At 62.8% G+C, this 115,343-nt stretch carries 91 protein-coding genes, 8 tRNA genes, 3 pseudogenes and 1 riboswitch (2 of these 103 cut by a window edge); of the genes and pseudogenes, 31 read left to right on the top strand and 71 right to left on the bottom strand.

Translation table 11 applies throughout. The features are described from left to right. The 3 genes in view from MMB49_RS02035 to MMB49_RS02025 are tightly spaced (at most 42 nt apart) and all read right to left on the bottom strand, a layout consistent with a single transcriptional unit that may run on beyond the window. Positions 1 to 668 carry the 5' portion of an L-ribulose-5-phosphate 3-epimerase gene (locus MMB49_RS02035; protein WP_047271560.1) on the bottom strand. It extends 223 nt beyond the left edge of the window, so 668 of the gene's 891 nt are visible here — the first part of the coding sequence; its start codon is at positions 666 to 668; the stop codon falls past the left edge of the window. A 1-nt stretch (position 669) separates the two neighbouring features. Next, positions 670 to 2,193, bottom strand: a complete 1,524-nt coding sequence (locus MMB49_RS02030) for an FGGY-family carbohydrate kinase (RefSeq protein ID WP_047271558.1) — start codon at positions 2,191 to 2,193, stop codon at positions 670 to 672. Positions 2,194 to 2,235: 42 nt separating this feature from the next. After that, positions 2,236 to 3,498, bottom strand: a complete 1,263-nt coding sequence (locus MMB49_RS02025) for a PTS galactitol transporter subunit IIC (RefSeq protein WP_003820264.1) — start codon at positions 3,496 to 3,498, stop codon at positions 2,236 to 2,238. A gap of 369 nt (positions 3,499 to 3,867) precedes the next feature. Here MMB49_RS02025 and MMB49_RS02020 point away from each other — a divergent pair, with 369 nt between their 5' ends. From MMB49_RS02020 to MMB49_RS02000, 5 genes are all read left to right on the top strand, one after another. Further along, a complete protein-coding gene (locus MMB49_RS02020) occupies positions 3,868 to 4,815 on the top strand; it encodes a sugar-binding transcriptional regulator (protein ID WP_229940922.1) in 948 nt (315 codons plus the stop codon). A gap of 98 nt (positions 4,816 to 4,913) precedes the next feature. After that, a riboswitch (M-box (ykoK) riboswitch) is annotated at positions 4,914 to 5,070 on the top strand. Between the two features lie 620 nt (positions 5,071 to 5,690). Continuing rightward, entirely contained in the window at positions 5,691 to 7,403 is a 1,713-nt protein-coding gene (locus MMB49_RS02015) for an ABC transporter permease (RefSeq protein ID WP_116471720.1), read from the top strand. Between the two features lie 125 nt (positions 7,404 to 7,528). Next, positions 7,529 to 9,028 carry a nitrate/sulfonate/bicarbonate ABC transporter ATP-binding protein gene (locus MMB49_RS02010; protein ID WP_047271552.1) on the top strand — a complete coding sequence of 500 codons (1,500 nt, stop codon included), beginning with the start codon at positions 7,529 to 7,531 and terminating at the stop codon, positions 9,026 to 9,028. An 87-nt stretch (positions 9,029 to 9,115) separates the two neighbouring features. Continuing rightward, the gene (locus MMB49_RS02005) at positions 9,116 to 11,905 is read left to right on the top strand and encodes an HAD-IC family P-type ATPase (RefSeq protein ID WP_047271550.1); all 2,790 of its coding nucleotides are present in this window, start codon (positions 9,116 to 9,118) and stop codon (positions 11,903 to 11,905) included. 129 nt (positions 11,906 to 12,034) lie between these two features. Then, entirely contained in the window at positions 12,035 to 12,772 is a 738-nt protein-coding gene (locus tag MMB49_RS02000) for an MgtC/SapB family protein (protein WP_003815328.1), read from the top strand. A 9-nt stretch (positions 12,773 to 12,781) separates the two neighbouring features. Here MMB49_RS02000 and MMB49_RS01995 read toward each other — a convergent pair whose 3' ends face one another. The 5 genes from MMB49_RS01995 to pgi all read right to left on the bottom strand — a co-directional run bounded on the left by MMB49_RS01995 (position 12,782) and on the right by pgi (position 19,129). After that, positions 12,782 to 13,276 carry a hypothetical protein gene (locus tag MMB49_RS01995; RefSeq protein ID WP_003815326.1) on the bottom strand — a complete coding sequence of 165 codons (495 nt, stop codon included), beginning with the start codon at positions 13,274 to 13,276 and terminating at the stop codon, positions 12,782 to 12,784. 383 nt (positions 13,277 to 13,659) lie between these two features. Continuing rightward, positions 13,660 to 14,778: a hypothetical protein gene (locus tag MMB49_RS01990; protein ID WP_003811918.1), complete on the bottom strand. Its 1,119-nt coding sequence runs from the start codon at positions 14,776 to 14,778 to the stop codon at positions 13,660 to 13,662. A gap of 11 nt (positions 14,779 to 14,789) precedes the next feature. Next, on the bottom strand, positions 14,790 to 15,788 hold the full coding sequence (locus MMB49_RS01985) for a hypothetical protein (RefSeq protein WP_003815322.1): 999 nt from the start codon (positions 15,786 to 15,788) through the stop codon (positions 14,790 to 14,792). 5 nt (positions 15,789 to 15,793) lie between these two features. Beyond that, entirely contained in the window at positions 15,794 to 16,936 is a 1,143-nt protein-coding gene (locus MMB49_RS01980; RefSeq protein WP_013389550.1) for a hypothetical protein, read from the bottom strand. 495 nt (positions 16,937 to 17,431) lie between these two features. Then, entirely contained in the window at positions 17,432 to 19,129 is a 1,698-nt protein-coding gene (pgi, locus tag MMB49_RS01975; RefSeq protein WP_047271548.1) for a glucose-6-phosphate isomerase, read from the bottom strand. Positions 19,130 to 19,390: 261 nt separating this feature from the next. On the opposite strand from pgi, the gene MMB49_RS01970 reads away from it, so the two are divergent. From MMB49_RS01970 to MMB49_RS01960, 3 genes are all read left to right on the top strand, one after another. Next, a tRNA-Thr gene (locus MMB49_RS01970) sits at positions 19,391 to 19,466 on the top strand. 57 nt (positions 19,467 to 19,523) lie between these two features. Then, positions 19,524 to 19,604: transfer RNA gene (locus MMB49_RS01965), tRNA-Leu, on the top strand. A 43-nt stretch (positions 19,605 to 19,647) separates the two neighbouring features. Beyond that, positions 19,648 to 20,649, top strand: coding sequence for an AEC family transporter (locus tag MMB49_RS01960; RefSeq protein ID WP_047271547.1), 1,002 nt, complete (start codon positions 19,648 to 19,650; stop codon positions 20,647 to 20,649). 121 nt (positions 20,650 to 20,770) lie between these two features. On the opposite strand, the gene MMB49_RS01955 is transcribed toward MMB49_RS01960, so the two are convergent. Together MMB49_RS01955 and rph are read right to left on the bottom strand one after the other, a co-directional pair. Further along, the gene (locus MMB49_RS01955) at positions 20,771 to 21,439 is read right to left on the bottom strand and encodes a non-canonical purine NTP pyrophosphatase (RefSeq protein WP_047271545.1); all 669 of its coding nucleotides are present in this window, start codon (positions 21,437 to 21,439) and stop codon (positions 20,771 to 20,773) included. A 79-nt stretch (positions 21,440 to 21,518) separates the two neighbouring features. Continuing rightward, on the bottom strand, positions 21,519 to 22,283 hold the full coding sequence (gene rph / locus MMB49_RS01950) for a ribonuclease PH (RefSeq protein ID WP_003811904.1): 765 nt from the start codon (positions 22,281 to 22,283) through the stop codon (positions 21,519 to 21,521). 169 nt (positions 22,284 to 22,452) lie between these two features. On the opposite strand from rph, the gene MMB49_RS01945 reads away from it, so the two are divergent. Then, positions 22,453 to 23,775 carry a nicotinate phosphoribosyltransferase gene (locus MMB49_RS01945; RefSeq protein ID WP_003815731.1) on the top strand — a complete coding sequence of 441 codons (1,323 nt, stop codon included), beginning with the start codon at positions 22,453 to 22,455 and terminating at the stop codon, positions 23,773 to 23,775. A gap of 22 nt (positions 23,776 to 23,797) precedes the next feature. Continuing rightward, on the top strand, positions 23,798 to 24,040 hold the full coding sequence (locus tag MMB49_RS01940; RefSeq protein ID WP_003815733.1) for a hypothetical protein: 243 nt from the start codon (positions 23,798 to 23,800) through the stop codon (positions 24,038 to 24,040). Positions 24,041 to 24,156: 116 nt separating this feature from the next. Here MMB49_RS01940 and MMB49_RS01935 read toward each other — a convergent pair whose 3' ends face one another. The 8 genes from MMB49_RS01935 to coaD form a co-directional block, all read right to left on the bottom strand. Next, positions 24,157 to 24,507 (bottom strand): hypothetical protein, encoded by a 351-nt coding sequence (locus MMB49_RS01935; protein ID WP_155641534.1) that lies wholly within the window; start codon positions 24,505 to 24,507, stop codon positions 24,157 to 24,159. Between the two features lie 323 nt (positions 24,508 to 24,830). Beyond that, positions 24,831 to 25,385, bottom strand: a complete 555-nt coding sequence (gene ilvN, locus MMB49_RS01930) for an acetolactate synthase small subunit (RefSeq protein WP_003811897.1) — start codon at positions 25,383 to 25,385, stop codon at positions 24,831 to 24,833. Between the two features lie 35 nt (positions 25,386 to 25,420). Then, positions 25,421 to 27,313, bottom strand: coding sequence for an acetolactate synthase large subunit (locus MMB49_RS01925; protein ID WP_022174044.1), 1,893 nt, complete (start codon positions 27,311 to 27,313; stop codon positions 25,421 to 25,423). Positions 27,314 to 27,498: 185 nt separating this feature from the next. Beyond that, complete coding sequence (gene rnc, locus MMB49_RS01920; protein WP_047271544.1) at positions 27,499 to 28,266, bottom strand: ribonuclease III; 768 nt, start codon at positions 28,264 to 28,266, stop codon at positions 27,499 to 27,501. Positions 28,267 to 28,415: 149 nt separating this feature from the next. Then, entirely contained in the window at positions 28,416 to 28,610 is a 195-nt protein-coding gene (rpmF, locus tag MMB49_RS01915; protein ID WP_003811892.1) for a 50S ribosomal protein L32, read from the bottom strand. Between the two features lie 128 nt (positions 28,611 to 28,738). Next, positions 28,739 to 29,353, bottom strand: a complete 615-nt coding sequence (locus MMB49_RS01910) for a YceD family protein (protein WP_003811890.1) — start codon at positions 29,351 to 29,353, stop codon at positions 28,739 to 28,741. Between the two features lie 64 nt (positions 29,354 to 29,417). Beyond that, on the bottom strand, positions 29,418 to 30,323 hold the full coding sequence (locus MMB49_RS01905) for a cell division protein (protein WP_003815742.1): 906 nt from the start codon (positions 30,321 to 30,323) through the stop codon (positions 29,418 to 29,420). Positions 30,324 to 30,406: 83 nt separating this feature from the next. Next, the gene (gene coaD, locus MMB49_RS01900; protein WP_013389543.1) at positions 30,407 to 30,901 is read right to left on the bottom strand and encodes a pantetheine-phosphate adenylyltransferase; all 495 of its coding nucleotides are present in this window, start codon (positions 30,899 to 30,901) and stop codon (positions 30,407 to 30,409) included. Between the two features lie 169 nt (positions 30,902 to 31,070). Between coaD and MMB49_RS01895 the strand changes: the two genes are divergently transcribed. Beyond that, on the top strand, positions 31,071 to 31,412 hold the full coding sequence (locus MMB49_RS01895) for a DUF3039 domain-containing protein (RefSeq protein ID WP_003811884.1): 342 nt from the start codon (positions 31,071 to 31,073) through the stop codon (positions 31,410 to 31,412). A gap of 22 nt (positions 31,413 to 31,434) precedes the next feature. Here the strand turns inward: MMB49_RS01895 and MMB49_RS09605 are convergent. From MMB49_RS09605 to MMB49_RS01885, 3 genes and pseudogenes are all read right to left on the bottom strand, one after another. Further along, positions 31,435 to 31,620: pseudogene (locus tag MMB49_RS09605) on the bottom strand (ABC transporter C-terminal domain-containing protein); the annotation flags it as partial. A 138-nt stretch (positions 31,621 to 31,758) separates the two neighbouring features. Next, a pseudogene (locus MMB49_RS01890) lies at positions 31,759 to 33,555 on the bottom strand (ABC-F family ATP-binding cassette domain-containing protein); the annotation flags it as partial. A gap of 106 nt (positions 33,556 to 33,661) precedes the next feature. Further along, a complete protein-coding gene (locus MMB49_RS01885; RefSeq protein WP_003811881.1) occupies positions 33,662 to 34,387 on the bottom strand; it encodes a type 1 glutamine amidotransferase in 726 nt (241 codons plus the stop codon). Between the two features lie 146 nt (positions 34,388 to 34,533). Here MMB49_RS01885 and cysS point away from each other — a divergent pair, with 146 nt between their 5' ends. Beyond that, positions 34,534 to 36,156, top strand: coding sequence for a cysteine--tRNA ligase (gene cysS, locus MMB49_RS01880; RefSeq protein WP_047271541.1), 1,623 nt, complete (start codon positions 34,534 to 34,536; stop codon positions 36,154 to 36,156). A 219-nt stretch (positions 36,157 to 36,375) separates the two neighbouring features. Here cysS and MMB49_RS01875 read toward each other — a convergent pair whose 3' ends face one another. Beyond that, positions 36,376 to 37,284, bottom strand: a complete 909-nt coding sequence (locus MMB49_RS01875; RefSeq protein ID WP_047271539.1) for a cation transporter — start codon at positions 37,282 to 37,284, stop codon at positions 36,376 to 36,378. Between the two features lie 360 nt (positions 37,285 to 37,644). Here MMB49_RS01875 and ffh point away from each other — a divergent pair, with 360 nt between their 5' ends. Together ffh and MMB49_RS01865 are read left to right on the top strand one after the other, a co-directional pair. After that, on the top strand, positions 37,645 to 39,291 hold the full coding sequence (gene ffh / locus MMB49_RS01870) for a signal recognition particle protein (RefSeq protein WP_047271537.1): 1,647 nt from the start codon (positions 37,645 to 37,647) through the stop codon (positions 39,289 to 39,291). 175 nt (positions 39,292 to 39,466) lie between these two features. Next, on the top strand, positions 39,467 to 40,639 hold the full coding sequence (locus MMB49_RS01865) for an endonuclease/exonuclease/phosphatase family protein (RefSeq protein ID WP_047271536.1): 1,173 nt from the start codon (positions 39,467 to 39,469) through the stop codon (positions 40,637 to 40,639). Between the two features lie 270 nt (positions 40,640 to 40,909). Here MMB49_RS01865 and MMB49_RS01860 read toward each other — a convergent pair whose 3' ends face one another. After that, the gene (locus MMB49_RS01860) at positions 40,910 to 41,602 is read right to left on the bottom strand and encodes a LysE/ArgO family amino acid transporter (protein ID WP_047272008.1); all 693 of its coding nucleotides are present in this window, start codon (positions 41,600 to 41,602) and stop codon (positions 40,910 to 40,912) included. Positions 41,603 to 41,804: 202 nt separating this feature from the next. Here MMB49_RS01860 and MMB49_RS01855 point away from each other — a divergent pair, with 202 nt between their 5' ends. The 6 genes from MMB49_RS01855 to MMB49_RS01830 all read left to right on the top strand — a co-directional run bounded on the left by MMB49_RS01855 (position 41,805) and on the right by MMB49_RS01830 (position 47,149). Continuing rightward, positions 41,805 to 43,334, top strand: coding sequence for a PLP-dependent aminotransferase family protein (locus MMB49_RS01855; protein ID WP_047271534.1), 1,530 nt, complete (start codon positions 41,805 to 41,807; stop codon positions 43,332 to 43,334). 576 nt (positions 43,335 to 43,910) lie between these two features. After that, a complete protein-coding gene (gene rpsP / locus MMB49_RS01850) occupies positions 43,911 to 44,354 on the top strand; it encodes a 30S ribosomal protein S16 (RefSeq protein WP_003819603.1) in 444 nt (147 codons plus the stop codon). A gap of 2 nt (positions 44,355 to 44,356) precedes the next feature. Further along, entirely contained in the window at positions 44,357 to 44,590 is a 234-nt protein-coding gene (locus tag MMB49_RS01845; protein ID WP_003811858.1) for an RNA-binding protein, read from the top strand. Between the two features lie 8 nt (positions 44,591 to 44,598). Then, a complete protein-coding gene (rimM, locus tag MMB49_RS01840) occupies positions 44,599 to 45,201 on the top strand; it encodes a ribosome maturation factor RimM (RefSeq protein WP_013389537.1) in 603 nt (200 codons plus the stop codon). A 250-nt stretch (positions 45,202 to 45,451) separates the two neighbouring features. Continuing rightward, positions 45,452 to 46,450: a tRNA (guanosine(37)-N1)-methyltransferase TrmD gene (trmD, locus tag MMB49_RS01835; RefSeq protein WP_003811854.1), complete on the top strand. Its 999-nt coding sequence runs from the start codon at positions 45,452 to 45,454 to the stop codon at positions 46,448 to 46,450. A gap of 267 nt (positions 46,451 to 46,717) precedes the next feature. Beyond that, on the top strand, positions 46,718 to 47,149 hold the full coding sequence (locus MMB49_RS01830) for an Hsp20/alpha crystallin family protein (RefSeq protein WP_229940921.1): 432 nt from the start codon (positions 46,718 to 46,720) through the stop codon (positions 47,147 to 47,149). A gap of 151 nt (positions 47,150 to 47,300) precedes the next feature. Here the strand turns inward: MMB49_RS01830 and MMB49_RS01825 are convergent, their stop codons facing one another. The 8 genes from MMB49_RS01825 to rpmB all read right to left on the bottom strand — a co-directional run bounded on the left by MMB49_RS01825 (position 47,301) and on the right by rpmB (position 58,691). Then, positions 47,301 to 47,903: a nitroreductase family protein gene (locus MMB49_RS01825; protein ID WP_047271530.1), complete on the bottom strand. Its 603-nt coding sequence runs from the start codon at positions 47,901 to 47,903 to the stop codon at positions 47,301 to 47,303. A gap of 228 nt (positions 47,904 to 48,131) precedes the next feature. Beyond that, positions 48,132 to 48,794 carry an RsmD family RNA methyltransferase gene (locus tag MMB49_RS01820; protein ID WP_047271528.1) on the bottom strand — a complete coding sequence of 221 codons (663 nt, stop codon included), beginning with the start codon at positions 48,792 to 48,794 and terminating at the stop codon, positions 48,132 to 48,134. Between the two features lie 241 nt (positions 48,795 to 49,035). Further along, on the bottom strand, positions 49,036 to 50,673 hold the full coding sequence (locus MMB49_RS01815) for a dicarboxylate/amino acid:cation symporter (RefSeq protein ID WP_047271526.1): 1,638 nt from the start codon (positions 50,671 to 50,673) through the stop codon (positions 49,036 to 49,038). An 8-nt stretch (positions 50,674 to 50,681) separates the two neighbouring features. After that, positions 50,682 to 52,592 (bottom strand): hypothetical protein, encoded by a 1,911-nt coding sequence (locus MMB49_RS01810; RefSeq protein WP_047271524.1) that lies wholly within the window; start codon positions 52,590 to 52,592, stop codon positions 50,682 to 50,684. 63 nt (positions 52,593 to 52,655) lie between these two features. After that, positions 52,656 to 53,744 (bottom strand): hypothetical protein, encoded by a 1,089-nt coding sequence (locus MMB49_RS01805; RefSeq protein ID WP_047272006.1) that lies wholly within the window; start codon positions 53,742 to 53,744, stop codon positions 52,656 to 52,658. A 460-nt stretch (positions 53,745 to 54,204) separates the two neighbouring features. Beyond that, positions 54,205 to 55,512 carry an APC family permease gene (locus tag MMB49_RS01800; protein ID WP_047271522.1) on the bottom strand — a complete coding sequence of 436 codons (1,308 nt, stop codon included), beginning with the start codon at positions 55,510 to 55,512 and terminating at the stop codon, positions 54,205 to 54,207. Between the two features lie 180 nt (positions 55,513 to 55,692). Then, on the bottom strand, positions 55,693 to 58,377 hold the full coding sequence (locus MMB49_RS01795) for an ATP-dependent DNA helicase RecG (RefSeq protein WP_047271520.1): 2,685 nt from the start codon (positions 58,375 to 58,377) through the stop codon (positions 55,693 to 55,695). Positions 58,378 to 58,496: 119 nt separating this feature from the next. After that, positions 58,497 to 58,691, bottom strand: coding sequence for a 50S ribosomal protein L28 (gene rpmB, locus MMB49_RS01790; RefSeq protein ID WP_003811837.1), 195 nt, complete (start codon positions 58,689 to 58,691; stop codon positions 58,497 to 58,499). Positions 58,692 to 58,950: 259 nt separating this feature from the next. Between rpmB and MMB49_RS01785 the strand changes: the two genes are divergently transcribed. After that, entirely contained in the window at positions 58,951 to 60,009 is a 1,059-nt protein-coding gene (locus MMB49_RS01785; protein WP_003811834.1) for a PfkB family carbohydrate kinase, read from the top strand. Here MMB49_RS01785 and MMB49_RS01780 read toward each other — a convergent pair. Beyond that, complete coding sequence (locus tag MMB49_RS01780) at positions 59,949 to 60,677, bottom strand: hypothetical protein (protein WP_047271518.1); 729 nt, start codon at positions 60,675 to 60,677, stop codon at positions 59,949 to 59,951. The genes MMB49_RS01785 and MMB49_RS01780 overlap by 61 nt on opposite strands. A 231-nt stretch (positions 60,678 to 60,908) precedes the next feature. Here MMB49_RS01780 and MMB49_RS01775 point away from each other — a divergent pair, with 231 nt between their 5' ends. Continuing rightward, positions 60,909 to 62,231, top strand: coding sequence for an MFS transporter (locus MMB49_RS01775; RefSeq protein WP_047271516.1), 1,323 nt, complete (start codon positions 60,909 to 60,911; stop codon positions 62,229 to 62,231). Between the two features lie 180 nt (positions 62,232 to 62,411). Here MMB49_RS01775 and MMB49_RS01770 read toward each other — a convergent pair whose 3' ends face one another. The 16 genes from MMB49_RS01770 to MMB49_RS01695 all read right to left on the bottom strand — a co-directional run bounded on the left by MMB49_RS01770 (position 62,412) and on the right by MMB49_RS01695 (position 71,628). Beyond that, positions 62,412 to 63,155, bottom strand: a complete 744-nt coding sequence (locus MMB49_RS01770; RefSeq protein ID WP_003815788.1) for a MerR family transcriptional regulator — start codon at positions 63,153 to 63,155, stop codon at positions 62,412 to 62,414. Positions 63,156 to 63,332: 177 nt separating this feature from the next. Next, a complete protein-coding gene (locus MMB49_RS01765; RefSeq protein ID WP_041775331.1) occupies positions 63,333 to 63,722 on the bottom strand; it encodes a hypothetical protein in 390 nt (129 codons plus the stop codon). Further along, on the bottom strand, positions 63,712 to 64,035 hold the full coding sequence (locus MMB49_RS01760; RefSeq protein WP_003815792.1) for a type II toxin-antitoxin system RelB/DinJ family antitoxin: 324 nt from the start codon (positions 64,033 to 64,035) through the stop codon (positions 63,712 to 63,714). The genes MMB49_RS01765 and MMB49_RS01760 overlap by 11 nt, the downstream gene beginning before the upstream one ends. 147 nt (positions 64,036 to 64,182) lie before the next feature. After that, positions 64,183 to 65,085 (bottom strand): hypothetical protein, encoded by a 903-nt coding sequence (locus tag MMB49_RS01755; protein ID WP_225841023.1) that lies wholly within the window; start codon positions 65,083 to 65,085, stop codon positions 64,183 to 64,185. Further along, positions 65,082 to 66,038, bottom strand: coding sequence for a DNA-methyltransferase (locus MMB49_RS01750; protein ID WP_101357186.1), 957 nt, complete (start codon positions 66,036 to 66,038; stop codon positions 65,082 to 65,084). Before MMB49_RS01750 ends, MMB49_RS01755 begins: the two co-directional genes overlap by 4 nt. Further along, the gene (locus MMB49_RS01745) at positions 66,039 to 66,218 is read right to left on the bottom strand and encodes a type II toxin-antitoxin system RelB/DinJ family antitoxin (RefSeq protein WP_014759848.1); all 180 of its coding nucleotides are present in this window, start codon (positions 66,216 to 66,218) and stop codon (positions 66,039 to 66,041) included. Between the two features lie 55 nt (positions 66,219 to 66,273). Beyond that, complete coding sequence (locus MMB49_RS01740; protein ID WP_229940920.1) at positions 66,274 to 67,332, bottom strand: IS1595 family transposase; 1,059 nt, start codon at positions 67,330 to 67,332, stop codon at positions 66,274 to 66,276. Between the two features lie 319 nt (positions 67,333 to 67,651). Next, entirely contained in the window at positions 67,652 to 67,840 is a 189-nt protein-coding gene (locus tag MMB49_RS01735; protein ID WP_265067859.1) for a hypothetical protein, read from the bottom strand. Positions 67,841 to 68,170: 330 nt separating this feature from the next. Beyond that, on the bottom strand, positions 68,171 to 69,397 hold the full coding sequence (locus tag MMB49_RS01730; protein ID WP_047271514.1) for a helix-turn-helix transcriptional regulator: 1,227 nt from the start codon (positions 69,395 to 69,397) through the stop codon (positions 68,171 to 68,173). A gap of 550 nt (positions 69,398 to 69,947) precedes the next feature. Further along, positions 69,948 to 70,805 carry a methyltransferase domain-containing protein gene (locus MMB49_RS01725; protein ID WP_229940949.1) on the bottom strand — a complete coding sequence of 286 codons (858 nt, stop codon included), beginning with the start codon at positions 70,803 to 70,805 and terminating at the stop codon, positions 69,948 to 69,950. Continuing rightward, positions 70,764 to 70,836 (bottom strand) — tRNA-Ala (locus MMB49_RS01720). The genes MMB49_RS01725 and MMB49_RS01720 overlap by 42 nt, the downstream gene beginning before the upstream one ends. 24 nt (positions 70,837 to 70,860) lie before the next feature. After that, positions 70,861 to 70,933: transfer RNA gene (locus MMB49_RS01715), tRNA-Val, on the bottom strand. A gap of 30 nt (positions 70,934 to 70,963) precedes the next feature. Next, positions 70,964 to 71,035 (bottom strand) — tRNA-Val (locus tag MMB49_RS01710). 48 nt (positions 71,036 to 71,083) lie between these two features. Continuing rightward, a tRNA-Gly gene (locus tag MMB49_RS01705) sits at positions 71,084 to 71,156 on the bottom strand. 95 nt (positions 71,157 to 71,251) lie between these two features. After that, positions 71,252 to 71,482 carry a hypothetical protein gene (locus tag MMB49_RS01700; protein WP_047271510.1) on the bottom strand — a complete coding sequence of 77 codons (231 nt, stop codon included), beginning with the start codon at positions 71,480 to 71,482 and terminating at the stop codon, positions 71,252 to 71,254. After that, positions 71,479 to 71,628 carry a DUF2510 domain-containing protein gene (locus MMB49_RS01695; protein WP_047271508.1) on the bottom strand — a complete coding sequence of 50 codons (150 nt, stop codon included), beginning with the start codon at positions 71,626 to 71,628 and terminating at the stop codon, positions 71,479 to 71,481. The genes MMB49_RS01700 and MMB49_RS01695 overlap by 4 nt, the downstream gene beginning before the upstream one ends. A gap of 293 nt (positions 71,629 to 71,921) precedes the next feature. Between MMB49_RS01695 and MMB49_RS01690 the strand changes: the two genes are divergently transcribed. Beyond that, positions 71,922 to 73,754, top strand: coding sequence for an AMP-dependent synthetase/ligase (locus tag MMB49_RS01690; RefSeq protein ID WP_033510125.1), 1,833 nt, complete (start codon positions 71,922 to 71,924; stop codon positions 73,752 to 73,754). Positions 73,755 to 74,014: 260 nt separating this feature from the next. After that, positions 74,015 to 74,221 carry a hypothetical protein gene (locus MMB49_RS01685; protein ID WP_047271505.1) on the top strand — a complete coding sequence of 69 codons (207 nt, stop codon included), beginning with the start codon at positions 74,015 to 74,017 and terminating at the stop codon, positions 74,219 to 74,221. Position 74,222: 1 nt separating this feature from the next. Here MMB49_RS01685 and MMB49_RS01680 read toward each other — a convergent pair. The 4 genes from MMB49_RS01680 to MMB49_RS01665 form a co-directional block, all read right to left on the bottom strand. After that, a tRNA-Trp gene (locus MMB49_RS01680) sits at positions 74,223 to 74,303 on the bottom strand. Between the two features lie 794 nt (positions 74,304 to 75,097). After that, positions 75,098 to 76,105: a hypothetical protein gene (locus tag MMB49_RS01675; RefSeq protein ID WP_047297663.1), complete on the bottom strand. Its 1,008-nt coding sequence runs from the start codon at positions 76,103 to 76,105 to the stop codon at positions 75,098 to 75,100. A gap of 171 nt (positions 76,106 to 76,276) precedes the next feature. Beyond that, positions 76,277 to 77,323 (bottom strand): hypothetical protein, encoded by a 1,047-nt coding sequence (locus MMB49_RS01670; protein ID WP_229940918.1) that lies wholly within the window; start codon positions 77,321 to 77,323, stop codon positions 76,277 to 76,279. Between the two features lie 303 nt (positions 77,324 to 77,626). Next, a complete protein-coding gene (locus tag MMB49_RS01665; RefSeq protein WP_047271503.1) occupies positions 77,627 to 78,817 on the bottom strand; it encodes a pyridoxal phosphate-dependent aminotransferase in 1,191 nt (396 codons plus the stop codon). 298 nt (positions 78,818 to 79,115) lie between these two features. Here MMB49_RS01665 and MMB49_RS01660 point away from each other — a divergent pair, with 298 nt between their 5' ends. From MMB49_RS01660 to MMB49_RS01650, 3 genes are all read left to right on the top strand, one after another. Next, on the top strand, positions 79,116 to 80,186 hold the full coding sequence (locus MMB49_RS01660) for a DUF2974 domain-containing protein (RefSeq protein ID WP_229940917.1): 1,071 nt from the start codon (positions 79,116 to 79,118) through the stop codon (positions 80,184 to 80,186). A 162-nt stretch (positions 80,187 to 80,348) separates the two neighbouring features. Continuing rightward, on the top strand, positions 80,349 to 80,999 hold the full coding sequence (locus MMB49_RS01655; protein ID WP_014759833.1) for a TetR/AcrR family transcriptional regulator: 651 nt from the start codon (positions 80,349 to 80,351) through the stop codon (positions 80,997 to 80,999). 62 nt (positions 81,000 to 81,061) lie between these two features. After that, positions 81,062 to 81,835 carry a mechanosensitive ion channel family protein gene (locus MMB49_RS01650; protein ID WP_047271500.1) on the top strand — a complete coding sequence of 258 codons (774 nt, stop codon included), beginning with the start codon at positions 81,062 to 81,064 and terminating at the stop codon, positions 81,833 to 81,835. Positions 81,836 to 82,129: 294 nt separating this feature from the next. Here MMB49_RS01650 and clpB read toward each other — a convergent pair whose 3' ends face one another. From clpB to MMB49_RS01595, 11 genes are all read right to left on the bottom strand, one after another. Next, the gene (clpB, locus tag MMB49_RS01645) at positions 82,130 to 84,793 is read right to left on the bottom strand and encodes an ATP-dependent chaperone ClpB (RefSeq protein ID WP_047271498.1); all 2,664 of its coding nucleotides are present in this window, start codon (positions 84,791 to 84,793) and stop codon (positions 82,130 to 82,132) included. Between the two features lie 830 nt (positions 84,794 to 85,623). Then, positions 85,624 to 86,439: a fumarylacetoacetate hydrolase family protein gene (locus MMB49_RS01640; RefSeq protein ID WP_003817755.1), complete on the bottom strand. Its 816-nt coding sequence runs from the start codon at positions 86,437 to 86,439 to the stop codon at positions 85,624 to 85,626. A 114-nt stretch (positions 86,440 to 86,553) separates the two neighbouring features. Beyond that, positions 86,554 to 87,933: a DUF4854 domain-containing protein gene (locus MMB49_RS01635; RefSeq protein WP_047271496.1), complete on the bottom strand. Its 1,380-nt coding sequence runs from the start codon at positions 87,931 to 87,933 to the stop codon at positions 86,554 to 86,556. 270 nt (positions 87,934 to 88,203) lie between these two features. Further along, positions 88,204 to 89,382 (bottom strand): class C sortase, encoded by a 1,179-nt coding sequence (locus tag MMB49_RS01630; protein WP_003817759.1) that lies wholly within the window; start codon positions 89,380 to 89,382, stop codon positions 88,204 to 88,206. Positions 89,383 to 89,562: 180 nt separating this feature from the next. Further along, the gene (locus MMB49_RS01625; RefSeq protein WP_047271494.1) at positions 89,563 to 91,167 is read right to left on the bottom strand and encodes a SpaA isopeptide-forming pilin-related protein; all 1,605 of its coding nucleotides are present in this window, start codon (positions 91,165 to 91,167) and stop codon (positions 89,563 to 89,565) included. Positions 91,168 to 91,328: 161 nt separating this feature from the next. Beyond that, positions 91,329 to 94,799 (bottom strand): VWA domain-containing protein, encoded by a 3,471-nt coding sequence (locus MMB49_RS01620; protein ID WP_047271492.1) that lies wholly within the window; start codon positions 94,797 to 94,799, stop codon positions 91,329 to 91,331. Positions 94,800 to 95,521: 722 nt separating this feature from the next. Beyond that, positions 95,522 to 95,902 carry an acylphosphatase gene (locus MMB49_RS01615; protein ID WP_047271491.1) on the bottom strand — a complete coding sequence of 127 codons (381 nt, stop codon included), beginning with the start codon at positions 95,900 to 95,902 and terminating at the stop codon, positions 95,522 to 95,524. A gap of 140 nt (positions 95,903 to 96,042) precedes the next feature. Next, positions 96,043 to 96,867, bottom strand: coding sequence for a YggS family pyridoxal phosphate-dependent enzyme (locus tag MMB49_RS01610; RefSeq protein ID WP_047271998.1), 825 nt, complete (start codon positions 96,865 to 96,867; stop codon positions 96,043 to 96,045). A 177-nt stretch (positions 96,868 to 97,044) separates the two neighbouring features. Next, a complete protein-coding gene (locus tag MMB49_RS01605) occupies positions 97,045 to 98,226 on the bottom strand; it encodes a glutamate--tRNA ligase family protein (RefSeq protein ID WP_042996175.1) in 1,182 nt (393 codons plus the stop codon). Next, a complete protein-coding gene (locus tag MMB49_RS01600; protein ID WP_047271489.1) occupies positions 98,223 to 99,041 on the bottom strand; it encodes a DUF3152 domain-containing protein in 819 nt (272 codons plus the stop codon). Before MMB49_RS01600 ends, MMB49_RS01605 begins: the two co-directional genes overlap by 4 nt. 200 nt (positions 99,042 to 99,241) lie before the next feature. Then, positions 99,242 to 99,973, bottom strand: coding sequence for an MIP/aquaporin family protein (locus tag MMB49_RS01595; RefSeq protein ID WP_047271487.1), 732 nt, complete (start codon positions 99,971 to 99,973; stop codon positions 99,242 to 99,244). A 330-nt stretch (positions 99,974 to 100,303) separates the two neighbouring features. Between MMB49_RS01595 and MMB49_RS01590 the strand changes: the two genes are divergently transcribed. After that, a tRNA-Lys gene (locus MMB49_RS01590) sits at positions 100,304 to 100,377 on the top strand. A 474-nt stretch (positions 100,378 to 100,851) separates the two neighbouring features. Here the strand turns inward: MMB49_RS01590 and MMB49_RS01585 are convergent. The 7 genes and pseudogenes from MMB49_RS01585 to MMB49_RS01555 all read right to left on the bottom strand — a co-directional run bounded on the left by MMB49_RS01585 (position 100,852) and on the right by MMB49_RS01555 (position 106,129). Then, a complete protein-coding gene (locus tag MMB49_RS01585) occupies positions 100,852 to 101,376 on the bottom strand; it encodes an immunoglobulin-like domain-containing protein (RefSeq protein WP_047271485.1) in 525 nt (174 codons plus the stop codon). Between the two features lie 113 nt (positions 101,377 to 101,489). Next, a pseudogene (locus MMB49_RS09600) lies at positions 101,490 to 102,083 on the bottom strand (hypothetical protein); the annotation flags it as partial. Positions 102,084 to 102,691: 608 nt separating this feature from the next. Beyond that, positions 102,692 to 103,138, bottom strand: a complete 447-nt coding sequence (gene rplI, locus MMB49_RS01575) for a 50S ribosomal protein L9 (protein ID WP_003820137.1) — start codon at positions 103,136 to 103,138, stop codon at positions 102,692 to 102,694. A gap of 17 nt (positions 103,139 to 103,155) precedes the next feature. Beyond that, positions 103,156 to 103,404, bottom strand: coding sequence for a 30S ribosomal protein S18 (gene rpsR, locus MMB49_RS01570; RefSeq protein ID WP_003811758.1), 249 nt, complete (start codon positions 103,402 to 103,404; stop codon positions 103,156 to 103,158). 85 nt (positions 103,405 to 103,489) lie between these two features. Next, a complete protein-coding gene (locus MMB49_RS01565; RefSeq protein WP_047271481.1) occupies positions 103,490 to 104,173 on the bottom strand; it encodes a single-stranded DNA-binding protein in 684 nt (227 codons plus the stop codon). Between the two features lie 57 nt (positions 104,174 to 104,230). Next, positions 104,231 to 104,527: a 30S ribosomal protein S6 gene (gene rpsF / locus MMB49_RS01560; RefSeq protein WP_003811753.1), complete on the bottom strand. Its 297-nt coding sequence runs from the start codon at positions 104,525 to 104,527 to the stop codon at positions 104,231 to 104,233. Positions 104,528 to 104,674: 147 nt separating this feature from the next. Next, on the bottom strand, positions 104,675 to 106,129 hold the full coding sequence (locus MMB49_RS01555; protein WP_061870515.1) for a zinc-ribbon domain-containing protein: 1,455 nt from the start codon (positions 106,127 to 106,129) through the stop codon (positions 104,675 to 104,677). Positions 106,130 to 106,294: 165 nt separating this feature from the next. Between MMB49_RS01555 and MMB49_RS01550 the strand changes: the two genes are divergently transcribed. The 3 genes from MMB49_RS01550 (at position 106,295) to MMB49_RS01540 (ending at position 111,587) form a co-directional block, all read left to right on the top strand. Then, complete coding sequence (locus MMB49_RS01550; protein WP_047271479.1) at positions 106,295 to 107,023, top strand: hypothetical protein; 729 nt, start codon at positions 106,295 to 106,297, stop codon at positions 107,021 to 107,023. A gap of 180 nt (positions 107,024 to 107,203) precedes the next feature. Next, positions 107,204 to 110,383, top strand: coding sequence for a zinc-ribbon domain-containing protein (locus MMB49_RS01545; RefSeq protein ID WP_047271477.1), 3,180 nt, complete (start codon positions 107,204 to 107,206; stop codon positions 110,381 to 110,383). 190 nt (positions 110,384 to 110,573) lie between these two features. Next, positions 110,574 to 111,587, top strand: coding sequence for a ribose-phosphate diphosphokinase (locus tag MMB49_RS01540; RefSeq protein ID WP_047271475.1), 1,014 nt, complete (start codon positions 110,574 to 110,576; stop codon positions 111,585 to 111,587). Positions 111,588 to 111,722: 135 nt separating this feature from the next. Here the strand turns inward: MMB49_RS01540 and MMB49_RS01535 are convergent, their stop codons facing one another. Next, positions 111,723 to 115,343: the 3' portion of an endo-alpha-N-acetylgalactosaminidase family protein gene (locus MMB49_RS01535; protein ID WP_047297662.1), read on the bottom strand. It continues 2,175 nt past the right edge of the window; 3,621 of the gene's 5,796 nt are visible here — the last part of the coding sequence; its start codon lies off the right edge, out of view — the gene reads right to left on this strand; its stop codon occupies positions 111,723 to 111,725.

Below are 115,343 nucleotides of genomic sequence, written 5' to 3'. Positions count from 1 at the left end.
CCTTTCGAGGTCTCGCCCACCGGCTTGGTGTCCTTGAGGTGCACGGCGACGATGTTGTCGATGTTGGATTCGATCTCGCGCCCCACATCGTTGGTGGGCCAAGCCGTGAGGTTGCCCACATCCGGGTACGCCTGCAGCCATGGACTGCGCACTTGCGACTTGTAATAGGCGACCTTGTCCAGCGAGTTGATGAACGGGTCGTCCATCGTCTCGATGGAGAGCATCACCAGTTTCTTCGCGGCCATGTCGACGCATTTGCGCAGGTTCTCGACGAAGTATTCGCGAGACAGCAGGGTTTTCGGCTCGTAATACACGTCGTATCCGGCGAGTTGGATGTTGCGGATGCCCAGATCGACGGCGAGGTCGATCGCCTTGCGCATCATGTCGAGCGCCTTCTCGCGCACCTTGGGGTCTTTTGACCCGAGCGGGAACCGCCTGTGACCGGAGAGCATCATGGTGTTGATGCGGCTGTGGGTGCGCCACATGGCGTCGCGGAACCGTGCCCGGTCATGCTCGGTCCAGTCAAGACGGGCCAGTCGCTCGTCGCTTTCGTCGACCGAGAATTCAAGGAAGTTGTATCCCAGCTCATGCACCAGATCGAACGTCTGCTCCCAGCTCAGGCCGCGCGGCAGTGCCTTTTCATATATTCCCAGCGCGTTGGTGACCATGTCAGCGCTCCAGCGAGTTCTGCATGTCACGCAGCGCGGCCCATCCGCCGTCGAGTGCGGTCAGCAGCGTCTCATACGCCTCGAACTTGCGGTCATACACCGCGGTCTGGTCCGCGTGCGGCTCGAACCGCTTGGCGAGCTTCGACATGTTGTCGAACGCCTCCTGGAACGACCCGTACAGGCCTGATCCGACCGCCGCGCACATGGCACCGCCAAGACCGCCCAGTTCGGTTACGGCCACGGTCTCGACCGGCAGGTTGAGCACGTCGGCGAACATCTGCACCCAAGGATCAGAATTGCATACGCCACCGGAGATGCGGATGGCCTTCGGCTTGTGCCCGAGCACGCGCAGCAGCTGCTCGACATGGTGGCGGTGGGCGAATACCACGCCCTCGTACACGGCCCGCAACAGCTGGTCGCGCTCGCTGGAGCTGCGCAGTCCGATGAACGCGCCTTCCGCACCCAGGTTCACGTTGCTGCCGTAGAGGAACGGGAAGAACAGCACGTCGGTGTACTTGGCGTCGGTACGTTCCAGCATCGCTCCGAGTTCGTCGTAGCTGGCGGCTTTGGAGCCGTCTGCCGTCATCATGCGCAACACGTAGTCGAGGTTGCCGGCGGAGGTCGGGCTGGACGCCTCGACCAAGGTGCCACCGGTGGGGAACACGGAGTTCATGCAGCCGCCGTCGAGCGGCGCCATGGTCTTGCTGGGGAACACGTTGATGTTCCACGTTCCAGCGGTGATGCTGAAGATATCGTCGCTCAGCACGCCGGTGGCGAGCGCGCAGGCATCGATGTCGAATAGTCCGGCATACACGGGAGTGCCTTCGGCGAGGCCGGTGTTCGCCGCCGCTGCGGCGGTGATGGATCCGCAGCGGTCGGTCGCGCTGACGAGCTTCGGCATGCATTCCAGCATTTCCGGGATGCCGAAGAAGTCGAACAGCCGGCTGTCATATTCACCGGTTTCGAGGTTGACCAGATTGTTGCCGGAGGCGTCGCCACGCTCCTCGAGGATCTCGCCGGTCAGGAAGTGCCGGATGAAGTCCTTGTTGGACAGCACATGCCCGATCCGCGCGTACTGTTCCGGCTCGTTGTCCTTCAGCCAGCGCAGCAGTACCGGGAACTGCATGACCATGACGTGCTGGTGACTGATCGGGTAGATTTCGGCGACGCGGCTCTCGAATTCGTTGGCCAGGTCCGCGGCGCGGCTGTCGGAGGAGAGGATGCCGTCCATGAACGGCTTGCCGTCCTTGCCGAGCACGTACAGCCCCTTGCCGTGGCCGACCGGTACGACGCCGTCGATCTGGCTTCCATCCAGTCCGGCGGATTCCAGCGCGGCCTTGACCGCCTTGCCGATGTCACGCCACATCTGGCCGGGGTTGACTTCGCGGAAGCCGGGACGCCGCTCGATGGCGTCGGTCGGGAACGACGAGACGGACAGTTGCCGGCCATCCTGGTCGACGATGATGACCTTGGTGTTGGTTCCGCCATTGTCAATGGTGAGGAAATGCTTCGTTGCGTTTGTCATGATGATTCCTTATTGAATATGTGCCGATGATATCGCAGCCGCTCAGGCGATCATGTTGAACAGTTCGCCGATCTTGACGGCGACCCAGCCAATCCATGTGCTCACTGCGCCGGTCATGTTGGTGACGGCGGTGAAGTCCTTGGGCAGGTCGATGTTGCTCTGCGTGAACGATTGAGTGACCCAGGGCGCGATATCGGTGCCGACGTAGAGGATGATGATGACGCTCAGCGTGCCGACGATCAGCATCTTGAACATGTTGCGGCGCACGAACGGGGTGACCAGCGCGAGGATGAACACGAGCGACGCGAGGTCGGCGAACGGGAGCATCTCGTTGCCGGGCAGGATGAAGGCGAGCAGGATGGTGATCGGGATGAGCAGCAGACCGGTGGCGAGCACCGAGGAGTCGCCGATGAGCAGCGCGGTATCCATGCCGATGTAGAACTCGCGGTTGGGGAACCAGATCTTGAGCTGCTTCTCGGCGGCGTCACGCACGGAAATCAGGCCTTCGATCAGCACGTCGATCATCTTGGGCAGCAGCACCATGGCCGCGGCGATGTTGATGGCGAGCGTCACGGACTTGTCAGGACTGTAGCCGGCGAGCACGCCGATGAGCAGACCGAGGATGAAACCGATGACCACGGGCTCACCGATGGCGCCGAAGCGCTTGCGGATCTTGTCGGCGTTGAAGTCGACGTTCTTAAGGCCGGGGATCTTGTCGATGATCCAGTTGACGGCGATGGCGAGCGGCGACCAGGCCAGACCGGCAAGGTGCGGGAACGAGATGCCTTCGAGGTTGTATTCCTTCTGGATGTAAGGCGCGGTGAGGTCAGCGACCTTCAGCACGATGGCGAAGATGACCCAGGTGAAGATGACGGCGAACCAGAAGTTGCCGGTGACGGCATAGACCAGCGCTCCGACTTGCAGGAAGATCCAGTAGTTGAAGATGTCGACGTCGATGGTCTTGGTGAGCTTGCAGAACACCATGATGGCGTTGATGACGAGGAAGCCGACGACCGTGGCGACCATGATCGGCGTGCCCCAGCCGACCGTCGAGGCGGTGGGCCAGCCCACGTCAACCGTAGTCAGGTGCAGGCCGAGGCGGTTGACCATCGCCTTCGAGGCGGGGCCGAGGTTGTCAAGCAGCAGGTTGATGACCATATTGACGCCGACGAAGCCGACGCCGACGGTCATGCCGGCCTTAAAGGATTTGCCGATTCCCATGCGGAAGATGAGTCCGACCACGAAGAAGATGATCGGCATCATCACCGAGGCGCCCAGGCCGATGATGGTGTTGATGATTTCCATAATGTTCCTTTCCCGTGCACGAGGCAGGCTGCTTCGCCCGCTGCTCTGCGTTGTTGCCCCGCACTTTCCGTCGGCGTCGGTCTTCGATGAGCCCTGCGCGTCGACAGCCTCTAGCTAACGGCGGAAAGGTCTTGCACACCACCCACGCGATGAACACATGTTCATCGAACACATGAGAGCTGAGTGAGCACATGTAATCGACCTTCTTTTCTGCAATCAATTGGGAGCGCTCACATATCAAGGATTCATTGAGTTCTTTCGCGCTCTGAACAATTGTTCAGCATCGTTGCTGCACTGGAAAAACTAACATATGTTCACCGGCTACACCGGATGGAATAGAATAATGCCATGGTTGCAAACAAGCTGACAATGACGACAACTGAGTCGCGAAACCACATCGAGCTCGTGCTGAAAGTCGCTCGCATGTATTACACGGACAATCTGACGCAGGCGCAGATTGCCGCGCAGATTGGATACTCCCGTCCCACCATCTCGCGGCTGCTCAGCGAATCGCGCGACCGGGGCATGGTACGCATCGAGATCGGGCATCCACTCGAGCGTCTGATGCAGCTGGAGGACGCGCTGGTAAGACGGTACGGGTTGAAATGCGCACGAGTGGCGCAGGTCAATCCCGGGCAGGATCCCAGCACCATCGTCCCCCGATATGCCGCGGCCCTGCTTACCGAAAAGTCGTCGCCCGACTCGCTCATCACCGTCTCCAACGGACGGGCCGTCGCCGCCACGGTCCGCGAAGTCGCCATCCAGGACTGGCCGAAATCCAATGTGGCGCAGATGGTGGGCGCCCTCTCCCCCAGCAATCCGATGACGGATTCGCCCGACATCTGCCGCATGCTCGCCGAACGCCTCGGCGGCACCGTCACCACACTCCACGTACCGATGATCCTCTCCTCCACCCATATCGCCGCGGCCATGCGCCAGGAGCCGCAAATCGCCACCGCGCTGGCGCTCGGCGGCGGCGCCGACGTGGCCCTGGAAGGGGTCGGTGCGACCGAAGGCGACCGCCTCAGTCCGGTGTTCGACGCCTATGTCACACCACACATGGTCAAGGAAATCCGGGCGCAGGGCGCGGTCGCCACCGTATGTGGGCACTTCATCGACGCGCAGGGAAGGCCCGTATGTTCGGAGCTGTCCGACCGCATCATTTCGGTGGAGCTCGATCGCCTGAAGCGCATCGCGCTGGTCATCGGCGTGGCATGGGGGCAGGAAAAAGTCAAGGCCATCAAGGCCTGCCTGGTCGGCGGCTACATTTCCGCCCTCGCCACCGACCAGGCCACAGCCGAAAGCCTGCTCGCCTGACATCCATCCGATCATGCCCCGCCGGCGGGGCGGAATTGGCCCGGCGTAGTTTGGGCGCGACACTACGGAGTTGACATGGTCTGCCGGCGGTTTTACCCTGAGAGCGTCGGTAGGCGAGGCTACCGCAGGGATATGGGTTGCTGCCGCTAACAGTGGAGACACTGCACGCAGGTCAGCAGTTCTTGTCGGATTAAGGCATGAACTAACGCAACTCCACCGCCCTGCGATGCTGAAGCTTGAACGATGACACGACCAGGGGCAACTCTCGAGAAGTCGCACTTCCTCATGTCGTCAATGTCCGACGGCGTACTGGATCCATTGAGGAGGTGAATGTCATGGACGGCGATTTAGGTCATAGTAGCCGGCTGCGCGATGGCGGACAATATCACATGCCATCGGGCGCAGCATACGGCCCATTCTCTTCACACGTTTGTACCGCGACCATGGCATTGGCCGTCCGTCACGACACCGCCGCATCCGGCGAGGGCGATCCGATCACCGACTGATTCGGCCCGCATCGACTTCACCGCCTCACGACGGCTGCGACATCCCGCATGACGTACGCGCCGAACGCCTGAATCGCGAATCCACATCCCGTTCTCCGGGCTCCCGGCCGATCGGCATCATCATATGACGACGCCGATCGGCTATCTGCATGCAGACATACCCGCATATCGGCGCGCCTGCACGCGACCGCTGACGCCCATGGCGCGCACTTACCGCACGGACACCGAGTCAAACGCCCACCGAACGGGAACCGTTTTATCTCCTTCGAGATAACGACATGAGAGCGCACAGGTTCCGTTATGTCCAACTTCTTCAATTACTCCTCGTTCCCCGGCATTCGTCCGCGTTCCGACGTCGACGCTGCCGACATGTCCCGCAGCAGCGCCGCGCGCCGCATCGCCGCAGACGCGGTGGTGGCCGCGGGCGTGCTCGCCCTGTTCGGCGTCGTCGCCTGGCTGCTGCCGCAGATCAACGAACCGATCGGCCCGTCAGGCGTGCCGAGCACGGTGAGCGACGATTTGCATCTGCTGCCGTATTACGCGCTGCGTTCGGTGTTCCGCATGTTCATCGCGCTGTTTTTGTCACTGGTGTTCAGCTTCATCTATGGTTTGGCGGCGGCCCGATGCCGGCGACTGCGCATGGTGCTGATACCGCTGCTCGACATCCTGCAGTCGGTGCCGATCCTCGGCTTCCTGTCCGCCACGGTCACCATTTGGATGGTGTTGTTCCCCGGCTCCATTCTCGGCGTGGAGGCGGCGTCGATCTTCGCGATCTTCACCAGCCAGGCATGGAACATGACCTTCTCCTTCTACCATTCGCTGCTCAGCGAACCGCAGGAGTTGGATGAGGCGGCTCGCTCCATGCAGCTCACGCGCTGGCAGCGTTTCTGGAAGCTCGACGTGCCGAATTCGATGATTCCGCTGCTATGGAACTGCATGATGAGCGTCGGCGGCGGCTGGTTCTTCCTGACGGCCTCGGAGATGATCTCCGTGAACAACAGGACGTACGCACTGCCCGGCCTCGGCAGCTTCGTGGCGGTGGCGTCCGAGCACGAACAGCTGGGCAAGGTGCTGTGGGCCATCGTGACCATGGTCATCGTGGTGCTGCTCATCGACGTGCTGCTGTGGAAGCCGCTGACGGCGTGGGCCGAGAAGTTCCGCATCACGCAGAACGAGTCCGTGCAGGCCAAGACGAGTCTGGTGCTGTCGATTCTGCGGCGTTCCGGCATTTCGGATGCGCTGGCTCTCGTGGGCCGGCCCATCGCCGATCTGATGTTCTGGCTGACTCGCCCGCTGGGCCGTACCGGCGCACGCTGGCCGGCCGCCGGCACCCGGCGTCGTGCGCTCGACATCGCGTTCATGGCGCTCATGGCTGTGGCCTGCCTGGCCGGTCTGTGGATGCTGGTGCGTTTCATCTCGGACGGCGAGGGGTTCGCCGAGGTCGGCCACGCGATGGTCCTGGGACTGATCACGTTCATGCGCGTGACGCTGCTGACCGTGGTGTGCTCCATCATCTGGGTGCCGATCGGCGTGAAGATCGGCATGAATCCGCGGATTTCCCGGTTCGTGCAGCCGCTGGCGCAGGTGTTGGCGAGCTTCCCCTCGAACTTCACGTTCCCGTTCGTCACACTGTGGTTCATCGCCTGGCATATCGACATCAGCTGGGGCAGCATTCTGCTCATGTCGCTGGGAACGCAGTGGTACATCCTGTTCAACGTGATTGCGGGCGCTTCGGCCATTCCCGATGACCTGCGCGAGGCCACGCGGGCGTTCCATCTGGACACGCGGCAGCGGTGGACCAAGCTGATCCTGCCGGCGGTGTTCGGCTCGTGGTGCACTGGCGGCATCACCGCGGCGGGCGGCGCATGGAACGCCTCCATCGTCTCCGAGATCGTGGCCTACGGGCACACCACGCTTACGGCAAATGGATTGGGAACATATATCGCCAATGCGACCGCAGTGGGAGACACCGGCAAGACCATCATCGGGGTTGCCGTGATGAGCGTGTTCGTCGTGGGCGTCAACCGGCTGTTCTGGCGTCCATTGCAGACGTACGCCGAGCGCCGTTTCTCCGTCGCCTGACGGAAGCCGCACCGGCCGTCCTGGCCCATCGACCCGCAACAATCCAACAGCATCGGCGGCGAGCGCATGTCATTCGAATCCGCCGCGATCATCCGCAAAAAACGTAACAGCAAGGACCATTTATCATGACCATCGCAACTTTTTCCGACCGCACCGCAACCTTCCCGCAGACCGCCGCGACGAACGCCGCCGGCACCGCGATCATCGAGGCGCAGCACGTGGGCAAGACCTACCGTGCCAAGCGCGGTAAGGAGCTGACCGTGCTGCGCGACATCTCCTTCACCCTGCATGAGGGCGAGATCGTGGCGATCCTGGGCCGGTCCGGCGCTGGAAAATCCACGTTCCTGCGCATCCTGGCGGGCCTGGTACCCGCGTCGAGCGGTACCGTCACCTACCGCGGCACCGACATCACCGGCCCTAATCCCGGAGTGGGACTCGTGTTCCAGACCTTCGCGCTGATGCCGTGGCTCACGGTGCAAGCGAATGTGGAACTGGGGCTGGAGGCCCGCGGCGTGCCGCGCGAGGAACGCCGTCGCGCTGCACTGCAGGCCATCGACGCCATCGGACTGGACGGATTCGAGAACGCGTACCCGAAGGAGCTCTCCGGCGGCATGCGCCAGCGCGTGGGCATCGCACGGGCCCTGGTGGTGCAGCCCGATGCGCTGTTCATGGACGAGCCGTTCTCCGCATTGGATGTGCTGACGGCCGAGAACCTGCGCAACGAGGTGCTCAAGATGTGGAGCGGCGATCAGCGTTCCATCAAGTCGGTGCTCATCGTGACGCACAACATCGAGGAGGCCGTGCAGATGGCGGATCGTGTCGTGGTGCTCGGCTCGCATCCCGGTCATCTCATCGCCGACGTGCCCGTCACCCTGCCGAGGCCCCGCGACCGTCATTCCGCCCAGTTCGAGGCTATGGTCGACACCCTGTATGCGATCCTGACCGGGCAGAGTCGCGATGGCGGGCCGGCGGATACCGCCGACGAGCGCACGGCCGCCGGGGACGGCGTCGCGCATGGCACGTCAGATGGCGCGGCGAACCAGACCGCGGCAGCGGATCAGGCCCCGGCCCGGGCGAGCGACGCCGACCATCAGGCATCCTCCGACATGCTGCCCAACGCTACGCCGGGAGGCCTGGCCGGACTGGTGGAGATCGTATACGATCACGCGCAGGGCATCGACCTGGCCGATCTGGCCGCCGAGCTGTCATTCGAGGTGGACGACCTGTTCCCGCTGATCGACGCCGGAACCATGCTGGGATTGCTGACCGTCGAGAACGGACACGTGACATTGACCGAGCTCGGACGCCAGTGGAGGCAGGCGGACATCCTGACAAGCAAGACGCTGTTCGCCGCCATGCTGCAAGACAAGGCACCGCTGGTGCGCATCATCGACCGAGCGGTCCGTCACAGCGAACACGGCCGCCTGCGCGGCGAGCTCATCGTCGACCTGCTGAGGGCCCGTCATACGGACACGGAGGCGGAGCGCCAGTTCAACATCGCCATGACGTGGGGTCGATACGGAGAACTGTTCGACTACGACGCCGATGACGACATCATCACCGTCGACGCCGCCAACCCGGCAAACGCCACCCGACCGGCCGAGGAAGCCAGCGAAACGGACTGAGTTGACCCGTCTCAGCCAACTGCCGCAATGGAAACAACGATCAACCCGACAGCGGAACGGACCGCCCCGAATCGCCAAGGAGGAATCATGAACACGCTACGACTGATACGCTGGCGCGACGAGCGCCACGCCAGCATCACCCAGCGACTGAATTTCGCCGCCCATGCCACGCCAGAGGCCACGCTCGCCTTGGTGTATGCGCACGAATCCGGCTTGGAACCCGACGAGGTTCGCCAGGCGCGTCGGGCTTACGGCGGCAACACCATACCGGCGCCCGACGTCCATGAATCGCCGGCGCGGCGGCTGGTCAGGGCGTTCATGAACCCGTTCATCGGCGTTCTGATGTTGCTGGCGCTCACCTCGTTCGTGTGTTCACTGGCCCAGCGCGGAATCGTGACTTCGGGCACCACTGCGGCGAACGGAGGCGGCACGCCGGTGACCGTGGGCATCATCCTGCTCATGGCGGTGGTGTCCGGTCTGATCCGATACGTGCACGACTCCCGAAGCTCGCATGCCGCCACGGCGCTGGCCACCATGGTGAGTACCACGGCGACGGTGCGGCGGGTCGGTGCCGGCGAGCGGCAGATTCCGTCCGAAGAGCTTGTCGTGGGCGACATCGTGACGTTGTCCGCCGGAGACATCGTCCCGGCCGACTGCAAGCTGCTGGAGAGCCGAGACCTGCGCATCGCGCAGGGGGCGCTCACTGGCGAAAGCATGCCCGTGCGCAAGGATGCTGCCGCCCTGCTCGCCGCCGGCGCCAGGGACACCGCGTTGACGGACGCGGCGTGCCTGGTGTTCATGGGCACGACGGTGATTTCGGGTTCCGCGTTGGCAGTCGTCATCGCCACAGGCCGCAGCGCACTGTTCGGCGGACTGTCACGCGCGTTCCAATGGCAGCGGCCGCGCACGCGCTTCGAGCGCGGCATGAACTCCACGTCCTGGATGCTGATGGCGTTCACGGCGGTCACCGTGCCCGTGTCCATGCTGGTCACCGGCATCGCGAGCGGCGACTGGCTGCAGGCCCTGCTGTTCGGCGTATCCGTGGCGGTGGGGCTCACGCCGGAGATGCTGCCGCTGATCGTCACCGTCTGCCTGTCCCGGGGCGCGCGGACGATGGCCTCCGGCAAGGCCATCGTCAGGCGGCTCGACGCCATCGAGACGCTGGGCGGCATGGACGTGCTGTGCGTCGACAAGACCGGCACACTTACCAGCGGCGTCATCAAGCTCGACCGGGCGCAGAGCATGAGCGGGTTGAACTCGTCCTACGTGCTGCATGCGGCATGGCTGACCACACTGATTCCCCACACGACGAGCAATCCGTGGGATGACGCCATCGTCGCAGCCGAAGGTGACTCGGCAAACGATACCGGCGACGTACAGGTCGAGGGAGGCACGCCTTTCGATCCGATACGACGCCGGGCGACCGTCATCGTCGCGAAGAGCCATCACCGCGCGGACCGCGAGCACACAGGTGGCAGCGATATCAGTGAGACCAGCGGCGCCGGCGCCGGAACGTCCGGGAACGTCAGCCGCATCATGGTCGTCAAGGGCGCCGTCTCCGAAATGCTGCCCCGCTGCGACACCGTCATGCGCAATGGAACCGCAGAGCCGCTGACCGATCGACTGCGCGGAACATATGAGCGGCTGATGGCCGACAAGGCGACGCACGGATACCGCGTCCTGCTCGTGGCGCAGCGCTCTGTGACAGACCAGACCACAGTGCAGGACGACCGCGCGCTCACCCTGCTGGGCTACCTCACTTTCCTGGACCTGCCCAAGCCCGATGCCGCCGACACGATCGCCCACATGCACAATGCCGGCATCACCGTGACCATGCTCACCGGCGACGAGCCACAAGTGGCCCGTACCGTCGCCCGGAAAGTCGGCATCAATGCTCGACGGGTGGTCACCGGCCGAACGCTGGACGACATGACGGACACCGCGCTCGGCACCGAACTGCGCCGCGTGAACGTGTTCGCCAAGCTCACTCCCGAGCATAAGGCGCGTATCGTCTCACTGCTGCGCCGCGAGGGGCATTGCGTGGGATACATGGGCGACGGCGTCAACGACCTGCCGGCCATGCACGCCAGCGAAATCGCCATCAGCGCCAGCACCGGCTCCGAGGCCGTCCGACAGTCGGCGGATGTCATGCTCACGCACAAGAACCTCGACGTGCTGCTGCGCGGCATCACGCAAAGCAGGCGCACCTGCGTCAACATGATGAAGTACATCAAGCTGGCGCTGAGCTCGAATTTCGGCAATATCATCTCGGTGATGATCGCCGGCGCGTTCCTGCCGTTCGTGCCCATGGCACCCGTGCAGATGGTGCTGCTGAACCTCATATACGACCTGGCCTGTCTCGCGATCCCATGGGACCGCGTCGACGGCGATGTCCTGCGCTCCCCCGCCCGGTGGGACACGGCGTCTATCGCCCGGTTCATGAGTCGCTTCGGGCCGGTGAGCTCGCTGTTCGATATGGTCACCTTCACCGTGTTGCTCACCCTGCTCTGCCCGGCCGTCGCAGGCGGGAGGTTCCCGGAGCTGCACGGGGATGGGTCGCGTCTGCTGTTCGTCGCCGCGTTCCAGACGGGATGGTTCGTCGTGTCGATGTGGACCCAGATCACGGCACTGCACATGCTGCGCACCGAACGCGTCCCGTTCATCGGGAGCCGCGCGTCGGTGCCGCTGGTCTGCACGTCGCTCGCGGCGCTGACTATCGCCACGGCGCTGCCGTTCACGCCGGTCGGCGCATGGATGGGTTTCCACGTACCTCCGGTGTCGCTGTTCGCGCTGCTCGCCATCGTCATCGCCGGTTATGCCGTGACGGTACTTGCCGTCAGAACCCTGTATCTGCACCGTCAGCAGCCGCTGCTGTGACTTCTGACCGCCCGGCGCTCCTGCGGAACCGATGGAATCCGCAGGAGCGCCGGGCGGGCACCCCCGCGTTATCATCCTCTCCCCGTACCACCACCGTCTCCCGCATCCATTCAAACGAAGGAACTGATCATGACAGTCTGGACCGCAATCGTCACATCACAGGTGTTCGCCATAACCCTGCGCATCCTGCTCAGCATCGGGCTCGGCGCGCTCATCGGATTGGAACGGCAGCTGCGCGCACGCAGCGCGGGCATCCGCACGAACGCGCTGGTGTCGTTGGGTTCCTGCCTGTTCACCACTGTTGGCGTCTATACGCTCGCGGCCGGCACCGGAGACCCCACGCGCGTGGCCGCGCAGGTGGCGTCCGGCATCGGCTTCCTCGGCGCGGGCGTAATCCTCAAGCAGGGTGTGTCCGTGTCCGGGCTCAACACCGCGGCCACGCTATGGGCGTCGGCGGCGGTCGGCACGTTGTGCGGCTCCGGCATGGAAGCGGCCGCCGCAATCGGGGCCACCGCCATCATGCTCGCCAACATGATGCTCCGGCCGATCGGCGCGGCCATCGACGCCCGGCGCACCGCGCAATCGCATGAGGCCGAGGGCATCCGTTACACCCTTGAGGTCAAATGCCTGCGTAAGGACGAGCAGGCCATCCGCGCGCTGGTGTTCAACGCCCTGCATCAGCCCGGTTTCATCGTCCAGTCCATCGCGGCTTCGGATCTTCCCGATGATCTGGTGGTCATCACCACCGTCGTCGCCACCCACATGAGCAGCAACATCGACATCGAAAGCAGCATCGAAACAGTCATCACCACGCCCGAGGTCCTCGGCGTCAAATGGGATGCCGAGCAAATCACCGCCGTGGATTAAACGTGACCGTCATGAATCCGCGTCATGAATCTGCCCGCCGCGAATGATCAGCCGCGTGGCTCGCCAGTGGGAAAGCCCGCCTGCGTTGGTCGGAATACTCGTGAAGTAGGTCACGTTGTCCACCTTGACGCTCTGGTCGGCGGCACGGACCCAGCTGCCGTTAGCGGAGCCCTTCTCGAAGACGACGGCGTTGCCGCCGCTGTCGCTGACAGAGAACAGGGCGCCGCCGATGCCGTTGTGCTGCTTGTCGATCTTCTTCATGGTGAAGAAACCCAGCTTGACGACCGTGGTGGCGGCCTCGGAATCGGCGCCGCCATTGTAATTGGCGGTCGCGGAGTTCGTCACCTGATCGTCGACGGCGGCTTTGGCGACGACGGCGTTGTACAGCAGGACGAGCTTCTGCCCATCCTTGCCGGCCACGGCGATGGCCTCGCGAATGTTGCCGTCCCACTTGTCGCTGTCCACGGCCTTCAGGCCAAAGGAAGTCAGCTTGCCCGTCGGCATTCGCGACCGGGTCGATGTACGCGGCGATACGATATGCCGTATACGTGCTTTTCGATGTATCGGCATCATCGGCCTTGTTCAGGGTAATGGTTGACGGCGTGGCCGTTTCGGGCACTGTGAGCGTATCGGTATCGGCATTGACCGTCATGGTCCCCAAGGCCATGCCGCCCAAGGCAGCCGCAACCGCCGCGACGCCGGCGATGAGTTTCTTGAATTGCATAGGAACCTTCCTGCTCCTTCATCGGCTATTTGAATCCCCGGCATGACGAGAATGAGTCATGGACCGGCGATTCCTGTGTTCCTGTCATAGCGGACGAGTCCGCCATGTTGTGGAGCCTGTATCCTTCACCACAAATTCGCTCGCGGGCTTCTGGCCCCGGCGTCTACCGCAATGTGAACGTACCCATCACCTTGTCCGGGGCGTATTCGGCGAAGTCGTCGCTGGCCGCCGCAATATGGCTTTCTCCGCGCCAATCGGTCAACGACCAGCTGTCCCAGCTCATGGTGGCGCCGGCAATCCCGCCGTCGTCCCCGCCGATATCGACGGGGACCGGAACCACGATGGATTGCCCTTCGGCGAGCGCGATGTCGTCCATGATTCCGCTGATGCGTCCGAGCGTCGTCTTGCCCTTCTTGAGATCGAACGTCAGGTTCAGCCCGCTGAGCGTGCCGGGCACGTGGCTGCGCACGGTCACGGCGATGATGCGCTTTCCGGTGTCCACGGTCGACCCGCCGGCATCCGCCCCCTGCTGGATGCCCCGGTCCTCGATGCCCGTGATCTCCAGCGGCGCGGACGGCGCCTCGGCGGCGGGCAGCCCGAGCTTGCCGCGCAGGTAGACATCCGCTTCGCTGACGCCGTAGGCATCGAGCGAGATCAGCTCGTCGCTGGCGGACGGCGTGACCGAGTCGGCGACATACGAGGCCTGCCGGGCCTTGGCGTCGTATTCGTTGGCGACGACGGCCGCCGCATTGGCGACCTCATCGGGCCAGGTGCGTGACCGCAGCGCCTTGGCGGTGGCGCGCAGCACGGTGGCGGCCTTTCCCGCGGCGGCCCTCGTGGCCTTCAGATCACCGCCGTACAAGGTGTTCATCGCGTCGCGCAACGGCTGGATCGACGGCTTGACGGCTTCCAGATAGTACTGCCCCGCGTCCTTCTCGCTGAGCCTGGCCCCCTTGGCGGGATGCTCCGAGGTGTCGGACGTGTTGACAAACGGCGCGTCGCCGTCCAGGGCGTATTTGGCGTCCTGCGGGCACACCACGCCCGTGATCGCGGTCACGATGCCGCCCGGATCGCCGCCGAACATATACCCGACACCCAGCGACGCGCCTATGGCGACGCCCATCGCCACGACGATGCCCACCGCCTTGCGCACCGGGTGGTAAGTCATACGCCGGAGTTCGGCGTCGGCTTCGACGACGGCCTGCTCATGGGTGAGCGGCATATCGTCGTCATCGATGCCGTCCGCATCGGAACCGTGCCGACTGTCGTGTAACCTTGCCATGCATAACCTCGCTAGTTGTACAGTGAACTGGAGATGCTGATCAGGTCACCATCGCCCAGCCCTTCCCATGTCGCGCTGTTGGCGAACTCGAATTCCAGGTTGAAGCTCTGCCGGTTCGGCGCCAACATCGTGCCGTACCGGCCACCGATACGCCAATGCCGTTCCTGGGTGGAGTCGAGATAGCCTCCCCACTGGTCGGCCTCGGTGTACAGCACGGTCGTGTCGTAGAGCACCGCCCGGAACCTGACGGTCAGCCGGTTCCGGGACAGGTCGACCTTGCCGGTCTGTATATAGTCACGGTCGAAATCGTCTATGGTAATCCCGTGTTGCTCGCGCAGGTCGGACGCCGCGGCCTGGTCCTCATCGGACATGTACGAATCGTCCCGGCCACTCTCGTTGTCGTCGACCGTTATCTCGTACGCGGTCACGTCGCCGTATCGCTTCACGAAGTCGCCCCAGCTGTCGCCCGGCTGGACGCCGCGGGACGTGACCAGCGCATGATCGCAATCCCTCTTGTCGATACGGCACCGTGCGCCGCGCTTGACGCCGCTGCTGGTGGCGTCGTCGCTGAGAATCGTGTACTGGCTGGGGTAATGCCATGTGCGCGCCGAGCTGATCGGCTTGCCTGTGGACGGCTGTCGCAGCGAATATTCACTGACCGGCAGGTAGCCGATCGGCGGGTTGTCATGGAATATCAGCAGCGTGGTTTTGTCGCGGATCTGGAGCCCGAAGAAGATCAACGCCACCACGGCCGCGATGGCCGCGAACACGACGGCCACCGTGCGATGCGATTCGCGGTCGATCGCGGCGAACTCGTGCTCCAGATGGCGCATCGCCTCCGCGTCGCCTTCGCCGGCCGAAGATGCGGTGGAGTCCTTGGGCTTCCCCGCATTGCCGGATTTCCCGAAGCCGCCTGGTTTGGCGGGGTCCTTGCGTTTCTCGGCGTTCCCGCCGAACCGGCCGGACTTGCTGAAGATGTCATCGTCGCCGTCGAAATCATGTTCTGACATTGCCGTCACCTGACCTTGAACGCGTTCAGCACGTCATAGCCGCCTGATTGGACCGCAGTGAACGATGCGAGGTGCTGCTCCCCCGCCTTGTCCTCCACATACCATGCCGACGGCACGAAACGGTCGCCGCCGCGCAGCAGTTTCGGGTCGATTTCCATGGTGAGCTTCACCGTGTCCCCCTTATGGATGCCGCCGTGCTCGATGATGTCGCCATCGTCATCGAACTGGATGTCGGAGCTGGCCCTCACGCCGGTCTCGCGGATGGTGCCGTCTTCGCTCAGAAGATTGAATTTGATGGACAGCCCCGTTATCTCGGCCGGGACCTGGTCGGTCACGGTGACGGTGAAACAGTGCCGGTCGACTTCCTGCTGACCGCCGTCCTTGGTGGTCTCCAGTCCCTTGCAGGCTCCGCCGTCGGCAATGTCCCGTATGTCGAACGGGACGGCCGTCTCCGGCTCGTCGGGCAGTTTCAGCGCGCTGCGGATTACCTGCTGCGCTCCGGATGGCCTGAATTCGCCGAACACCATCCAGTCGATCGCCTCGCCGTTGCGGTTGCCGGCGAGGTTGGTATAGATCGCCGCGCGCTCCTGATATTCGATGATGACCATGCGGATCTGCTTGGTCAGTGATTTCGGCCAGGTGCGGGCGGCGAGGGTCTCCGCCGCCTGTTGCGAGAGGTCACGGGCCTTGGCGGCGGACTTGTTCACCGCATCCTTGTCGCCGCCGACCGCGGCGAGGCGCACGGCGTCGTATGCCGCGGCCGTGCCTTTCACCGCCTTTGCGAAATACGGGCCGGCCTGGGATCGGCCCAGCTGAGGGCCGGACGGCTGCAACGGCTTGAACCCGCCATAACAGTAGTCCTTCTCGTCCGCGACTCCGGTCTGGTGCGAACAGTTGACAGGGGAGCCGGTCTGGAGGCTGCGCCGCCAGCAGAATCCACTCACCAGCGATGCGACGATGACCACGACGACCAGCAGCGTCATCCGGCGGTGCCGTTTGCGCAGCAGTGTGACGGCCTCGGCATCGACCTCGGCGGATTCGGCGTCGTCGGTGATGTCATCGGTGATGCCGTGAATGTCCTCGGAGGCATCGCTCACATCGCGGGTCTCATCGGCGACCGGCGTATCCCAACTCTTCTGCGCCTTCATCACCACCATCTCCCATTGCCCGAATCCCAATCCGACATAATCGACGCCATCTTATCAGCCACAACACAACCCCGCTAGGCCAATCCCACGATGTTAAGCCCGGGGACTGTCGAGCGAAGCGAGACTGGGGGGGGTGGTCAATCACAGATATCCCGACACCCCAAATACAAGGTCCTCATGAAAATGTATCGATTACCCCAAAGAGTGCGCATGAAAATGCAAGGAACACTGCAATGAAGCGGTTTCCCACGGCTGATCTCATTGACCCGGAACACCACCCCAGTTCACAGGTCATAGATATAACGTCGCACGGAATATATAGCAATGTGCCCCGGCATCCGAAGAGGCCGGGGCACATGTATTCATGTGGTCAGCTGCTAGAGCCGAACCGACGAATCAGAACTCGCGCCATGGACGGTCGCCAGACCGACCATCAAACAACACAGCGCGGCGCGCCAACCGCGAGTTCTGATTGAAGCGACGCAGGAGCGGAGATCAGAACTCGCGGTTGGCGCGGTAGAACTTGATCAGGGACTGGGTGGAGGCGTCCTGGGCGGCGAGGGCGTCGTCGTCCTGGGAGATGGCCGGGGTGATCTGCTTGGCGAGCTGCTTGCCGAGCTCGACGCCCCACTGGTCGTAGGAGTCGAGGCCCCACACGGTACCCTCAACGAAGGTGATGTGCTCGTACAGGGCGATGAGCTCGCCAAGCGCGAACGGGGTCAGAGCCACACCGAAGATCGAGGTGGTCGGGCGGTTGCCGGAGAACACGCGGGCCGGAACGATCTCTTCCGGGGTGCCTTCGGCGCGGACCTCGTCAGCGGTCTTGCCGAATGCCAGCGCCTTGGTCTGCGCGAGGTAGTTGCCGAGGAACAGCTCGTGCACGTCCTGGTCGCCGTCCTTGGTCGGGTTCGGGGTGTTGACGAACGCGATGAAGTCGGCCGGGATGAGCTGGGTGCCCTGGTGGATCAGCTGGTAGAAGGCGTGCTGGCCGTTGGTGCCGGGCTCACCCCAGAAGATCTCGCCGGTCTCGGAGGTGACGGGGGTGCCGTCCCAGCGCACGGACTTGCCGTTGGATTCCATGGTCAGCTGCTGCAGGTAGGCCGGGAAGCGGTGCAGGTACTGGTCGTACGGCAGCACGGCGTGGGAGGCGACCTTGAAGAAGTTGCGGTACCACACGTTCAGCATGCCGAGCAGCACGACGACGTTCTTCTCGAACGGGGTGTTGGCGAAGTATTCGTCGATCTCGTGGAAGCCGTGCAGGAACTCCTCGAAGCGGGCAGGTCCGAAGACCACGGCCAGGGAGGTGCCGACGGCGGAGTCGACGGAGTAACGGCCGCCGACCCAGTTCCAGAAGCCGAACGCGTTGTTCGGGTCGATGCCGAACTCGGCGACCTTCTCCAGGTTGGTGGAGACGGCGACGAAGTGCTTCTTGATGGCTTCGGCGTTCTTCTCGTCGGAACCGTCGATGGCACCCTTGGCCTTGAGCTCTTCGAGCAGCCAGGTGCGGGCCTCACGGGCGTTGGTCAGGGTCTCCAGCGTGGTGAAGGTCTTGGAGACGATGATGAACAGGGTGGTCTCCGGGTCGAGGCCCTTGGTCTTCTCGGCCAGGTCGTTCGGGTCGATGTTGGAGATGTAACGGGCGGAGATGCCGGCGTCCGCGTAGGGCTTGAGCGCCTCGTACACCATGACGGGGCCCAGGTCGGAGCCGCCGATGCCGATGTTGACGACGGTCTCGATCTTCTTGCCGGTCACGCCGGTCCACTTGCCGGAACGCACTTCGTCGGCGAAGGCGTAGATGCGGTCAAGCACCTCGCGCACGTCCTTGACAGTGTCCTGACCGTCGACGATGTACTTGCCCTCGTCCTCGACCGGGCGGCGCAGCGCGGTGTGCAGCACGGCGCGGTCCTCGGTGTTGTTGATGTGCACGCCGGTGTACATCGCCTTGGTGCGCTCGTCGAGCTTGACGGCCTTGGCGAGGTCGGCGAACAGCTGGAGGGTCTCCGGCTTGATCAGGTTCTTGGACAGGTCGAAGTGCAGGTCGCCGGCGTCGAACGACAGCTTGTCGACGCGCTCGGCGTCATCGGCGAACCACTGCTTGAGGCTGACGCCCTCGGCCTGCAGCTCGTCATAGTGCTTCTGCAGCGCGGCCCACTCGGGGGTCTTGGTGGCGTCAACTGGCGGATTGATGGCCATGGTATTGGTCCTTTCATCATCACTGTACGCCGGAGTCGGCTCTCCAATGCTGGCGGGCCACACCGGTTACTTCGCTTACCAAGATACTCACAAAAGCGGACAGAAACAAACAAAAAATACCCAAGATGAACAACCGTGACCGACACGACATGCCCGCGCACGACATGCCCGCGCACGACATGCCAGCCGAACTTGCATAAATCCACGGCATACAGTAAAGTCTCATTCTTGTGCGCAGGTTCATCAACGAATCGGCAGCATGCCACTTTAGCTCAGTCGGTAGAGCGGCTCACTCGTAATGAGCAGGTCGACAGTTCGATTCTGTCAAGTGGCTCCATACCCCTAGGCTCCGCGCCTAGGGTTTTGTATATCCAGCCGTTTCGACGGGTGGCACGCGCGAGTGGCGAAATCGGTAGACGCGCAGGATTTAGGTTCCTGTGTCTTTGACGTGAGGGTTCAAGTCCCTTCTCGCGCACGCGGAACCATACCTCCGCAATCGCCACAGGGAATAGAGAAGCATGACCGCGATACTGAAACCCATAGCGTTTCTGCTCATCATCGTCGCTGCGTATCTGGTCAAGCGGGCGGGACTGTTCAGGCCACGCGACTATCGCGTCATGCAGGTGGTGGTGTTCGATTTCACGCTTCCCGCCTCCATCATCGTCTCGTTCGCCACGAACCCGCATCATCTGAGCATGCTGCTGATCTCGGTGTTCGCCATCGTCTTCGGCCTGCTGCCGCTGCTGCTGGTGTATGCGGCGACCCGACACAAGCCCGTTGCGGACCGCGCGTTCCTGATGCTCAACTGCTCCGGATTCAACATCGGCAATTTCTGCTTCCCCGTAATCCAGGCGTTCATGGGGCCTTCGGCGCTGGTCACCGCCTCGATGTTCGACATCGGCAATTCCGTGATCGTGACCGCCGGCTCAAACGTGATGACGACGTCGCTGCTGCACATCGACATGGACCGGCCGCTCACCGAACAGCGTGCGGGAGCCGCGCCGACACTTCCCTATTCGAAGCCACGGGACAAAGACGCCCGCAGGCTCGCCCGCCGCGCGAAGGCCAAGCAGATCCTCAAGGGATTCCTTACTTCGGTGCCGTTCAACGTGTATCTGCTGATGATCGTGGTCATGCTCTTCAGCATTCACATCCCGGCGTTCGTGCCGACGCTGCTGCAGCCGATGGCGGAAGCGAACTCGTTCTGCTCGGTGTTCATGGTGGGCATGCTGATGGATTTGCCGCGCACCGGCAAGGATGTCGGCAGCGTGCTGCGGGTGCTCGGTTGGCGCTTGCCGCTCGGCGTGCTGTTCGCGGCCGCTTGCTGGTTCCTTCTGCCGTTCGACGCGTCCGCGCGAAAGACGGCGGTGATGCTGTCGCTCGCGCCCACGGCCGTGTTCTCGACACTGTTCACCGACCGCGTACTCGGTAACGCGAAGCTCGCCGGGTTCACGCTGTCCGTCACCGCGGTCATCTCAATCGTGCTGATGACCATCGTGAATTTCGTGATTCCCGCGTGAGTGCCGAACATGCGCTCTCAAAACTCGCAGATACGATTTCACCGATTTCGCGGAAACGGCGGAAAATAGCGGAAAACCGCAAAAACCCGTTTTTGTATCTGCGAGTTTTGAGAGCGTGATTCTACCGCAACAGCGCCTCGACCGCCGGCACGAGAGCCCTGATGGCTTTGCCGCGGTGCGAAATCGCGTTCTTTTCCGCCGCGTCCATCTCCGCGCTGGTCAGCGGATGGTCCGCAGCGGCCCGCTCCGGCTGGTCGTCCGGCACGAACAGCGGGTCGTAGCCGAAACCATGCTCGCCGCGCGCCGCGCGCAGGATGCGCCCCGGCATTTCGCCGATTTCGACGGTTTCGGAGACGATGGCGTGCCTCCCGCCCGCCACAGGAGCCGCGGAATCCGGCACGGCCAGTGCGGCGGCGCAGCGGAAACGGGCCGTGCGCGCCGCGTCCGGGATGTCGGAGAGCTGGGCGAGTAGCAACGCGTTGTTCGCCGGATCATTGCCATGCTCCCCCGCCCAGCGCGCGGACAGGATGCCAGGCGCGTTGCCCATCACGTCCACAATCAGTCCGGAGTCGTCGGCGATGGCCGGCAGGCCGGTAAGACCGGCCACAAACCGCGCTTTGAGCAGTGCGTTCTCCTGGAAGGTGACGCCCGTCTCAACCGGGTCGGGCAGGCCGAGGCTGCCGGCGGAGACAAGCTCCACCTGAGCGGCGCCCGCGCCCAGATCCTCTTCGAGAATGCGGCGGATTTCAACGAGTTTGCCTTCGTTGTGCGTAGCGACGACGAGTTTCATGGGGGTCCTTTATTCCTTACCTATGGTTGTGCATGACGGGGTGAGGCCGATCGCCCGCCGGCGGCGTGCCCGACTCGTTTCAATCGAGCGAGAGGGCGGCACGCTGGGCGGCCTGAAGCTCCTTGTTGCCCTTTTCGGCGAGGTCGAGCAATGTGTTGAGTTCGGCGCGGTTGAACGGGCGGTGTTCGGCGGTGCCCTGGATCTCGATGAAGTCACCGGATCCGGTCATCGCCACGTTCATGTCGGTCATCGCCTGACTGTCCTCGATGTAGGGCAGGTCAAGCATCGGCGTGCCGTTGATAACGCCGACCGACACCGCGGAAACGGCGTCTTTGAGCACGCGGTCGGCCGAACGAATGTGGCGCTTCTGCTCAGCCCAGCGCATCGCGTCGACCAGCGCCACATACGCGCCGGTGATCGAGGCGGTGCGGGTGCCGCCATCAGCCTGCAGCACATCGCAGTCGATCTGGATCTGGTTCTCGCCAAGCGCCTTCATGTCGACGACGCCGCGCAGGCAGCGGCCGATCAGACGGCTGATCTCATGGGTGCGGCCGCCGACCTTGCCGCGCACTGACTCGCGGTCGGTGCGCTCGGCGGTGGCTCGCGGCAGCATCGAATATTCGGCGGTCACCCAGCCGAGTCCGGAATCCTTGCGCCAGCGCGGCACCGACGGCGTGAACGTCGCCGTGCACATCACGCGCGTGTTGCCGCATTCGATGAGTACCGATCCTTCGGGCACATCCGTGAAGTGCCGCGTGATGCGCACCGGGCGCAGTTCGTCCACTACGCGGCCGTCCGCGCGAATCACCATTGCCTTGTCCAACATGTCTTTGATTTCAGCCATGCCTTCAACGTAGCACCATGCGGCGAACGTGCCCGCAGCGCGGCACGTCTCCCGCCGCCGCTGCAGCAGCCATCGTGACCGCCGTCACGCCGAATGGCTCTTGCGCGAGTCGCCGCGCGACACTAGGGTTTTGAATAACACACGATTCTTGTCTTGCGGGAGGGCGGTCATGGTCGATTATTCACCGGCACTGATGACGGATATGTATGAGTACACGATGCTGGACGCCAGCCTGAAGGATGGCACGGCGAACCGCAAATGCGTGTTCGAGGTGTATACGCGCCACCTGCCCGAAGGCCGCCGTTACGGCGTCGTGGCGGGCATCGGCCGCATTCTGGATGAGCTGGGTCGGTTCCTCCTCAGCGACGAGGACCTGCGTTTCCTGTCCGACCGCAAGGTGGTTAGCAAGGAGACGATTTCGTGGCTGGAGAACCTGCATTTCTCCGGTTCGATCAAGGGTTACCGCGAGGGCGAGATGTTCTTCCCGAATTCGCCGATTCTGCAGGTCGAGGGCACGTTCGGCGAGTGCACGCTGCTGGAGACGCTGGTGCTGAGCGTGCTGAACTATGATTCGGCGGTCGCATCCGCCGCCTCGCGCATGGTGAGCGCAGCGAAGGACCGCCCCTGCATGGACATGGGCGGGCGCCGCACCAACGAGTGGGCCGCGGTGGCAGCCGCACGAGCCGCGGTCATCGGCGGTTTCCAGGGCACAGCGAACCTGCTTGCGGCGCAGCTGTATGGACTGAAGGCCATCGGCACCGCCGCGCACTGCTTCACGCTCGTACATGATGACGAGCGCAGCGCCTTCGCCTCGCAGGTCGAGGCGCTTGGCCGCAACACCACGCTTCTGGTGGACACGTACAACGTCGAAGAGGCGGTGAAGACCGCCGTGGAGGTCGCCGGTCCTCAGCTGGGCGGCGTGCGCATCGATTCGGGTGATCTGGCCGCCATGGCGCAGCGCGTGCGCAACCAGCTGGACGCCTTGGGCGCGACGAACACGAAGATCACCGTCACCAACGATCTGGACGAGTACGCGCTGGCCGCCCTGCAGAGCGCGCCGGTGGACTCGTACGGCGTGGGCACGATGCTGGTCACCGGCTCCGGTGCCCCGACCTGCGCGATGGTGTACAAGCTTACCGAGCGCGAGAATTCGGCTGGCGTGATGCAGCCCGTGGCGAAGAAGTCGAAGGACAAGGCCAGTGTTCCCGGCCGCAAGCTCGCCTACCGTTCATATGAGTATGGTCTGGCCGAGACGGAACATGTGGTCTCCGGATCGGAAACCCAGCTGGCCGAGTATCGTCCGGCTGAGGGATGGAAGGACCTGCTGGTCGACTACGTCGACCACGGTGACATCGATTCGCGTTATCAGGGTCACGCCGCCATCGCCGACGCGCACGAATACCGGGCCAAGGCCCTGCGCGAACTGCCGATCACCGCGCAAAGCCTGATGAAAGGCGAGCCGGTAATCCCCACCGAAATCACCGTGCTGTAATCCTTCTCGCCCCGCGAGCTCGATGTCAAGCCCGGTCAGCACCTCGACCATCACGGCCACCACCTTGCTGACGCTGATGTGTGTGGATGCCAGCGTGTCGAAGAACCAGTCGGAATACGCCCATGTCCTCGGCAGCGCATGGCTTTTCTTCTCTTCCGGACCGAACCGCGTGGCCCATTCGCGGCGGACCAGCATGTCCATCTGCTCGCGCTCGAACCGCTTGCCCTCCGCCTTGTCGGCGAACAGCGGCAGCGGCGACTTGTAGTACTGGCGTCCGTCGCTGTACGAGTTCTCGCGCTGCTTCTGCATCATCTTCTGCTTCATGCTCTCCAACCTGTCGTTGGAGACCTTCAGGCCCTCGCGAAGATGCCGCGCCTCGCCCTACAGCTGGGTGAGGTACTGGAACACCTCGTCGGCGGCGGACTCGTCGATATGGCCGTCGTCGTCGGTGATAAATTCGACGAGCTCCTGCATCGAGTCGAATTGCGTGCGCGTCATGGCGGCGCCTTCCGGCAGGGCTGCCGACAGCCCCCACGTCGCTTTCGGGGTGACGAGGTCGAATACGGCGGCGACATCATGCAGATTCGAGGCGAGGCTGTTCGCGTCGAACAGGGGCTTGCCGAAGCGACGGGCCACCACTACCGCGGGATGCTGGCGGTCGGGGGACGTCAGGTATTCGGATAGGGCTTCGGCCTCGTCGGCATCGCTGATGGCAATCGCAGTGCCCGTCATCGTATCGTAAGGTTCCAGTGGCTCATATTGCGATGAATTGGATTGCGCTGTCATGGCGAACGGTGATGTGCCGGTCTGTATCGAACCTGATTGTGCGGAACCAGACTGTGCGATGGCATCGATCCCCTGCAACGCCTCCCCACCATTATTTCATATTTCACGCGGCATGTTCCACAATGTCCGCTTTCGCGATAGACGCCGTTTCTTCAAGATTCCGGGGAATCCGCGCGATGTGCTGCACCGATGAGCATCACCGCAAAAGCAAAAACCGGGCGGGAAAGAACCCGCCCGGCAATGTCATGCTCGGCCACGCCGATACCGCATCAGCGGCCCTTAATCTCGGAGCCGATGACCTTTTCGCTCAGCGCCTTCGGACCGCGCGTCACGGCGACCGCGCCGGAACGCACCAGCTCGATCACGCCGTAGTGCTCCAACAGACCCAGCAGCGCGTCGATCTTGCCTTCGGCACCGGTGGCCTCGATGGTCAGCGACTCCGGGTTCACATCGACAACACGCACACGGAACAGGCGCACGATCTCCAGCACGTCAGAACGGTTCGACTCGTTCGCCGCCACCTTGATGAGCACCAGTTCACGCTCCACGGTGGTGTTCGGATCGAGTTCGACGATCTTGAGCACGTGCAGCAGCTTGTTGAGCTGCTTGATGATCTGCTCCAGCGGCACGGCCTCCACGTCGGCGGTCACGGTGACGCGGGAAATGTCCGGACGCTCGGTCGGCGAGACGGACAGCGAGTTGATGTTGAACGCACGACGGGCGAACAGGCCGGCGATGCGGGCCAGCACGCCGGGACGGTTCTCGACGAGCACCGACAGCGTGTGACGCTCGGAACCGAGGCGGGAAGCGGGATACATAGCCATAATCACTTACTCCTTATTCCTTGACAACCGTGCCGTCACGCCTGGTCACCATCGTCGACGCCCTTGTGCAGCAGCGGCTGCGTGCCCGGACGATACGCGACCTCGTTGTTGGACGCGCCGGCTGCCACCATCGGCCACACCATGGCGTCCTTCCATACGCGGAAGTCGATCAGCACCGGACGGTCGTTGATCTCGTTCGCCTTGTTGATCGCGTCAATCGCCTCGTCCTCGGTGAACGCGCGAAGGCCGACGCAGCCGTACGCCTCGGCGAGCTTGACGAAATCAGGCACGTCGAAGAACTCTCCGCCTTCCTTCGAATCGCCGTCAGCCAGGTTGGTCTGGGAGTAGTGCTGCTCGAAGAACAGAGTCTGCCACTGGCGCACCATGCCGTACACAGAGTTGTTGATGATGGCGATCTTCACCGGCGCATGATCCAGGAACGCGGTCGTCAGCTCTTCGGAAGTCATCTGGAACGAGCCGTCGCCCGCGATCAGCCACACCGGCTTGCGACCCTTGAAGTCGCGTTGGGAGCCGACCGAAGCGCCGATGGCGGCCGGAAGGCCGAAGCCCATCGTGCCGAGGCCGCCGGAGGAGATCCACGAATGCGGCTTCTCGAAATCAATCAGCTGGGCCGACCACATCTGGTGCTGACCGACGTCGGACACCCAGATCGTGGAGGGGTCGGCATGGTCGGACAGCTGCTTGATGACCCACTGCGGCGCGAGCGAACCATCGGTCGGCTTATCGCACGGCTGATCGTAATCGATGGCATATTCCTCGCGCAGGCGGTTGAGCTCGTCCCACCACGGCTTGAGGTTCGGCTTGCCGCCGATGGCCTGAGAACGCTTGATTTCAGGAATCAGGTCGTTGAGCACGGTGGACACGTCGCCGACGATCGGCACGTCGGGAGCGCGGTTCTTGCCGATTTCGGCCGGATCGATGTCGATGTGGATCACCCGCGCGCCGGGTGCGAACGCGTCGAGCTTGCCGGTCACACGGTCGTCAAAGCGCGCGCCGATGGCGACCAGCAGGTCGCAGCGCTGCGCGGCCGCGGTGGCGGCAACGGTGCCGTGCATGCCGAGCATTCCGAGCGCCTTGGGGTTCGAGTTCGGCACGATGCCACGGGCCGGGAGCGTGGTGACGATCGGCGCGCCGGTCACTTCGGCCAGTTCGGCCACTTCGGCGGACGCGTTGGAACGCACCGCGCCACCGCCCACGTACAGCACGGGACGGTACGACTGCGCGAACAGCTTCGCCGCATCCGAGATCACGCGACCGTGCGCCTTCGTGGTGGGATTGTAACCGGGCAGAATCATGCGCTGCGGCCACGAATAATACATCTCGCCGGTCTGCGCGGTCTTGGTCAGGTCCACGACCACCGGGCCGGGGCGGCCCGAACGGGCGATATAGTGCGCCTCGGCGAGCACGCGGGGGATATCCTGTGCGCGGGTCACCAGATACGAGTGCTTGACGACCGGATAGGTCGCCCCAACGATGTCCGCCTCCTGGAAGGCGTCGGTGCCGATGGCGTTCACGCCCACCTGACCGGTGATCACGACGAGCGGCACGGAATCCATGTTCGCGTCGGCGATTGGGGTGATCATGTTCGTCGCGCCCGGGCCGGACGTGACGATGCACACGCCCACGCGGCCTGTCGCCACCGCATAGCCTTCGGCGGCATGGCCGGCGGCCTGCTCGTGGCGTACGAGCGTGAACCGGAACTTCGTATCGTCGTTGATCGCGTGGAACACCGGCAGGATGGCGCCGCCGGGCAGGCCGAACACGTCCTGCACGCCCAAATCCTCCAGCGCGCGAATCAACGCCTGCGCGCCGGTCATTTTCTCACCGTCGATGATCGTCTGCTTGTCTGCGGATGCGGTGTTTTTCGGAACGCCGCTGAACGCCTGCAATGGTGTGGGTAGAGCCATCATGTCCTCTCAACTCAAATCGTTCGGTCATATGCCTGGACCCGTCGCGCCTCGCGAGCGTTCATGACTTGCGTGCGCCGACGGTCACGATGCGCGTTCGCTTGTGGCTATGGCGTCTGTGATTCGTATTTTCTCAGTTTAAGCATACAGGTGACAGCATCGCGCAATCGCCGTTCACCAGTTGGTCAGTTGCCGGCCGAGCCGCTGCGCCGGTGCTTGGACGAGCCGTTCTTGCGGGCCGCCTTGAGCGCGGGCGCGTACCGGTCGAGCTCATGCCAGGCCATTTCCGCCGCGGCGAGCTGCGCCTTGCGCTTGCTGGTGCCGGTACCCTTGCCGATGATGTCGTCTTTCGGGCCGATGGTGGCCTTGGCGGTGAATTCCTGCGCGTATTCGGGGCCGGACACGCTCATGCGGTACCGCGGCTCATCCAGGCCGAGCTCGTGCGCCTTCACGGTCAGCGAGGTCTTCCAGTCCAGGGCTGGTCCTTCGGTGGCCACTTCCGCCAACGTGTCGTCGATGAGCCGGTGCACGACCTTGCGCGCGCCTTCGATGCCGTGCTCCAGGAACGTGGCGCCGATCAGCGATTCGACGATGTCGCACAGAATGGAGCTTTTCTCGGCACCGCCGGACTTCGCCTCGCCGTGCCCGAGCAGGATGAACGGGCCGACGTGCAACTTGTCCCGGGCGATCGCCGACAGGGCCTCCTCCGAAACGGCCTTGGCGCGCATCTTCGCCAGCTGGCCTTCGGTCATGTCGGGATGCAGCGTGAACAGCGTCTCGGTCGATACCAGTTCTAGCACGGCGTCGCCGAGGAATTCCAGCCGCTCATAGTTCGATGTGCCGGGGTGTTCGTGCGAGAACGAACGATGGGTGAGCGCCTGTATCAGCAGATCCGGGCTGATGGTGACGCCCAGCGCGGAGAACAGCTCTTCGCGCGGTTCAGGTTCAGTCATGTTTTTCTCCTTGTCCACCGTATCCGGCCGCACGCGCACGCCCTGAACGCATACGCGCAGTGTCCGGATGGCAATATGCGACAATATACGAAGACCCTGCCACCCGTCGATGGCAGGGTCTTCATTTCGCTATCGGCATTCGGCTGCGATCACTTGGTGTGAGCGGAGCGAATGGCTGCGCGGTACACGCGGCCGCGGTAGGAGCCGCAGCTCGGGCAAGCCATGTGCGGCAGCGCCGGAGCGCCGCAGTTCGGGCATGCGATGGTCTGGGCGGCGGTAGCCTTCCAGTTCGCGCGACGCGAGTGCGTGTTGGCGCGCGAGGTCTTGTACTTAGGCAGTGCCATTTGTTATTCCTCTGTTTCGTTCGAACAATTGAGCTTAAGCGTACGGTATCTTAACGCATCGCCCGTACAACGGCATGTCGCGGCGTCGTGCGAGCAGGTTCCCAGACCCGCACGCCGATCGCCCACCGTTACTTGTCGCCGTGCTCCTCGGCCTCCAGCTGGGCCTTCAACCCGGCCAGAGCCGCGAACCGCAGATCGGTCACGTCATGATGATGGTCCGGGTGCTCGTTGAGGTCGACGCCGCACTGCGAGCACAGTCCCCGGCAGTCCTCGCGGCACAGGGGCTGCAATGGCAGCGCCTCCACCAGCGTGTCACGCAGCAGCGCCTCCAGGTCGGCGAACGCCCCGTCCCGGCTCAGCGGATACACGTCCTCGGACTCGTCCTCCCCCGCGACGATCTCCACGTCCTCGTTCTTGGGCTTGCCGTGCGAGCGGGCCTTCGCGCTCTCCTCGTAGGGGAAGAACGCGACGACGTCCACACCCCAATCGCGCTTGATGGGCTTGAGGCAGCGTGTGCACTCGGCCGCGACGGGCGCTTCGATGCGAGCGGTCAGCACCAGGCCGTCGACTATCGAGTCGAACGAGCCGTGCACGCTGACGTCCGCGCCCTCCTTCACGCCGATGACCTCATCGCCGATGCCGCTCGGCGCGGGAAACACCGCGTCCACCGTCTTGGACTGCCCCGGCCGCGACGCCACCTGCGCCACGCTGACCGCCCATGCGGAATCCTCCGGTCGTGCCATACAAATCTCCTCCCTGCTGCTGCCGCGCATGCTGTTGCGCGTTCCGTTACACTCCGGCGCGCCCCTACTGCGCTTCCGGATAATCGTTGATGTTCAGGTGCGGCATCTGCTCGCCCGCCGCGCGCTGCCGTTCCTCAAGCACGTTGAGTCCTGCCTGCACGTCGTGACTGAGCTTGCCGAGCTGCTCCTGCAGGCCGGTCATCACCGTCGTGCAGTACTCGTCGGCGCCATTGGTCAGATGGTCGGCACGCGCCTGCGCCTTGTCGAGAATCGCACGCGCACGCTGCCGCGCCTTGTCGGTGATGTTCTCCTGGCCGACGAGGATCTGCGCCTGCTTGTTGGCCTCGTCCAACGTGTCGGCGGCACGGCTCTGCGCCGACGCGATGATGGCGTTCGCCTGCGTCTGCGCGGATTCCAAGCGCCGCTCGGCCTCGCGCATCAGCGCGGACGCGCGCTCCAGCTGCACCGGGAGCATCCGCTTGAGCTCGTCCAGCTGACCGGCGAACTCCTCGCGGTCCACACGCACCATGCTGGGCGCGAACAGGCTGGTCTTCGCGGCCTCCAGCGTCGCCTCCATCGAGTCGATGATGTCATAGACGGTGGTGAACTCCTCGCGGGACTTCACCTCCTCGGGGTTCATGTCGGCCTTCGGATCCAGCGTCTCGCGCAAATCGGGGAGCTGACTGATCGGGAACGTCGGCTTGGACTGCTTCGCGTAATCGGATATGTCCGGCTTGTTCTCGTGCGTCGCAGCGGCGGCCGGCTGCGGCTTGTGCGACATTTCGTCCCACACGCTGGCAGGTGCCGCGCTTTCCGGCGCATCGTTCAGCCGCGCCGCGGCCGCATACGTGACGCTGTAGGCGTCGGTCGACTGCGCGGCCGGCTCGGTGCCGGTCGCGGGATTCATGGCGGCGCCGCCGTCGTTGCCGTCACCGACGTTGACGATGCCATCGTTCGTTGATTCATCCATGCTGCATCTCTTTACTTTTATTCCGGTCACGTATCAGAGACCGGAAAACCCAGACAATATCATATGGGATTCGCGTCGCGACGTCACTCGCCACGCTCATGGCTCAACGCCTCGTCCAGCATCGGCACCACGCCATCAGGCACCATGCCGGTCACGTCGCCGCCATGCCGGGCGACGTCCTTGACGATGGAGCTGGAAATATGCTCAAGCACCGGGTCGGCCGGCAGGAACAGCGTCTCCACCTCTGCGAGCTTGCGATTGACAAGGGCCATGCCCAGCTCCGCCTCGTAATCGCCGTTCTGCCGCAGGCCCTTGACGATGACGGTGGCACCGATCTCCTTGCAGTAGTCGGTGATCAGGCCGGTCGTGGACGCGACCTTGACATCGGGGAATCCGTCGTGGTCGAGCGCCTGACGAATGATATCCACTCGCGTATGCGCCGGGAACATCGGGGTCTTCGCGGCGTTCACGGCCACGACCACGTGCACTTCGTCAAAAAAACGGGCGCACCGCTCAATGACATCCAAATGTCCCGCGGTCACGGGGTCATACGATCCTGGGCATACTGCGATAGTCATATGCATAGCCTACCGCGAATCGCCGGACAGCCCGCATACGAGCGAGCCGGGGCTCAGACGCCGGACATGCAGCGGTAGCATGCGGGCATTATCATGAATCTATGCCGGCGGAAGACAGACCGGCCATTCGCCGCTATGATGTCGTCATGGATGAAGGAATGGAGTCGAAATGTCATCTGAACCGTCAACACAGCTAAAGCCGACATCCGCCGTCGCAGGAGGGATCGCCGCGGATCTCGCGGATCCGGTGTCGCCGCTGTCCACCCCGGACCAGGGCACGGGGACGGCGGTGCTGGAGCGTCCGGAAACCGAGGAGCAGACCGACCGTTCCGACAATGGCGACGCCGACCGGTTCGCGCACTATGTGTCGCGCGATCGCATCGCCGAATCAAAGCTCACCGGCCGGCCCGTGGTCGCGCTGTGCGGCAAGATCTGGGTGCCGAAGCACGACCCGTCGCAATACCCCGTCTGCCCGGACTGCAAGCGCATCTATGAAGAGATGATGAAGTAAGGTCGCGCGCCGCGCGCGGCGATTACTCCAGTTTTTCGGACAATTCCATCCATTCGGCCTCCAAGGCGCCGGACTCGTCGGAGACGGCCTGAAGCTGCCCGTTGAGCTTGTTCAGCCCCTCATAGTCGCTCGGATCATGGGCGGCCATATCCGCTTCGAGCGCGGTCTTCTGCTCCTCCAGCTTTGCGAGCTTGCGCTCGATGGCGGAGATGCGCTTGCTGGTCTCGCGGAATTCCTTGCCGCTGAGCTTGGGGGCGTCGTCCGCCGTGGCAGTGACGCCGGAGCCGGCCGGCTCCTTCTGCGAAGCCGATACGCCTGCCGGCGCTGCGGTCTTCGCTTTTTCGATCATGTCGAGATAATCGTCGACGCCACCGGGCAGATGCCGCACCTTACCGCCGATCAGTGCGAACTGCTGGTCGGTGACGCGCTCCAGCAGGTACCGGTCGTGGCTGACGACGATCAGCGTGCCCGGCCACGTGTCGAGCAGATCCTCCATGACGGCGAGCATATCGGTGTCGAGGTCGTTGCCGGGCTCGTCCATGATGAGCACGTTCGGCTCATCCAGCAGGATCAGCAGCAGCTGCATGCGGCGCTTCTGTCCGCCCGACAGGTCGCGGATCGGCGTCATCAGCTGCGCGGATTCAAAGCCGAGCCGTTCCATCAGCTGACCGGGCGTGACTTCCTTGCCGTCGACGATATAGCTGGGCTTGTAGCGGGACAGTACTTCCTTGATCTTGTATTTGCCGAGTTTCTCCAGCTCGTCGAGCCGCTGCGAAAGCACCGCGAACTTCACGGTCTTGCCGATGTTGACATGCCCGGCTGTCGGCGTGAGCGTGCCGTCGATGAGCTTGAGCAACGTGGATTTGCCGGCGCCGTTCGCGCCGACGATGCCGAAACGGTCACCGGGGCCGATCAGCCAGGTCACGTCGTCGAGAATCTTGCGACCGGCGACGGTGATCTTCTGCGCCGCGGAGGTGACCTGCGGCGCGACCGACTCCTCCGTGACACCCTTACGTTCCGCGAGCGCCTCCGCCTTCGCCTTGGCTTCCGCTGCGGCCTGGATGGATTCCGGCACGCCGGCGTCCACGAGACGCGGGTCGGCGAGCGTGTCGACGGCGACTTCGACGGAACCGGTCACGCGCGGCTCCGAGTATAGGGAGGGGACGATATCGATCTGAGAGGAGGAGGCGGAGGCCTGATCCGCCGCCGTGTCGTCGGTCGGCGTGACCGGCTGCTCGCCCTGGCTTTTCGCGAAGATCTGCGTGACGTCGATCAGGTCGACGACCTGCTTGCCCAGGCGCGACGTGGCCATCTGCTTGAGTTCGACGGCGTTGCGCATGGGCGGCACGTCGGCGATGAGCTCCCGCGCGGCCTTGACATGGAACTTCTGCTTGGTGGAGCGGGCGCGGGCGCCGCGCGACAGCCAGGCGAGCTCCTTGCGCGCGAGGTTGCGGCGCTTCGTCTCTCGCACATCAGCCTGTCGGTCGCGCTCCACGCGCTGCAGCATGTATGCGGAGTAGCCGCCTTCGAACGGGTCGATCACGCCGTCGTGGACCTCCCACATCGACTCGCACACCTCGTCGAGGAACCAGCGGTCGTGGGTGACGAGCAGCAGCGCCCCCTGCCCTTTCGACCAGCGGTTCTTGAGATGTTCGGCAAGCCAGTGGATCGTCACGACGTCCAGATGGTTGGTGGGCTCGTCGAGCGCGAGGATGTCCCAATCCTTGAGCAGCAGCCGGGCCAGGTCGGCGCGGCGTCGCTGGCCTCCGGACAGCGAGCCGACGCGGGCGTTGAGGTTGATGCCGCCCAGCAGCGCCTCGACGATCTCGCGCGACTTGTTGTCGGCGGCCCACTCGTAATCCTCGCGGCCTTCCAGCGCGGCCGCGCGCACGGTGGCGTCGTCGTCCAGCGGGTCGCGCTGGTCGAGCATGCCGAACGTCAGTCCGCCGCGCTTGGTGACTCGCCCGGAATCCGGCTCCTGAGTGCCTTTGAACAGGTGCAGCAGCGTGGATTTGCCGTCGCCGTTGCGGCCGACGATGCCGATGCGATCGCCCTCGAATACGCCCTGCGTCACATCGGTGAAGATGGTTTTGGTGGCGAAGGCGAGTGAAACGTGTTCCAATCCAAGGTCATAAGTCGGCATGACTCACCAATGTAGCGTCAGCGGTGGGCATCAACGTCCGAACCACCACCCGCCCCCGCTGGCTCGTCATGTTCGCCCCCGCTGGCGGGGGCGAACTCGCAGTTCGCTAGCGCAGGGATTGGGCGTAGGTGTTGCAGCGGGCGGCGAATCCGCCGAACACCTGCTCGGCCAACGGCTGCAGGCGCGGATTATATTCGGCGAACGCTTCGCGCAGCTGCGACTTCGATCCGCCCACCGCCTTGAGGTCCTTGACCATCGAGGACTCATCCAGCCATTCCTCCAGCAACGTCGGCGTCACTTCGAGATGGAACTGCATGCCCAGCGCCGAGCCGATGCGGAACGCCTGCACCTTGGTGTGCTCGGACCGCGCCAGCAGCTGGGCGCCGGCGGGAAGCCCCACCACGTCGTTGTGCCAGTGCAGCACGTCGATCTGCTTGTTCCACATCGAGAAGTAATTGTGCTTGTCAACGCGCTTGATCGGCGCGAACCCGATTTCCGGCGACTCGCCACGGCTGAGTTTGCCGCCCAGCGCGGTGGCGATGATCTGATGGCCGAGGCACACGCCCAGCACCGGCTTGCCGACGCTGATGGCCGCCTTGACCAGTTTCGCCTCGACCTTGAGACCGGGATACTTGTCATAATCCAGCGCGCCCATCGGACCGCCCATAATCACCAGTCCGGCGACCTGCGCGAAGTCAGGCAGATCGGGCTTCTTTTCCTTGGCGATGTTCACCACCGTGGACGACATGTTCAGGTCATCCAGGTTGTCCAGGATGCGCCCCGGCTTCTCCCACGGGACGTGCTGCACGATAAGCACTTGCGATTGCGTCATAACTCCATTGTTGCATCACCTACGTAAACTTTGCACACCGTTTCTTCATCTTTCGTATTTCCAGCCGCGCCCGGGCGGCCGCGCAATCACATTTGCCGGGTGGTTTGTCTGGCGGTTTGTCGCATAACGCGAATACGCTCGACATTATGACACAAGCCTCAGAACCGCAGAATTCCAATACTTCCGAGAACGCCGGCGTGGCGCGCGCCGCGGCCGGTCTGAAGCTGTATGACACGGCTTCGCACACGGTCTCGCGTTTCACCCCGATCAAGCCCGGCCAGGTGGGGATCTACGTGTGCGGCGCCACCGTGCAGAGCTCCCCGCACATCGGCCATATCCGAGCGGCCGTCGCGTTCGATGTGGTGCGGCGATGGATGCTGCGGCTGGGATATCAGGTCACGTTCGTGCGCAACGTGACCGATATCGACGACAAAATCCTCGACAAGGCGGCCGTGGCAGGCCAGCAGTGGTGGGCGCGCGCATACTTCTACGAGCGGGAGTTCACGCAGGCGTATGACACGCTTGGCGTGCTGCCGCCGACGTATGAGCCCCGCGCGACCGGGCACATGATCGACATGATCGACCTGATCCGCCGCATCATCGACAACGGTCACGGCTACGTAGTTTATGACGCGGATGGCAAGCCGACCGGCAACGTGTATTTCGACGTGGCGAGCTGGCCGCATTACGGCGAGCTGACCCATCAGAAGCAGGGCGCCGCCGAGGCCGACGAGGCCGCCGCCGTGGCTGACCGCATGGGCCCGTCCGTGGATGCGGCCGGCGACGACAAGTACAATCCGATCGACCCCGCCGACGCATCCCCCGACAAGCACGATCCGCGCGATTTCGCGCTGTGGAAGGCGCCGAAGCCCACCGACCCGCAGGACGCGCGCTGGTCGACGTCGTTCGGCGTGGGCCGCCCCGGCTGGCACATCGAATGCTCGGCCATGAGCCACCGGTATCTGGACGGCATGTTCGACATCCACGGCGGCGGACTGGACCTGCGCTTCCCCCATCACGAGAACGAGATGGCGCAGACGCGTGCCGCCGGATACGAGTCGGCCGCACGCTGGATGCATTCGGCGTGGGTGACCGCCAAGGGCGAGAAGATGTCGAAGTCGCTGGGCACCGGCCTGTCCGTGCCGAGTGTGCTGGCCGAGCACTCCGCATGGGTGGTGCGCTATGCGCTCGGCTCCGTGCAGTACCGTTCGATGCTCGAATGGTCCGACCAAGCGCTGGTCGAGGCCCAGGCCGCATACGAACGCATCATGAACTTCATCGAGCGCGCCGGCGTGGCTTTGGGCGAGCAGCCCGAGCGCGCCGAGATCGCCGGGGTCAGCGCCGATGATCTTCCCGCCGATTTCGTCTCCGCGATGAATGACGACGTGAACGTCTCCGGCGCCACGGCGGCGATCTTCACCGCGATTCGCAACGGCAACACGCTGCTGAGCAAGCTGGATGACCGTGCCGACGGCGATGTGGCCCGCGCCGAGGTGCGCAGCGCCCTGGTCGCGGTGCGGGCGATGCTGGATGCGCTGGGACTGGATCCGCTGGCCGAGCCGTGGGCCGGTGCCGCAGGCGCGGACGGCAACGGCGAGAGCCGCGAGCATGATGTGCTGGACGCCCTGATCACGGAGCAGCTGAACGCCCGCGCCGAAGCGCGCAAGTCCCGCGACTTCGCCAAGGCGGACGCGATTCGCGACGCGCTGGGTGCCGCCGGCATCGCCATCGAGGACGGCCCGCAAGGCAGCACGTGGAGTTTGAAGTAATCTCCCCGACACTGTGTGATCCGTTATGTTGAGCCCCGCCCCCAAAGCGGGGCTCAACTGGTTACGGTTATGCGATCGGAGCATATTTTGACGGTGAAAGCGCCGATAGCAGCCCAGCATTGTCGCTGGCATTATGCCAGCAAATGCAATCAAATACCAAGCAGGAACGCCCCGGCATCATCGCGGGACAGTCATGATCATCCGATCCTGTTCCGCTCCTTAATCGAACACGAAATCGACATCCACGATATGCAGCCGCTTGGTCAGCTCCTTCTCCAAGTCTCGCTTGCACTCCACCAGATCCTCCACGTCAATGCTCTGACCGATACCGCTCAGATACACATCGACCGTATAGTTCATGCCGGTCTTGAACACCAGTACCTGCTCGTAATCGGTGTTCTGCGGCAGATGCCGCTGCGCCGCCGACTCCACGAACGCGTTCGTCGCATCGTCGTCATGCACTCCGCCGACCAGTTCCACGAACGCGTCCTTGAGCACACCGAACGGCTCCTTGATCGTGAGCAGCACCAGTGCGACGGTGATGAAGAAATCACCGGTGTAATGCAGGAAATCCAGAGGGCCGCCAGCCGGCAGGAACCACAGGAACACGGCCACCACACCGATGCCGAACGACATCGAACCGTCGACCAGCGTGCTCTTGCACTCCGCGGTCAGCATCGTGCTGGAATTGCGGATGCGCCGGTTCTCGCGCCGGTAATACAGGTACAGTCCTAGGCAGACGGCCACGGTCAGGATCTCGTAAATCACCACGGGCCCGGTCTCGATGCGCCCGCCCTGCCCAAGCACGAAATAGTCATAGGCGACGCGCGTCACATCGACGAGAGAGAAGAGCAGCAGCGACATCGTCAGCATCGCCTTGCAGATGGCGTATATCGGTTCCAGAGCGAACATGCCATTGGGGAAGCGCTCGGTGGTGCGCACGGTGCGCGACGACAGGTATGCGGCGACGAGGCCGGACAGCACGGAGATGACGGTGAAGGAGAAGTCCAGGAACATGGCCTTCAGACCGGTCATGAAGAACACGGCCATGCCTGCGAGCACCTGCAGGATGTTGATGACGATGCCCACGATCAGGGCTTTGCGTTCGATGGTTTTCTGGTGTGGCATAGGCGGGCCTTCCATATTGCACGGCATGTCTGCGTCGGCGTCAGAGCGGCAGTCTGCGTATAGGTTGGGTCCGAAGGATAATCAAAACAGCTCAGCGATCCAATAATCCACGGAAATTATTGCCCTTCCATGGTAACGGAAACGAACGATTCCAGGCGTGTCGGTTCGCGCTGAGCGTGCGGGAATCCCCGCCGCCCACAAGGCCAACGGTTCTGTCGCATTTCCGCCGCTCTCTCGCGTCGGTCCCACGCGCAGCCGCGACCGCCGAACGGCGCCCCGCGGCACCTCTCCGTCGCCGTGCGGGCCGCCTCGGCGGCAACCCGCTGGTTTTCCGCCGCAACGGCTAGACTGGTTCGCATTATGGCTGCTTTTAGTTCTTTGACAGACCGGCTCTCGAATGCGTTCAAGCATCTGAAGAGCAAGGGCAAACTTTCCGAGGCGGATATCGACGGCACGATCCGTGAGATCCGCCGCGCACTGCTCGACGCCGATGTGGCGCTCGACGTGGTGCGTTCCTTCACCGCGCGCATCCGCGAACGTGCGCTCGGCACAGAAGTGTCCGAAGCGCTCAACCCGGCGCAGCAGGTGGTCAAGATCGTCAATGAGGAGCTGACGGATGTGCTCGGCCAGGGCGTGGACCGGCCGCTGAACTTCGCCAAGAACCCGCCGACGATCATCATGCTGGCCGGCCTGCAGGGCGCCGGCAAGACGACGCTCGCCGGCAAACTCGGCTACTGGCTGAAGGATTCCGGCCACACGCCGCTGCTGGTCGCCGCCGACTTGCAGCGTCCGAACGCCGTGACCCAGCTGCAGGTGGTCGGCGAACGCGCCGGCGTGCCGGTGTACGCGCCCGAGAAGGGCGTCCAGTCCGACGGGGGCGACTCGGTGTCCGCGCCGGGCGAGACCTCCGGCGACCCGGTGAAGGTGGCCCGCGATTCGATCGCGCTAGCCAAGCAGAAGCTGTACGACACGGTCATCATCGATACCGCCGGCCGACTGGGCGTCGACGAAGTACTGATGCAGCAGGCCCGCGACATCCGCGATGCCGTGAACCCCAACGAGATCCTGTTCGTCATCGACGCAATGATCGGCCAGGACGCCGTCCAGACGGCCAAGGCGTTCGACGAGGGCGTGGATTTCACCGGCGTGGTGCTGTCCAAGCTCGACGGCGACGCCCGCGGCGGTGCGGCGCTGTCGGTGGCGAGCGTGACCGGCAAGCCGATCCTGTTCGCCTCGACCGGCGAAGGGCTCAAGGACTTCGAGGTCTTCCACCCCGATCGCATGGCCTCGCGCATCCTCGACATGGGCGATATCCTCACCCTGATCGAACAGGCGCAGAAGCAGTTCGACGAGGAGGAGGCCCGCAAGGCCGCCCAGAAGATGGCGGAAGGCGAGTTCGGACTCGACGACTTCATGGATCAGCTGCAGCAGGTGCGCAAGCTCGGCTCGATGAAGTCGCTGCTCGGCATGATCCCCGGCATGGCGCAGCACCGCAAGGAACTGGAGCAGTTCGACGAGAAGGAGATCGACCGCACCGAAGCGATCATCCGGTCGATGACCCCCGAAGAGCGGCGCAACCCGAAGATCATCGACGGCTCTCGCCGCGCCCGCATCGCCTATGGTTCCGGCGTAACCGTCTCGGCGGTCAACGGGCTGCTGCAACGGTTCGAGCAGGCCGCGAAGATGATGAAGCGCATGAGCAACAAGGCCATGGGCGGCATCCCCGGTTTCGGAGGCCCCGCGGTAGGCGGCGGCAAGAAGGGCAAGAGCAAGAGCAAGAAGAAGGGCTCGAAGTCCGGCAATCCGATGAAGCGCGAGGCCGAGGAGAAGGCGCTGCGCGACAAGCTCGCCGGCAAGGGCTCCGGTTCCGGCAAGTCCGGCGGGTCCGCCTTCATGAAGAAGCCGCAGAATCCGGCTCTTCCGGCCGGGCTGCAGGATGCGCTCGACGCGAACGGTGGCGAGCTTCCGCCCAACTTCGGCGGCGGCCTTTCCGGTCTGCTCGGCTGATTCGGCCCGTTTTTCTCTGGCGCCGGGTGGGTATGGACGTTTTCGGCCATCCCCGCCCAGCGCCAAATCATTTGCCATATCTTCGCAGCTTTCCACTCGCCGCGAATTCGCAACGGCTGCCGGTACACTGAAAGCCATTATTCACTCGTTGGAATGTTAGGTAAGGAGTTCGGCGGTGGGCGTGTTGTCGTGGATACTGCTGGCGGCGTGCATGCTATGGTCGGCGTTGCGGTTCCTGCCAGCCGGACGGGAAGCGCACATGCCGACGATGCCTTACATGATTGCACTGATTCGTTTTTTGTGGATACCGTACCTGGTCATCGCGGTATGGGCCGGTCTGGTCGGCTCGTGGTGGCAGTGCGGCGTCGCCGTCGCCGGCATCGTGTCGATACTTGCCATGCAGGTTCCGTATTGGACGAACATGCCACGGGAACGATGGCACCACCAGCGTGGAACATCCCATGAAACAGCGTCAGACGACCATCGCCAGACCGCGCGATCCGCCGACGCCGAGCCGACCGCGAACCCGCCGCAGGCGAGCGGCGACACCTACCATCTGATGACGTTGAACTGCCGCTATGGCAAGGCGAGCGCCGACGCCATCATCGCGGCCGTGCGGGAACGACACATCGATGTCCTCGCGCTTCAGGAACTCAGTACGGATCTCATCAAGCGTCTTGAGCGCGGCGGCCTGCACAGGATCCTCCCCTATCGGCAGCTCGGTACGCCCCGCGAAAAGACCGACAACGGCGGCTTCAACGGCATCTGGTCGCGCACCAAGCCGAAACGCGGCACGCATGGCATTGTCTCGATACCTGCGGCCGACGTGCCGGGCATCATGCTGCAAACCGATGACGGCACCACCGTGGCATTCGCATCCGCGCACACCAAATCGCCGATGCGCGGCTGTCGGGAATGGTCAGACGGCATCCGGTCCCTGAGCGCGCTGGTTCCGACGCCGCGCAAGTCAGTCAGCGCAGGTACTGGCCGCGAGGAACGTGCCACCGGCTCGAAAGCCGGACGCGGCGGTGGTTCCGCATATCCCGACGTCGATATCGCGGTGCTCATGGGCGACCTCAACGCCGATATCGACCATGCCAGCTTCCGCGAGCTGCTGCGGTCCGGATTCCGCGACGCCGCACTGGCACAGGCTCGCGGACATGTCAATACCTTCCCCAGCCAGGTGCCGTGGCCGCGCATCGAGCTCGACCACATCATGGCCGCGACGCGAGAATCCGCGTCAGGCTCCGCCGCCGAGCCGGCACGAGCCGTCGCGTTCAGCGGCGTCGAATCATTCATCGTGGAAGACACCGACCACCTCGCGCTGACCGCCACAATGACTATTTGAGCGGCATGCCGCACGGACAGCATGGCGGATACGCGTCACTGAGCGCGCCCACCGTCACTGAGCGCGGGCACACTCACAGTGACGCACCCACAAAACCCTTGCAATCACCGGGTTTCCGGGTTGCGTCACGCTGTGCGGGCACACGCAGCGTGACGCAACCCGCTCACAGTGACGCAGAATGACCGAGACGGCCCGCCCCCGGCACATCAAAAACAACAATGCCGCATGGGCTCCCGTAGAAGTCCATGCGGCGAGGCTTGGATTGCCCGACTACAGCACCGCCATCGCGAAATCCACGAGCAGCTTGATGCCGTACAGGACGATGATGCCGCCGCACACGCGGTTGAGCACGCCGATGATCTTCGGATTGAACTTGTGCGCGAACGCGTTGACGACGAGCGTGACGCCGAGGAACCACATCACTGAAGCGGTCTCAACGCCCGTGATGAACGGGGTGGCCTGCTGCGCGCTCAGCGTAGCCGCAAACGCACCGAGCATCAATGTGCCGTCGATGATGGCCTGCGGGTTGAACCACGTGACCACGCATGCGGTGCCAACGGTCTTCAGCAGTCCACGCAGACCGAGACGCTTGGCAGGGGCTTCAGCACCAGCGACCGGACTCACCGTCGAAGCAGTCGCAGCAGCAACCACACCGGCCCCAGCGCCGTTCTCGGAAGTCGACTTCTTCTTCGGCAGCAGCAGTCCCAGACCGATGCGCACCACGACGGCGCCGCCCAGGCCAAGCACCACGGTCTGCAGCCACGGATGCGCCTGCATCAACGCGCCGATGCCGAAAAAGCACGCCAGCGACAGCACGATATCGAAGAAAATCACAATCACCGCAGTAATCAACGCGTTGCGACGCGTACGCGTCAACGCGGAATTGATCACGAACAGATTCTGCATGCCGATTGGCGCGACATACGCCAATCCCATCGTCAAGCCCTGAAAATACAGACCCATCATCACTCCCGACAATCATTTGGTTGGGTCATCATCACCCAACCAAAACCAGCCAATATGCCATCAGCTGGATTTCCTCACGCGGATTGCAAGTTATACAAAATCCGCCTTATTCCAACACCTTTGCCATATTCTACAGATTCGATTACACTTGGCAACCAGCCAAGAACAGAGCAATGCACCCAACCAAAAATCAGGCATCATGACACGCAGCACACCATTGGACATCAACTGGGAGCCGGACCGCAGCAGCGGCGAGCCCATAACCGAACAGATCGTCGGTTTCATGTGCGCCCGCATCTCAAGCGGCGACTGGCCGATCGGATCAAGACTGCCCAGCCAGCGGGTACTGGCCGAACGCTTCGGCGTGAACCGGTCCACCATCATCGCCGCGATCGGAGAGCTCGCCGACTACGGCATCGTCGAAGGCCGGCACGGCGCCGGCACGCGCATCGCCAGCAACACGTGGTCGCTGATGTTGCCGGGCGCGCCGGACTGGGCGGATTACGTGTCGTCCGGGTTCTTCAAGGCGAACAACGACACCATTCAGACGATAAACCGACTCGAATTCGACCGGTCGAAAACCCGTCTCGGCACCGGCGAGCTCGACCCGCGGCTGTTCCCCCGTGACATGTGGCGGCGCGTGGCCGGCGAAGCCGCGGCCGAGATAAGCTCGCTCGGGTATCCGCCGCCGGAGGGCCTTGACGTGCTGCGCGAGGCGATAGCGGCGCACATGGAGGCGTGGGGCATCAGCTGCACGCCCGGGCAGGTTCTTGTATCATCCGGCGCATTGCAGGCGTTGCAGATGATTTCGGTGAGTCTGCTGTCGGCCGGCTCCACGGTCTATGCGGAGGCGCCGAGCTACATCAAGTCGCTGCAGGTGTTCCAATCGGCCGGCATGAAACTCGCCGGCGTACCGATGGACGAGCATGGCCTTGACGTGGATGCGCTGGGGAGGCTGATGGGCGGCGGGTCGCAGTCCGAGGGGATGACGGCGGCGGTACCGTCCGCCCCGCAGACCTCACTGCCGCCGCGGGCCAAGGCCACGCGCGAGAATGACGCGGTGCTGTACACAATCCCCACCAACCACAATCCCACGGGCGTCACGATGAGCGAGCCACGCCGTCGGGCGCTCATCGCCTCATGCGTGGCGAACCGGTTGCCGATCATCGAGGACTGCGCATACCAGGACCTCATCTTCGACGGGGATACGCCGCACACGCTCAAATCGTTCGATGAGACCGGCATGGTGATTACGCTGGGCAGTGCGTCGAAGGCACTGGCGCCGGGACTGCGCATCGGCTGGATCGTGGCGGACGAGCGCATCGTGCAACGGCTGGCCGACGTGAAGATGCAGATGGACTACGGGGCGAGCACGCTGAGCCAGTGGGTGTTCGCGCGATTCCTGTCCAGCGGCCTGTATGACGAGTACATGGTCTCGCTGCGCATGCAGCTACGCCGGCGGCGGGACGCCGCACTGGAGACGCTGGAGCGACTGTTCGCCGGCCGTGCCCACTGGAACGTGCCGCGCGGCGGTTTTTACGTCTGGCTCACGTTCGACGAGCCGGTGCGCACAGGGCGCCTGTTCCAGCGCGCAATCGAGCACGGTGTACTGCTCAACCCCGGCGACATCTACGATTTCGAGGGGGACAACTCGCTGCGCCTGAGCTACTCCTACACCACGCCGGAGGAGTTCGCGGCCGCCGCCGAAACCCTGGCCTCTTTGGTATAGGCCTCGATGGCGGCTTCGGGCTGGACAGCGTCCAAGCAAACCCGCCGTTATCCGTCTCGAAACCGCCCGCTGCGACCGGCCAAGGTACCCCATGTGGCCGTATCTCGTTTTCAAGGGGTTGATTTCGGCCCCGCCGGACATCTATCTGCGTTTCAAGGGGGCGCCAAAACGCGATATCCGAAGTATGATCGGCGAAATACCAACGGAATCATGCGGTTCTTGGGCCGCTTATACTTTGTGACCAACCCCTCGAAACGCAGATAGGCATTCGGAACAACACGAATCAACCCCTCGAGATGCAGATAGCCCCGAATCCTCCGCCAGTGAATGCCGACTAGGCTTTCAAGCATCACGTCAGACACCTTGCGCGCCGATGTTTTTGCCACGTCGACCCCGACGATCGCTCGCCAGCTCCAGCGTGTCGGGTATCCACCCCTATGCGTTATAATTTATCGGTTATTCGTGATGGGTGGAGCCCTCTCATTCTGCCTTTCATGAGGAACACGTGGGTTCTCGGTTGAGGTGCCCCACACACAATCGAAAATCCGCAAACCTAGTATTACAAGGAGAGCCATTTTGGCAACCAAGATTCGTCTGAAGCGTATGGGTAAGAAGTTCTACGCCTTCTACCGCGTGGTCATCACCGATTCCCGCAACAAGCGTGACGGTCAGTCCATCGAAGAGATCGGCACCTACAACCCGAACACCCAGCCTTCGACCATCCAGATCGACTCCGAGCGCGCACAGTACTGGCTCGGTGTCGGTGCTCAGCCGTCCGAGCCTGTGCTCAAGCTGCTGAAGATCACCGGCGACTGGCAGAAGTTCAAGGGCCTCGACGGTGCCGAAGGCACGCTGAAGACCGTGGAAGCCGGCCCGGACGCCGCAGCCCGCGTCGAAGCCGTGGAAGCCGAAGCCCAGAAGCTGAAGGCCGCGAAGTCCGCCGCTGACGCCAAGGCCAAGGCCGAAGCCGAAGCTGCCGCTGAAGCTGAAGCTCCCGCCGAGGAAGCGCAGGCTGAGTGATCATGCTCGCGCAGGCTGTGGAACACCTCATCAAGAACATCGTCGATTTTCCCGATGACGTTTCGGTCAAGTCCCACGAGAACGCGCGCGGCGAACTCATTCGCGTGCGCGTGAACCCGGAGGATATTGGCCGCGTGATCGGCCGCAGCGGCCGCACCGCCAATGCGATCCGCACCGTGGTGCAGGCACTTGCCGACCACAAAGTGCGCGTCGACATCATGGATGTGCGCAGGTGAACCCTAGCGTGGAGCGTCAACAACACTCTGACGACCCTCAGCAGCGCGAGTTGCTGAGGGTCTGTCGTATCGGACGCGCGCAGGGGCTCAAAGGCGAGGTCACCGTGCAGATCTTCACGGACGAGCCGGAATATCGGTTCGCTCCCGACTCCGTGCTGTACACGCGCGACGGTTCGCAGGAATACGTCGTCGAGTACGCGCGCACATTCAAGAACCGTTGGATCGTTAAGTTCGAGGGCATTGATGACCGCGACGCCTCCGAGGCGGCGAATGGCATCGAGCTGTACGGCGAGGCTGACGATCCCGAGGACATGCTGGAAGAGGACGCCTGGTATCCGAAGGATCTGGTCGGGCTTGAAGCGCGGCTTGCCGAGGGCAACGGGCTCGGTCTGCCGGCCGGCCAGGTCATAGGCAAGGTCGTGGACGTACTCGACAGCGCGCAGACGCTGTTGAAGATTCGCCTGGTCTCGCCGGTTCGGGATTCCGTCACCGGCGAAGTGACGGAATCGACCGCACTGGTGCCGTTCGTCGACGAGTTGGTGCCCGACATCGACCTCGAAGAGGGGTATCTGACGATCGACCCGCCCGGCGGGCTGATTCCGGGACTGTGATTCGGCCCCGGTCACCCTTCAGTGTCCGACAGCTGCGGCTGTCGGACACTGTCATATATGACGGCGTTGTTGCCGGGCGCCGAGCCGAGTCCGGCAACAATGCGGCGCGCCCGGATGCGTAGCAAGGCTGACAGACGCGATTTATAAAATCATGCGATTCCAGTCAGCCGGCGCCGACGAACCTGCCACACATCCAGGCGTGTCGCGACGCTCATGCCGTCGGACTGCGGGATTCGCTACGCTGGAGAACATGAAGATCGATATCGTGTCCGTGTTTCCGGAGTATTTTGACGTGCTGAACCTGAGCCTGTTCGGCAAGGCGCAGGAGAAGGGTCTCGTCACCGTCACCGCGCACAACCTGCGCGACTGGACGCATGACGTGCATCATTCCGTTGACGATACGCCGGCCGGCGGCGGTGCCGGCATGGTGATGAAACCTGAGGTTTGGGCGGAATGCCTGGATGACCTGCTCGGTCTGGCACCCGCAGTCATCGCGCCGGACGCGGTATCTTCCGACGCGCACGACGATGATTCGGCCTCCGTCAGTCCGTCCGGCGCAGTCAACTCGGCGGAAGCAGCCGATACGACCGATGCGGCCGACTCGGGCCATGCAGGTAATCCGACCGACGCAGCCGCTTCCGTCACTTCCATCGTTTCCGATACCACGAGCGACACCAGTGAAGCTGGCGGGAACGCCGCGCCGGTTCTCATCTTCCCGAATCCCTCGGCGCCGCTGTTCACGCAGCGCGACGCGACCGAGCTCTCACACGCCGACCATCTGCTGTTCGGCTGCGGCCGATACGAGGGCTATGACGCGCGAATCCCTGAGTATTACCGCGCGCAGGGCGTCGACGTACGCGAATACTCGATCGGCGACTACGTGCTGAACGGCGGCGAGGTGGCGGTTTCCGTGATGCTGGAGGCGATCACCAGACTGCTGCCGGGCTTCATGGGCAATCCCGATTCGATCGTCGAGGAGTCGTACACGGGCGGCAACGCACTGCTGGAACACCATCAGTACACCAAGCCGGCCACATGGCGAGGCATCGCGGTTCCGCCGATCCTTACCAGCGGCGATCACGGCAAGGTCGACCGGTTCCGCCGCGACGAAGCGTTGACCCGCACCAACGACATTCGCCCGGATCTCATCGAGCAGCTCGATTGCCGGCAGCTCGACAAGCAGGACCGCAAGACCCTCATCGCCCTTGGCTGGGAGGTCTCCGGAGCGCGTCCGCGCAAGCTGAAGTAAGTCGCTTGACACACGTCATCAGCCACCACCCCCGCAAAAGTTGAGTCTCACACACTCAACTTTTTCACTGTGGGTAAAAGCCGGGAATGTCAGGACGGAATACCGGTAGGTAGTGGTGCAAGGCAAGAGGAGGAGCTCCGAGAGGGGTTCCGGGAACGGCCACGATAGACCACACCGGCAAGGCCAGTCACCCGGCCGGCGCGGCAAGCCAACCCGTTCCACTCCGATATGCGAGGAGTACCGATTACGGCAATGTTTCCGGCTTTGATGAATGACACGATGTTCTCTGACCTGTTTGACGACCCGTTCTTCGAGAGTTGGCGCTCCGCCGACAACAGCGCGGCGATGACCCCGACGAACATGATGAGTACGGACGTGCGCGAGAACGACAAGGGCTATGACGTGGACATCGACATGCCCGGCTTCAAGAAGGACGACATCAGCGTCTCGCTGAACAACGGCTATCTGACCGTGTCCGCCCACAAGGACGAGGACAGCGGCGACAAGGATGAGTCCGGCAAGTGGCTTCGTCGTGAACGTTACGTCGGCACCTGCTCGCGCAGCTTCTACGTCGGCGATCAGGTGAAGGAGAACGACATCCACGCCAACTACCAGAACGGCACGCTGTGCATTCAGGTTCCGAAGATCGAGGCGCAGCCGCAGGTCGAGAGCAAGCACCAGATCGCCATTGAGGGCTGATGCCTGATGGCCGGCCGTACAGGTCGGCGGCGGAAACAACAGTCAAGCAGAAATCCCGTGACCGGCATGCGGAACACGCAACCGGTCACGGGATTTTTATTGGCTCGTTGGTATTTCGTCCCCACCCCGTCAGCGGGAGCGACCATTCGGCTTACAGGCCGAACACCTTCACGCGGGAGTCAACCGGCTGCTTGTCAACCGGAGCCGCGGCCTGGGCGACGGTGCCGAACGGCATCTGCGCCTGCAGCACCCAGCTGGACGGCAGACCGAATTCGGCGGAGACCGCCTCGTCGATCAGCGGGTTGTAGTGCTGCAGGGATGCGCCAAGCCCCTTCTCGGCGAGCGCGGTCCACACGGCGAGCTGCAGCATGCCGGCGGCATCACGGGCGAATCCGGGGAAGTTCGCAGCGTAGGTCGGGAAGTTCTTCTGCAGCTGCTTGGTCACGTCGGTGTCGTCGTAGAACAGCACGGTGCCGTGGCCGGCGGCGAAGGCGTTGATCTTGGCCTCGGTGGCCTTGAACGCTTCGTCATCGCTCACGACCTTGCGCAACGTCTCCTTGACGATGTTCCACAGCTTCTGGTTGGCGTCGCCGAACAGCACTACGGCGCGCTGCGGCTGGGAGTTGAACGCGCTCGGCACCTGCACGGTGACGTCCTCGACGGTCTTGACGATCTCCTGATCGCCGACCGGGGATTCGGAGGTCAGCGCGTACTGCGAGCGACGGGCCTTGAGTTCCTCGATGAAGTTCGACATGATGGCATCCTTTCGCGATGGCATTGCGTTTTGTTGTTTCACTGTCTTCTAATAGCTCGATTCGATACCTCGATTCGAGCTATTCCATGATTAACGATACGTGCGACATGCGACCCACATGCTGATGTTCTCTGTCAGAGAATATCAGCTAGGTAACATTCGGCCCGGCGGCGATTGGGCCAAGGCCGCTTCGGGCTCGCAGCAACGGGCTACACTCGCCTCGGCTGCTCACTCATCCGTCGCGCCCGAGGTCTCCGAGGCCTCCGACGTCTCAAGCGCGGACTCGATATACCACACCGCGGTCTCGCCGTAATCGCGATGCTCGGCGAGGATCCATCCCTCGGGCGGCACGGGCTCGTCGGAACGCGCGGATCGCTCCAACACGATCGTCGTATTCCCGCCGGCGATTCCATGGGCGACCATGTCCGAGAGCAACTGGTTGCAGTCCTCGGTGGCGAACGCGTACGGCGGGTCGATGAAGATCACATCGAACGCCGCCGACTTCGCGGAGCCGCCAGCAGCATCGGCGTTCGAGGCCGAGCGTGCGGCACCCGAAGCGACGTACTTCTCGGCTCTGGCCCTGATGACCCGGGCCGTCATGCCGCGCTCCCACGAACGGTTCCGCTGCAGCGCGGTCAACGTCTTGGCGATCAGCGCCGCCGCCGGAGCGGAGGACTCTACCGCCACCAGCTCCCTCGCGCCGCGGCTCAACGCCTCGATGCCCAGCGCCCCGGTCCCGGCGAACAGATCCAATACGCGGGCGTCGTCCAGCACCTGCCATGAATCCAGATGCGAGAATATCGCCTCTTTGGTCCGGTCGGTGGTCGGCCGGGTTCCGGTTTTCGGCGTGGTCAACGCGACGCCCTTGAATCGTCCTGAAATCACATGCATGACACCATTATGGCCGCCCCGGCGAAACGACCGCAACCGCACCACCGGTCCTGGGTCGTACGTGCCATATATCAGACGGCTCCGATACGCGACTCAGCTTGCTCACATGCCTCATATGCTATGATGCTTTGCGGGTACCCTTGCTCGGATACTCACGGCGACCCGCGTAATTTGACCGTTTGCGGGTCGCTTTTTCATCTGGACATACCTTCGACCACCCCCAGCCAGCCCACTCGCCAGCCTATGCGGCTTTTGCCGTGGCAGCGTGGGCGGAGATGCCGCACGCGCCAACGGGCACCGGAGCGTCGTCGGCATCGTCGTCGGCCTGCACACGCAGCATCGACTGATGCAACGTCAATGACAATCCAGGCGTCACCGCGAATCCCGGCTGCACCGGCTTATGGGCCGCACCGACTCCAGCCGCGACGGGCGAGGCGACGACGGACGCCGCAACACCCACCGCGCCGAGGGGAGCCGCAACAGGAACGACAGGAGCCGCAACCGCCCCGCCAGCCGGCGACACGACCACGCCCGCGCGATGGCGATGCCGCCCGGCACGAGCCGAATCCAGCACGCTCTCGTCGAACTCCCCGGTCTGCCGCGATACGATCGCCGCGCATGTGACCGCAGCGGACACGTTCGCCATCGTGCTCGGCATGCCGACGATGTTACTGACCGGCACCAGCGGCACCAGAAGCTGCACCGGAAGACCAACCGCGGTGAACACGGTCGTCGCGGTCACGATCGCAGTGCCCGGCACGCCCGCGGTACCGATCGACGACAGCAGTCCGATCACCGCGAGCGCCACATAGCTCGCCGGCGAATACCCCAGTCCGAGCGCGTTGATGGTGAACACGGCCGACAGCATCGGCCACACACCAGCGCATCCCGGCATGCCGATGGTCGTCCCGATCGGGGTGGTGAAGTTCGCCACGTCCGCGCCGACACCGACCGTGCCGAGCTGCCGTATGCTCAGCGGCAGCGTCGCCACGCTGGACTGCGTGGCGAACGCCGTGGTCTGCGCCGGCAGCACGGCCTTGAAGAACGTCAAGGGCGGCACGTGCGCCACGAATTTCAGCAGCAGCCCGTTGACGACGAACGCCTGGATGATGTTGAGCACGAAGCCCAGCACGAGAATGCTCAGCAGCGCGAGCAGCGCGTCCGCCTTGGATGTGGTCGCGGCCGTCGAGGTCGCTCCCAGCACCACCACCGCGTACGGGGTGAGCTCGACCACGTAGCCGACGGCCTTGTAGATCACGCCCTTGGTCTGCTCGAAGAACCGCTTGACGACGCTCACGTCCTTCTGCCGACCGACCGACACGATGGCGATGGCCAGCACGGTGGCCGTGATGATGATGGGCACCACACGGTTGCCGGACAGGTCTCCGACGATGTTCTTCGGGAAGAAGTTGAGTATGACCTGGTCGAGCGGCGCTGTCTGCGAGGTGAGGAAACCGGCGGTCGACTCGTCGTCGACGAGTTTGACGCCCGAGCCGATGTGCAGCGGGATGGCCACACCCAGCGTCATCACGATGGCGATCAGATTGGTGAGCAGCAGCCAGCCAACCGACCGCAATCCGATGCTGCGCAGCTTTTTCAGACTGCCGACGTAGGTGATGCCGGAGATGATCGACACGAAGATCAGCGGCGCGACCAGCGCGGTGATCAGGTTGATGTAGATGTTGCCCAGCAGGTTGAGCGAGTCGACCTGCCCGTCGAACACGAGGCTCAGGGCGATGCCCAGCCCAAGCGCGAGCACCGTCAGCAGGCTGAAGTTGAGTTTGAAGACCGCGCGCAGCACGGCGATCAGGGCGAACAGCACCACGGCCGACGCCCAGACCGCCACTGCGGTGGGATCGATGTTGGATAGCGCTCCCATCAGTCAGCTCACCTCGCCGAGGTCGGGCGGGTCGAGTCGGAGAGAGCCTGTGCCGCCGCGGCGTCGCCACGGTTGCGGCTCAGCGCCAGCGCCCCGGCGGCGGTCAGCGCGAGGCTGAGCGCGACGGATGCGATGACCGTGGCTTCGGCACCGGTGCGGGAGAGCGGCTCGTTGCCGGCGACGACGATTTTGCGGGACGGCTTGTTGCCGGCCGTGCTATCGTTGCCGCCAGCGTTGTCGGTGTTGCCTGCGACCGGATTGTTACCCGTGTCGCCGCTACCGCTGCCGTTACCGTTACCGCTGCCGCCGTTGTTGCCTCCGGCGAGCGCCGTGACCGCATTGGCGATGTTCTTCGTGGCGGTGTCGGTCGCGCTGATGGTCGCCTTCTTGTCGGACACGGTCTTTTCGGCCGCGGCGAGCGTCTTCTTGAATGCGGCGACCCGGTCGGCGGAGTAACCGTTCAGGCTCACCGTCTTGGCTTGTGCGATTTCGCCGCGCAGGTTGAGCAGGGAGTAGAAGTGGTCGGCCTGGGCGATGTATGCGTCACGGTCGTTGTTGACCTTGCGCCCGTAGTTCTTCGCCGCGCTCAGGTCGTCGCCGGTGATGGAGAATCCGCCTTGGATGATCGCCTTGTCGTCGTACGTGGTGCCGTACCAGTTGAGCATGTATTCCCTCGCCGTGGGCTGCGGCTTGGCGTCGACGTTCGCGGTCTTGCCATGGTAGTCCACGACCTCATCGGTCACGGGGCCGGCCGGCTGGTCGGTTCCGGGCAGCTGTGCGGCGTTGTTCTTGTTGTAGTGCAGCAGCAGCGGCACCTGCAGGCGGGTCGCGCCGACGCCCTTGGAATCGACGACGCCGTGGCTGCCGTCCTCGGTCACGAGGTTCGGCAGGTACGTGTTCACGAGATGCGTGTACAGGTCCGACAGCGGGTGGCTGCCGTTGTTGTAGTTGTCGCGGATGTGGAACGGCGAGCCTTTGCCGGACGTGCTGTCGAGGATCGTGTCGAACGTGTACACGTGCTTGATGCCGTATTTGCGGGCTTCCTGGTTCACGTAGCGGATCGTGGCGTATGTGTTGCCGCACCAGGTCGCGCCGAAGAAGATGTAATGGTTGCCTGGCGACTGCAGCAGCTTCTCCAGTTCGCCGTACGTCACCGATATGAGCGAGAAGTCCTTGTCCTCGCCCTGCTTGAACACGCTGGCCGCGCCGGCCGAGACGTTGTTCAGGTAGTAGTTGGTGTAGAACTGGCCGTTGGTGCGGGTCGCGGCGTTCTTCGCGGTGCCCAGCACGCGGGTCAGCTCGGCGCTGTCGGCAACGTTCGCGGTGGATGCGGGCACCTTGTCGCCGGTGTTGTCCTTGTTGTAGGTGAACAGGGTCGGCAGATCGACGACGTTTGCTGTGTTCTTGCTTTGCAGGTCGGTCAGGCCGAATTCGTCGATGGTCTGCTGGAACCGCTTGGCGAATGCGTCGACCGCGTTGTTCTTGTCGTTGATGTTGACGAGCGTGTCGGCTCCGGCGTTGTCGAGGTGCGGGTCGAAATTGTAGATCTTCTCGATGCCCTGCGCCTTGGCGGCGGTGTTGATGGCGGGCAGTGCGGCCGTCGTCGCGGAGTCCCACGTGCCGCCGATGAGTATCACGAAGTTGCCTTTGCCGTAGCGCAGGATGTCTTCGAGACGTTCCAGCGTGATGTTTTCGAACACGTGATCCGAAGGCAGGTCGGGGATGCCCGCGTAGTAGTCGAATGGCGTGTCTTCCTGGGATTGTGCGGCTGTTGCCGCCGTGGGCGTGGTTTCGGCGGCGGACGCGGCGTTCCCGCCCGTCAGCGCGAATCCGGTGAGACCGAGCGCCGCCGCGGTGAGCAGCGCCGCGGCTTTAGCGGCGATGGAGCCTCTCGTGAGGCTGTGGTTGGTGTTGGACATTGTTGTGGTTCCCTTCTGTATTTCTTCCGTATCGAATTGCGTTGGTACTGCTGCGCTGATGGCTCAGCGGGACGATGGTCCGTCGACGAGGTTGAAGTCGTACCGTGCGGTAGGAGCGCCGCCGCTGTCGGCCACGTTGAGACTCGCCGATGGCCCGGCGGATGGCCCGTTCGCCGGCGATGCGATGGGCTGCAGCACTTCGGTCGGCGCACTCGCGTCGGCACGGGCTTCGGTTGCGGCAATGGCGTTCGCCGTCGTCGCGGGGGCCGGCGTCGCGCCGTCTGCGATGTCGAATCCGTCGTCGGACCGGCCGCCGTTCGCTCCGGCGAGCGCGGGAGCGCGGCGCTTGTTGCGCGCAATCAGCGCGGCGCCCAGCGTGCCGATGACGGCGAGCGCGATGACCACGCCGGCGACGATGCGCACCACCGGGCTGGTGGTTTCGGCCCGATCGGTGACCGGAGAGGCCTGCGTGGTGGTTTCCGCCGTATCAGTGCCGCTGTCGGTGATGCCGGATTCGGTCGTGGTGGTCTCGCCGCCAGCGGTGTCGGCGGTGTTGTCATCGCTGTTCTTCCGGGAGGCCGCGTCCTTCGAGGTCTGAGTGGCGGTGGCATCGGCGTTCGCGGCCGTGTCGCCTGTGATCCCGGCTGTGCTGCCCGTCGTGCTCTGGCCGGACTGTGTGCCGGTCGACTGCGCGGGCTGCGACTGTTGCGCGGTGGTGTTGCCCGTGGAGGGCTTCGTCGTCTGGGTGGCCGGCGAGCCCGAGGACTGCTTCGCCGGGGCCGGGGCCGATTGCTTCTGGTTGCTCGGCTTCGTGGCGGGGGCGGGCGTCGCCGGCTCCTCCTTCTGGGCGTGCTCCTTCTTGTAGTTCGCGCAGTAGCTGTCGAACGCGGCCTTCTGCGCTGAGACGTCGATGCCGCCTCCGGGGTTGGAATCGTAGGCCGAACCGCCACTGGAACAGCAGGCGACCGGATTGTAGTTGGTCGAGCACAGGTCGCACACGTCGCCGGCCGCGTAGGCCGTGCCGAGCGCGAATTGCAGGCCGCCGACCGCCATAGCGCCTATCACGGCCGAGCCGGCGAGCACGCGGATAAGCCGGCGCTTCACGGGCCGCCCGTTGCGTGGCGCTTCATGACGAGCTGATGATGTGGACATGGATATTCCCTTCTTCTTGTCTTCCGCGCCGTTTTTGGATACGGCGCGGCGGTACAGTTTGGTGGCGGCGAATCGCGATATACGAAAACCTGCGATGCGGCAGAATCCGCATCGCCGCGAATGATCCGGCAACCGTCGGTGTAATCTGCCGGGAGTGTGAGGAATCATGCCGGACGGCGAATCACAATCATCGCGATCGCGCCGGCAAACATCCGAAACGGACTATCGAGCGGTCTCTCACCGCTCGCGCATGATCGGCAGTCCGCCCGACAGTGAGCTGACAGCCGATGCCTTCACGCCTTCATTGACACACATAACGTACTCCTTGCTCGGATAAGACACCTGACCGGGGTGCCGCCCCATCATCCGGGGCCGGGCCTGTTCGCGGGTTCCCGTGAACGTTGACATCATCGTAGGCCCCGCGTCGCCGCATTGGCAAACCCGCGGTTATACATAGTTGTTATGGCCTCGTATCAACCCTATATTTGTTCACGATGACAGCGGCGACAACCGTTATGGCGAATATCACGACATTGCCGATGATCAGCAGACGGTTCATCGTGTACAGCAGCCATGCGATCAGCAGCAGGTCGACGAGCAGCGCGACGATGCACAACGCCGCGAGCCCGGATTGCGGCACGCGGCCGAGCAACGGCAGCGAGCGGAATGCGCAGAGCGATGAGCCGTCGCGCAGTATCAGGCGCAATGCGGCGACGGCGACCATCGCCTGCACCACGATCATCAGAATCGTGACGCTCGACGACACGGTTTTCGTGGAATTCCCGGCGATCAGCGGGCACTCCGCGGCGATCATACCCACCGAAAGCAGGCGCACGGGAGCGCCGGTCCGAGTGGAACGCTCTCCCAGTTCGCGCGGCAACCATCCGTCCGCGCAGGCCGAGGCGACCGGATACGCCACGCAACCGACCACGGCATTGAGCGTGGTGAGCAGGGCGAACGCGGAGCCGCCCACCACGAACGCGACCGTCACCGGAGCCGGGATGAATGCAGACAGGCTGACGGCGAGATCCCGGTTCGCGACCTGGGCTATCGGCAAGGCGCCGGCATCGGCCACGCAGATCAGCGCATACGTCACGGCGACCAGCAACAGCGAGACGCGCATCGCGCGGGGCACCGTCACCCGCGGACGGTCCGCGACCGCGGCATAGTTCGCCACGCCGGCCACCCCGTTCATCATGAGCGTCATGTACACGCATGCGAACAGGAACGCCAGAGGCGAGCCGAGAAACGTGTAATGCGCGAGATTCGCGAGCCGCACGTGCGGCATTGTCACCGCAACGTACGTGCCCAACGCCGCCGCGAGCAGCACGGCCATCACCAGTTGGGCGATGGCGGCGATGCGGGCACCCAGCATGTGCACGCCGAGGAACAGCGCGACGACCAACGCCGCGGTCAGGCGTGTCGGCAGCATGGGCAGGCCGAGCAGCTGCGCCGCGGACAGCGCGTACGCGGAGATGTCGAACACCAGAAAACACAGGATATAGGCGACGATGCCGCCGAAGACGGGCGGCAGCAGCGTGCCGACCTGCTGGTACTGGCCGCCCGGGTAATCGCCGGACGAGCTGGCCAGCAGCTGCGGCACCAGCGCGAACGCGCCTCCCAGGCCACCGACCAGCGCGGCGAGCCACAATCCGGTGCCCGTGATGCCGACGCCGATGCCGGCCATCGACATAACCCCCAGACCGACGACATTGCCCGCGCCGAAAGCGGCCAGATGAACCGTGTGCAGTGAACGTGATGATGCCATGATGCCCCTCCCCGGCCGAAACCTTCATGACAACTGAACCACATCATGCCGGCGATGAGAACGCCGTTCCCATATGAAAAATCTATACTGTGTTCAAGCGCCACATTGTTCGATCGCGGATGGCGGGGCCGGGGCTCGTGTCCAACGACCCTATCCGCGGCGCATATCGCCCGTCGCGCGTCAGCTGCTGGTCAGGAACGTCTCGTTGCCGCGGGTGAAATCAAGCACCGCGCCGGCAAGCTCGACCTCGCCCGACAGATCGGGGTCATCGGCGAGCAACCGCCCCGCACGTTCGCGCGCGTCGGCGATGATCTTGGCGTCCTTGACCACGCGCAGCAGTTTCAGACCGGACTTGCCGCCCGACTGCGCGTCGCCGAGCACGTCTCCGGCGCCGCGGAACTCCAGATCGGCCTGCGCGATCTGGGCGCCGTCGAGCGTGCCCTGGATGACCTGCAGCCGCTGCTGCGCGGGACCGCCATCCTCAGCCCGCGAAATCAGGAACGCCCATGAATCCGTGCCGCCGCGCCCCACGCGCCCGCGCAGCTGGTGCAGCTGCGAAAGCCCGTACCGGTCAGCGTCGAAGATCACGATGCAGCTGGCCTGCGGCACGTCCACGCCCACTTCGATGACCGTTGTCGCCACCAGAACCGGCGTGGCCCCATCCGCGAAATCGGCCATGACCTGCTGCTTTGTCGCGTCATCGTCGCGGCCGGTCAGTGTCGCGAAACGGATGCCACGGAACTGCGGCAGCGATGACAGCCTGCGCTCGATCTCGGCCACGGAATGCAGCGGCGGCCGTGACGGAGCACCGTCACCATCCTCCTGCGATGGCGCGCTGTCGGCTGTGTTGGCGGCCGCGGTGGCGGATTCGCGCCTGTAGGTGTCGGAATCGTCGTACACGCCGATCTGCGATGCCCCACTTGTATCGTCATCGCCGTCCGATTCATCGTCGGCATCGATACGCGGGCAGACGACATACGCCCGCTCCCCCGCGTCGATGCGGCCGCGGATATGGGCGAACATGGAGCCCATCATGCGGCCGTCGTCTTCAGGCACGATGAACGTGCGGATGGGCTTGCGCCCGCCCGGCAGCTCGGTGAGCCACGAGATGTCCAGATCGCCGAACCAGGTCATCGCCGCCGTACGCGGGATCGGCGTCGCGGTCATGACCAGCAGGTGCGGCACGACATCGTTTTTGGTGCGCAGGGATTCGCGCTGCTCCACGCCGAACCGGTGTTGCTCGTCGATGACGACGAGCGCGAGGTTCGGGGCCTGGAACGTCTTGGAGAACGCGGCGTGCGTGGCGACGATGATGCACGGGTCGCCGCTGGCCGCGAGCGCGAGAGCACGGCGGCGGGCGGCCAGTTTCATGCCGCCGGTCAGCAGGATGACCGGCACGTGCCGCGTGTTCGCGTGCGCCGCGCCGTCTTGTTTCCCACTGCGTGCCCCACTGTGTTTCACGGGATGTTTCACGGCCGCGCGCCCCTTGGCATCTCCGTCATCGGCAGCGGATTCGGCGGCCTTGATCAGGTCGGCCGGGTCATTGGGAGACAGGGCATCGCGGGACGGGTCATCGCCCGTCTCGACGCTGTCAATCGCGCAGAGCATGGCGCTGATGGTCGCATGATGCTGCTCGGCGAGCACCTGAGTGGGCGCGACAAGCACCGCCTGATGGCCGGAACCCGCCGCCTGCAGCATGGCCGCGACCGCGACCACGGTCTTGCCGGAACCGACCTCGCCCTGCAGCAGGCGCTGCATCGGATATTCGCGGGCCATGTCCACGCCGATATCATCGATGACCTCCCGCTGGCCGCCGGTCAGCGGGAACGGTAGTGATTCGATGAACCGGTCACGCAGCGCCACGCCCGCACAAGGCAGGGCCGCATCCTTGCGGACATTGCTACGCGACTGGAGCAGCGCCGTCTGCGAGACGAACGCCTCCTCGTAGCGCATCGTGCCGATGGCCCGTTTGAAATCCGCGGTGCTGAGCGGGTCGTGGATGGCCAGGAACGCTTCCGCGCGATGCAGCAGATGATTCGATTCGCGCACCGATTCGGGCAGGACGTCCGGGATCGCGCGGGCCAGGCCGACGGCCACGGCGTTTCCTGACCGAGACTCGGCATCCGCTGGAGCGGTTCCGGCGCCGCTGATGCCGCCGTCTTCCATCGGTTTCATTGTTTGCGGGGCTTCCGTTGCCGCATCGCCCGGGAGATCCTGCCCGGTTCCGGCCAGCAACTCGATGCATTGCACTATCGACTCATGAATGTGTTCGCTGGAGATACGAGACGACGCGTGATACACCGGTCGGGGTCTGCTGATGCGACGCAGGCCCGCTTCGACGGTGTCGGCGTCGTATTTCAGAGCGCTCATCTGCACGACGCCGGAGTATTCGCCATCAGCCGGACCGGAGCCGGGAGCGACCGTCATTATTTCGGGATGGGTGAACTGCAGTTGGCCGTTGAACTCGCTCGGCTCTCCGGCGATCACCACAATCGCGCCGGAACGCAGCCGCATGCTCAGCCAATCGACATACTGCTTCTTGTACGAGAAGAACACCAAACGGGCGGCGGCCCCCGCGACATGCCGGGAAACCGCGAAATCCCCGTCATCCACCACGGCCTCGAGCCGGTAGCCCCGCCGAACGTGCATCGGCACGACCCGCATGCCGCGCACCGACGCGGAGAACGCCATTCTCTCGCCGATACGGGCCTCGCGCAGTGCCCGCAGGGGCACCGGATCGGCGACGCGGAACGGATAGTAGGTCAACGCATCGCCCACCGTCACGACGCCAAGGCTTTTGAGCGCGCCGACACGCCGCTTGTTCGTCATGATCGACGACATGGTGGTGTTCAACGTGATGCTCATACGTCCCTATTGTGGTGTGCCGGCGAGACGGCATCGCATTGTCCCCTCCGCCAGCGGATATAAAGAGGCCCCGGAGTCTTGCGACTTCCAGGGCCTCAGTGAAACATTATCGCGCGATGTCACGCAACCACACGCTGAACCTTGCCGGCCTTGAGGCACTTGACGCACACGCGGACGCGAACGTTCTGGCCGTCAACGGTGGTACGAACCGGCTGCAGGTTCGGGCGGAAGGTGCGCTTGTTGCGGATATGCGAGTGAGAAACGGTGTATCCGACCTGCGGACCCTTGCCGCACACTGCACAACGAGCTGCCATGATGGACTCCCTTAATAACCTTGATGTTCAAGTCTTCCGTGTTCCAGCACGGATGCTTGAACACACAACTTCACAATAATAGCGCCAAATACAAACAAATGCAAATCAAGCGTGTATCATTGCGGCTTTCACCTACACATCCACACAATATCACCCGTCTTGACTATTGCCGCATCCAGCAACTCTTCATAAAATCACGGTAAAACGGTTACTGTATGGCATACGATACATGCAACGCGGCAATCGTCAAGGAGGAATGATGCTCAATTCACTTAAAGGCCTGCTTTCACGCAAAAACGACGTGCCCTCCCCCACAGTGATCTCGTTGGGACAGGTGTGGGTCGACATCATGATGGACATCGACGCGATTCCCCAACCGGGCGGATTCGCCGTCGCGAACCATACCATGCCGTCGGTGGGCGGCAGCTTCCGCGTCATGCAGGCGGCCAGCCGGATTGGGGCGGCGACCAAGCACGCAGGCGTCATCGGCAACGGGCCGTGGGCGTCACTGATCCGCAAGGCTCTCAACGACAATGGCATCGAGCACATCGGCCAGGACCGCATCGACGCCGATTCCGGTTTCCGTCTGGTGCTCAACGACAGCGAGCGCAAGACGTTCGTCGCCACGTATGGCGCCGAATCACAAGGCAACGAGAACACGTTCGACTGCGTGGAGCCCGGCGAGGGCGATGTGGTGCACATCAGCGCCAACACGCTGATGGATCACAGCGCGTCAGGCATCGACGCCTTCCTGCATCGCACCTCTTCGGACCCGACGACGCGCGACTACAGCATCGTGCTCAATCCGACCAACACGCTGCACATGGTCAGCGACCACCTGCTGGAGGATCTGGTGCTGGTGCGGCCCATCTGGTCCTGCAACCGTCAGGAGGCCCGCACGCTCGCCGACCGGCTTGGCGTGTTCGTGGACGATTCCCTGTCGATGACCGTCGGCGGCGGATTCGACGACTCGATGAAGGCGCTGTGCAACAGCCTCGGCGCCACGCTGCGCGCGCCGCTGGTGGTTCGTGCGGGGTCGCGCGGCGCGTGGGTGCGCACGCCGGGCGGCGAAGTCATCCATGTGGAGGGGTATCCGACGAAGGCGACGCACACCCGTTCGGCGGGCTCGTGCCACACCGGTGCCATGTGCGCACTGATCGCCCGCGGCTGGTCGCTTGTCGATGCGGTGAAGATCGCCAACGCGGCCGCTTCGCTGGGCATTCAGCGTTCCATCAACGGCGTTCCGGACTGCCCCGGCTATGACGAGGTCATCGCCAAGCTCGAGGAAGACGAGACTCCGGCCGAGGCCGCGAAGTAGCCATTCCCCGCAGCGTCGCCCGGCCGATATGGATTGTTGCGCAACGCTGTCGTTCCGTTTGCGTCCCTATGTGCGCGCACTTGTCGTTTCGGCGCGCACTTAAGGACGCTATTGGACCAATCACCGTGCCGATGACCGCTCAGGCGCGGCCAGCCCACGGCGTCTGGCCGACAATCCCCATATCGCGGGCGAGCCTGCGATGCAGTTCCTTCGTCAACGGAATCAGATCGCTTTCCAGCGGATAATTCAGAAAAACGCTGCGGCAACGGCATGTAATTCACCCGCAACCATATGTAGATTCGTCCATCCATCACGATCAGATTCGGTCTGCACGGGCTCATCTTCAGCAGTTCGACCACGTCGGCGGGCATGCCGCCCTGCTCGCTGGTGCGCTGAAACATCTTGCGACCCTGATAGATGGTCGCCCACATGAGTAGGCCTCGTGGCACCGTGCACGGGCATACCAGGAACACGATATCGGTGGCATAGCTGGGGTTCGCGTCCGATATGAACTGCATCACGTCGTAGTTGAACGTGATCCAGCCGTCCCTGCCCCATGCCGTATGCGGCATTTCGCAACCGACTGTCCTCAGCTTGGAAATCTTGGCGAACCACGCCGGAGGGAAGTGCACGTCCTCGTCCAGCGGCGTCCAACCGCGAGCGAACATATCCGCCCGCCGCGCCTCTTCGATGGGATCGGGCTTGCGCCACGCATAATAGGTGTACCAGATAACGAACGCCGACCCCGATGACGATCGCCACGATCGACGCGGCCCATTGTGCGCCCGACCCGTCCGACCCCCGCCGGCCCGCAACAATTCACCCGCAATTCATATGGAAACTTGGTATGCCGGAAACGGCACTTTACGATATATATGAACACGACGTCAGGAGTCCCCATGAACGACAGCATCGCAGCCAAACCCGCCGATGGCCCGGCAGACAGTACAGCGGCCGGCACAGAGCCGGCCCTCACCACCACCGCGAAACTCACCCCGCGCGAGAAGAAATGGATCATCTACGACGTGGGCAACTCCGCGTTCGTGCTGCTGTCCACCGCGGTGATTCCGATCTACGCGAAATCGCTGATGCCCGCGGACGGCAACATCGTGTCGGCCTGGGGCTACGCGCAGACCATCGCATCGCTGGTCATCGCGCTGCTCATGCCGCTGCTCGGCTCGATTGCCGACGTGCAGGGCATGAAAATCAAGTTCTTCCTCGGCTTCTTCGGCACCGGCGTCGTCACGTGCTGCGCGATGGCGCTTCCACTGACGTGGCTGCCGTTCCTGGTCGTGTATATCCTCGCGACGATCGGACTCAACGGCTCGCTCACGTTCTACGATTCGATGCTGATCGACACCACGCCGAACGAACGCATGGACAAGGTCTCCTCGCACGGCTACGGCTGGGGCTACATCGGCTCGACCGTGCCGTTCATCGTGTGCATCGCGTTGATCTTCGGCGGCCCGGCGCTGCCATTCGGCTGGACGACGACCGGCTGCACCCGCGCATCGTTCATCATCACCGCCGTCTGGTGGGTCGCGTTCACGATCCCGCTGATCTCCAGCTACCGTCAGGAGCATTACCGCGCCACACGCGACCAGCTGGGAACGGCCGTGCGCGGCACCTTCCGCGAGCTTGGCGGCACCTTCCGCAAGATAGTGAGGAACAAGCCACTGTGGATGTTCATGCTCGCGTTCTTCTTCTACATCGATGCGGTGAACACGGTGATCTCGATGAGCACCTCGTACGGCGCCGAGCTGGGCATCGACTCGACTCAGCTGGTGGTGGCGCTGCTGGTCACGCAGTTCGTGGCGTTCCCATGCGCGATCCTGTACGGGCGGATGGCCGGGCGGTTCGGCTGCAAGGCGATGATCGTGGCGGCGGTCGTGGCCTACATGTGCATCGTGTTCTTCGCCGCGTTCTTCCTCGTGTCGGCCGCGCAGTTCTGGATCCTGGCGATCCTCGTCGGCATGTTCCAGGGCGGCATCCAAGCGCTGAGTCGCTCGTATTACGGCAAGATCATCCCCAAGGACCACGCCAACGAGTACTACGGCTTCTACGACATTTTCGGCAAGACCGCGAGCATTCTGGGCACGTTCCTCGTGGCCACCACCACGTCGATCACCGGCAACGCCTCCCTCGGCGTGCTTTCCATCGCCATCCTGCTGGTGTTGGCGCTCATCTTCCTGCTCCTGCAGAAGGATCCAACACAAGCGTAATGTCACCCATCAATCAGCAACAGGAACGCCGAAGCAGCGATAAAACGGCATACCCTACCGCCCGAGCCGCGACCTGAAACAATTTAGCCCTGCACAACGCACATATTTTGACAGGGTGGTAGTTGTCGCAAATTCTGCGACAACTACCGTTGGTAAATCGAACGCTATAATCAGAAACTTTCAGATGCTGAGTTCCATGCAATACCCCCTGTGACCGCAATGCGGGCAGGTAAGCTTGCGTGTCTTGGGCGTGTGTGCGGCGAATACGAACTCTCGCATACCCGGCTGGAAGGTCTCATGGCAAGCCGGACATAGGTACTGCACGCGGGAGCGATAGTACTTCATCGCCGCAACAGTGAGCGCAATCGCCAGCAGAACGGCGACCGGCAGCGGCCACCATACGTCTGTCATCACACCAATGACGAGGCATGCAATTTGCAACAAAGTCGCGGGCAATGTGATTGCCAGCATGACCAAATATGTGGTGCGCAGGGAATGAGTGGTTGTGGTGTTCATAACGGTTGCCATGTCGGTTAATGTTGACGATACGAAGTCAGACGCCGAGACCGTCAGTGCTTTGCGCAGCTGCAAGCAGTCATCAAGACGTTGCTTCTGCTCGGCGATACCCGACTGCAAGGATGCCGTCTGCTGATCCAGCAAATCAACCAGCACCCGTTCCGGCCGCTCGTCCGACAGAATCGAGCGAATCTGCTCTAGCTTGAAGCCGAGTCCTTTGAGAAAAAGGATGACCCGCATCCGCTCGACCTCTGCAGTCCCATACAGCCTTCGGCCGCCGTCGCTGATCTCATTGGGAATCAACAGACCTTTGGCGTCGTAGTACTGCACGGTTCGCACACTCACACCAGTGAGTTTGGCGATGTCCCCTGTGGTGTATCGGCTGTCCGTTTCATCGTCCATCGACATGGCCCAACCTCCTTTCACCAAGCAATATGCCGCATTACGCAACGTCACAAGCAACATATGACGCAACGTCGACCACAAAACCTTCACATATAAGCGGACTGTAGAAAGACATCGACCATCGCAATTGTGCACTGGTTCACAGTGAATACCCCGAACCAGTTAGACGGCAGAACAGAATTACAGCCACACCTGTTCTTCAGGCTTTACCTCGCCGACCACATTGGCCACACGCATGGCATCATTCCGACTCAATCTACCGGTGAACCCCTGTAGATCCGACCGGAGGAACCGCACCAGCTGCGCGCAGCGAGCGGTCGTCAGATGGGTAAGCCCGGCATGCTCATACTCGGGCAGTTGCACATCGCCCGCCCCATGCCAGGTTGGATTGCTGGTCAGTTTCACAGCCACTCCACCGTCGTCGTCGGCTTGTATGACGATGGCGGCCACGTAATGGCTGCGTGATTTCGTCGGATCATCCTCGAACCGCACCCGCATGCGATACACGTCGAAGACATGCAATTGCTCCGGAACCGGCATCAATTCCGGAATATCATGATTATTCGCCATCACGCCACGCCTTGGGCAGTACGGCAACACCGTCGGCGCCCCGGCTTGGATTCAACACCATGGCGTTCGGCACTTCGACCACCGGATACCCCTGTTCGTCGACCCCACGGTACGTAACCCCATTGGCGGCAACATGTCCCGCGTGAGGCAGCACGGGTTCAGGCGCCTTCACCTCGAACGGAATACGACGCTGCGACACCAACTGCACGCTGGCCATATTCACGAACGTATTGAAATTCAATCCCATGGAATCAAGAATGGCGTTCACTTCGGCTTTGAGATCATCATCCATGCGAACAGTGGTAGTGCTCATAATGAATCCTTTCCAAAGCCAATTGTATTACTAATGACTTCTTTTCTCAATATAATCCGTAGGATGCTTAACGCTTTGGCTCTGTTAGACCAAGGTTGACTTAATACATGGAACGCCGCCCACATGATGCGTGGCGGCGTTCCATGGTTACTCCATGAATTTCCAGATGTCGTTGACCAAAAGATTGTCAAGAGTGCTGATCTGTTTCTTGAGAACTTCATCGGTCTTCATTACCGGTCGCAAATCGCAATAGTAGACGCCGTCAAGTGGATTGAGCTTAATGGTGTAACCCTTGAAATGCCCGGTCAGGAAGGTTTGTGCTACTTTTTGATGCCGCATGTTGTTCCCGCCGGCGCGTTGTACGTCATTGAGGAACACCGCGAAATGAGGCATGTCAAGACTGTCGGTCAGCACGTTGTACATGAACTTGTCGATGAATATCTTGTCAATACGATCCTTGCTGGACGTCTTCACCGACCCGATAGCCTTGGTCTCGCCGTCTTTCCTGACAATCAAATCATGTTGGTACGCCATAGTGAACGGTTCGACGCCTTCGACCTTGATGGGCACTTGAATGGTGCCCTCACCGGTTTCGGCCCCGATCTCGTTGAGGATTCTCCGAATGTACTTCTCGAAGAGGTCTCCATTGAGTTTCCTCGCAGTGTTGACACTCGGCAACGAGTCTAAGGTCGCGCCAATGGTTTGCTGACACGTGTAGACGAAATTGTTCAGCGTGCGCCGGGCGTCCATGTCTTCGGCGATACCGCGAATGTCTTTCAACGCCTCCATGACGTTTCCCTCGGCGGCGTCGAACTCTGATTCCGGGATCATCAGATCGGTGTTGAGCGGGCGAGTGATCTTGAAGTTCCCGTCCTCCTTGTACTGGTAGAAGTTGTAGACGTGCTCGTTCGTGGACACGATCACGGCCTGTATCGCTTCCGGTTGCGCGAATTGCAGATACTCGCGGCAGAAGTTTGCCCAATCAGCAACCGTGGTGAACCGTTCCTTGTCTTTGGCCCATTCCGCCAGTTGGCTCAATGTCATGGTCATCGGATTGATCTTCTTCTTTCGTAATTGTCTCGGTCAAAGGCCATCCACTGTTCGACGGTCCGCGCATGGTCGATGGAATCAAGCCTTTGCGTGGCCCATTGGTTGTACTCCGGGTTTTCGTCACAGGCCAGCCATTGGCGGTGAAGCTGCGAGGCCACCACGGCTGTCGTGCCGGAACCGGAGAAGGGATCGAGCACCAGATCACCTTCCGAACTTGACGCGAGGATGAGTTTTCTGAGCAGCTCTTCGGGCTTCTGCGTCGGATGAGGTGTCTTTTCGTTCATTCCGTTGCATGTGGTGGGTATCTCAACGACGTCCTTGGGCTTCGCACCCAATGGGTTCGGCGTCCAGTGGCTTCCCTTGCGTCCGTACTGGGATGAATCCGCCTGGGGATGATCGGGGTATTTCAGCGTGTGCTTGCCGTAGGGGATGCGCACGTCGTCGTAGTTGATGTGCCCGAAATCCTTCTTGCGCAGATGCAGGATGCTCTCATGGGAACGTCCCCAGTCCTTGCCGAGATTCGCCTTGTTGCGGTAGAACCAGACTAGCCACCTGCATGAGGAGAAATACCTCATCGAGGGGTGCTTGAGATCGGCGAGTATCTCACTGAAACCGCACACGTAAAGACTTCCGGTCGGTTTAAGGATGCGGGAAGCCTGTTCTATCCATCGCATCGACCATTCAATGTAGCGCTCTTGGGAGCCGAAATCGTCCCAGTCCGCCTTTTTGATGTTGTACGGTGGGTCGGCGAAAACCATGTCAATGGATTCATCGTTGATGGTCTTCATCCATTCGATGCTGTCCCCCGTAAACAAGGCTCCATCGGAGAATCCGGTCACGTTTTGGTCCGGCAGCTTATGGTCACGGAAGAAGCCGCTCATGTCAGTGGCTTTTCGTTCGGGCATTGTCATGTCCAGCACCGGGTGCTCGGTTTGTTGAACCTTCTTCGGCATCTACTGCTTGTCCTTCGTTTCCTTCTTGACCTCGAACGGGAGCCCCTGTTCCCTGACCACGGCCTTGAGAAAGATCGTGACCGCGCCGGAAAGGGTGAGTCCCAGGTCTTCGAGCACTTGGCTGGATTCCTCTTTGAGCTGAGGATCTATCCTCATGGTCGTGGTGGGTATGCTCGCCATACGCGCCTCCTTGTCCTATGTTTCGATGTTCTGACTGTACATCGTATGCACGATGTCATGCGGCTTTTTGCCAGTAGCCCATGCATGGCGGGACCATGCGCTGGTAGTCGCGGCGGCGGATGCGGTACAGGCTGTTGCCGAGCTGGCGGGCGAGCAGACGGTCGTCGCCGGTGTCGCCGCAGCCGTCGGTGAACGCGCCGAGCCATTGGAACCAGTCCAGGTAGGCCTGCAGATATTTCGTGGATACGCCGTGGAAGCCGAACATGAAGTCCTCCAAACGGGCGTGCAAGGTGTTCACCCTGTTGATCGCGTGATCGTCCGCGTCGGTTTGTGTGAGGTTCGCACCCAGTTCGGCCAGTGGCTTCACGTAGGCCGGAGCCCCGTCGGTGAGCACGTCGGCGCCGCGCCCGATATGGGGTTTCAACGCGCTCATGGCACGATCCTTGGAGATGACGCCGCGCCCGCACACGGTCAGGAACGAACGCCCCGTGTCATCCACTCCGGTCGCCACACATATCTGCTCCTTCGACAGGCCACGCTTCCTCAATGACTTGGTGCGCTTGCGCGCCTTGCGGGGCATGACGAACACGGCGGACTTCGTATGGTCGCCTTTGAAGCTCTCACGGAAGTACGTCTCGTCCAACCGCACGCACGACCCGGCCTCGGAACGCAGGACGGGAGTGTATCGGCGGATGCACTCGATGACGCGCTGGCGCATGAGGAACGCGGTCTTCAGGCATACTCCACAACGCTGGGCGCACTTGCGCAAGCTCAGGCAATCCACGAAGCATTCGAGAAAACGCATCCATACGCCCGCCTTGAGCTTGCTCATGCCCATCACCCGGTTCGTGCGAACGCCGAACGTCCTGTTGCAGTTCATGCACTTCCAACGCTGGGAGCCGTCACGTCCACGCCCTTTGCGGATGATGCGGATGCTGCCGCAGCGCACGCACGCCTCCATCTGGTTCGGGTCGCTCGTCGCCGCGTCCAACGCGAACCTCTCGTACAGGGCGTCGCGTAACGCCTTGACAGCAAGGTCACGCTCCTGCGGCGTCAGTTCGCCCAGTTCCTTCCTGACCCTATCGGCTATACGCGCCACCTTGCCCGTTCTCATACCACTATTGTAGCTACTCAGCAACTACAATACAAGTCAAAAAGTCAACCTTGGCCTAACAGAGCCAACGCTTTTGCATCATGACCTTGACATCGGGACAATCCCATGTGAAACCAATCTCTGCCTTTGCGCTCATCAGCTGGGGAGCTCACGGTCACACTCATGCGTCGCAGACCACGAGCCTCCCTCGGCGTGCTTTCCATCGCCATCCTGCTGGTGTTGGCGCTCATCTTCCTGCTCCTGCAGAAGGATCCGACGCGAGACTAGAGACGTCTGCTAAGAGCAGGCCGCATGCGACCCGATGAAGGCGCGTACGGTATCATGTACTCGTCCATGCGCACCAACAGCGCGAGATGACCGCCGTCACCATGTCGGCGTGCGACGCAGCATCGATCAGCAAATCGGCCATATGCCGCTGATACGGCTTGCTCAGCAACTGCTTGAGGACATCGCACAGGCCCTGCATCAGCCGCCGTTCGCTAGACGACAGGTCTTGCATCTTGCGCATCACGGCCCACGCCATCAGACGCCGGTGCAGCGGCATCGGTATCAGGCGAAGCGTCCGCTTCCACTTGCGATGGCACGCGCCAGTTCGGCGTTCGTCGCGAACCGCTCCTGATAATCGAAGGTGATGACCGAGCAGTCCTCGGCGAACCGTTCAAAATGCAGGTAGAACAGGACAGCCCGATTCCGCCCGGCAGGAGCACAATCGTTGCGCGGGCGGAGGGATTGCGATGATACCGGTATGCGAAGGGTTCGCCATCCGGCAATCGCATGGTTTGCAACGGATACCGCTCACGAAACGCGGCGAGATCATCCATCGGCCGTCCTTTCCTTGCTATTTCGTCCGCCCGGGCTGCCCGGCGCCTTGTCCGTCGTCGTTGCGCCTGCGATAATCCTTGACCAGCTGGATGATGAGGCTCGCTATGCCGCACAGCACGCCGCCGATCGGCCACGGCAGCCAGAACGGGCCCACGAAGCTCCAGTCGTTATGCAGTAGGCACAGGGCGGTTATCGTGGCCAGCGACATGATGATGCCGCATACCGTACCGGTCAGATTGTCGTAGAAATCATGCCCGGCTGCACGCTCTTTCTTGCCATCGGTATCGGCCTTCTTGTTGTAGCCGTCGATGTCGAGCATGCCGTGCCGTATTCCGCAGTAAACGAAACTGAAGACGGCGACCGAGTACAGCATCAGCATGATCGCGTTCGGCCATCCATCGCTGATGCCCAACACGTCATCGGCGTACACAGTCACCGCTATGCCGATCAGGATTGCCGCTATACCGCCCACGATGCCGACCACCAGCAGACGCGTCTCGCGGCTGCGATCCTCATCGGTGTAGAAATCCTCGATATACGGATGGCGGCGTTTGAACTCGGCGTGCGACATGCCGCCCGGGACCAGCATCGCCAGCCCGGCGATCACACCTATGCAGATGCACAGGAACGTGAGGAAGTCATTGAGCCGCGTCACGCCGAGGATGGAGTTGCTTGAATCAAACAGATTGCAGATACCGACCGCCGCGATGATCGCCGCAACGCCGCCGGAGATGAGCAGCGCGAACCGGCGGCGATGCTCGTCGTAGCCGGTCAGGTCCTGCGGCAGGGTGGCCGTATTGGCGTGCACGGCGGGGCGGGGCGAACCGGTTCCGTACGGTGTCTCGCCGGTCGGCACGCCCGTGAGGCTTGGCTCGATGGCACCGGCCGCACCGAGATGCGCGGGCTCGTCGGCGTCGCCTATACTTCCCTTCGCGTTCCCCGCATGTGCAGGGCTCCCGGCATCTTCACCGGTCATGCCTCCGACAGTCGTGCCGCGGCCGGTTGCCGATGCGCCGTGCGAGTCCGGCCGGCTGGCGCTCACGCTCACGTCGCCGAGCACGAGGTCGTCAAGCGTGCAGCCGAACAGATCGCAGATCATGAGCAGCTTGTCCATTTCGGGGTAGGCCTTCTCGGATTCCCATTTCGAAATGGCCTGCCGCGAGACGCCGAGCAGCATGGCCAGTCGCTCCTGGGTCATGTTGCGTTGGGCGCGCAGGTATTGCAGGTTGGTGCGGAAGCTCATCGTCAAATCCCTTCTCAAGTGATTCCATCATGTCATGTTCGGCCGATGACCCCACTATGGCACGCCGTCCACGCCATCCGCCACCATCTTACGGTTGCAATCGCCGACCATGCCCCGCAACCGTGCGCAACCACAGGTTGCATCGGCGGAATCCCGCCGTTTTGATGTCCTATATCACAATCCTCACGAAGTCGATTTTCCCCGCCTCAACCGCCGCCATGCCGTATCGAGGTCGAGCGAGCGGCCCGGCAGCTTGGCCAGGTGTCCAATCCGTCCCCATATCTGCGCGGGATTAAGCGCACGTGGAAATGCATCACCGACTGCGCCCCATGATGACCCTTCCCGGTGGCAAGATATGCAACGAATCGCCCTCAATGATACAGGCGCGAGTATGGTACCGGGCCAATCGGGCATCAAGCGAAAGCAAGTCTCGGGATTCCGGGAATCCGCATCATGCGCACTTGTGCGGGAATATGAGTCATCCTCGCACAAACATCATCGAGAACGATCACCGCACTATGCGTCGTACGAATCATCATCACGCACCGAATCATCGTCGTCGGGCATGACCGCGACGGTCCTGACCTCGGTTTTCAGCAGGTACTTCTCGGCGAAGTCCAATGTGGTGGACACCATCACAACCCCCTTCTTGACGCGCGAACCATTGATATGGCACCGGCGAAGCCCCTTGCCGCCGGCACCCACCATCGAAGCACGTCGCAGGGCGCGACACAAGACCGCGGACATATGAAAAATCTATGGCTCGCTCAACCGACGCTCTCAAAACTCGCAGATACAGGCCGTCATCGGGCAGCTGGGCCAGATACGGGCGCAGACCGGTACCGCGATACCAGTCGAGGATCGCCTCATACCCAGGCAGCGCATGGTAGTAGTTCGTCTCCCACACGTCGACGTGCGCGGAGAGCGGGGCGAGCAGATCATAGTATGCGCTTACGTCGAAATTGTCGCCGCCGAGATTGTAGTAGCGGCGTATCTCGCTGATCCACTGCCGCCATTTCGGCTCGCACGCGGTCTCGCGCATGATGATGTGCGGCGGCAGGTTGATGTTCTCGGTGAATTGCGCCGACGCGACGCCGCCGGCGTTAAGCCGTCGCAGCATGGAGGGCAGCACCCGTTCATGATTCGGCACCCATTGCAGGCAGGCGTTGGAGAAGACTACATCGAAATCGGTGTCGAGCTCGTCGAGCGACCCGGCGTCCAGCACATCGAAATCGCAGTCGGGGCAGAGCTTGCGCGCCGAGGCGATCATGTCCGGGGAGCTGTCGATGCCGAGGATCCTCGCCTGCGGGTATAGGCTCGAAAAAACAAGAAACGCCCCTCCCGGAAGGAGGGACGTTCTGTTCTGTGGAGCTAAGGGGATTCGAACCCCTGACCCTCTCCATGCCATGGAGATGCGCTACCAGCTGCGCCATAGCCCCGAAAACCGACCACCGTAGCGGCCGTGGGTGATGTAGGAATCGAACCTACGACCCCTTCCGTGTGAAGGAAGTGCGCTAGCCGCTGCGCCAATCACCCAGTGCACACCGAAGTGAACTTCGGCATCCGTGGGCGATACAAGATTCGAACTTGTGACCCCTTCCGTGTCAGGGAAGTGCGCTACCTCTGCGCCAACCGCCCGGGTCTGCGTGCCGACCGGCCGAATCGCTTCAGCCAGCCGAATCTGCGAGCGGACAACGGGACTCGGACCCGCGGTCTCAACCTTGGCAAGGTTGCGCTTTACCAACTAAGCTATGTCCGCAATGTCACCTTGACAGGCAACAGGGGAATACATTACCCGACCGCCTGTACAAACGGGACAAAAATCGCGACACGCCTGAAATTCCGCGGAATCGGTCACCGCTCTTTGTTGCTGATGAGCAGCCCCCCTCCAATGGTATTCACGAACAGCAGGTTGCACACACCGAACGCCACGGTGTTGGCCCGTGTGCCCTTGTAGATGCCCCAACTCATCACCGTCATCGGGATCATCCATGCCAGCGGGAGCAACGTCCATCCCAACGCGACCATCGAGATGATGTTGAGGATGAATGCAGCGAGACGCAGGTTGCGGTCGCCATTCGTCATCGGGTACGCGCCCGGCGAATACGGTTGCCGTCCGGCGTCACCTGCTGCGCCGGCGCGAAATCACCGGCCCATTCCTCGCCATCCCACCAACGCATCAGCGAGGGATCGCCCGATGGGTCCGGATACCAGCCCGGCGGCATGTTCATGATTGCTCCCGTCCGGCTCGGGCCGCTTCGCTCCGGCTCATGCCGCTCGCCTGCATCTCGCCCGCACCTCGCCTATTCCGCCCGTCACCTTCATCGGCCACGAATCACCGCGCCGCGCCACCGAAGGCGCGATACTGGCAAACCTGCCCCCATCGTACAGCCCCGGCCACGCGCGACGCACATAATGCGACATCATCGCGCCGCATGCTCGGTGTCCCTCCCCGACCCCTCCGCCCCCCCGAATGCCGCCTGTCGCGCGGTTTTTGTACCACGCTGAGAGTATTCAAGAGAGTATGACAGTAAATTCCTCGACCATGGTCAAAGAGTTCACCAATCCGCTGAAGGAACCGATCGACGACGATATCAACCTGTTTGATTTCCTTGACCGCCGCGCCCAGCGCGACCCGGACGGCTCGACCGTCGAATACAAGGCGGATGGCGGCTGGAAGTCGTTCTCCGCGACGCAGTTCCGCGACCTGGTGATCGCCCTGGGCAAGGGTCTGATCGGCTTGGGTGTGAAGAAGGGCGACGCCGTGTCAATCGTGTCGCGTACGCGCTGGGAATGGACCGCGCTCGACATGGCCATCATGGCGGTCGGGGCGCTCACCGTCCCGGTTTACGAGACGAATTCCGACGCTCAGGTAAGCTGGATCTTCAACGATTCGCAGGCCACGATCGCGTTCGCCGAGGACGACGGGCAGCGCGACAAGATCGAATCCATCCACGATGAGGTGCAGTCGCTGCGCAAGGTGTTCGTGATCGAGGCCGGCGCGCTCGAAGCCTTGCAGGCATATGGCAAGGAAGTGAGCGACGAGGAGTTCTGGGCGCGCAAGAACGACGCCCACGGCGACGACCTCGCGACGATCGTCTACACGTCCGGCTCCACCGGCACCCCCAAGGGCGTGGAGCTGTCGCACCGCAATCTGGCGTTCCTGTGCCTGTCGGCCATGCAGTACATGCCCCGCGCCTGCGCGTGGCCCGACCGCCGTCTGCTGCTGTTCCTGCCGCTGAGCCACGTGTTCGCGCGGTTCATGGAGCTGCTGAGCTTCTGCGGCACGCTGACGTTGGGACTGAGTTCCGACATGAAGACGATCGTCAAGGATTTCGAGTCGTTCGGCCCGACACTGCTGCTGGCGGTGCCTCGCGTGTTCGAGAAGGTGTATAACGCAGCGTCGCAGCGCGCCGGCAAGGGCATCGCCGGCAAGATGTTCCTGCGTGCGGCGGACGTGGCGCGGGATTGGTCGAAGGCCGAGCAGGCCGGCGAGAAACTGCCGTGGCGGGGGCGCCTCGCCCACGGGTTCTACGAGTTGGTGGTGTACAAGAAGATCCGCACGATTTTCGGCCCGAACGCCGACTTCGCCATCACCGGCGGCGCCCCGATGGACGCCAACCTTTCGCACTTCTTCAACGGCATCGGCATGCCGCTGCTTGAGGGTTACGGCATGACGGAGACCTGCGGGCCGGTGTGCGTGAGCCTGCCGGAGAACAATCGGATCGGCACGATCGGCATGCCGATGAGCGGCGTCACCGCGGGTATCGCGGACGACGGCGAACTGTGCGTACGCGGCCATCTGGTCTGCCGCGGATACCACAACCATCCCGATGTGACCGCCGAGCAGATCGTCGACGGCTGGCTGCACACCGGCGATCTGGGCGACATCGACGAGGACGGCTTCATTTCGATCACCGGCCGCAAGAAGGATCTGATCATCACCGCCGGCGGCAAAAACGTCTCCCCCGGCCTGTTGGAGGCCGCCGTGATGACATCGCCGGTTGTGAACCAGTGCCTGGTCATCGGCGACCGGAAGCCGTTCGTGGCCGCGCTGGTCACGTTGGATCTCGCCGATGCGAACGCGTGGCTGAAATCGCAGGGCGCTCAGGAGGAGTCCGATCTGGCGTCGCTGGCCCGCAATCCGATCGTGCACACCGAAGTCGAGCGTGCGGTGAATCAGGCCAATGAGGGCGTGTCTCGCGCCGAGTCGATCCGCAAGTTCGAGATTCTGCCCGACGAGTTCACACAAGACAACGGCATGCTGACGGCCAGCCTGAAGACCCGCCGCGCGCAGATCGTCGCGCACTACCGAGAACTGATCGACACTGTGATCTACGTGCCGAAGAAGAAGTAGGCTCACCCGGCCTGCAGTCGCCACGTTGTTTCCTGTTTGCTTGTTCCAGTGTTCGCGCATGCGGTTGCTGTTGGCCGCTCCCGCTTTGCGGTTGCAGCTCGCGTGTTCGGGTCCGTTGTATCCGTCGCGCCGGTCGTTATGTCCGAGGTCCCATGCTTGGCCGCGGGTGACGGGCAGGTGGCAGTGGGTGTATGAGCATCTGCGTAGTGCCATTTGTTGTTTGCCTAGTCCTGCGGTCGTTAAGATTCACTGCGTGTCGCGTGTTCTCGGACTGCATATCTCTCGGCGTCAAGCAGGTCGCCGAACGCCTCGGCATAACCAGCGGCGGCCTGCTCAACCTCAAGCTCCCCGAACCCGACGCCATGATAGGCCGCACGCGCGGCTGGCTCCCGGAGACGATAGACGGATGGAACACGAAGCGTCCCGGTCGGGGCGTCGGCGGAGGCAGACCCCGAAAAAACAAGTGACTGGCATACGCGGTTGGCTGCGAACCAACGACCTGCGGTTTTGGAGACCGCCGCTCTACGTCTGGTGCGCACCAAGCGGTATATGCGGCGTTCGGCGCGCCGCGTCAATCAGCCGACGGCACGCCTGCCGCGGCAACCGAAATCGTCTGTGCATCAACACTAACAACCGTTCGCGCGGTTCGCTAGAGGTCGTGAGGATTTTACGCCTTTCGCGCTCTTCCCGGGCATGCCGGCCGCGCTTGGGCCGTGCAGCCGGCTTGGAATCCAGTCGGCACAGGGTATCCGCAGGGGAAGCTGCGATGCGTTTGCGCCGGCTGCTTTCACGCATCGGCATGACTCATTTCGCTCGCGACGCGCCGGCCGGGTACGGCGCGGATGCCGAATTACCGGCATCGCCGCGGCATCCGCAGGCGCGTTGACGCTGGCCACGTCGGCGTTCATGTTCCGATTTGTCCTTGACACGCAGGCGCCGCTTTCGATGATGAAACTGGTCAGGGCCGGTAAGGTTCCCGGCGCCAAGCTGGAGGGCGTGCGCCGTGATGCAGCCGAGGAGGCAAGGGCCGCATTGGTCGACGGTCGACCGATTCGTCAGCGATGCGCTGGCCGGATGAGCCGTAAAGCCCGACTGGCTGGGCCATTTACGGGCTGTGGAGGGCGAACAGAACGCGAAATTACGGGGTGAAATAGCCGAAATCCGCAATTCCCCGTGTGAAATCGCCGTTTTTCGAGCTCAAAACGGCGATTTCGCACGGGGAATTGCCCAGAACGGCTATTTCAACCCGTAATTTGACGAGGATGATGGGGGCAGATAGGGGGGGGGGCAGCGATTGCGGTTGGACGCTTTCACTTCGCGCTGAGCCTTGCCCGGCTCATGGCTTACATTGTGGTCACATCACTGCCGTCGGAGCTGTACGAGGAACCGGAACCGCTGGAGCTGCTGCCGGAGCCACTGGAACCACTGCCGAGCTGGCTGTCCGACTTCCCTGAGCCGCCATACTGCTGAGACTGTCCATTGCCGAATTGGCCTCCGCTGGGCGGCTGTCCCATGCCTCCGGGCATCTGCATCTGCTGGCTGCTGCCTGTGCCATCTTCGTCGTCGGTCAGCGCGTTCACCGCGAGCGCTCCACCGACGCCGCCCACGAGGCCGCAGACCAGAGACACCACGGCGAGCAATGCCCACGTCTTACCGCTCAACGCGTGTTCGCCGCCCTTCGAGCCTTTCGGTGTCGGGACCTGACCGCCCATTGCTCCAGGCACCGGCCCCCGGCCGTTCCAATCCGCATACAACGGCATCTGGCCGCCCTGCGCGTTCGCATCTGGTGTATTCGTGCCCTGCATATTCGCGTCCTGCGCGTTCATGTTCTGGCCACTCACCGCTTGCATATTCTCCGGCTGCGGATTCATTGCCTGCGTCGGCGCATTCTGCGCGTACCACGCCGCACGCGATCCCTCGCCGTAGCTCCCCGGCATCGGACCGTTCGGCGCATAGCCGGAACTGCCCGGAGCTGCCGCGAGCCTATACCCAGCCGAGCCGTATCCTGCGGTTCCGCATCCAGCAGCCCCGGTCCCGGCAGCCCATTCGGCGTCTCCCAGACCAGCCGCACGATTCCCCGCATACTCGTCTGTACCGCCGTTGTCTGCCGCAGCCCGGCCACCATCGGCCCGACCAGCCGCGGAACCGGGCTCCACGCCCCAGCCGCCCGCCGAACCGTTAGTCACCGAACCATCAGCCACAGCGGCGTCATTCACAGCCGCTTGACGCTGCTCCGAACCGGTGACGTTCGCCGCCGCCTCGATAGCGACGCCCTCGATGGCACCATCCGCGCCGTTGCCGCTCTCGCCGCCATTCGCATTGTTGACATTGTTGCTGTTGTTGCTGGTCATGATGACTCCTTTGAAAACTGACTGATGAAGTGATTGCTGATGTTGATGTCTGGCACGCCGCCATGGTTATGCCATCGTCCACGCTGTCGATGTGCCGAACCGGCTGTCGAACTCGCTGCGGTCGATGGTGTCGCTCGACAGCTCCGTGTCGCTCCCGGCCGAGACCGAGGTCTAATACGAGCCGGTCACCGTGACGGTCACGTCGCCGCTGCCGGAGACCACGGTCTTGCCGTTCGCCACGATGGTGACGGTGTTGCCGTCGCCGCCGGAAGCGACGTTGAGCGCGGAAATGGTCGTATCCTTCGTCACCACCCACGTGGACGTGCCGTCGACATTCACAGTGATGGGGGCGTCGCTCGCCGTGCCCGTGCCGGAGCCGGCCGCCGCGTTGTCCGTGAGCGTCGCCGCGTCGGTGTCGAAATCAAGCTCAGTGTTCTGCAGCACCACATCGGCGGTCGTGTTGGTGAAGTAGAACATCGACCCTGATCCGATGGCGGAGCTGAGTGTGGAATCGACCGACTGGAACGTGGCGTGCTCGCCGGTGCTGGCTTCCGCATCGCCCGAGGTGGACTGGTAGATGATGGTGCCATTGGCGATCGGGTCGGATGCGGTTTTGCCGGTGACCGTGCTTTCCAACGTCGAATCCTTGATCAGGATCGTATTGAGGCCTTCCATGCCGGCGATCTGGCTGCCGGATGAGGTTCCGGAGACGTTGTTCACCTGAATGTCGCCGGTGGAATACAGCAGCGGGGAGCCGGAGCCGGCGGTGCTCAGCGTCGCATCGGCGAGAGAGATCGATCCGCCGCCTCGATCGGTGGCGACGATGGCGCTGTGGCCGCCCTGCGTGTCCGCGGTGATCTTGTTCGCCGATATCGTGCCGCCGTAGGTCGCGTCCAGCCCGCGTGAATTGTCGGCCATGGTCTCAATCGATGTGTCGTTGACGAGCGCCGTTCCGGAATCGGTGGCGAAGACGCCGTTCGACCCGGAGCTGGAGGCGGTGATGTCGGTACCGTCGATGACGGCGGTGGAGTCTTCGCCGACGGTGAGCGACACCGAGTAGCTGCCGGAATAGTCGTATTGCATGGTGTTGGCGCCGCCACCGAAGTTGCCGCTCGGCGGCTGCATGGTTGAGGCGGGGCCAGCGGAACCGGCCGAGAGGTGCCGAATCAGCACCATGCCGCCGGGGCTCGCGCACAGGCCACCCGTGAGGGCGACCATCCGCCTCGTCGCGATTACCGGCGGTCGACGCCGCCGCGAGCCGCCGGGGCTCGCATGGGGTTGCATGTCATGGGGTTTCATGGTCGTCGTCCTTTCCTTGGATTGACTCCATTGAACGACGGCTTTCCTAGCGGCCCCTGCGCCTGACGTTGAACCGTCCTGCAACCTTGCGGAACGGTTTCCGAATGTTTTCTGATGCTTTCTGGATGCTCTTAGACGGAACGCGCCCTCAAAACTCGCAGATACAGCCCCAGAATCGACATTTTGGGGCTGTATCTGCGAGTTTTGAGAGCGCGGTTTCGCCTACAATCCGTATTCCTCGCGCACGAAGCGCTCCAGCACCGGAATCGACCGCTTCACCTTGTCGGTGTCGATGCAGTAGGCCATGCGGAAGTACCCGGACACGCCGAAGCTGTCGGACGGCACCAGGATCAGGTCGTATTCCTTGGCCTTCATGCAGAAGGCGTTCGCGTCGGCTTCCAGCGCCTTCGGGAAGATGTAGAACGTTCCACCCGGGCGCACCACGTCGAAGCCGATCGAGGTCAGCGCATCGTACAGCAGGTTCATGTTCGTCTCGTACACGCTCAGGTCGCTGGTCTCGTCGATGATCTTCGCCACGGCGAGCTGCATGCTGGAGCTCGGGCAGTTGTGGCCGGTGCCGCGCGAGATCTGCCCGCACATCGGCACGATGAGTTCGGCGTCGGTCGCCTGCGGGTTGACTGCCACGTAGCCGATGCGCTCGCCCGGCAGGCTCAGCGACTTCGACCAGGAGTAGCAGGTCAGCGTGTTGTCGTAGAACTTGGCCGGGTACGGCTGCGTGCCGCCGTCGAACACGATCTCGCGGTAGGGCTCGTCGCTGATCAGGAAGATGTCGTGACCGTATTCGGCCTGCTTCGCCCGCAGGATACCCGCGAGCCGGTCGAGCGTTTCGGCCGAATACACCGCGCCGGAGGGATTGTTCGGCGTGTTGATGAGCACGACCGCCACCTCGGGGTTCAGCGCCGCCTCGAACGCCGCGAAGTTGATCTGGAAGCTCTCGATGTCGGCGGGCACGACGGTCAGCCGCGCGCCCGCGCCTTCGACATACGGATGGTATTCGGGGAAGTATGGCGCGAACGTGAGCACTTCGTCGCCGGGCTTGGTGACGGCCCGCAGCGCGTGGGCGAGCGCACCGGCGGCACCCGTCGTCGGGAAGATGCGGCCGGCCGTGTAATCCATGCCGAAACGCCGGTTGAGGCTTTCGGCGATGGTGCGGCACGCCTCCGGGTTACCCAGCGACGGGCTGTATCCGTGGAGCGCGACCGGATCGGCGGTCTCGTACATGTCGATCATCGCCTTGGTGAAGCTGGACGGGCACGGCACGCTCGGGTTGCCCAGCGAATAGTCGAACACGTTGTCGTATCCGATTTCGGTGCCCCTTGCGGTCGCGTATTCACTCAGGGTTCGAATGACCGATTTGCCGCCGAGCATGGCTTTGTATGTTTCGTTGATCATGGCACAACCTCCCCGTTGGACTCTGGTTTCGTTTTTACCACCGACCACGCACAACAGGGCATGTCGCCGGTTGTTGTTGGGTTCGCGCGGGTTGGGAACCGGGTATATTGACGGGTAACCGGTCACCCGCCCGGCCCTTAGCGGCTCCGGACGACAAGCATAGCCCCGCCGCCGCACGACGCCCAACATCATCGATTATGCACGTTCCGAGACCCGCCCGTTCGGCGTCGACGCACCGTTCAACGCCGTCGACGCGCTGGTGCTGGCGTCGCTTGTCTATCAGGACATGCCGGCATGTGTGCGGACTCTGGCCGATGTCGAGGCACGATCCGGCACATTCCGCAGACGTCTGAGCAGCATCGACGTGCGCCATCCGGTGCGCTCGATTCGCCATTTGGCCGCCCCGGAGTTCGGCGACGCAACGCTGGCTTCGGTGTCGGAGGCGCTGACCCCCGATGATTTTCATGTGGAGAGCGGCCATAACGGCCTCGCCGACCCGCGCCTGACGCAGGAGCTGTACGCCGCCATCGGAGTCAATCCGCGCTTTGCCTGCGTTCGCGTGGACGCATCCGATGAGCATTTCAGCGAGGAACAGCAGATGCAGTTCGCCGCCGTGACCATGCTGCTGCCGGGCGGCACGCTGGCAGTGGCGTTCCGCGGCACGGACGACTCGCTCGTGGGTTGGAAAGAGGATTTCAACATGGCGTTTCGCTACCCGGTGCCCGCACAGCATGCGGCGTGTGAGTATGTGTGCGCCGTGGCGCGCCTGTGGCGCGGCCCGATGGTGCTGCTGGGGCATTCCAAGGGCGGCAATCTGGCCGTGTATGCGGCGATGAACGCGCCCGAGCCGGTGCAGCGGCGTGTCACGGCGGTGTATTCGCTGGACGGGCCGGGGTTCCCGTCGCAGATCGTCGGCAGCGATCCGTATCGGAGCGTCATGCCCCTCATCGTGAAGATCGTACCGGACTCCTCGATTGTCGGCATGATTCTGGAGACGCCCGAGCCGATGCGGGTTGTACGCTCCGACCAGAAGGGCGTGATGCAGCATCTGACGTTCTCCTGGCAGGTCTCGGGCAATGATTTCGAATATCTGCCGCAGGTGTCGCCGAGTTCCCAGCTGTTCAACCGGTCGTTGAACGGCTGGCTGGAATCGTTGAGCACCGAGGACCGCGAGCGCGCGGTGGACGCCCTGTTCTCCGTGCTGCGGTCGAGCCATGCCGACAGCATTTCCGATCTCATGGCGGCCGGCCTGAAGGCCGTTCCCACGATGATCAACACGTTCGTGGGTCTGTCGGAGGCGGATCGCCGTCATCTGATCGAGGCGATGGGGCTGCTCATGGCCGCGGCCCGGTCCCGTTCCTCGCGGTAGCCGTCTCGTGCCCGAACTCTGTTTCGCCAACCGAGAAAAATGGACAGTTCGCCTATTTTCCGATCATCTGCCTCACGATCCGCCCTACAATAATCCATATCACACATATAGACATAGTGCCCAATAAACGATAGCCGCACGTCACGCAGGAAGGGAACCATCATGCCGCGCCCACGCAAGGATTCCGAGATACTCTCCGCGACCGAACGCCTCGAAAACGCGTTCTGGGAGCTGCTCGCAGACCACGAATACCGCAAGATCACCGTCACCGAAGTCGTACGCGAGGCGCATGTCAACCGCAACTCGTTCTACTACCATTACGCCAGCCTGCCGGAGCTGGCCGATTCGGCGATCATGCACGCCGTGGAGCACTCGACCGTGCAGGCGCCACGCGCCGACCTCAATCCCGACATCGAATGGAGGCGCCAATGCTCCCTGGTGATGAACGACCCAGTTCAGCGGCAGCGGCTCGACCGTCTGGCACTGCTCGCCGGCAGCCATAGCTCGCCCGAGCTCATCGAGTCGCTGAAGGACTTCGGCCGTCTGATGATCATCAACGACCTCCAGCTCGACGCCGACAACCTGGATCTGAAAACCGACCTGATGCTCGACTTCACCGTCGGCGGTATCCTCGCGGTGCTGCGGCGGTGGCCGGAGCTGAGCAAGAGACTCTCGGTCGACGACCTGCTCAACGAGGATGTCGCCGTACTCGCCATGGGAGTGTACCTGTCGATGTCAAAGGAGAACATGCTGGCCTACTGGAGCCGCATTTTCAAAGGCGACATTCCAGGAGATTTCAAAACCGCCCACTAAAGTGGCTTGCAGAGCAGTCGCCGCCGCGGGGTGCGCGACGCGGACGCGACCCTGGAGGCGACATGGATCAGATACTGCAATGGTTCGAGGCGAACGCCGGGAAAATCATCTTCCTGCTGGTGGCGATCGTCGCCGCGCTGTTGATCACCAAGGGACTGGCACGGGTGATGCGCAAGGTGCTGGATCGGACGGACATGCCGAGCGCGTCGATATTCATCAACATCATGCGCGTGCTGGTGTGGATACTGGCCGCGTCCATCGTGCTGCAGCCGGTGTTCGGCATCAGCCCGACAACACTGATGACCGCGCTCGGCGTCGGCGGCATCGCCGTGTCGCTGGGTCTGAAAGACACCGTGGCGAACGTGATCTCGGGCTTCGGTCTGATGCTCGGCAAGGTGATACAGCCGGGCGATCTGGTGTCGGTCGCGGGGGCGACCGGCGTGGTCAAGGACATCACGTGGCGGCAGACGGTGGTGCGCGAGCGCAATGGCAACGAGATGGTCATACCCAATTCCGTGCTCAACACCGCGTCGCTGGAGAAGCTCACGCCGTCCAATGAAGGATGCGTGACGATGACGTTCACCGCGAAGGCCGGCAGCGACCCGGCGCACGTGACGGAGGCAGTGAAGCGCGCGGTGGCCACGGCCACCGCCGAATTCGCGCAACCCGGCAGCGAACCACTCGTCAAGCTCACCGGTTTTTCGCCGTACGGCATCGAGGTGCAGGCGCTGGCGTTCACGCGCGACGGCGTGTTCCTGTCCACCATGCGCGACGCCATGGCCCGCGCGATAGCTGGATGCGAGTTCGTGGAGCAGCGCGCCGCGGTCGGCGAATAGGGGTCGCGGCGCGTTCGGACTTACGCGCGAATCCGGGCACCACAGCGCCTACACACGCACTATGCAGCGTCACGCTGTGCGGGTCACGTCACGCAGAGCGAGCGCACAGAGTGACGCATACTCCAAGAACGTTGAAAAATAAGGCTTCTCACGAACCGTCACGCTGTGCGAGCGCTCGCCGCGTGACGCGACCCGCACAGCGTGACGCACTTATGACGCATTGAGGGGAAACCGGGTATTGAGCCCGGCCTCCCCTCATCGCGACTCGGCCATTATGCGGCCATCACCCGGCCATCACTTGTCTTCGGTGACGTCTTCGACCGTGACGTCGGCATCGGAACCGGCATCCGGATCCTCGGGCATGGTACCGAGTTCCAGATGCTCGCCACCGGTCTGGTCGACGAGCACGGTGTCGCCGTCGTGTACCTTGCCGGCGAGCAGCATGCGCGCCAGCTGGTCGCCGACCTCGGTCTGCACCAGACGGCGCAGCGGACGAGCGCCGTACGCCGGGTCATAGCCGGTGTTGGCGAGCCATTCGCGAGCCGCGTCGGTGACGTCGAGCTTGATGCGGCGATCCGTCAGACGCGAGGCCACCTGAGCGACCTGGATGTTGACGATGCCGCCCAGCTCCTCACGGGTCAGCGGATGGAACATCACGATCTCGTCCAGACGGTTCAGGAACTCCGGCTTGAAGTTCATGTGCACCGCGTCCATCACGGCCTTCTTCTTGGCGTCCGCGTCCATGTCCTGGTTCACCAGGAACTGCGAGCCGAGGTTCGAGGTCATGATCAGGATCGTGTTCTTGAAGTCCACAGTCCGGCCTTGGCCGTCGGTCAGACGCCCGTCGTCCAGCACCTGCAGCAGCACGTCGAAGACTTCGGGGTTAGCTTTCTCGACTTCGTCGAACAGCACCACCGAGTACGGACGACGACGCACGGCCTCGGTCAGCTGGCCGCCTTCCTCATAGCCGATGTAGCCGGGCGCGGCGCCGATCAGACGGCTCACAGACGCCTTCTCCATGTACTCCGACATATCGATGCGGACCATGGCCTTCTCGTCGTCGAACAGGAAGTCGGCGAGCGCCTTGGCGAGCTCGGTCTTGCCCACGCCGGTGGGGCCGAGGAACAGGAACGAGCCGGTCGGACGGTTCGGGTCGCTGATGCCGGCGCGCGAACGACGCACCGCGTCGCTCACCGCCGCGATCGCTTCCTTCTGGCCGATCACGCGCTTGCCGAGGTAGTCCTCCATGCTCAGCAGCTTCTCGTTCTCGCCCTGCATCAGGCGACCGACGGGGATGCCGGTCCACTCGGAGACGATGCCGGCCACCGAATCGGCGTCCACATGGTCGGGCACCATCGGCTCGGGCTTGGTCTCGCCCGTCGCGCCGTCTTCCGCATCGGCCTTCTCGGCCGCGTCCAGCTGCTTCTGAATCGCCGGAATCTCGCCGTACAGGATTTTCGACGCCTCGGCCAGGTTGCCCTCACGGGTGAACTTGTCAGCCTCGACGCGCTTGGCGTCCAGCTGGGCGCGCAGGTCGCCGACCTTGTTGTGGCCGGCCTTCTCCGCATCCCAGCGGGCCTTGAGGCCGCTCAGCTTCTCGCGAGTGTTCGCGAGCTCATTCTGCAGCTTCTCCAAGCGCTCCTTGCTGGCCGGATCCTCGGCCTTCTTGAGCTGCATCTCCTCCATCTCGTAGCGCGTGACCTTGCGCTGCAGCTCGTCGATCTCCTCCGGGGAGGAGTCGAGCTCCATGCGCAGGTGCGCGGCCGCCTCATCGACCAGATCGATGGCCTTGTCGGGCAGCTGACGGCCGGAAATATAGCGGTTCGAGAGCGTCGCGGCGGCGACCAGCGCGTCGTCGCCGATCGTCACCTTGTGGTGCGCCTCGTAACGCTGCTTCAGGCCACGCAGAATCGCGATCGTGTCCTCCACGCTCGGCTCGCCCACGAACACCTGCTGGAAACGACGCTCAAGCGCCGGGTCCTTCTCGATGTTCTCACGGTACTCGTCCAGCGTGGTCGCACCGATCAGGCGAAGCTCGCCGCGCGCCAGCATGGGCTTGAGCATGTTGCCGGCATCCATCGAGCCTTCGGCCGCGCCAGCGCCGACGATCGTATGAATCTCGTCGATGAACGTGATGATCTGGCCGTCGGCGTTCTTGATTTCGTTGAGCACGCTCTTGAGGCGCTCCTCGAACTCGCCACGGTACTTCGAGCCGGCAACCATCGACCCCAAATCGAGGCTGATGAGCTTCTTGTTCTGCAGCGTGGTCGGCACATCGCCGGCCACGATACGCTGGGCGAGGCCCTCCACGACGGCGGTCTTGCCGACGCCGGGCTCGCCGATCAGCACCGGGTTGTTCTTGGTGCGGCGGCTCAGGATCTGGATCACACGGCGGATCTCCTGATCACGCCCGATCACCGGGTCGAGCTTACCCTCCTTGGCGCGGGCGGTCAGATCGGTGGAGTACTTCTCCAACGCCTTGTAGCTGCCCTCAGCGTCCGGGCTGGTGACCTTGGCGCCGCCGCGCACGCCGGGGACGGCCTTGCGCAGCGCCGCGGCCGTCACGCCGTTCGCCTTGAGGATGTCCGCGCTCTGGTTCGGCGCGGATGCGGCGATGCCGATGAGCAGGTGCTCGGTGGAGACGTACTCGTCGCCCATCTGCTGCATCTCCTTCTCGGCCTGTGCCAGCGCCGCCGTCAGCTGGCGGCTCGCCTGCGGCTGCGATGTGGTGGACCCGCTCGCCGCCGGCATCTTGACCAGAGCATTGCGCACCTCGGCGCCAATCGCCTGCGGGTTGCCGCCCGCCGCCTGAATCAGTCCCTGAATCACGCCGTTTTCCTGACGCAGCAGCGCATCCATCACGTGCAGTGTCTCGACCTGCGCGTTGCCCGCGGCAGACGCGCTCTGAATCGCATCACCGATGACTTCCTGGGCCATGGTGGTGAACTTCTGTTCCATATCAACCTCCGTATGTCTCATGCGCTTTGGCGGCCGCGGCCCACGACATCCGAACCGCCCCGCACAGCGCTTTCCGTCTGTGTCTGATACGCACAACCGATTCGGCACCCATTCTATTCCCGAAAGTTGAGCGCACGCGACTCAAGTTTTGCACTGATTTTGAAGCGCCAAAACGCAATGTGGATAACTCGAATCCGTACGACACGCTCTCAAAACTCGCAGATGCGAAACCCGAAACCGCCATTTTCCGCCAAAACAGTTCTCGTATCTGCGAGTTTTGAGAGCGGTCATGTTTGAGATCAACGAAGAACCGCCCCGCAGCGACTGTCACGTTCAAAACCACGCGGCGGACGCGCGCGAAAGACATCATTCTCCGCGTATGGCCCAATACGGACGCCTCGGGCGCAACCATCGAGGTGCATGGGCTCCTATGCACCTCCCCCGAGGCGCTGTTCGCCCAAACGGCCGAAGAGCTGTCCCTCGAAGACCTCATAGAATTCGGCGACTCGCTGGTATGCCGCGACCCCGCACGCAGACGGACCACTCTGGCCGAACTCAGAAAATTCATCCACTCATGCGACTCGTTCCAGGGGCAAAAACAATGCATCAGGGCACTCACCCAGATTCGCGAGAACACCGACTCCCCGGCCGAGACCCACTTGCGTCTGCTGCTCAAACGGTATGGATTCCCCGAGCCAATCATCAACGTCCCGGTCGAGGCGACGGGCAATGCCGCGCACGGTCCCGCAATTTCGGACGACCTGCGACCGACCCAATCCGGCCTCGCTGTCGCTCGGCTCATGCGCTGCGACAGCACACTGTGCTGTCGCCTAGCCGCGCACGACCACGTTGCGGAGGGAACCGATGCCGGCTACGTGGACGATGGGCTCGTCGCCGGGATCAAGGTGACCGGAGGCATTCGGGGTGCCGGTCATGATGACGTCACCGGGCAGCAGGGTCGAGAACGAGGAAATCGCGGCGATCTGCTCGGGGATGCCGTGAATCAGGTTCGCAGTGGTGCCGCTTGCCATCGGCACGTCCTCGCCGTTGAGCGTGAAGGAGATCTTCGCGTCCTTCCAGTCCAGCTCGGTCTGAATCCACGGGCCGAGAGGGCAGGACGTGTCGAAGCCCTTCGCCCGCGTCCACATCGGATCCAGCCCCTGCAGGTCACGCAGCGTCACGTCGTTGACGCACGTGAAGCCCAGCACGTAGTCCATGGCCTTCTCGACCGGCACGTTCTTGGCGATACGCCCCATAATCACCGCCACTTCGGGCTCGAAGTTCATATCGTTCGAATACGACGGGATGACGATCGGATCGTCCGGCCCGATCACCGACGTGGAAGGCTTCGAGAAGATCACCATGTCTTCCGGCGCGTGAGCAATCTCGGAGTGCCCGCTCTCGTGCATGAACTGCGCGTGCGCCTCGTAGTTCTTGGCGAGACCGTACACCTTGGAGGGAATCACCGGCGCGAGCAGCCTCAGCCCATCGGCGTCGAGCGCGTACCGCTCCCCTGTGGGCTTGACGGGCGCGGCTCCGAACGGGTATCCGTCCAGTTCGATCAGGTAGTCCTTGCCGTCGGCCGGGTCCTGCTGGACGAAGGCATAGCGCGGCTTGTCGTTGAGTGAAAAACGTGCGATTCTCATACCCACCAGTGTAAACCAATGCGAGTGCAATCCTTACGAAGAACGCGCATACGAAAGGCGGGGCGGCCAATCATGGCCGTCCCGCCTTGTCGGATTCTCGCGAGCTGGACCCGCTTACTCCGTGTAGCTCTTGTCGAACAGCGTCTTGCCGCTTTCGGTATGCAGGTACACGCGCACCTTGGCGTTGCCGCCGGTGTCGCAGGTTTCGTTGAGCGTCTGCGCCACCGACTTGAACGTGCTGTCCATCCCGTCAAGGCTCGACGTCATCATGTCGCCCATGCTGCTGTACGTGTCAGACAGCGTGTAGTCGTACACGAGCGTGTTGCCTTCCGCGTACGCCTTGATGCTGATGCCCATGCCCTGGTACGACGAGGTCATGCTGTCGAGCTGCGACTGGATTTCGCTGGAGTTGACGAACTCTTCCAGTGACGGCTTGCCGGAGCTGGAGGATCCGTTGAAGCTGTCGTTGTTGAGATCGTTGTTGGTGTCGTCGGCCCCGTTCTGCAACGCGTCGTCAAGGTTGTTCAGATCGTTGCTGCCGGATCCGGCGGAGTTGCCGTTGCTGGAGCTGCCGCCATTGGAGTTGCTGTCGCCCTGTGTCTGGCTGGTGGACGTGTTGGGTTTCGCGTCGGCGCTGCTGTCCTTCTTGCCGCCGATGACACCAATGGCGAACAGCACGACTACGACGATGATGGCGATGACGGCAACGACACCGGCGGTGATGCCGGCGATGAGCGGGCCGCGGCTCTTCTTCTTCGGCGGTTCCTGCTGGTACGGATTGCCGTAGCCTTGCGGCGCGATTGCTGGCGGCTGGTTCCCGTATTGCGGACCACCGTACTGGTTGGCGCCGTATGGCTGTCCGTACGCGGCGGTCGGCTGCTCTCCGCCGTACGGTGCGGCCGGCTGACCGTACCCTCCCGGAGCATCGCCGGCAAGCGGCTCACCGTACGCAGCGGTAGGCGCGCCGGCACCATACTCCGGCTCGGGCTGCTGACCATAGGGCGCGGCAGGCGCATTGCCGTTGCCGCCCTGCGGCCCTGCAAGCGGCTCACCATACGCGGCGGTAGGCGCCTCGCCACCATACGGAGTTCCGCCATCGGGCTGGCTGAAGGGGTTTGGACCGGGTTCAGGCTGCTGACCATAAGGAGCCCCACCCTGGTTGTATGCGGAGCCAGCGCCCGACTGTCCGTACGCTCCCGGCTCCTGCCCATACGGCGCCGCCTGGTATCCATACGGCTCGGCGCCGCCCTGCGGCCCGGCGAGCGACTCGCCGTACGCGGCAGTCGGCGCACCACCATAAGGGGCCCCGCCCTGCCCGTACGGGGCGGCTGGGGCTCCCGTCGGCGCGCCCGCTCCCTGCCCGGGCAGAGGAACGACCGGCACCGGCGGGAAAGCCTGCGTTGGCTGCGGTTCGGGCGCGCCTTCCGCGCCCGAAGCATTGTTCGGATCAACATACGGAGTCTGCGGCGCTCCATCTGGATACGTGTTGCTCATATGTCCCCCTTTTGCAGAGAGCCCCGTTGACCGGGTCAAATCATTGTTACCGCAACCGGCCACATGCAACGCTGTATGCACCTGATCGGCCAATCCTCAGCGTACACCCACTTTCCGTGACATGCACGGTATTGACCGGAAGTTCATGTTCATCTCACGGCAAGTTCGATTCGCACGGCGAGATCCCTCGAAAACCTTGCAAGTCCGCCTTCGAGGACCTCACCGGCGACGCCGCCGACACCCCCGTTGCCCCCGTGAACCCAGCGCACCTCACCCACGCATGCGCCGCGGCCACGACGACGCGTGCCGCATCGGCTTGAACGGCAGCCGGCGAATCCGCCCGATCACGCCGAGCAGCAGCCATCCGCCGAGCAGCCCGCACACCACCACCATCGTCACGATGGTGCGCGTGTCATGCAGGTCGGACGGGTCCGGCGCCGGCATCGGGATCGGCTCGCGATGCCCGAATATCAGCAGGCGCTGCGTGTTGACGCCGTACGGCGTGCACGTCATCAGCGTCACTCGGTCCTCGCCGGGCACGATCTTGAGTTGCGACGTGTCGTCCGGGTTGATGACGGTGATGCGGTCGACCTCGTAGCCGAGCGTCTCCCCCATCACTTCGATGTAGAAGAAGTCGCCGGTTTTCATCTCGTCGAGCCGCGTGAACATCATCGCGTTGACGAGACCGCGGTGCCCGGTGATGACGGAGTGCGTGCTGTCCCCGCCGACCGGCAGCGAGGAGCCGTACAGGTGACCGGCACCGGAGGCCAGCGCGGTCTGTGACGTGCCGTGGTAGATCGGCAGGTTGACGGAGATTTTCGGGATCTTGATGGTTCCCATCACTTCGTCGCCCGAGTCGAGCAGGGACTGGTATTCCTTGTCTTTGGAGGCGGCGGAATCCTCGCCTTTGGCTCTCGACCCGCCTTGTGCGGCGCTGAACGGGTCGATGGCCTCGCCCAGCACGGGTTGACCGGATCTGGCGAGTTTTGCGTTGTATGCGCGGGCGGCGGCGAGGGCGTCTTCGGCTTGCGGGTATGGCCAGCCGGCGACCTGCTGTGCGCTGTTGCGTGAGGTTTGGGCGAGTTTGAGCGAGCTCTGGTATTGGAGCGCTAGGGGATATCCGGCGACGGCGACAGCGGCTATGACCAGTATCAGCGTGACGATGCGCATGATGATGAGCTGTATGCGCAGTCGTTTGCGTTGCGCGACAAGGTCGGAGATGTCGGTCGCCTGATTGAAGCTCAGCATCGAGTACGGGAGCTGCGGCTGCACGGCGGGTTTGTGACGGCTGTTTCGGTAGGATCTGCGGGAATTATTCGAGGATCGCTCATCATTGTCCGGCAGGCTGCGGGTCATCGTTGACCGTGCGGGCGCATGGGAGGATTTGACGGCTGGATCGTTGCCGGATGAGGTGGCCGGCCGTTTCGATCCGTGTCTCCTCGATGCCATGCGCATCCTCCTGTTGTTGTGCCGGCCGTCACTGCAGTCGCCGTGAAACGAATTCGTGTATGTACTGTGTTGCCCCCGGCAGGGGTGTTGCCGGGGGCGAACGGTTACAGCAAGCCGAAACCGCCACCATGCTCGTGCGGGATGCATGTCATGCGGCGGCTTGGCCTGTTATCGTGTCAGTCAGCGCAGCGCACGGCTGGTGCGGCGAGACTTGGCGTACACGGTGGCGGCAGCGCCGCCGAGCAGCGCGGCGATCACCACGAACAGCGCGATGCCCGCAGCACCGGTCTTCGGCAGTTCGAAGACGGACTTGACGTTGGTCACCTTGTAGTCGTCGGCGCTGCCCTTGGGCGCGAGACCCCAGGAGTCGGTGCCGGCGAAGGTGACTTTGCCGTTTTCATCGATGGCCACGGTGAACGAGGCCTTGAAGTCCTGGTACCCGTCGGCGACCGCGGTCTCGGTCACGGTGTAGCTGCCGGCCTTCAGGCCGTCGAACTTGACGACGCCGTTGGCACCGGACGTGACTTCGAGCGGGTACTTATCGCTGTTCGGCAGCACGCCGTTCTGGTCTTTTGCGACACTCAGCGTGAACTTCGCGCCCTCGACGGCCTCACCCTGGGCGTTGACCTTCGTGAACTTGAAGCCGAAGATCTTGGTGAGGGTTTCAGTGCCGGGGATGGGGGTGCCATCATTGCCGACAAGCTTGTTGGTCACCGCGTGGTAATCCTGGCCCTCGACTGTCTCGGCCTCGTCATTGACGGTGGCGTTGTAGGTGATGGTGATCTGCTTGCCGGCGTACTTGGCCGGGTCGGTGATCTTCACCACGAAAGTATTGGTGCCGTCGCCCTTGTTGTCAGTCAGGTTGTTTTCCACCGTGTAATCGGTGTCAGTCAGCACCTTATCGCCAGCCTTAACGGTCAGGCTGGCGAAGTTGACGGTCAGGCCCTTGCTTGGCACATCTTTGAACTGCAGGGTGAAGTCGGTCGGGACCGGATTCGGAATCGTGTAGCCCAGTTCAAACGGCACGGTTTCGCCCACGGACGCGCTCTTGCTGGTGGTGGACTTCGTCTGGGTGCCGCTCACCGTGCTCTTCATGTCCACTTCTGCGGTGCTATCACCAAGCGACAGAACGCCCTCAGCATCAACGGAGCCGGTGCTCACGATCATCGGGACGGCCTGAGTCAGGGTATCGGTCGATGCGTTGCCGTCCAGGAACAGATACACGCCAGCAGTCAGCGCGGTCTTGTTCGTGGCGGTCCAACCATCCGTGTCGTTGCCAGTCGCCTTGTTCAGCACGAACGGATCCGCGGTGGCGGTGAACGGGTTGCCGACCTGCAGCGCATCCGCGAACTTACGCGTCACGGACGGATTATTCCACGGACGGGTCTCGGACTGATCGAACTGAACCTGCGTGACGGTACCATCCGTATCCGTGGTCGTTTTTTGATTCATAGCCCAAGCCATCAAATCAGTGGTGCCATCGATCGGCACGTTCTGGAAGCCGGCGGTGGTCAGAGCCGCAGCCAGCTTCGTGCGATTGGCGCCCGCAGCGGTCTTCACACCATACACCGGGGTTTTGGCAGTGCCATAGTTCACGTAGTCCGCGATCTTGTATGCGCTCAGCTGGGCGCTGGTCAGCTGCTTTTCTTTGGACGCTTTGAACGTGACTGTTGCAGCAGTGTCCACTGTCGTCTCGGCCGCGTTGGCGGCACCGGTGCCGAACGCCATGCCAGCGAGAAGGGTGGCCGCAGCTGCGACACCCGCGAAAAGCTTCTTGAACTTCATGAGAAACTCATCTTCCTTTCGTTGTCTTGTTTATTGCAACTGCGGAAGCGGCAGTCGTTGAGGCTTCCGCAGTCCGCAAATCTTGAGTTGTCGGGGGCGACTGGTCGCCGCCCCCGTGTGCCCTCCCCGACGAGGGAGGAGGGCGGAGCATCCGCCGCAGGTCAGACGAGCCGACGCTTGCGCCAGATGAAGTATCCGATTCTGACCAGTGCCGCGAGCAGGCCGAAGCCGCCCCCATACACAAGCCAGTCACGAGTCGTGGCGCCGCCGGTCATCGGCAGAGCGGACACGGCAACGAAGGTGTTGGTGATCGTGACCGGGTACGTCTTGACGTTGTCGAAGGTCGTCATGTTGTTGTTATCCGGAGCCGCCCACAGGTCGTCGGCAGTGACGGTTACCAACTGGTTCTCGGGGTTGTAGGACGCCGTGTAGCCGTCCACGCTGGACTCCTCCACGCGGTAGGTGCCAGGGGCGAGGTTCTCGAACGCACCAGCCCACTGACCCTGGTTGTTGAGGGTCACGGTCCGGTTGATGTCCTTGCAATCCTCACCTTGCGCATTGCACTGCTTCAACGTGACGGTCACCGAGCCATTCCCATGCTTCTCCGCTCCATCGGACCAGTTCTTGGTCACCTGGATCTTGCCGGTCTTTACCTGCAGGACGGGGTGGGGGTACTCCACGGAACCCGGGGTCTCGGTGGTCTGGTCGCCGACCGTGTTGACGACGGTGTACTCCAGCTTCGCGCCGTGATCCGCATTCGAATGGAAGCCGGGCAAATTGGACGAAGTATGGTGACCATCCGCATCAGTGTTGTCGGCACCAAGAACATCCTTATATCCGGTCTTGTCGTCATTCTGCTTGTTGGCGGCGTACTCGTTGTAGGCCTTCTGCGTCGGCTTGACCTTGAACGTGACCGTATATGTCACGCCATCCTGAAGCTCATAGCCGTCCGCGAACGTGACCTTCACCGTCTTGCCCGAAACGGTAACCGTGTAATCGCTCTCGTTGAGATCGACACTATTACCGTCTTTAGATGCCGTCACCGTCACATCATTCGAGCCGAAGTCAGCATTAACGAACTCCGCGTAGTCTGACAGCGTATCGGTGATGGACACGTTCTTGTACGAAGACTTCCTGTTGATCTGACCGATGATATCGGCAAATGCCTTGTTCAGCTCATCCGTGCTGGTGGCGCTGTAATACGAGCCCTTCGTCTGATCGGCGAAGCCACGCATCTTGGTCGGATCGGAGGACACGCCAACCGAGAACAACGTCGCATCGCCACGCCTGTTAGCCTCGGCAACAGCGGAGCTGAGATTCGCCCCATATCGATCACTGCTGCCAGAACCATGAACCCCGGCAGGAAGACCCCTGCGATCATCGTCATCATAGGTCGGACGACCCAACCAATCAGTGCCGGTCCGCACGGAACTCGTGCGGTACGTCGGGTCGCCGTCTGACATGAACACGATGTACTTCTTCACGCCCTTACGACCGGAAGTCAGCTTGGCATTGGCGGCTTTAAGCGCGGCCTCCCAATTCGTGCCACCATCGGCGCCCAGACCATTAACGGCACTGACTATGTCCATTGCGTTGTCGGTGAAGTTCAACACATTGCCCGCCGTCGTCGAGAAGGGGACCAGCGCCATCCGGATGTTGCTATCCTTGCCCTGGTTCTCAGACGTCAGCAGATGCTGCGCCATGCTGTTGACGGCAGTCTTCGCAACCTCAAGACGAGAGTTGTCTCCCATCGGGTTACTCATGGAACCGGAGGTGTCGAACACCACGACGATGTCGGCCGGGGACACGGTCGTCTGCGACGAGCCGGACTGCGTGCCGGTCACGTTCAGGGACAGGTCATAGGTGCCATCATTGTTCGCCTTGATGTACTTGCGGTACCGGGGCGCCGTGACGACCGTGTTCGTCACCGTGGTACGTGGCACCTCACCGACCGACACCGGCTCCGTGGTCGCAGAATCCTTCTCCTGCGTCACCTTGACCTGACCGCCATTGGCGCTCACCGCATACGTGTCCTGGTCAACGTTGATTTCCGTCACCTTGTACTTCGAGGACTCGGTGATCCTCTTGGTGTCGCTGCCCAAAAGCACGGCATACTGGCCCGCCTTGAGCGTTATCACGCCATTGGGAGCCGTGGTCCGGGTTTCACCATCCTTGGTGCCGGTGGCGGTGTTGTACACGTCGTATTTACCCGTGTACAACGTGTAATCCTTGTCACTGTCGGTTCCCTCATAGTTGACATAAGCGTTGAACGTATAGTTCTTGTCCTTGTCAGCTTCAGGAACGTTCTCCGTCTCCTTGCCGATTTGAATATGGCTGGAGTCAAGAGTCACCAAATTGAAGTCAAGCTTGCAGTTGGAACCACTATGGCCACGCTCGAAGTAGTACATGTTCATCTCGTGACTGGTGTAGTTCTTGAACGTGGTGTAGGAGCCATTGGAGGCTTTGACCATATTGGATTCCATCCAAGCGGTGATCTCGGCATCCGACTTGCCTTGGTCCCTGAGCGCCTGAGTAAACAACGCCTGCAACGTGGTCGTAGTGGTTTTATTGCTGACAATCGTCACCACACCGGTCGCGAAATCAATGGAGCCGCTGGCGGCATCATGGATGCCACCGATATCCAACACAAGCATGCCGTCGACGAACAGCCACAGATCATCGTCACCCGTGAAGTTGAACGTCATCGGGGAACCATCAACGAGTTTGCCTTCTTTCGGTTGCATGAACTTCGCGTATGCGGTCATACCGAAGGCGTACCGGGCGCCGCGCACTGAATGAAAGCCGATCCGCAGCTGACTTTTATCCGCATTGAACGGCAGGAATTTCGGAATCCACGCGTCAGTTCTCTCGGTCCATGTTGCTGACCGGTCAAATCCGGTACCGGCACTGTTCAGCGCGGCGTACGTCGTATTGGAGTCGTACACATAGTGGCCCTTGGCCTCTTCCGTCGGATCGAACAGCCCCGTCAGCCCATTGCCGCCATTGGTATATGCCTTGGCCCACTCGCTTTCTGTGAACAAATACGTCATGTCGGTCTGTGCATTATTTTTATTGGTCACCATCGTAGAGAACTGCGGAACTGCATCAGCGCCGGTCTTGGTGAGGTTCGTCTTGACGATGCCCGGAGAGGTTTCTGCACTGCCAGTCCAGCCGTTCCAATCCTTACCTTTTCCGTTGAAGTAGTTGAAGTAGAATGCTGCAGCCGCCTCATTTCTGCTGGTACCGCCCGTGGCATAGTTCACGTTCTCTTTGCCAGCGGCCTTTGCCGGGCCCTTCGGATCACGGTTGTCCCAATAATCGAATAGGTTAATCTTCACTTTGCCGTCGTTCGCCGTGGCGCGAGGCGCAGCCGACGCTTTGACCGTGGCGGTCTGCCCCGAAGCACCAGTCCCGGCGCGATCGGTCAGGGCAGATGACGCCTCCTGCTGAGCGCTGTCGCCCTGTGCGATGCCGCTGATCGGGCCGGTGCCGGCCTGTGATGCCTGCGTCGTGGCCGACTGCGCGGCTTCGGGTACGGCTGTCCCCACATTGTCCGCAATCGCAGTGCCGGTGACGGCAAGTCCAAGAACGGTCGCGACGGATACGGCGGCCGCGATCAGGCGAGAGCGCATCGCCCTCGTATGCGATGGTTTCCGATCCTGCTTAGTCACGATAAGCATCCCTTCCATCATTTCCAAAACTCTTCATCCGGCGTTCAGCAGTTCGACAAAGACTCACGATTGCGACTCTCACCGTCGCAGCACGCGCAAATCATCGACTTCCATCGGCCTGTTAACTCCTGACCGTATCCGCACCCAAAAATCGACGCAATCCCCCGAAACATTGAAATAACGCCGAATACATGCCCCCCCCCCCGCAGAAAAACCGCTTTCACAGCCCTTGCGGCATAAGGTCCTCGGGAATCAGGCCATACCCCCTTCCCTACGGGGAAAATTCTTGGGAAATATACCGAGATGCGGCTTAGATCAAGGCCTGAGGCCTCTTACATAACGGTATACCGCTGTATCAGCGAAGTGTCTGCTCCCGCCAAAGCACAACAAGACTGAGGGAGGCTCTCGTCGTGAGATTACGCGGACTCTTTTGCGTTCCTAAGTGCGCGCCGTATCGACGAGTACGCGAACATAAGAACGCAAAACGTGCGATTTGCGTTCTTATGTTCGCAGGCTGAACGTTTCAGCGCGCACTTAGGAACGCAAACCGCTCCTGCCCGCTTCGCAAGAGCCAGCCAGCGGGGGCAGAGTTATATATTGCTTCTGACAGTGGGCTGAACCATCGGCTAACGTCATCTACCATCATCTGCCGATAGAACAGTTCCGTCTCAATAGACCCGAAACTATCGCTCGTAGAACACGCCGAACGAGGGAAACCCATGACGGGCCGGCTTCAGCTCCTGCAGCGGGATCTCGGTGACGTCCACTCGTTCGACATCGGCATAGCGCGGCCCCTGCTTCAATGCCGAAATCAGACGGGCGACCTTGCCGCGTTCCCCCTGCGCCTCGACCTCCACCGAGCCGTCGTAGCAGTTGCGCACCCAACCACCCAGGCCGAGCTTGCCGGCGGTCATCACCGTGAAATACCGGAATCCGACGCCCTGCACCAGACCCGCCACCACGGCATGGACGCGAATATCATCACTCGATGACACCGGCACGGCACCCTCTGCACTCTCGTCAGGCCGCGCACCGCGGATCGCCCGCATATCATCACGTTTCATGACCGCACTCACCTCACGTTGCCGTCAGCCGACACCAATACCCCCATCGTATGCCCACCATCAAACGGCAGTCGAGAAGCCGGCAGCGCAGCGCGGGCGCGACAGCCCGGCCCCTTTCCGCCGAGGCCTGCCGCAATCCGTCAGATGAACGCGCGTTCGCCGAAAATCGCCGTTCCGACGCGCACAATCGTCGCACCCTCCGCGATGGCGAGCGCCATGTCGTGCGTCATGCCCATCGACAGTTCCGTGCAGTGCTCGGTGCCGGGCGCGCGAGAGGCGAGAATCGTGTCGCGCGTGCCGCGCAGATGCGCAAAGCAGGCGCGAATCGTGGCCTCGTCATCGACGTGCGCGCCGATGGTCATCAGGCCTTCGAGCCGGATGCCGTCCAGCTGCGCGATCTGTGCGGCGATGTCGACGGCCGCCTGCGGGTCGCAACCCGATTTCGATGCCTCCCCGGACTCGTTGACTTCCAGAAGCACGCCGACCGTGATTCCACGGGCGACGGCACGGCGGGCGATGCGCTGCGCCAGTTCGACGCCGTCCACCGATTCGATGGTGTTGACGTCGGGGAGGATTTTACCGATCTTGTTGGCCTGCAGCTGGCCGATGAGATGGAACGGGATGTGTTCGGCGTCAGACGGTCGAGTGGTGTCGCCGTCGCCTGTGCCGAGCGCAAATCCCCGGTCCGCGCACAGGCGACGCAGTCCATCGGCCTTGGCCATGACCTCCTGCGGGCGGTTCTCGCCGATCAGGCGGATGCCCGCATCGATCGCCGCCATAATCTCGCCGACGTCACGGGTCTTCGTCGCCGCCAGCAGCTTCACCGAACCGGGAGCGCGACCGGCCGCCGACTCGGCTTCGGCGATGACGTCAAGCACGCGATACACGCCATCGCGAATCTGCGTCGCCCGCGTCTCGTCGATGCTTTCATTGGTCAGATCCTTGTGATCCATGTAAGCGGTCATCATATGCTCCCTATCCGTCCTGCTGCACCATATATTAGTATGCCCACGGATGAGGGCGAATCGGCTAGAGAAACCGGGAACTTCCGGTGTGGCCCCCGCTGGCGGGGTGTCGAGCGATGCGAGACGGGGGGGGCGAAGCGCGAAACGGCTCCGCATGCAGCATATAGAGGAGGAATCTCACAATCCGATGCTGAACGGGTCGTCGGGGATGGAACGATCCTGCGAATCTGCGGCGAGCGCATCCCACGAAAATCCATGCAACAGGTCGGCAGCAGCGCACGGCTCGGGCTCTTGCTGCAATCCGAGCAGCCACGCGCAATAGCCGATCACCTGATGCGCCGTGACGCCATGTTTGCGTAACGTTCCCATATCCAGCGACCGTTCACGCTTGGCGAGCCGCCGCCCGGCCGCATTGTCGATCAGCGGAAGATGTGCGAAACGGATATCGCGATGAGCCGCGGCAACGCCGCCATCCGAGCTATCCCCGAAGCCGGCGTCGAGCAGCCGCTCACGGATGTACAGCTGCAGCGCGGCGGATCGCAACAGGTCACGCCCGCGAACGATGTCATCCACACCCATCAGCAAGTCGTCAACCGTGACAACCAGCTGATAGGCGAACAGACCATCCGCCCGTCGCACCACCGTATCGCCCAAATCGCGCGGCAAATCGAATCGGCAGTTCCCGAACACGCGATCATGCACGGTGACCACGGCACGCGCGTCGCCGGCGACAGGCATGGCGATGCGCAGCGAATGCCGATCACCATTCGCCAAGCGTTGCTCGACCTGTCGCGGATGCTCGGCGAGCGCGCGCCGGCATGTGCCGGGATACATGACGAAACGGTCGCCTTCCTGCGGCGCCGAGGCCGCACGGATGTCGGCGCGCGAACAGAAACACGGGTATATCAGCGCAGTGGTCTCGGTGCCGTCAACGCCATCACGGCCACCGAACGCGGCGGCGTCTCGCAAGTCAATGCCCTGAAGCGCGCGCAACGCCTGCTCGTAGATGTCGAGCCGCCGCGACTGGTATACCGGCTCTCCATCCCAGTCCAGTCCCAACCATGCCAGATCGTCCATGATCCAGCGGTCCGCGTCCGGCAGCACGCGCGGGGTGTCGATGTCCTCGATGCGCAGCAGCATGCGCCCTCGCCCGCCGTCCGCATCGCCTGGATCGGCTGCGCCACTCATGCCATCCACGCGATTCACGTTATTCAGGCAATCCGCATCGCCCGCTCCACCGCCCGTCCGGCTTGTACGCTCTGGGCCACCCGCACGAGCCGACAGCCACGCACCCAGCATCGCATACACGTTACCGATATGCATTCGTCCGGACGGCGTCGGCGCGAATCGTCCGATCACCACCGCGCCCAGAGCTCCGAGTCGAGCGGCCATTCGTTGATCGTGCAGCCGCGCAACGATATCGATTGCTGCTGCATCAGCGGCGCTGGCTTGCCTGCCTGCTGGCATACGGTCTCATTGTCGCGATGGTCGAGCCGGTGACCGGTCTCATGGTTGATGACCATCGTGCGATAATTCGCCAGATTGCCGCCGCCCTTCAGCCAGCTGTCGGTCGGCTCGCGCCAACGGTCATAATTGATGATCACCTGATTGCCGACGCGGCAGCTGTACTGCGACGAGCAAAGCGACGAAAACGATTTCATATACTCCGCCGCGGCCAGAATATACGTCATGTCGCACTTGCTGGAACCGCTCTCCACGAACGTGAGACCGGCACGGGGCCACCCACGCGAATCATTCAGCGTCGCGTACACCGTGCGCCCGAACTCGCCGGTATCGCCGACGCTCCCCTTGGTGGACACGCAGTAATGGTATTCGTGGCGGGGTTTGCCGCTGGCCGCCGCGGTCTGCTGCGCCTTCTCGAGAATCTCGCGCCGCTGCGCCTGCGAGAACGGCTTCGAGGGGTCATGCCCGTTTGACTGTGCCTCGGAATTAGTGGATTTCGCGGTGGCCGACGATTTCGCGGAATCGCCGCCCTTCTGCTCCCCCGCAGACTGCGACTGCGCTGTTGCACCTGGCTGCGCGATGGACGACCGCTCACCGCCCATGCCCGGCACGCGAAGTACGCTCGCCCGCACCGCAAGAACAAACAACACGAGCGCCAAAATCAACCCCGCACATACGGCAATGCGCCGGGTGCGGAACACCCGACGCATATCGTCACCACGCAACCGCTGCAACTTCAATCACTCCCAGCAACGTCATAGGTCAAGCCGCGCCGCCCCGCGAAAGCGCGAGCACAAGGGCACGTTTTTCGCAGGCGTCTCTCCCTGCATTGTATCCCGTCAGCCGTGGGGCCGCGCAACACGCGTGGCGTCACGCGAGCCCGCCGCGGCTCACGCGGTTCGCGCAAAAATCACGCGAAGAAGAACACGTACAGCCACGCGCCGACGATGGCGCCCACAATCGGAGCGACGACCGGAATCCACGCCTCTCCCCAACGCGAGGTGCCCTTGTTCGGAATCGGCAGAATCGCGTGCAGCAGACGCGGCATCAGGTCGCGGGCCGGATTCAGGCCGGGGCCGGTCGGGCCACCCATCGAGGTCACCAAGCCCCATACGATGAAGCCAACCACGATCGACGCGGCCGCCAAATCCTTCGAACCCCACGGCAGCATCAGGCAGCACAGCGCACCGAACACCAGCACCAGCGTGCCAAACATCTCGTTGAGGAAGTAGTTGATCTTGTCGTTGTCGGCGTCGGTCGTGCAGAACGTGCCGAGGATCGCTTCCGCGTCCTCGGTCTCCTTGTAGTGCGGGTAATACGTCAGGTACACGATGAACTGTCCCAGCAGTGCGCCGAGCAGCTGCGCCACGATGTACGGCAGCACGTCGCGCCACGGGAACAGCCCGTTGATCGCCTGGGCGAGGGTCATGGCCGGGTTGATGTGGGCGCCGGACACGCCGCCGAACATGAGCACCGGGAACATGACGCCGAAACCGTAGCCCATGGCGATGTTCAGCCATCCGGCGTGGTGGCCCTTCGTGTTCTTGAGTTCGACGTTGGCGACCGAGCCATTGCCGAAGATCATCAGGATGGCGGTGCCGAAGAACTCGGCAGCCAGCTTGGTAAAGAGGGAATATTCCACGGCTTCTTCTTTTCTCTCCACCGCATCGCAGACATGGCTGACTGCTCACGGTCTCTGGATGATTGGATTTCTCTCGTACTCCCGGCGACTCAATTTCGCTGGGTGCGAAAGCAAACGACGTGATTGTACACTTTACCCCTTGACGAACGGCGATACGGGCGGATTGGACGGCAGAATCCCCGGTGATTCACACCCTGCCCTGCCATGCACACTTGGGTGCAGTCATGTGGAACCCATTGGAATTACTCGCGACACGCCGTACGCGACACGCCGATTTGCATCGCAGCGAGTTCCGAGTATAGTTATCACTCGGCTCAAGAAATGACCAACGCCCCTGTAGCTCAGTTGGTTAGAGCAGCTGACTCTTAATCAGCGTGTCCAGGGTTCGAATCCCTGCGGGGGCACAAGCAAGGTCGGAATCGAAAGATTCTGGCCTTTTTTTTCGTCGAGAGGGTGCGCCCGAGTCAAATCACCCCTAATTCGCCACTGGAAGCATGCCCCCGCCCGGGTGATCCTCGCAATCTGCCCCTATCTGCGTTTCAAGGGGTTGATTCAGGCCGCGACGAACATCTATCTGCGTTTCAGGGGGTTGGTAGCAAAGTATAAACATCACGCAAACCGCATGATTTCAATGAGCAAATGCCCTATATACTCCGTGCATAGTGTTTTGGCCACCCCCTGAAACGCAGATAGATGTTCCCAGGCAGTGGAATCAACCCCTCGAAACGAAGATAGCAGCACATACATCGTGGAATCACGCCGGGCAAGGCCAAAATAGACGAAGATGCCGGTCGAATGGGACAGCCATTCGACCGGCATCAATGCCATGCGTTGGCCCTGAGCTGATCAGGGCCAACGCGACTCAGGAAATCCGCGCCTTAGATGTCGCGACGGCGGCGAACCGCCACAGACACGGCGCCCGTCGCAAGCAGGCCGATTGCGGCGATGGCAACGACGGGCACCGAGGCGCCAGTCGCGGACAGGCCCGGCTTCTTGTTGCCTTGGTCGTCCTTATCACCGTCCTTGTCGGTATCCTTGCCCGGCTCCTTGTCGGGCTCCTTGTCGCCAGGCTCGATGGGCGTCTCGCCGGACTTCTCCTTGACGGTGGCCACACGGGTCACGGACGCCTCGTTACCGGCCGCATCGCTCACCGTGTACACCAACGTGTACGCGCCGGGCTTGCTCGTGTCCACTGTGTCACCGGACACCTTCACGGCACCGGTCACATCACCGTCCACATCATCAACCACCTTCACACCCGCCATCGGATCAAACGACGCACCGAACTCCACGGCCACGTCATCCGCACCGGAAATCACCGGCGGCACGGTGTCGACCGGCTCGGCCTCCTTCACCGTCCCCTTGAACGTGGCGGTAAGCGAGGTATCGGCGGCGTACGTCACCGTGATGGTCTTTTCGCCGGCGGTCGACGAGTCGAACTCGGAGACCGTGTATTCGCCCTCGCCGAGCTCGGCGGTGTGCCGTCAGACATCGTGGCGGTGACGACCATGCCGCTCAGGTCGAGCGCGTCGCCGATGGCGTATTCGGTCTTGGTCGGCTGAGTGGTCACGGCGATCGACGCAACGTCGGACACGGCCGCGGAGTCCTCGACGAGCGTGACGTTGTCGATGTACGCGAACGAGCCGGAGGCCAGATCGGTCTGTGAGATGGCGACCCACAGCGCGGCATACGGGTCCACGTCGAGCGGCACGATGAACGACCCGCTGTAGTGAATTTTGCCGCCTTCCTTGCTTTCGGCGTCCACGGTCTCGCTCAGCACGGTCTTGCGGTACTGGCTGAACGAGCTGACGGCGCCAAGCGACGCGAGGTTGAACTTGACCTGCACCTTGAGCGTGGACGGGGTGTCGTCGTTGCTCTTTCGAGCGTCGCCCACAGGCCGAGACGGTACGTCTCTTGCCCGGCGTCTCAGACAGCGTGTGCTGGTTGATGGTGTCGCCCTTGTACGGGGTGAGCTGTTCGCCGAGTTTCGCCGGAGACTACGGCGTCGGTCTGGTTTAGTTCGGACTTCGGGCGCCGAGTGGCACCGCCGGTGTCGTTGTTCTTCGTGTTGTCGGCGTTGCCGAGCGTCCACAGCGATGCCGCGGCGCATGTATTTCTCGTAATCGGCCGCGTTCGCATCAGTGTTGGTGACTTCGAAGCCCTGCACTGTGATGTATTCGGAGTTCTTCAGCAGGATGGTCTCGCTGACGCCCGCACCGGCGATGATGGGCGCGGCGCCTTCGCCGTACGCTCCGATGGTGATGGGCGCGTCCTTGGTGCCTTTGGCGTTGATGACGCGCAGGCCGGTCTTGACCGAGGCGCCGTCGATGGTCTGGGTCGCGCTGGTGCAGGTGGTGCCGGCCTTGAGCAGCAGGGACTCACCGGCTTTGAGGGTGATGCCGTTCGCCGCTGTCAACGAGTTGAACGGGGCTGGCTTGGCTTCCGCGTCTTGAGAACGCCCATCCTCGCAGCAAATCATTCTCATTAAGAAAGGTGCGAGCCCGCCGCAACTCCAAATGAACATCAATGTCCGCAAATCCTTGGAAAACAGCGTTTTCTCATATTGTTCACTTGTGCGTAAATGTTCGCAATCCTCGCACCTTCCTTATTGAGAATCATTCGCTGCGACTTGGAACAATACAAAAAGCCCCTCGCCGCGCGGAGCGGCGGAGGGGCTGATGCTTAAGCTCAGACGATAATCTGTCTGATGGGCCGGAGTTACTCGGCGACGACCTTCACGAAGAAGGAGGCGGTGATCTCCGGGTGCAGGGCGGCCTTAGCCGGGAAGTCGCCGGTGGTCTTGATCGGCTCGACCTCGATGGCCTTCGGGTTGACCGCGGCCTTGTCGGAGAGAGCCAGCGCGATCTGCTCGGCGGTGACGCTACCGAACAGCTTGCCGGACTCGGAAACCTTGGCAGCGATCTCGACGGTAGTGCCCTCGATGGCGGCCTTGGCGGCGACGGCATCCTCGCGGGTGGCGACGGCCTTGGCCAGGCGAGCGCGCTTCATCTGCACGATCTGAGCTTCGGCGCCCTTGGTCCACGCGAAGGCGAGGCCCTGCGGGATCAGGTAGTTGCGGGCGTAGCCGGAGCGGACGGCGACGACATCGCCGGAGTGGCCCAGGTTGGCAACGGTCTGGGTGAGAATAACCTTGGATTCAGCCATTTCTTATCCTCCCTAACTCAGCGACCGGTGGTGGCGTACGGCAGCAGGGCCATCTCGCGGGCGTTCTTGATCGCCTTGGAGAGCTCGCGCTGTTCCTGCACGGTCACGCCGGTGATACGGCGGGAACGAATCTTGCCGCGATCGGAGATGAACTTGCGCAGCAGCGCGACGTCCTTGTAATCGATCTCGGTGACCTTGGCGGCCTTCAGCGGATTCGGCTTCTTCTTGAACGGCTTGACCGGCGGTTGCGGCCTCTTACGTGACATGATGTTCTCCTTGAAAATTACGATTGAATGCTTGCTTCTGGATTGTTACGTGCGTCGCGCGGCTTCATATGGCCGCGGACGGGCATCAGAACTCGGGTTCCTGCGAATCGCCACCGAAATCGGACGAGCCACCGAACGAACCGAAGGACGAGCCGGCATCGCCGGACGTGCCCCACGGATCGGTCGCGGGCGCGGCGCTCTGGCCGGCGTTGCCCGCAGCGGACGCGCCACCCTGGTAGCTGCCATTGCCGCCACCCTGATAGCCACCGCTGAAGCCGCCATTGCCACGGCCACCCTGGTAGCCGCCGGCGTTGCCGCCGAAACCGCCGCCATTGCCCTGACCGGCGTTGAATCCGCCATTGCCGCCATTGCCACGGCCGGCGAATCCGCCTTGGCCGTTGCCGCTGGACGTGCGCGTGACCTGCGCGGTCGCGTAACGCAGGGACGGGCCGATCTCGTCAATCGTCATCTCGATGACGGTGCGGTTCGAGCCGTCCTGCGCCTGATACGAGCGCTGCTGGAGACGCCCCTGCGCGATGACACGCATGCCTTTGGACAGCGTGCTGGCGCAATGCTCGGCGAGATCGCGCCAGGCGGAGCAGCGCATGAACAGCGCATTGCCGTCCTCGAACTGCCCGGTGTTGCGATTGTAGGTACGCGCGGTAGAGGCGATGGTGAAACTGGCGACGGAAGCGCCGTTTCCTGTGGTCCTCAATTCGGGATCTGCCGTGAGGTTGCCCACCACGGTGATGATGGTTTCGCCTGCCATGACTTACCTTCTTACCTTTGGTTCAGCGAGTCGCGAACAATCAGAAACTCATACGGCTTACTTGGCGTCTTTACGAAGAATCTTCGTGCGGACGACGGATTCGTTCAGGTTGAGCACACGATCGAGCTCGGCGCTGACCTCGGGAGTGGTCGTGTAGTTGACCACCACGTAGTTGCCTTCGGTCTTGCCGTCAATCTCGTAAGCGAGCTTGCGACGTCCCCAAATATCGGTGTTCTCGACGGAACCACCTTCCTTGGTGACGAGCTCCAGATACTGCTCGGTCAACTTCTTCAGACCGCGCTCATCCAGCTCAGGATCGGCAATGAACATCAGTTCGTACTTATGCGCAGACATCACCCACCTCCTTCGGACTAGTCGGCCATGGACTATCCATGGCAGGAGTGTGTATACGCGCTGCTGAAAACAGCAACTTCTCTAAGCTACGCCATGCCCGCGACAGCTTGCGGGGGCTGTCGCGAAGCGACTGGGGAGTAATCCGTCCTACTGCAAATCCACGACCGCGCAATCCGCGGCACCATAGCCGTTCGACTTGCACCATGCGTCGCCGGCCTTCACCGAGTCGACCGTATCACCCGACAGGATCACGTAATACGCGGTCGAAGCGTCGGCCTTCGTGTACGTCGGGTAATCGCCGGACCAGATCAGGATCGCGTTCTTGTGCTTGATGCGCTGCTGCAGGAACTGCTCGTAGATGTCCACGTAATGCCAGGTCTTGCCGTCGGCCTTCATGTCGTTTTTCTTGCTGGACAGCTGCGTGGTGTAGGTGGTGTAGAAGCGGGATGCGGCGGATTCGTCATGCTTGAGCTGCCAGCTCAACGCAAGCTGCGCGTACCGCTCGGCGTCCTCGCTGTCGATGTCGGAGCCCGCCAACGCGTCGCCGTCCGCACTGCCCGCCTCGCCGGTGCCGCTCTGACCGGTCTGCAGGATGACCTCGGCGCTGCCGGTCTCGATCTGGTCGTACGGGCGCCAGTACTGCCTCGTGGTGAATTCGAGCGCGACGTTGGCCGTCTCGCCATTGAACTTGACCGGCTGCTTGGAGAAGTCGAAGACGGCCGAGGCGATGACATTGCCATCATCGTCCTTGATGCTGACCTTGACGTCGGATTCCTTGAACTCCGCCGTGTCGCCGTCCTTCGTCGACGCGCAGTTGGAGGTGAGCTGCAGCTGCGCGACGAGATTGGTGTCACTGTGGTCGACGGAACTCAGCTCGGCATCGGGCGCAGCGGTGCAGTGCTTGTCGTCTTTCGCGGCTTTGCTGTCGCCGGACTTGGTCTTGCCGCTCTGCTGGGATGTCGACTGCGTCTGAGCCGATTGGGTGCCGGAATCACGCAGCATGAACCACCAGACGCCGAATCCGGCGGCAAGCGCCACGACGAGTACGGCGATGATGATGCCGACGATCAGCGCGGTCTTCTTCTTGCCCTTGCCGGCGGACTCTCCAGGCCGTGACGGTTGGGCTGGCGGCTGCACGGCCTGCGGCGGGAAGACGGCACCGGGCTGGGCGGCACCGTATTGTCCCGCGTACTGCCGAACAGCCTGATAAGGCTGTTCAGGAGGCACCGGCTGGGCGGTCGGCACCGGCTGCGCAGACTGCGGCTGAGTAGATGGCACGGTCCAATCGGATTGCATGGTCTGCTGGAACCGGTCATCCTGCCCCGTTCCAGGCACTCCTGCTTGCGGTGCCTGGAACGGCGGCTTCAGCAGAGGGGACTGACTCAGCATGGTCGGGCCGTCGTCATCCGACTGGGCCGGCTGTGCAGACTGCGGGCCGGCGGACAGCTCGGCACCGCACTGCTGGCAGAACCGCATGCCGGGTTCTGACTGCTGACCGCACACCGGGCACACGGAACCCGCCTGCACGGCTACGGGCGCCCCGCAGTTCTCGCAGAATCTATCGCCCTCAACGACATTCGCACCACAACGGGAACACCGCATAATCTCTCCTCATGACTATCCTGCGCTCAACGTTACACTGCATGACAGCATTCCCCTGCAAATATACTGCGATACGGACACCAAATGACGTCCGCAACCATTTGATCGAGATGTCTTTCAGATATTAAAATTAAAGATCGATGAAATTTCGAAGAGGAGATTATCATGCAGATCGGAGCAAGAATGGGGCATATTCCGGCATCCCGTCGTACGGTGACGATGGCCATCGCCGTCATCGCCGTCATTACGCTTTCCATTGCGATGCTGTGCGGATGCGGCACGGCACGGAACACGCACCAAGCAACGGATTCCGGCTCGGGCGGGAACCGTCTCGCCTCATCTTTGCAGGCTTATGCGACGCAGCTGCTCGGCCAGGACTCCGGAATGGACCCCGCGCAGAAAGCGACACTGCGCAAGGCCGCGACAAGCGGCAAAATAAGTCTGTCCGATTACAAGGCCGCATGGAGCCGATACATCACGTGCGTCCAAGACAAGGGCTATCCGAGGCCGACACTGAAAACTTACTCCAACGGCATCCAGCAGCCGCAGGGAGACATACTTCCTTCAGATAAAGCCGATGACCTTGACTACATCCAGAAAAAGGCCAAGGACTTGAACGCGTGTGGAATCGCCACCGTGGATTCGGTGGACGCGTTGTATATGGCACAAGTCGGCAATCCCAATCTGTATGCGTCTCATGAGGAGGGAGCAGTTGATTGCCTTAAGCGCGCCGGGCTGGTGCCGAAATCCTACACCGTCGAACAATACGAGAAGGAGGCGAACGCAATGGGTCATGCCGCTCCCGGAGAGACCGTCAACACGACGTATGACATGAAGAAACCGGAAGTGCTGGCATGCCTCGCCGCCAACGGCAACGTATTCATGGACAGATGACGCCACAGGCACAGAGAATGCATTGGCATGTTTTCGCCCCTATCGGATATCGGATTACCTGCCCGATGGGGGCGAAAACATACCTTATATACCCCGCCCAAATACCGCGAATAAGATGCTGAAGATGACGTGGCGACTATACAATAAGGAGGGAAGAGCAAACCAAGAAAGGGGCTTGTTATGATATGTCCTCACTGCGGCGCCACGCTGTCCAGCGCCGCACGATTCTGCACGCAATGCGGGCAGACGCTCGCGGTCGCCGCAGCAAACAGCAACGACAACGTCGAAGATTCGACCGTGCTCGGCACCGCTCCACACGGCACCGCAGCCACGCCTCAGCCGGAAGCACCCGCTCCCGTCGCCGCATTCCCTGAACCCGTACCGGCCCCACAGGCCGCGGCACCGCAGCCCGAGCCGGCACCCGCATTCCCCGGCGCGGAACAGCCCGCGGCCGAGCCGGCCTTCCCGGCGGTTCCCGAACCAGTCCCCGCACAAGAAGCTCCTGCAGCTCCCGTCCCGGCGGCAGAAGTGCCAGTCGCCGCTCCGGCCGGAGAAGTTCCCGCCGCCGCACCTGTTGCGGCTGCAGCACCGGCTCCCGGCACTTTTGCTGCGCCCGCGCCTGGTGCTCCCGTCCCCGGCGCACCTGTCCCCGTTACCCCCGGCGCACCCGGCGCCCCGGTTCAGCCCGGCGCTCCGCAGCAGTTCGTCCCCAACCCGATGTTCAAGGAGCTGTTCTCCGCGCGTTCGCTGCAGACCGCCGCAATCAGCCTTGCCTTCGGCTTAATCGGCGCGATGGCGCTGGCCCTGATCGGCTCCATCTTCTTCTTGTCGGCCGGCTCATCATGGGCGTCCAAGCTGAGCATGGTCCCCGGCCTGTCCGACATGATGAGTGACGCCAGCGGTTCCGGCACGGTGACGCCGAACTTCTTCCAGTTCCTGATTCTGGTGATGGTTCTGGGCGTATCCGGTCAACTGTCGCCCAATATCACCGGAGGCAACCTCTCCCTGTCGTCCATCGGCGTGTCCGGCCATCTATGGATGCCTGTCGGTCTTTCCGGCGTGGCGCTGGTTCTCGGCACCGCGTTCGGCGCATACTGGTTCGCGCGTAAGTTCGCCATCCGGTTCAAGTGGACCGGCATCGTCAGCAGCGTCATCGTCGGCGTCATGATGGGATTCGTCTATCTGATTCTCGCCGCGATCTTCCCGCTGACGCTGGGAGCCGGCAGCATGGGCGGCATTCAGGCCAAGGCCATCCTGACCGGCGTCTCCGCCCGTACGTATTTCATGACGCTGCTGCTCGCCGCGATCGGCGCGTTCTTCGGCTATCTGCTCGCCCAGTACGCCTCGGATTCCAACAACGTGTTCACCGCGGCCTGGAAGTGGGCTCACCGCACGCGCGGCTTCGTGCGCACGCTGCTTGATGCGGCGTTCATCTACGCGGTCGTGTTCACGGTGATCGGCTTCATTTGCCTGATCATGCTATCCAGCAGCCTGCACAACGGCCAGATGTTCATGCTGTTCCCGATTCTGCTGCCGTACCTTTCGTTCCTGACGTTCGCACTCGGCTCGTTCGGCGCGGTCGGCATCACGGCCAGCGGTAATATCGCTAACCTGTCGCTGTTCGGCATCTCGAACCAGTACGTCGGCTCCATCAGCGCACCGTGGCAGCTGTGGCTGGTATTCGTGGTGTTCCTTATCACCACGTTCTACATTGCGTTGCGCGCCGCGGCCCGCAACATCTATGATCCGGCATATGCGGGATGGCAGCACTCGTGGAAGTCTCCGGTCGCCACGCTGGTGATCTGGCTGATCGTCACGTTCCTGTTCACGTCCGTGACGCTGGGTTACACCATGCAGTCCGATACCTCTGACGTGTCGCTGAACATCGCGGCATGGTACTTCCTCGTCGCGGCCGTATGGTCGTTCCTGATCGAGGTGGTGGCGCTGACATTCGGCCCGGCCATGGTGCTGTCGATGGGCGGCGCATGGAAGCTGTTCGTCGGCGGCACGGTCCGCCCGACGCCCGCCGAGGTCACCGCGTATGCGGCGGCATGCGGAGCGCACTTTGGTCGCTTCCCGTCACAGGTCGCCGCGGCCGTCGGCTACACCGGCCCGCAGCAGTCCTTCGGCGGACAGCCTGGCGCCGGCACCGGAGCGCCGACCGCGCCCGCAGCTGGCGTTCCCGTTCAGGGCGCCCCGGTTCCCGGTGCTCCGGTTCAGGGGGTTCCCGCTGCCGGCACCGACGCCGCGGCCTTTCAGGCCCAAGGTGGTGCCCCGACTGTCCAAGTTCCTGCCGGCGCTCCTGCCGCTCCTGCAGCTGCACCTGTCGCCCCCGTTCCGGTGGCTGCTCCCGCCGCCCCGGCTGCAGCCAAGGCCATGACCCCGCAGCAGAAGAAGCTGGCCATCATCATCAGCGCCATCGTCGGCGTGCTTGCCCTGCTCGGTATCGCTTACGCAGTGGTCAACTCCACCGTGTTCAGCGCCGATAACACCGTGAAGAGCTACCTGTCGGCCATCGCGTCCGGCGACTATGACAAGGCCAACGGCATCTCCGACCCGCAGGTCGCCAACGGCAAGCGCACGCTGCTCACCAATGCGGCTTCCAAGGGCGACAAGACCACGATCAGCAACCAGCGCATCATCTCCGCCACCGACAACGCGGACGGCTCCCGCACGATGCGGATCTCGTACACGCTGGGCGGCAAGTCCATGACCGACATTCTGACGGTCGCGCCGAACGGATCCAAGTTCCTGATCTTCAAGAACTGGAACATCACGACGCCGCTGGTCAAGGAGATCTCCGTCTACGCGTCACCGGCCATCACCAACTTCACCGTCAACGGTGTCAAGGTCGGCGCAAAGAACGCCACAGCATCCGATTCCGGCACCTACACCTTCAAGGTGTATCCGGGCTCGTACACGGTGGAACCGGTCACGTCGAAGTATCTGACCGCGGATTCGACGACGCTGACCACCTCCTTCGAATCCTCCGCCTCGATCTCTGCCGAGCCGACCGACGCTCTGGCAGACGAGATCAACGCGAAGATCAAGGACAAGCTGGATACCTGCGCCAAGTCCACGGATGCACAGCCTGAAGGCTGCCCGTTCAGCATGTACGGTTCCGATGACGACTACCGCAACATCGCGTGGAACATCACCGAATACCCGACCGTCACCACTGATGACCTCAGCATCGACTCGGGAAGCTTCTACGTGTACGGCGGCGAAGCCAAGGTGGCGTACGAGTACAAGAACTATGACGACTCCTGGGAGCCGACGGACAGTTCCACCAGCTTCAGCATCAGCGGACAGTTCACGCTGGACGGCGACAAGCTGGACATCACGCTGGACGACGACTGATCGGAATGATTTCGCCCGGCACGGGGCACCTGCTGCGCGCACCGTGCCGTAAGTGGAAGAATCCGTGAGCATCGCAACCCGCCGTTCCTCTTGGGACGGCGGGTTCTTGTATATTGGATAAGGTTTGTGTACGGCAACGTATCACCACGGTGAACGGTAACGAAACTATCGACGGAAAGAGCGGAAAAACATGTCGGCGATCCTTGAGGGCACACCCGATAAGCGACTGGCCTTGGTGACGGGCCGCGCATACCCTGAGCTTGCCAATGAAGTGGCTCAATATCTCGGCATCAACGTGCTGCCCACCACCGCATACGACTTCGCCAACGGTGAGATGTATGTGCGGTTCGCGGAGCCGGTTCGAGGCGCCGACGTGTTCGTGCTGCAGTGCCACACCAACCCGATCAACAAGTGGGTGATGGAACAACTGCTGATGATCGACGCCCTCAAGCGCGCCTCCGCCAAGTCCATCACCGTCGTGGCACCGTTCCTCGGCTACTCCCGTCAGGACAAGAAACATCAGGGCCGCGAGCCGATCACCGCCCGCCTGATGTTCGACCTGTTCCGCACCGCGGGGGCGAACCGTCTGGTCACCGTCGACCTGCATGCCGCGCAGGAGCAGGGCTTCTTCGACGGCCCGGTCGACCATTTGACCGCCATGCCCGTGCTGATCGACTACGTGCGCAGCCACGTGCCTATGGACAAGGCGACGATCGTCTCCCCCGACGCCGGCCGCATCAAGGTTTCCGAGCAGTGGGCCGCCAAGCTGGGCGGGCTCCCGCTCGCGTTCATCCACAAGACTCGCGACATCACGCGCCCGAACCATGCCGAAGCGCATGGCATCATCGGCGACGTGCAGGGGCGCGACTGCGTGGTGGTGGACGACATGATCGACACCGCCGGCACAATCTGCGAGGCCGTGCGCACGCTGCGCAGCTCCGGCGCCGCCTCGGTGACTCTGGTCGCCACGCATGGTCTGCTGTCTGGCCCGGCCGTGGAGCGCCTGCGCGATTGCGGCGCCCGCGAAATCATCCTGATGGACACTGTGCCAGTGCCGCAGGAGAAGCGCCTGGATAACATGACCGTGCTGTCGGTGGCGCCGCTGCTGGCCGCAGGCATCCGCTCCGTCTTCGAGGAAGGCTCCGTGGCGACACTGCTGGAGGGCCTGCCGGAGGACATGCGCCCGAGAAACATCTACGCCTGAAATATAAAACAAGGGACTACATATTTGCCCCCGCTGGCGGAGGCAGAATGACGCGGTCCTGGCCACCCATAACGGATTGAACACAAAAAAGGGAGGCCGCCACAGGGCGACCTCCCTATTTCTATTTTACTTATATCACTCGGCGCGCTTGCGGGCGATGAACACCGCGCCAGCGGCGGCGACCAGCATCATGCCGGCCATGCCGATGACGGCGACGTTCGCACCCGTCTTGGAGATGGCGTTGCCGTTGGCATCGGCCTTCTCCAGTGCGGCGATCGCGTCGGCGAGGGCCTTCTGCGCGGCGTCGATGTCAGCCTGGGTGGCGTTGTCATCGGCGAGGACGCTCTGGGCCTTGGCGAGGGCGTCACGCACGGCCTGGGCGGACTTCTTCGTGTAACCGCTCAGATCCAGGGCCTTGGCCTGATCGATGGTGGCCTGCAGCTTGCTCTTGTCGGTCGTCTCCGGGTTCGGAGTCGGCTTGGAGGAGGCGGGCTTCAGGGCCTTCATCGCGGCGTTCAGCGCGTTATACGCGGCATCGACGTCAGCCTTGGTGGCGTTCGCATTGTTCAGGACGGCCTTGGCGGCATCCAGAGCCTTCTTGAACGCGGCCCACGAATCCTTGGTGTACGCGGATTCCTTGAGCTTCTCGGCATCGGCGACCAGGCCGGCGAGCTTGGAGGTGTCCACGCGCTCTTCCAGAGCGGCGATGGCGTCCTTCAGGTTCTGGTAGGCGAGAGCCACGTCGTACGCGGTGGCGTTCTCGTCGTCCAGCACCTTCTTGGCGGCGTCGCGCTTGGCGACGAGCACCTTCCAGGTGTCGGCGGTGTAGGTGGCCTCGGTCAGGGCGGAAGCGTCATCGTACAGGTTCTGCAGATCGCACTTGTTGACCTTGACCTCGGTGCTCGGCACGTCGCGAACCGTGGTGACACGCAGCTCGGCAGCGGAGGCGTACGTGTTCACCTCGCCCGCGGACTGTCCCGCGGTTTCGAGAGCGGTGATGCGCACCTTGGTGACGTTCTTGACCGCGTCGAACTTGACCTTCTGCCAGACACCGCTGGTCGTGGTGAACGTGCCATTGGTGACGACGTCCTTGGTGGTGCCGTCGGACAGCGTCAGCGTAATCTTGTACTTCTTGATCTTGCCGTTCGCGTTCGCGCCGCCACTGCGGGCCATGTAGCGCAGGCCGTCGATGGTCGTCGGCTCGTTCAGGTTGAACTGATACCAGGCGGTACCGGCGGACACTGCGTTGGCGCTCCAGGAGGTGTGCCAGTGGGTGCCGGCATTGCCGTCCTGGGCGAGGCTTGCCGGGCCCTCATTGCCGCCCGACAGTGCCTGCTGGCTGCCCGCCTCGACGGTGTAGGCGTCGGTCGCCACGTCGTACGCATCGTTCGAGTCGTCGCCCGGTGCGTTCTTCATGTACTCGGCCAGCGCCACAGCCTTGTTGTAGGCGGTGGTGTAGTCGGGCTTATCCTTGGCGATGAGCGCCTCGATCTCGGCCACCGTGTTCACGTACGTGGTCCAGACTTCGGCGGAGTAGTCGCCGCTCTTGCCGTTGTAGGTGTCCTTGACTTCCTTGAGCTTGGCCTCGGCGTCGGCCTTGGTGCGCTCGGCGGATGCCACGTGCTCGACCTTCAGGTCATCGAGGACGAAGTCCTTGTAGCCACCGAAGGCGGCGGCGGAATCGGACGTGTTCTGCAGGTCGGGAGCGGTGGAGGTCGAGTAGATGCCGAACCAGCTGTCGCCGGTGATGGAACCGGTGATCTCGAACTCGGCCGTGCCGTCCTCGCCCAGGGCCTTCTTCAGGTTGGTGAGCTTGACGGTGCTGGCGTTGTACTCGCCGTCACCGGTGGCGATGGCGTAGATGTCGTCGGAGCCGGACTGGTACTTGAACGACACCTTGTAGGTCTCGCCCGGTTCCAGCTTGACGTTCTGCGGGATCGTCTGGTAGATCAGCGTGCCCTTCTGGATCAGGCCGTTGGCCTTGACGGACCACTTGCCGTCGAGCACGTCGTCCATCTTCTTGACATCCCAGCCGGCCTGCGTGAACGGGGCATGCAGCTCGGACAGGTGGATACGGTTGTCCTCGACGCCTTCGGAGCCGGAGACCACGAACGGCCAGATGCCCTGGGCATTGTCCTCGAAGTCGTTGGTGAGCGTCTTCAGGGTGCCGTCAGCGTTGAGCGTCAGGCCCTTGTAACCGTTCTCAAGCACGCGCACGTCATCGAAGTACACATGGTCGGTGTTGTCGCATGCGCCGGAGTGCGAGAGCGTCACCTTGACGTCGCCGCTTTCCGGAGCCACGAACCACACGTACATGTTCTGGAAGTAGCTGCTGCCGCCTTCAGTGTTCGAGTACGTGTTGTGGCCGTACGCCTTGATGTAGTTCTTGGCGATCGACTTGCCGGTCTCGTTGGTGGCGAGGACCTTGGTGCCGTTGGTCACGGTGATCTTGGCCGGGGAGTTGGTGCGGTTGTCCACGCCCACGTAGATCGCGTAACGCTTGCCCGCGGTCAGGTCGGTGAGCTTCTGGGAGACCTTCACGTCACCGGTCAGGCGCAGCATGGCGTTGTTGGTGCCTTCGACTTCGGCCTTGCCGGTGCCGGAGACGGCCCAGTTGTCCTTGAGGGTGTTCTGGCCGCCGTTGAAGCCGGCGTCCACGACGTGCATGCCTTCGCTCCACTTGACGGAGATCTGCTTCTCGGAGCCCTTGGTCACGACGTACGGGGTCTCGGCCTCGGCGGTCAGCGAGATCTTGCCGCCGGAGACGGCGACGGTCTTCTCGTTGGTCTTGCCCTGGTCGGTGAGCTGGTACACCTTGACGGAGGCGAGGTTCTGCCAATCCTTCGGCAGGGTCCACTCGGTGGTGCCGCCCTGGGTATTCCAGTGGTACAGCTTCTCATCGGAGGACTTGACGAGCTTGCCGGTGTTCACGTCCCACAGCCACGGCAGCAGGTAGGACTCAGTGCCCTTGACGGTGTTGCTGTTGCCCGGGGAGACCGCGCCGGACGCCACGGTGATGCCGTTGAGCGTGATGGTGCGGTTGCGGTACGCGCCGTTGTTGGTGTCGTTGGAGCCACGGGACAGGACGACGACGTTGCCGTGGTCGTCCTTCAGCGTGATCTGCTCGTTGCCGTTGTTGACGGAGGCATCCTTCACGGAGGTGGCGTCGAGCGGGCTGTTGACCCAGCGGACGACCTTGAAGTGCTGGATGAACTTGGTGGACACATCGTGCGTGTACAGGTTCCTGATGTACGCGGCGTAGTCGTTGCGTCCCTGCCAGCCTTCGAAGTCCTTCATACTGTAGCCGCCGAGCAGCGGGGCGTTCGCGGCCTGGCCGTACGACGGGTAGTCGCCGACCCAGCTGTCCTTCTGGTGGTTGCGCAGGAAGCGCATGACCTGAGAATTCTCGCCCTTCATGCCGGAACCACCGTAGGTAAGGTCGGCGGCCCAGTGCTGGAAGGTTGCGTCATACTCGTTGCCGGCACCCCATTCGGTGGTCATACGCCAGCCGTTCTGATTGATCATTTGGCTCATCTTGCGGGTTTCCCACGAGTCCTCGGCGCCGGAGGTGTTGTTGCCCCACACGTCGAGGTAGATGAAGTCCATGTTGTCGCCGACCTTGCTCTTGAGGTCAGCGAAGCGGGACTTGCGCATGCCGGAGGCGAGATCGTAGATGCCGTCGATGCCGATGCCCTGATCCAGCCAGTTCCAGCCGTAGCTCAGGCCGCCACTGGAGTTGCGACGCACCATGTCCTC

Origin of the sequence: Bifidobacterium sp. SKU, from assembly GCF_026016405.1 — a bacterium.
Taxonomy (GTDB): Bacteria; Actinomycetota; Actinomycetes; order Actinomycetales; family Bifidobacteriaceae; genus Bifidobacterium; species Bifidobacterium bifidum.
This window is presented reverse-complemented; position numbering and strand designations above follow the sequence as displayed.

Excerpts from the sequence above, each read along its gene's own strand:
- MMB49_RS02020 (WP_229940922.1), top strand. The coding sequence starts at position 3,868 with ATGACGACAACTGAGTCGCGAAACCACATCGAGCTCGTGCTGAAAGTC.
- MMB49_RS01940 (WP_003815733.1), top strand. The coding sequence starts at position 23,798 with ATGTCAAGCCCGGTCAGCACCTCGACCATCACGGCCACCACCTTGCTG.
- ilvN (WP_003811897.1), bottom strand. The coding sequence starts at position 25,385 with ATGGCTATGTATCCCGCTTCCCGCCTCGGTTCCGAGCGTCACACGCTG.
- MMB49_RS01550 (WP_047271479.1), top strand. The coding sequence starts at position 106,295 with ATGCAGATCGGAGCAAGAATGGGGCATATTCCGGCATCCCGTCGTACG.
- MMB49_RS01875 (WP_047271539.1), bottom strand. The coding sequence starts at position 37,284 with ATGCCACACCAGAAAACCATCGAACGCAAAGCCCTGATCGTGGGCATC.
- MMB49_RS01555 (WP_061870515.1), bottom strand. The coding sequence starts at position 106,129 with ATGCGGTGTTCCCGTTGTGGTGCGAATGTCGTTGAGGGCGATAGATTC.
- MMB49_RS01735 (WP_265067859.1), bottom strand. The coding sequence starts at position 67,840 with ATGCGCAAGATGCAAGACCTGTCGTCTAGCGAACGGCGGCTGATGCAG.
- MMB49_RS01700 (WP_047271510.1), bottom strand. The coding sequence starts at position 71,482 with ATGACGAATGGCGACCGCAACCTGCGTCTCGCTGCATTCATCCTCAAC.
- MMB49_RS01855 (WP_047271534.1), top strand. The coding sequence starts at position 41,805 with ATGACACGCAGCACACCATTGGACATCAACTGGGAGCCGGACCGCAGC.
- MMB49_RS01540 (WP_047271475.1), top strand. The coding sequence starts at position 110,574 with ATGTCGGCGATCCTTGAGGGCACACCCGATAAGCGACTGGCCTTGGTG.
- MMB49_RS01675 (WP_047297663.1), bottom strand. The coding sequence starts at position 76,105 with ATGACCAGCAACAACAGCAACAATGTCAACAATGCGAATGGCGGCGAG.
- MMB49_RS02010 (WP_047271552.1), top strand. The coding sequence starts at position 7,529 with ATGACCATCGCAACTTTTTCCGACCGCACCGCAACCTTCCCGCAGACC.
- MMB49_RS01760 (WP_003815792.1), bottom strand. The coding sequence starts at position 64,035 with ATGAGCACTACCACTGTTCGCATGGATGATGATCTCAAAGCCGAAGTG.
- MMB49_RS01690 (WP_033510125.1), top strand. The coding sequence starts at position 71,922 with ATGACAGTAAATTCCTCGACCATGGTCAAAGAGTTCACCAATCCGCTG.
- MMB49_RS01610 (WP_047271998.1), bottom strand. The coding sequence starts at position 96,867 with ATGACCGCTTACATGGATCACAAGGATCTGACCAATGAAAGCATCGAC.
- rpsF (WP_003811753.1), bottom strand. The coding sequence starts at position 104,527 with ATGTCTGCGCATAAGTACGAACTGATGTTCATTGCCGATCCTGAGCTG.
- MMB49_RS01600 (WP_047271489.1), bottom strand. The coding sequence starts at position 99,041 with ATGCGTCGGGTGTTCCGCACCCGGCGCATTGCCGTATGTGCGGGGTTG.
- MMB49_RS01815 (WP_047271526.1), bottom strand. The coding sequence starts at position 50,673 with ATGGGAGCGCTATCCAACATCGATCCCACCGCAGTGGCGGTCTGGGCG.
- MMB49_RS01655 (WP_014759833.1), top strand. The coding sequence starts at position 80,349 with ATGCCGCGCCCACGCAAGGATTCCGAGATACTCTCCGCGACCGAACGC.
- MMB49_RS02005 (WP_047271550.1), top strand. The coding sequence starts at position 9,116 with ATGAACACGCTACGACTGATACGCTGGCGCGACGAGCGCCACGCCAGC.
- MMB49_RS02025 (WP_003820264.1), bottom strand. The coding sequence starts at position 3,498 with ATGGAAATCATCAACACCATCATCGGCCTGGGCGCCTCGGTGATGATG.
- MMB49_RS01860 (WP_047272008.1), bottom strand. The coding sequence starts at position 41,602 with ATGGGTCTGTATTTTCAGGGCTTGACGATGGGATTGGCGTATGTCGCG.
- rpmF (WP_003811892.1), bottom strand. The coding sequence starts at position 28,610 with ATGGCACTGCCTAAGTACAAGACCTCGCGCGCCAACACGCACTCGCGT.
- MMB49_RS01750 (WP_101357186.1), bottom strand. The coding sequence starts at position 66,038 with ATGCCGAAGAAGGTTCAACAAACCGAGCACCCGGTGCTGGACATGACA.
- clpB (WP_047271498.1), bottom strand. The coding sequence starts at position 84,793 with ATGGAACAGAAGTTCACCACCATGGCCCAGGAAGTCATCGGTGATGCG.
- MMB49_RS01745 (WP_014759848.1), bottom strand. The coding sequence starts at position 66,218 with ATGGCGAGCATACCCACCACGACCATGAGGATAGATCCTCAGCTCAAA.
- MMB49_RS01615 (WP_047271491.1), bottom strand. The coding sequence starts at position 95,902 with ATGAAACGTGATGATATGCGGGCGATCCGCGGTGCGCGGCCTGACGAG.
- MMB49_RS01955 (WP_047271545.1), bottom strand. The coding sequence starts at position 21,439 with ATGAAACTCGTCGTCGCTACGCACAACGAAGGCAAACTCGTTGAAATC.
- MMB49_RS01820 (WP_047271528.1), bottom strand. The coding sequence starts at position 48,794 with ATGCATGTGATTTCAGGACGATTCAAGGGCGTCGCGTTGACCACGCCG.
- MMB49_RS01620 (WP_047271492.1), bottom strand. The coding sequence starts at position 94,799 with ATGCGCTCTCGCCTGATCGCGGCCGCCGTATCCGTCGCGACCGTTCTT.
- MMB49_RS02000 (WP_003815328.1), top strand. The coding sequence starts at position 12,035 with ATGACAGTCTGGACCGCAATCGTCACATCACAGGTGTTCGCCATAACC.
- MMB49_RS01545 (WP_047271477.1), top strand. The coding sequence starts at position 107,204 with ATGATATGTCCTCACTGCGGCGCCACGCTGTCCAGCGCCGCACGATTC.
- MMB49_RS02030 (WP_047271558.1), bottom strand. The coding sequence starts at position 2,193 with ATGACAAACGCAACGAAGCATTTCCTCACCATTGACAATGGCGGAACC.
- MMB49_RS01775 (WP_047271516.1), top strand. The coding sequence starts at position 60,909 with ATGAACGACAGCATCGCAGCCAAACCCGCCGATGGCCCGGCAGACAGT.
- MMB49_RS01830 (WP_229940921.1), top strand. The coding sequence starts at position 46,718 with ATGAATGACACGATGTTCTCTGACCTGTTTGACGACCCGTTCTTCGAG.
- MMB49_RS01980 (WP_013389550.1), bottom strand. The coding sequence starts at position 16,936 with ATGAAGGCGCAGAAGAGTTGGGATACGCCGGTCGCCGATGAGACCCGC.
- MMB49_RS01800 (WP_047271522.1), bottom strand. The coding sequence starts at position 55,512 with ATGGCATCATCACGTTCACTGCACACGGTTCATCTGGCCGCTTTCGGC.
- MMB49_RS01630 (WP_003817759.1), bottom strand. The coding sequence starts at position 89,382 with ATGGCATCGAGGAGACACGGATCGAAACGGCCGGCCACCTCATCCGGC.
- MMB49_RS01960 (WP_047271547.1), top strand. The coding sequence starts at position 19,648 with ATGACCGCGATACTGAAACCCATAGCGTTTCTGCTCATCATCGTCGCT.
- MMB49_RS01695 (WP_047271508.1), bottom strand. The coding sequence starts at position 71,628 with ATGAACATGCCGCCGGGCTGGTATCCGGACCCATCGGGCGATCCCTCG.
- MMB49_RS01885 (WP_003811881.1), bottom strand. The coding sequence starts at position 34,387 with ATGACGCAATCGCAAGTGCTTATCGTGCAGCACGTCCCGTGGGAGAAG.
- MMB49_RS01740 (WP_229940920.1), bottom strand. The coding sequence starts at position 67,332 with ATGAGAACGGGCAAGGTGGCGCGTATAGCCGATAGGGTCAGGAAGGAA.
- MMB49_RS01895 (WP_003811884.1), top strand. The coding sequence starts at position 31,071 with ATGTCATCTGAACCGTCAACACAGCTAAAGCCGACATCCGCCGTCGCA.
- MMB49_RS01640 (WP_003817755.1), bottom strand. The coding sequence starts at position 86,439 with ATGAGAATCGCACGTTTTTCACTCAACGACAAGCCGCGCTATGCCTTC.
- cysS (WP_047271541.1), top strand. The coding sequence starts at position 34,534 with ATGACACAAGCCTCAGAACCGCAGAATTCCAATACTTCCGAGAACGCC.
- rpsR (WP_003811758.1), bottom strand. The coding sequence starts at position 103,404 with ATGTCACGTAAGAGGCCGCAACCGCCGGTCAAGCCGTTCAAGAAGAAG.
- rpmB (WP_003811837.1), bottom strand. The coding sequence starts at position 58,691 with ATGGCAGCTCGTTGTGCAGTGTGCGGCAAGGGTCCGCAGGTCGGATAC.
- MMB49_RS01925 (WP_022174044.1), bottom strand. The coding sequence starts at position 27,313 with ATGGCTCTACCCACACCATTGCAGGCGTTCAGCGGCGTTCCGAAAAAC.
- ffh (WP_047271537.1), top strand. The coding sequence starts at position 37,645 with ATGGCTGCTTTTAGTTCTTTGACAGACCGGCTCTCGAATGCGTTCAAG.
- trmD (WP_003811854.1), top strand. The coding sequence starts at position 45,452 with ATGAAGATCGATATCGTGTCCGTGTTTCCGGAGTATTTTGACGTGCTG.
- MMB49_RS01785 (WP_003811834.1), top strand. The coding sequence starts at position 58,951 with ATGCTCAATTCACTTAAAGGCCTGCTTTCACGCAAAAACGACGTGCCC.
- MMB49_RS01765 (WP_041775331.1), bottom strand. The coding sequence starts at position 63,722 with ATGGCGAATAATCATGATATTCCGGAATTGATGCCGGTTCCGGAGCAA.
- coaD (WP_013389543.1), bottom strand. The coding sequence starts at position 30,901 with ATGACTATCGCAGTATGCCCAGGATCGTATGACCCCGTGACCGCGGGA.
- MMB49_RS01845 (WP_003811858.1), top strand. The coding sequence starts at position 44,357 with ATGCTCGCGCAGGCTGTGGAACACCTCATCAAGAACATCGTCGATTTT.
- MMB49_RS01810 (WP_047271524.1), bottom strand. The coding sequence starts at position 52,592 with ATGTCCAACACCAACCACAGCCTCACGAGAGGCTCCATCGCCGCTAAA.
- MMB49_RS01565 (WP_047271481.1), bottom strand. The coding sequence starts at position 104,173 with ATGGCAGGCGAAACCATCATCACCGTGGTGGGCAACCTCACGGCAGAT.
- MMB49_RS01650 (WP_047271500.1), top strand. The coding sequence starts at position 81,062 with ATGGATCAGATACTGCAATGGTTCGAGGCGAACGCCGGGAAAATCATC.
- MMB49_RS01805 (WP_047272006.1), bottom strand. The coding sequence starts at position 53,744 with ATGTCCACATCATCAGCTCGTCATGAAGCGCCACGCAACGGGCGGCCC.
- pgi (WP_047271548.1), bottom strand. The coding sequence starts at position 19,129 with ATGGCCATCAATCCGCCAGTTGACGCCACCAAGACCCCCGAGTGGGCC.
- MMB49_RS01780 (WP_047271518.1), bottom strand. The coding sequence starts at position 60,677 with ATGTTCGCTCGCGGTTGGACGCCGCTGGACGAGGACGTGCACTTCCCT.
- MMB49_RS01795 (WP_047271520.1), bottom strand. The coding sequence starts at position 58,377 with ATGAGCATCACGTTGAACACCACCATGTCGTCGATCATGACGAACAAG.
- MMB49_RS01665 (WP_047271503.1), bottom strand. The coding sequence starts at position 78,817 with ATGATCAACGAAACATACAAAGCCATGCTCGGCGGCAAATCGGTCATT.
- MMB49_RS01755 (WP_225841023.1), bottom strand. The coding sequence starts at position 65,085 with ATGACCATGACATTGAGCCAACTGGCGGAATGGGCCAAAGACAAGGAA.
- MMB49_RS01670 (WP_229940918.1), bottom strand. The coding sequence starts at position 77,323 with ATGGTCGCCCTCACGGGTGGCCTGTGCGCGAGCCCCGGCGGCATGGTG.
- MMB49_RS01625 (WP_047271494.1), bottom strand. The coding sequence starts at position 91,167 with ATGAAGTTCAAGAAGCTTTTCGCGGGTGTCGCAGCTGCGGCCACCCTT.
- MMB49_RS01635 (WP_047271496.1), bottom strand. The coding sequence starts at position 87,933 with ATGAGCAACACGTATCCAGATGGAGCGCCGCAGACTCCGTATGTTGAT.
- MMB49_RS01825 (WP_047271530.1), bottom strand. The coding sequence starts at position 47,903 with ATGTCGAACTTCATCGAGGAACTCAAGGCCCGTCGCTCGCAGTACGCG.
- MMB49_RS01770 (WP_003815788.1), bottom strand. The coding sequence starts at position 63,155 with ATGTCGATGGACGATGAAACGGACAGCCGATACACCACAGGGGACATC.
- MMB49_RS01945 (WP_003815731.1), top strand. The coding sequence starts at position 22,453 with ATGGTCGATTATTCACCGGCACTGATGACGGATATGTATGAGTACACG.
- MMB49_RS01935 (WP_155641534.1), bottom strand. The coding sequence starts at position 24,507 with ATGACGGGCACTGCGATTGCCATCAGCGATGCCGACGAGGCCGAAGCC.
- rnc (WP_047271544.1), bottom strand. The coding sequence starts at position 28,266 with ATGACTGAACCTGAACCGCGCGAAGAGCTGTTCTCCGCGCTGGGCGTC.
- MMB49_RS01995 (WP_003815326.1), bottom strand. The coding sequence starts at position 13,276 with ATGCCGACGGGCAAGCTGACTTCCTTTGGCCTGAAGGCCGTGGACAGC.
- rplI (WP_003820137.1), bottom strand. The coding sequence starts at position 103,138 with ATGGCTGAATCCAAGGTTATTCTCACCCAGACCGTTGCCAACCTGGGC.
- MMB49_RS01905 (WP_003815742.1), bottom strand. The coding sequence starts at position 30,323 with ATGGATGAATCAACGAACGATGGCATCGTCAACGTCGGTGACGGCAAC.
- rph (WP_003811904.1), bottom strand. The coding sequence starts at position 22,283 with ATGGCTGAAATCAAAGACATGTTGGACAAGGCAATGGTGATTCGCGCG.
- MMB49_RS02015 (WP_116471720.1), top strand. The coding sequence starts at position 5,691 with ATGTCCCGCAGCAGCGCCGCGCGCCGCATCGCCGCAGACGCGGTGGTG.
- MMB49_RS01910 (WP_003811890.1), bottom strand. The coding sequence starts at position 29,353 with ATGGCACGACCGGAGGATTCCGCATGGGCGGTCAGCGTGGCGCAGGTG.
- MMB49_RS01725 (WP_229940949.1), bottom strand. The coding sequence starts at position 70,805 with ATGGCATGGAGAGGGTCAGGGGTTCGAATCCCCTTAGCTCCACAGAAC.
- MMB49_RS01985 (WP_003815322.1), bottom strand. The coding sequence starts at position 15,788 with ATGTCAGAACATGATTTCGACGGCGACGATGACATCTTCAGCAAGTCC.
- MMB49_RS01990 (WP_003811918.1), bottom strand. The coding sequence starts at position 14,778 with ATGGCAAGGTTACACGACAGTCGGCACGGTTCCGATGCGGACGGCATC.
- MMB49_RS01730 (WP_047271514.1), bottom strand. The coding sequence starts at position 69,397 with ATGAGCTTCCGCACCAACCTGCAATACCTGCGCGCCCAACGCAACATG.